Origin of the sequence: Pseudomonas sp. Leaf15, assembly GCF_001421425.1 — a bacterium.
In the GTDB taxonomy this organism is placed as follows: domain Bacteria; phylum Pseudomonadota; class Gammaproteobacteria; order Pseudomonadales; family Pseudomonadaceae; genus Aquipseudomonas; species Aquipseudomonas salomonii.
The window spans coordinates 114,894-205,729 of the sequence record NZ_LMKI01000008.1 but is presented as its reverse complement, the minus strand read 5'-3'; the positions used below and the strand labels follow the sequence as shown (position 1 = coordinate 205,729).

Annotated in this window: 80 protein-coding genes and 1 pseudogene (1 of these 81 only partly in view); 32 read left to right on the top strand and 49 right to left on the bottom strand. The window is 61.4% G+C overall.

Annotated elements, in window-relative coordinates; translation table 11 throughout:
• Positions 1-316: 316 nt before the first annotated feature.
• Together ASE80_RS08580 and ASE80_RS29980 are read right to left on the bottom strand one after the other, a co-directional pair.
• Positions 317-517, bottom strand: coding sequence for a DUF6021 family protein (locus ASE80_RS08580; RefSeq protein ID WP_056858535.1), 201 nt, complete (start codon positions 515-517; stop codon positions 317-319).
• A gap of 15 nt (positions 518-532) precedes the next feature.
• Complete coding sequence (locus ASE80_RS29980; protein WP_082463584.1) at positions 533-712, bottom strand: hypothetical protein; 180 nt, start codon at positions 710-712, stop codon at positions 533-535.
• A gap of 117 nt (positions 713-829) precedes the next feature.
• Between ASE80_RS29980 and ASE80_RS08575 the strand changes: the two genes are divergently transcribed.
• The gene (locus ASE80_RS08575; protein WP_056858534.1) at positions 830-1,351 is read left to right on the top strand and encodes a DUF3087 domain-containing protein; all 522 of its coding nucleotides are present in this window, start codon (positions 830-832) and stop codon (positions 1,349-1,351) included.
• Here the strand turns inward: ASE80_RS08575 and ASE80_RS08570 are convergent, their stop codons facing one another.
• The 10 genes from ASE80_RS08570 to ASE80_RS08525 form a co-directional block, all read right to left on the bottom strand.
• Positions 1,352-2,479, bottom strand: a complete 1,128-nt coding sequence (locus tag ASE80_RS08570; RefSeq protein WP_056858533.1) for an MFS transporter — start codon at positions 2,477-2,479, stop codon at positions 1,352-1,354.
• Positions 2,480-2,545: 66 nt separating this feature from the next.
• Positions 2,546-3,910, bottom strand: coding sequence for an MFS transporter (locus ASE80_RS08565; RefSeq protein ID WP_056858532.1), 1,365 nt, complete (start codon positions 3,908-3,910; stop codon positions 2,546-2,548).
• A gap of 370 nt (positions 3,911-4,280) precedes the next feature.
• Positions 4,281-5,033 (bottom strand): HvfC/BufC N-terminal domain-containing protein, encoded by a 753-nt coding sequence (locus ASE80_RS08560; protein ID WP_056858531.1) that lies wholly within the window; start codon positions 5,031-5,033, stop codon positions 4,281-4,283.
• Positions 5,030-5,854 (bottom strand): MNIO family bufferin maturase, encoded by an 825-nt coding sequence (gene bufB / locus ASE80_RS08555; RefSeq protein WP_056858530.1) that lies wholly within the window; start codon positions 5,852-5,854, stop codon positions 5,030-5,032. The genes ASE80_RS08560 and bufB overlap by 4 nt, the downstream gene beginning before the upstream one ends.
• Positions 5,855-5,906: 52 nt before the next feature.
• Positions 5,907-6,179 (bottom strand): BufA2 family periplasmic bufferin-type metallophore, encoded by a 273-nt coding sequence (bufA2, locus tag ASE80_RS08550; RefSeq protein WP_017137586.1) that lies wholly within the window; start codon positions 6,177-6,179, stop codon positions 5,907-5,909.
• 39 nt (positions 6,180-6,218) lie between these two features.
• Positions 6,219-6,980 (bottom strand): alpha/beta fold hydrolase, encoded by a 762-nt coding sequence (locus ASE80_RS08545; protein WP_056858529.1) that lies wholly within the window; start codon positions 6,978-6,980, stop codon positions 6,219-6,221.
• Between the two features lie 21 nt (positions 6,981-7,001).
• Positions 7,002-7,406, bottom strand: a complete 405-nt coding sequence (locus tag ASE80_RS08540; RefSeq protein WP_056858528.1) for a DoxX family protein — start codon at positions 7,404-7,406, stop codon at positions 7,002-7,004.
• Positions 7,403-7,675: a BufA1 family periplasmic bufferin-type metallophore gene (locus ASE80_RS08535; protein WP_017137583.1), complete on the bottom strand. Its 273-nt coding sequence runs from the start codon at positions 7,673-7,675 to the stop codon at positions 7,403-7,405. The genes ASE80_RS08540 and ASE80_RS08535 overlap by 4 nt, the downstream gene beginning before the upstream one ends.
• A 288-nt stretch (positions 7,676-7,963) precedes the next feature.
• On the bottom strand, positions 7,964-8,839 hold the full coding sequence (locus ASE80_RS08530) for a Dyp-type peroxidase (RefSeq protein WP_056858527.1): 876 nt from the start codon (positions 8,837-8,839) through the stop codon (positions 7,964-7,966).
• The gene (locus ASE80_RS08525; protein ID WP_056858526.1) at positions 8,836-9,594 is read right to left on the bottom strand and encodes an ArsR/SmtB family transcription factor; all 759 of its coding nucleotides are present in this window, start codon (positions 9,592-9,594) and stop codon (positions 8,836-8,838) included. Before ASE80_RS08525 ends, ASE80_RS08530 begins: the two co-directional genes overlap by 4 nt.
• A gap of 128 nt (positions 9,595-9,722) precedes the next feature.
• On the opposite strand from ASE80_RS08525, the gene ASE80_RS08520 reads away from it, so the two are divergent.
• The 3 genes from ASE80_RS08520 (at position 9,723) to ASE80_RS08510 (ending at position 13,698) form a co-directional block, all read left to right on the top strand.
• Positions 9,723-10,793: an MFS transporter gene (locus tag ASE80_RS08520; RefSeq protein ID WP_056858525.1), complete on the top strand. Its 1,071-nt coding sequence runs from the start codon at positions 9,723-9,725 to the stop codon at positions 10,791-10,793.
• Positions 10,794-10,871: 78 nt separating this feature from the next.
• Complete coding sequence (locus tag ASE80_RS08515; RefSeq protein ID WP_056858524.1) at positions 10,872-12,488, top strand: NADP-dependent glyceraldehyde-3-phosphate dehydrogenase; 1,617 nt, start codon at positions 10,872-10,874, stop codon at positions 12,486-12,488.
• 148 nt (positions 12,489-12,636) lie between these two features.
• Entirely contained in the window at positions 12,637-13,698 is a 1,062-nt protein-coding gene (locus ASE80_RS08510; RefSeq protein ID WP_056858523.1) for an FUSC family protein, read from the top strand.
• A 62-nt stretch (positions 13,699-13,760) separates the two neighbouring features.
• Here the strand turns inward: ASE80_RS08510 and ASE80_RS08505 are convergent, their stop codons facing one another.
• Positions 13,761-17,456, bottom strand: a complete 3,696-nt coding sequence (locus ASE80_RS08505) for a hypothetical protein (RefSeq protein WP_056858522.1) — start codon at positions 17,454-17,456, stop codon at positions 13,761-13,763.
• A gap of 299 nt (positions 17,457-17,755) precedes the next feature.
• Complete coding sequence (locus tag ASE80_RS08500; RefSeq protein WP_056858521.1) at positions 17,756-18,508, bottom strand: TetR/AcrR family transcriptional regulator; 753 nt, start codon at positions 18,506-18,508, stop codon at positions 17,756-17,758.
• A gap of 359 nt (positions 18,509-18,867) precedes the next feature.
• Here ASE80_RS08500 and ASE80_RS08495 point away from each other — a divergent pair, with 359 nt between their 5' ends.
• From ASE80_RS08495 to ASE80_RS08480, 4 genes are read left to right on the top strand one after another with little or no spacing between them, the layout of a single operon-like run.
• On the top strand, positions 18,868-19,575 hold the full coding sequence (locus ASE80_RS08495) for an ABC transporter ATP-binding protein (RefSeq protein WP_056858520.1): 708 nt from the start codon (positions 18,868-18,870) through the stop codon (positions 19,573-19,575).
• Positions 19,572-20,771 carry an ABC transporter permease gene (locus ASE80_RS08490; RefSeq protein WP_056858519.1) on the top strand — a complete coding sequence of 400 codons (1,200 nt, stop codon included), beginning with the start codon at positions 19,572-19,574 and terminating at the stop codon, positions 20,769-20,771. Before ASE80_RS08495 ends, ASE80_RS08490 begins: the two co-directional genes overlap by 4 nt.
• Positions 20,764-22,245, top strand: a complete 1,482-nt coding sequence (locus ASE80_RS08485; RefSeq protein WP_056858518.1) for a TolC family protein — start codon at positions 20,764-20,766, stop codon at positions 22,243-22,245. Before ASE80_RS08490 ends, ASE80_RS08485 begins: the two co-directional genes overlap by 8 nt.
• A complete protein-coding gene (locus tag ASE80_RS08480; RefSeq protein WP_056858517.1) occupies positions 22,235-23,482 on the top strand; it encodes an efflux RND transporter periplasmic adaptor subunit in 1,248 nt (415 codons plus the stop codon). The genes ASE80_RS08485 and ASE80_RS08480 overlap by 11 nt, the downstream gene beginning before the upstream one ends.
• A gap of 124 nt (positions 23,483-23,606) precedes the next feature.
• On the opposite strand, the gene ASE80_RS08475 is transcribed toward ASE80_RS08480, so the two are convergent.
• The 11 genes from ASE80_RS08475 to ASE80_RS08425 form a co-directional block, all read right to left on the bottom strand.
• Positions 23,607-24,998, bottom strand: coding sequence for an FAD/NAD(P)-binding protein (locus tag ASE80_RS08475; RefSeq protein ID WP_056858516.1), 1,392 nt, complete (start codon positions 24,996-24,998; stop codon positions 23,607-23,609).
• Positions 24,999-25,010: 12 nt separating this feature from the next.
• On the bottom strand, positions 25,011-25,778 hold the full coding sequence (locus tag ASE80_RS08470; RefSeq protein WP_056858515.1) for an ABC transporter ATP-binding protein: 768 nt from the start codon (positions 25,776-25,778) through the stop codon (positions 25,011-25,013).
• A 3-nt stretch (positions 25,779-25,781) separates the two neighbouring features.
• Entirely contained in the window at positions 25,782-27,122 is a 1,341-nt protein-coding gene (locus ASE80_RS08465) for an ABC transporter substrate-binding protein (protein ID WP_056858514.1), read from the bottom strand.
• Between the two features lie 22 nt (positions 27,123-27,144).
• Positions 27,145-28,194 (bottom strand): branched-chain amino acid ABC transporter permease, encoded by a 1,050-nt coding sequence (locus tag ASE80_RS08460; protein ID WP_056858513.1) that lies wholly within the window; start codon positions 28,192-28,194, stop codon positions 27,145-27,147.
• A 4-nt stretch (positions 28,195-28,198) separates the two neighbouring features.
• The gene (locus ASE80_RS08455) at positions 28,199-29,080 is read right to left on the bottom strand and encodes a branched-chain amino acid ABC transporter permease (protein ID WP_056858512.1); all 882 of its coding nucleotides are present in this window, start codon (positions 29,078-29,080) and stop codon (positions 28,199-28,201) included.
• A complete protein-coding gene (locus tag ASE80_RS08450; RefSeq protein WP_056858511.1) occupies positions 29,080-29,850 on the bottom strand; it encodes an ABC transporter ATP-binding protein in 771 nt (256 codons plus the stop codon). Before ASE80_RS08450 ends, ASE80_RS08455 begins: the two co-directional genes overlap by 1 nt.
• Complete coding sequence (locus ASE80_RS08445; RefSeq protein ID WP_056858510.1) at positions 29,847-30,758, bottom strand: AMP-binding protein; 912 nt, start codon at positions 30,756-30,758, stop codon at positions 29,847-29,849. The genes ASE80_RS08450 and ASE80_RS08445 overlap by 4 nt, the downstream gene beginning before the upstream one ends.
• A 342-nt stretch (positions 30,759-31,100) precedes the next feature.
• The gene (locus ASE80_RS08440; protein ID WP_056858509.1) at positions 31,101-32,480 is read right to left on the bottom strand and encodes an LLM class flavin-dependent oxidoreductase; all 1,380 of its coding nucleotides are present in this window, start codon (positions 32,478-32,480) and stop codon (positions 31,101-31,103) included.
• A complete protein-coding gene (locus tag ASE80_RS08435) occupies positions 32,480-32,806 on the bottom strand; it encodes a hypothetical protein (protein ID WP_056858508.1) in 327 nt (108 codons plus the stop codon). The genes ASE80_RS08440 and ASE80_RS08435 overlap by 1 nt, the downstream gene beginning before the upstream one ends.
• Positions 32,807-32,818: 12 nt before the next feature.
• A complete protein-coding gene (locus tag ASE80_RS08430; RefSeq protein ID WP_056858507.1) occupies positions 32,819-34,015 on the bottom strand; it encodes an SfnB family sulfur acquisition oxidoreductase in 1,197 nt (398 codons plus the stop codon).
• Positions 34,016-34,169: 154 nt separating this feature from the next.
• Complete coding sequence (locus ASE80_RS08425; protein WP_017137542.1) at positions 34,170-34,733, bottom strand: helix-turn-helix domain-containing protein; 564 nt, start codon at positions 34,731-34,733, stop codon at positions 34,170-34,172.
• Between the two features lie 92 nt (positions 34,734-34,825).
• On the opposite strand from ASE80_RS08425, the gene ASE80_RS08420 reads away from it, so the two are divergent.
• From ASE80_RS08420 to ASE80_RS08390, 7 genes are all read left to right on the top strand, one after another.
• Positions 34,826-35,752, top strand: coding sequence for a DMT family transporter (locus ASE80_RS08420; RefSeq protein ID WP_056858506.1), 927 nt, complete (start codon positions 34,826-34,828; stop codon positions 35,750-35,752).
• 263 nt (positions 35,753-36,015) lie between these two features.
• On the top strand, positions 36,016-38,937 hold the full coding sequence (locus tag ASE80_RS08415) for a monovalent cation/H+ antiporter subunit A (protein WP_056858505.1): 2,922 nt from the start codon (positions 36,016-36,018) through the stop codon (positions 38,935-38,937).
• Complete coding sequence (locus ASE80_RS08410; protein ID WP_003192163.1) at positions 38,937-39,281, top strand: Na+/H+ antiporter subunit C; 345 nt, start codon at positions 38,937-38,939, stop codon at positions 39,279-39,281. Before ASE80_RS08415 ends, ASE80_RS08410 begins: the two co-directional genes overlap by 1 nt.
• Positions 39,278-40,960: a monovalent cation/H+ antiporter subunit D gene (locus ASE80_RS08405; RefSeq protein WP_056858504.1), complete on the top strand. Its 1,683-nt coding sequence runs from the start codon at positions 39,278-39,280 to the stop codon at positions 40,958-40,960. Before ASE80_RS08410 ends, ASE80_RS08405 begins: the two co-directional genes overlap by 4 nt.
• Positions 40,957-41,445: a Na+/H+ antiporter subunit E gene (locus ASE80_RS08400; RefSeq protein WP_056858503.1), complete on the top strand. Its 489-nt coding sequence runs from the start codon at positions 40,957-40,959 to the stop codon at positions 41,443-41,445. The genes ASE80_RS08405 and ASE80_RS08400 overlap by 4 nt, the downstream gene beginning before the upstream one ends.
• Entirely contained in the window at positions 41,442-41,720 is a 279-nt protein-coding gene (locus ASE80_RS08395) for a K+/H+ antiporter subunit F (RefSeq protein WP_056858502.1), read from the top strand. Before ASE80_RS08400 ends, ASE80_RS08395 begins: the two co-directional genes overlap by 4 nt.
• Positions 41,717-42,055: a Na+/H+ antiporter subunit G gene (locus tag ASE80_RS08390; RefSeq protein ID WP_017137536.1), complete on the top strand. Its 339-nt coding sequence runs from the start codon at positions 41,717-41,719 to the stop codon at positions 42,053-42,055. The genes ASE80_RS08395 and ASE80_RS08390 overlap by 4 nt, the downstream gene beginning before the upstream one ends.
• Before the next feature lie 125 nt (positions 42,056-42,180).
• Here the strand turns inward: ASE80_RS08390 and ASE80_RS08385 are convergent, their stop codons facing one another.
• Positions 42,181-42,639, bottom strand: coding sequence for an HIT family protein (locus ASE80_RS08385; RefSeq protein WP_056858501.1), 459 nt, complete (start codon positions 42,637-42,639; stop codon positions 42,181-42,183).
• Between the two features lie 162 nt (positions 42,640-42,801).
• On the opposite strand from ASE80_RS08385, the gene ASE80_RS08380 reads away from it, so the two are divergent.
• The gene (locus ASE80_RS08380) at positions 42,802-43,554 is read left to right on the top strand and encodes a 3-oxoacyl-ACP reductase family protein (protein WP_056858500.1); all 753 of its coding nucleotides are present in this window, start codon (positions 42,802-42,804) and stop codon (positions 43,552-43,554) included.
• A 24-nt stretch (positions 43,555-43,578) separates the two neighbouring features.
• Positions 43,579-44,166, top strand: coding sequence for a TetR/AcrR family transcriptional regulator (locus ASE80_RS08375; protein WP_056858499.1), 588 nt, complete (start codon positions 43,579-43,581; stop codon positions 44,164-44,166).
• On the opposite strand, the gene lepB is transcribed toward ASE80_RS08375, so the two are convergent.
• The 3 genes from lepB to ASE80_RS08360 all read right to left on the bottom strand — a co-directional run bounded on the left by lepB (position 44,167) and on the right by ASE80_RS08360 (position 48,503).
• Positions 44,167-44,835, bottom strand: coding sequence for a signal peptidase I (lepB, locus tag ASE80_RS08370; RefSeq protein WP_056858498.1), 669 nt, complete (start codon positions 44,833-44,835; stop codon positions 44,167-44,169).
• 557 nt (positions 44,836-45,392) lie between these two features.
• Positions 45,393-46,781, bottom strand: coding sequence for a cysteine--tRNA ligase (gene cysS, locus ASE80_RS08365; protein ID WP_056858497.1), 1,389 nt, complete (start codon positions 46,779-46,781; stop codon positions 45,393-45,395).
• Positions 46,782-46,802: 21 nt separating this feature from the next.
• Positions 46,803-48,503, bottom strand: coding sequence for a glutamine--tRNA ligase/YqeY domain fusion protein (locus ASE80_RS08360; RefSeq protein WP_056858545.1), 1,701 nt, complete (start codon positions 48,501-48,503; stop codon positions 46,803-46,805).
• A gap of 249 nt (positions 48,504-48,752) precedes the next feature.
• Here ASE80_RS08360 and ASE80_RS08355 point away from each other — a divergent pair, with 249 nt between their 5' ends.
• Complete coding sequence (locus ASE80_RS08355; protein WP_056858496.1) at positions 48,753-49,256, top strand: peptidylprolyl isomerase; 504 nt, start codon at positions 48,753-48,755, stop codon at positions 49,254-49,256.
• Positions 49,253-50,002 (top strand): UDP-2,3-diacylglucosamine diphosphatase, encoded by a 750-nt coding sequence (gene lpxH, locus ASE80_RS08350; RefSeq protein ID WP_056858495.1) that lies wholly within the window; start codon positions 49,253-49,255, stop codon positions 50,000-50,002. Before ASE80_RS08355 ends, lpxH begins: the two co-directional genes overlap by 4 nt.
• 210 nt (positions 50,003-50,212) lie before the next feature.
• Here lpxH and ASE80_RS08345 read toward each other — a convergent pair whose 3' ends face one another.
• From ASE80_RS08345 to ASE80_RS08315, 7 genes are all read right to left on the bottom strand, one after another.
• Entirely contained in the window at positions 50,213-51,748 is a 1,536-nt protein-coding gene (locus tag ASE80_RS08345; RefSeq protein ID WP_056858494.1) for a DHA2 family efflux MFS transporter permease subunit, read from the bottom strand.
• Positions 51,748-52,944 (bottom strand): efflux RND transporter periplasmic adaptor subunit, encoded by a 1,197-nt coding sequence (locus tag ASE80_RS08340; protein WP_056858493.1) that lies wholly within the window; start codon positions 52,942-52,944, stop codon positions 51,748-51,750. The genes ASE80_RS08345 and ASE80_RS08340 overlap by 1 nt, the downstream gene beginning before the upstream one ends.
• A 15-nt stretch (positions 52,945-52,959) precedes the next feature.
• Positions 52,960-54,417: an efflux transporter outer membrane subunit gene (locus tag ASE80_RS08335; RefSeq protein ID WP_056858492.1), complete on the bottom strand. Its 1,458-nt coding sequence runs from the start codon at positions 54,415-54,417 to the stop codon at positions 52,960-52,962.
• Positions 54,414-54,887, bottom strand: coding sequence for a MarR family winged helix-turn-helix transcriptional regulator (locus ASE80_RS08330; RefSeq protein WP_056858491.1), 474 nt, complete (start codon positions 54,885-54,887; stop codon positions 54,414-54,416). The genes ASE80_RS08335 and ASE80_RS08330 overlap by 4 nt, the downstream gene beginning before the upstream one ends.
• A 660-nt stretch (positions 54,888-55,547) precedes the next feature.
• Entirely contained in the window at positions 55,548-59,231 is a 3,684-nt protein-coding gene (locus tag ASE80_RS08325; RefSeq protein WP_177336510.1) for a translocation/assembly module TamB domain-containing protein, read from the bottom strand.
• The gene (locus ASE80_RS08320) at positions 59,231-60,958 is read right to left on the bottom strand and encodes an autotransporter assembly complex protein TamA (protein WP_056858489.1); all 1,728 of its coding nucleotides are present in this window, start codon (positions 60,956-60,958) and stop codon (positions 59,231-59,233) included. Before ASE80_RS08320 ends, ASE80_RS08325 begins: the two co-directional genes overlap by 1 nt.
• 63 nt (positions 60,959-61,021) lie before the next feature.
• The gene (locus ASE80_RS08315) at positions 61,022-61,678 is read right to left on the bottom strand and encodes a GNAT family N-acetyltransferase (RefSeq protein ID WP_056858488.1); all 657 of its coding nucleotides are present in this window, start codon (positions 61,676-61,678) and stop codon (positions 61,022-61,024) included.
• A 168-nt stretch (positions 61,679-61,846) separates the two neighbouring features.
• Here ASE80_RS08315 and xthA point away from each other — a divergent pair, with 168 nt between their 5' ends.
• Positions 61,847-62,659 (top strand): exodeoxyribonuclease III, encoded by an 813-nt coding sequence (gene xthA, locus ASE80_RS08310; protein ID WP_056858487.1) that lies wholly within the window; start codon positions 61,847-61,849, stop codon positions 62,657-62,659.
• A 136-nt stretch (positions 62,660-62,795) separates the two neighbouring features.
• Positions 62,796-64,124 (top strand): substrate-binding domain-containing protein, encoded by a 1,329-nt coding sequence (locus ASE80_RS08305; RefSeq protein WP_056858486.1) that lies wholly within the window; start codon positions 62,796-62,798, stop codon positions 64,122-64,124.
• A 114-nt stretch (positions 64,125-64,238) separates the two neighbouring features.
• On the opposite strand, the gene ASE80_RS08300 is transcribed toward ASE80_RS08305, so the two are convergent.
• Positions 64,239-65,468: an acyl-CoA dehydrogenase gene (locus ASE80_RS08300; protein WP_056858485.1), complete on the bottom strand. Its 1,230-nt coding sequence runs from the start codon at positions 65,466-65,468 to the stop codon at positions 64,239-64,241.
• Between the two features lie 166 nt (positions 65,469-65,634).
• Here ASE80_RS08300 and ASE80_RS08295 point away from each other — a divergent pair, with 166 nt between their 5' ends.
• From ASE80_RS08295 to ASE80_RS08285, 3 genes are all read left to right on the top strand, one after another.
• Complete coding sequence (locus ASE80_RS08295) at positions 65,635-66,570, top strand: LysR family transcriptional regulator (protein ID WP_017136514.1); 936 nt, start codon at positions 65,635-65,637, stop codon at positions 66,568-66,570.
• A 329-nt stretch (positions 66,571-66,899) separates the two neighbouring features.
• Positions 66,900-67,292 carry a MerR family transcriptional regulator gene (locus ASE80_RS08290; RefSeq protein WP_056858484.1) on the top strand — a complete coding sequence of 131 codons (393 nt, stop codon included), beginning with the start codon at positions 66,900-66,902 and terminating at the stop codon, positions 67,290-67,292.
• Positions 67,293-67,309: 17 nt separating this feature from the next.
• On the top strand, positions 67,310-68,209 hold the full coding sequence (locus ASE80_RS08285) for a hydroxymethylglutaryl-CoA lyase (RefSeq protein WP_056858483.1): 900 nt from the start codon (positions 67,310-67,312) through the stop codon (positions 68,207-68,209).
• 588 nt (positions 68,210-68,797) lie between these two features.
• On the opposite strand, the gene ASE80_RS08280 is transcribed toward ASE80_RS08285, so the two are convergent.
• A complete protein-coding gene (locus ASE80_RS08280; RefSeq protein WP_056858482.1) occupies positions 68,798-70,435 on the bottom strand; it encodes an AMP-binding protein in 1,638 nt (545 codons plus the stop codon).
• A gap of 149 nt (positions 70,436-70,584) precedes the next feature.
• On the opposite strand from ASE80_RS08280, the gene ASE80_RS08275 reads away from it, so the two are divergent.
• From ASE80_RS08275 to ASE80_RS08260, 4 genes are read left to right on the top strand one after another with little or no spacing between them, the layout of a single operon-like run.
• A complete protein-coding gene (locus ASE80_RS08275; RefSeq protein ID WP_056858481.1) occupies positions 70,585-71,748 on the top strand; it encodes an isovaleryl-CoA dehydrogenase in 1,164 nt (387 codons plus the stop codon).
• Between the two features lie 11 nt (positions 71,749-71,759).
• Positions 71,760-73,367: a carboxyl transferase domain-containing protein gene (locus tag ASE80_RS08270; RefSeq protein WP_056858480.1), complete on the top strand. Its 1,608-nt coding sequence runs from the start codon at positions 71,760-71,762 to the stop codon at positions 73,365-73,367.
• A 15-nt stretch (positions 73,368-73,382) separates the two neighbouring features.
• The gene (locus ASE80_RS08265; protein WP_056858479.1) at positions 73,383-74,189 is read left to right on the top strand and encodes a gamma-carboxygeranoyl-CoA hydratase; all 807 of its coding nucleotides are present in this window, start codon (positions 73,383-73,385) and stop codon (positions 74,187-74,189) included.
• The gene (locus ASE80_RS08260) at positions 74,186-76,111 is read left to right on the top strand and encodes an acetyl/propionyl/methylcrotonyl-CoA carboxylase subunit alpha (RefSeq protein WP_056858478.1); all 1,926 of its coding nucleotides are present in this window, start codon (positions 74,186-74,188) and stop codon (positions 76,109-76,111) included. Before ASE80_RS08265 ends, ASE80_RS08260 begins: the two co-directional genes overlap by 4 nt.
• On the opposite strand, the gene ASE80_RS08255 is transcribed toward ASE80_RS08260, so the two are convergent.
• The gene (locus ASE80_RS08255) at positions 76,108-76,743 is read right to left on the bottom strand and encodes a LexA family protein (RefSeq protein WP_056858477.1); all 636 of its coding nucleotides are present in this window, start codon (positions 76,741-76,743) and stop codon (positions 76,108-76,110) included. The genes ASE80_RS08260 and ASE80_RS08255 overlap by 4 nt on opposite strands.
• Before the next feature lie 130 nt (positions 76,744-76,873).
• Here ASE80_RS08255 and ASE80_RS08250 point away from each other — a divergent pair, with 130 nt between their 5' ends.
• Positions 76,874-77,224 carry a DUF6124 family protein gene (locus tag ASE80_RS08250; RefSeq protein ID WP_056858476.1) on the top strand — a complete coding sequence of 117 codons (351 nt, stop codon included), beginning with the start codon at positions 76,874-76,876 and terminating at the stop codon, positions 77,222-77,224.
• Positions 77,225-77,691: 467 nt separating this feature from the next.
• Entirely contained in the window at positions 77,692-78,843 is a 1,152-nt protein-coding gene (locus tag ASE80_RS08245; protein ID WP_056858475.1) for a M14 family metallopeptidase, read from the top strand.
• An 18-nt stretch (positions 78,844-78,861) separates the two neighbouring features.
• Here the strand turns inward: ASE80_RS08245 and ASE80_RS08240 are convergent, their stop codons facing one another.
• The 5 genes and pseudogenes from ASE80_RS08240 to ASE80_RS08220 all read right to left on the bottom strand — a co-directional run bounded on the left by ASE80_RS08240 (position 78,862) and on the right by ASE80_RS08220 (position 84,279).
• Positions 78,862-79,401 (bottom strand): cytochrome b, encoded by a 540-nt coding sequence (locus ASE80_RS08240; RefSeq protein WP_056858474.1) that lies wholly within the window; start codon positions 79,399-79,401, stop codon positions 78,862-78,864.
• Positions 79,398-80,480, bottom strand: coding sequence for a catalase family peroxidase (locus ASE80_RS08235; protein ID WP_056858473.1), 1,083 nt, complete (start codon positions 80,478-80,480; stop codon positions 79,398-79,400). The genes ASE80_RS08240 and ASE80_RS08235 overlap by 4 nt, the downstream gene beginning before the upstream one ends.
• A gap of 120 nt (positions 80,481-80,600) precedes the next feature.
• Positions 80,601-81,365: pseudogene (locus tag ASE80_RS08230) on the bottom strand (enoyl-CoA hydratase-related protein).
• A 42-nt stretch (positions 81,366-81,407) separates the two neighbouring features.
• The gene (locus ASE80_RS08225; protein WP_056858472.1) at positions 81,408-82,706 is read right to left on the bottom strand and encodes a hypothetical protein; all 1,299 of its coding nucleotides are present in this window, start codon (positions 82,704-82,706) and stop codon (positions 81,408-81,410) included.
• Positions 82,699-84,279 carry an amino acid adenylation domain-containing protein gene (locus ASE80_RS08220; protein WP_056858471.1) on the bottom strand — a complete coding sequence of 527 codons (1,581 nt, stop codon included), beginning with the start codon at positions 84,277-84,279 and terminating at the stop codon, positions 82,699-82,701. The genes ASE80_RS08225 and ASE80_RS08220 overlap by 8 nt, the downstream gene beginning before the upstream one ends.
• 198 nt (positions 84,280-84,477) lie before the next feature.
• On the opposite strand from ASE80_RS08220, the gene ASE80_RS08215 reads away from it, so the two are divergent.
• Together ASE80_RS08215 and ASE80_RS08210 are read left to right on the top strand one after the other, a co-directional pair.
• Positions 84,478-84,984, top strand: coding sequence for an RNA polymerase sigma factor (locus ASE80_RS08215; protein WP_056858470.1), 507 nt, complete (start codon positions 84,478-84,480; stop codon positions 84,982-84,984).
• Positions 84,981-85,718, top strand: coding sequence for an anti-sigma factor family protein (locus tag ASE80_RS08210; RefSeq protein WP_056858469.1), 738 nt, complete (start codon positions 84,981-84,983; stop codon positions 85,716-85,718). Before ASE80_RS08215 ends, ASE80_RS08210 begins: the two co-directional genes overlap by 4 nt.
• Positions 85,719-85,858: 140 nt before the next feature.
• Here the strand turns inward: ASE80_RS08210 and ASE80_RS08205 are convergent, their stop codons facing one another.
• The 5 genes in view from ASE80_RS08205 to ASE80_RS08185 are tightly spaced (at most 44 nt apart) and all read right to left on the bottom strand, a layout consistent with a single transcriptional unit that may run on beyond the window.
• A complete protein-coding gene (locus ASE80_RS08205) occupies positions 85,859-86,854 on the bottom strand; it encodes a Csu type fimbrial protein (protein WP_056858468.1) in 996 nt (331 codons plus the stop codon).
• A gap of 10 nt (positions 86,855-86,864) precedes the next feature.
• Positions 86,865-89,258, bottom strand: coding sequence for a fimbria/pilus outer membrane usher protein (locus ASE80_RS08200; RefSeq protein ID WP_056858467.1), 2,394 nt, complete (start codon positions 89,256-89,258; stop codon positions 86,865-86,867).
• A 44-nt stretch (positions 89,259-89,302) separates the two neighbouring features.
• Positions 89,303-90,088, bottom strand: coding sequence for a fimbrial biogenesis chaperone (locus tag ASE80_RS08195; RefSeq protein ID WP_056858466.1), 786 nt, complete (start codon positions 90,086-90,088; stop codon positions 89,303-89,305).
• Positions 90,089-90,114: 26 nt separating this feature from the next.
• The gene (locus ASE80_RS08190; RefSeq protein WP_056858465.1) at positions 90,115-90,615 is read right to left on the bottom strand and encodes a Csu type fimbrial protein; all 501 of its coding nucleotides are present in this window, start codon (positions 90,613-90,615) and stop codon (positions 90,115-90,117) included.
• A 5-nt stretch (positions 90,616-90,620) separates the two neighbouring features.
• Positions 90,621-90,836, bottom strand: the final stretch of a protein-coding gene (locus tag ASE80_RS08185; RefSeq protein WP_056858544.1) for a Csu type fimbrial protein. The gene runs 318 nt beyond the window's last position; the window shows 216 of its 534 coding nt (coding positions 319-534); the start codon falls outside the window, past its right edge — the gene reads right to left on this strand; it ends in the stop codon at positions 90,621-90,623.

Sequence of the window (90,836 nt, the reverse complement as noted above, 5' to 3'; positions counted from 1 at the left end):
TAGCCGCGCTGGGCCAAGGATGGCCCATCGCGGCGGCCCACGGATTCAAGCCGGAGTGAGGGCATGCCGAGCCTAAGCGAGGCACCAAGTGGTGGGGCACAGACCTTTTGGTTACTTTTGGCTGGGCCGGCATTCCGGGCGTTTGCCAAAAGTGACCCGCCGTCAGGGCGGAACCCTAAGTAGCCGTTACCGCAGCAACGGANTGGTTACTTTTGGCTGGGCCGGCATTCCGGGCGTTTGCCAAAAGTGACCCGCCGTCAGGGCGGAACCCTAAGTAGCCGTTACCGCAGCAACGGATATGTACACCAAACCAAAATCACTCAGGCTTCTTAAGATCCCCCAACGGATCATAATCCACCTTTTTGCGCTGCGCCTTGTCCTTATCCAACGGCGCAATCGCCGGCCCAACAGGATCAACCTGCGGGTCCGACACATCAGGCGAATCCGGATCAAACCCCAGTTCATCCTTGCCGCTCGCATGCTCGCCCGAACCCGGGCCTTTAGGATGATTACTCACACTCACCTCCTGAACCTATAGCGGTCGCGCTTTGTCATGCAGGCTTTCCAGGTCTTCCTCAACCCGATCAACATCATCTTCGTCCTGACGCTCGGCCGGGTCATTGGGCCGCAACGCATCGTTGTCACGCTCCTCCTCTCCCGGCGTACGGTCAGGGTTGGGTGTACCCGGCGGCGGTTGCTTGTATTCAGACATGATGGCTTACCTCAAAAGAGCTACACAGATTTAGAGAAACCACCCCAAGCCATGGTTCAACTTGTTTGCCCAAAGCATGCGAAGATGCCACCCCGCCTTTCTTGAGACCTGGCCCGGATGTTCGAGCTCAAACCCTGTGACCCCGCCACCTTCCGCCAGCAAACCCGCCGCAGCACGCTGATCATCGCCGTGCTGTTCATGGCCCTGGCCATGCTGCTGTCGACCCTCGCGGTGATGCTGTTCGGCGAACCCGGCGGCGACAATTTTCGTTTCAACGTCGGCGGCGTATTCGCCGGGGTATTGATCACCGTCGCCCTGGTGCGCGGCCCATTCTGGACCCAGCCATGGCTGGCGCCTGCAGTATACGGCTGGCAGCTCAAGCGCAACCTGATGCGCGTGACCAATGTGATGCACACCCTCAAAGAACGCGTGCAAGCCAACGACCCCACCGCCCTCAAGGTCCTGCGTTTTTACCACCTGGGCCTGACACAGATGCATGACCTGGACGCCAACTCCAGCGCCCAGGCGCAACTGGTCGGCGAGATGGAAACCCATACGGCGAAAATGCAGGCACTGGGGATCGACACCGAACAAACCCGCTTCGACCCAGCCTGGCTGGAAGGCTTTAAAAACCCATAATCAGCTGGAAACCTTCGCGCGCCAGCAGAACACGGCGCTGACGGCAATCGCCGCGCCCGCCAGGCCAAACACCCACGGCGCCGACGCCACCGGCAGCAGCAACCCCGCCATCAGCGGCCCAAGGCCAGCGCCGACGTCACGCCAGACCGCGTTGGAGGCCAGCGCCGAAACGCGCATCGAGCCAGGGTTGCGCTCAGCCACCAAGGTGGTCACCAGAGGCAGTTGCAAGGCGCGCAGCACCAGCACCGCAGCCGCGCCGACGATCACCCAATAACTGCCAAATGCCGTGAGCGCCAAGGCACTCAAGAACGAAAACAACAGCAGCATCGAGGTGGCGCCAAAACGCTGCGCCGCACGCCCACCCAGCGGACTCAGCAGCATCTCCGAGGCATAGCGCAGGGCCATCAGTCCGCCGGCGATCAGTACCGCATCGCCGCCAAGGATCTTCTGCGCCTGGATCGACAAGCCGAAGATAAACAGCCCGTCCAACGCCACGCCTTCGATAAACGACCACACCGCCACGCTGTCCGGCCACTTGAAGCGCCGCCCGGTGCTGTGCAAATCATGCCCGGCGGTGGGCAAACCACGCGCCACCCACAGGCCCGCCAGGCAGCAGCCGGCCAGAATCAGGAAGATAGGTCGCGGCCCGGCCCACAGGGTCAGCCAGCCACCCAGCGGCAGCGCCAGCATCGGCCCCAGGGCGATCACCGCCCTGGAGCGCCCTGCCCTGCGCGCCGCGCCCGCAGGCTCAGAAGTGGCCAACACTTGGGTCGACAGGTTCAGCGCGGCAAAACAAAGGCCCCATATCAGCCGCAGCCCCAACAATGCGGCGAACCCGGACAGCATCGAGTTACCCAAGGCGCACACCGTGGCGGCACCGGCGGCGATCATGCAGGTCAGCCGGTCGCCATTACGCGCATAGAAATTCAACACATGGCGGTAGCCGAAAATCCGCACCAGGCGGTTGGCTGCCAGCAACACCCCGGCCTGGGCCAGGGTGATGCCAAAGGCCTGGGATTCCATGGGCAGCAGCAAGTAGAGCAGCACGTCGCTGGGCAGGCATAACGCGAGGGTCAGTGCGGCACGTCGGGAGGTGGTATCAGCAGTGCGTAGCGCCAGGCTGGACATAAATCTGAAACATCCCGAAATATTCAGGCCGCCACGTTAGCGTTGCCGCCGCGTGTTTTACAAGGGCTAAACCTTGTGTTTATACGGCAACAGGCGCAGCCCGCTGGCCACACTGCCCACCAGCGCGAACCCACAGCCCAGCCACAGCGCGTACTGCGGGCCGCTGACCAGGGAGAGGTGAAAGCAGAACGCCACCAACGACGCCCCCAGCGTCTGCCCCAGCAAACGTGAAATCGCGACGATGCCACTGGCCCCACCGCTGCGGGCCAACGGCGCGCTGGTCATGATCGCCTTGAGGTTCGGTGACTGGAAAAAACCGAAACCGGCGCCGCACAAAGCCATGCGCCAGCCGATATCAAAAGCGCTGGCGCCGCTGCCCAAGGTCGCCAACGCTGCCATGCCCGCGCTGAGCATCAGCAAACCGATGCCGCACAACAGCCCCAGCGACACACGATCCGCCAGACGCCCCGCCACCAAAGCCATCACCGCCACCACCGCAGGCCATGGTGTCATCAGAAAACCGGTTGCCACCTGGCTATGACCGAGCACCGCCTGCAACAGAAACGGCAGTGATACAAAGGCCAGGCCCTGAGCGCTGAACGCACAGATGGCCGTGAGGGAAGACAGCGCAAACACCGGGCGCTTGAACAAGTCCACGGCCAGCATCGGCGCCGGGTGACCGACCTCACGGCGCAACAGCCATGCACCGCACACCATCGCCAGCGCAATCAAACCGAGGGTCAGTGTGCCTTGGGCGCCATGCACCGCCGTGCCCAGGCCCAGTACCAACAGCGCGAACAGGCCGGCACACAACAGCGCCGACCACCGATCGAACGCGTGGCCGGTCAACGGCAGTGTCGGCAATGAACGCAGGCCCAACCCCAGGGCAAGCAGCCCCAGCGGCACGTTGATCAGGTACAGCCAATGCCAGCTCGCCACCGACAGAATCGCCGACGCGGCGGTCGGCCCCAGCGTGAAGGCCAGCCCCACCACCAGCGAGTTATAGCCCAGGCCGCGCCCAAGCATTTTTGACGGGTAGATATGCCGCAACAACGCCGTGTTGACACTCATCACCGCCGCCGCCCCCAGCCCTTGGGCCACCCGCGCGGCGGTCAGGGTCAGCAAAGAACCGGCCAACCCGCAAAACAGCGACGAGACAATAAACAGCAGCAAACCGCCGAGGTACACGCGCCGGTGGCCGAGCACATCACTGAGCGACGCGAACGGCAGCACCGTGGCGATAATCGCCAGCTGGTAGGCGTTCACCACCCAGATCACCGAGGCCGAATCAGTGCCGATTCCTTGTGCCAACGTCGGCAGCGCCGTATTGACGATGGCGGTGTCCAGGGTTGCCATGCCAATGCCCAAAGACAAGGCGATCACCGCCGGCAAGCGTTTATTGGAAGGCAGCCCATCGGCAACAGAAGACATGAACAATCCGCACAGGTGACAAGGCGATTAGATTACGGGCTGCGCGATTTTTTTTCAGTGGCCAATCGCCTGGCTGTCCGATTTTTCATGTTTGGATGGCTGAGGCAAGCCACCTCTCAGCGGCGAACGGGGCTAATGCGGCGATTGGGCTTGCCGTGGCAAGCTGGCTTATTGTGGCGAGCGGGCTTGCCCCGCGTTGGAGTGCGAAGCACTCCCAGTAAAGCCACCTCGGGTACTCCTGACAGATTTGGTCGCCAGTTTTGGGGCCGCTTCGCAGCCCAACGCGGGGCAAGCCCGCTCGCCACAACAAGCCTGCTCATCCCAAACAACAAGTCTGCTCGCCACAGACAAAACGCCCAATCGCCACACATTACTCAATCGCCACAGGCTCAACGATCAACTCACCGCCCAACCACCCGGCCAGGTACTCACCGGCCTGGGCCACGCCCGCCTCTTCACCCAGGCGCGCCACCAGAAACTCGCACAGCCCGGCAAAGCTGCCGTCGGCCTGCAGGTGCAACACGGCCTGAAGTTCCAACGCGCTGACCTGGCGTAAACGTGAGGTGTACTGACGCCGCCACACCAACACACCACCGGCCTCTGCCAGCATCACCGCCTGCGGCGCAGCCGTGTCTTGCCACAATGCCGACCAGATAGCCTCGGCATTAGTGGTCAGTGCATGGCAGCGCAACGACGGCGTCAGGCGTAAAACGGCGCTGTCCCAATCCAGCTCGGCCAGGGCTTGCAACGGCAAGGGCGACGCATCGGCGGCAACAAACGCCTCATTGAGCGCCGACTCGATCCAAGCCAGTTCGTGCACATCCGGGTTATTCGGCAACACGGCCTTCAAGGTTGCGTAAAACCCTTCGGGATACGCATCCAGGGTCCAGGCATGCGGGGGTTGCTGGTCGATATGGGTAATACTGGCCGCCAGAAACGCCTCATCCCCCAGCCAACGTCGCACAAGGGGAAACGCCTGTTCCAGGCAACCCACCAACTGCGCGCGATAGTTGTTCTGGTACACGGCCAGGCCTGCGGGGTGGTCTCCCAGCAGCCGGGCCGAATCATCCGACCCACTCACCAGCCAGGTGCGAAATGCCTGCTGCCACTGCGCCAGGTTCATCGTGCCCGCCCCATAGCCCGTGCCTTCGACAGCTCCTCAAGCAACTCGGCCAGCGGCGGGATGGCATCATCGCGCTCGATCATCGTGGCTACCGGCCCCAGCAGCGCAATAGCCTTGGCATACAAATCCCAGACCCCGGCACACACCGAGCTGTCGTGGCTGTCGATCAACAGCTCACGGCCCTGGCTATGGCCGGCCAGGTGAATCTGGCGCACGCGCTCGGCGGGAATACCGTCGAGGAACGCCAGGGCATCAAACCCATGGTTGCTGGCACTGACAAACACATTGTTGACGTCCAAAAGCAACTCGCAGCCCGTGCGCTCGGTCATGGCAGCGATAAACGCCCACTCACTCATGCTGGCACCGTCAAACGCCAGGTAGCTGGACGGGTTTTCCACCAGCAGCGTGCGGCCCAGCACGTCCTGGGCCTGATGAATATTGGCGCACACGCGGTCCAGAGCCTCGTCCGTATAGGGCACCGGCAACAAGTCGTGGGCATTGAAACCCCCGCTGCGCGACCAACTCAGGTGATCGGAGACAAACAACGGCTGCACCTCATCAACCAGCGACTTGAGGCGCCGCAGGTACCCCTGGTCCAGCCCTTCGGCGGTGCCGATCGACATCGACACTCCGTGCAATGCCACCGGGTAACGCTCGCGGATCTGGCGCAGGATGTGCCGTGGTTGCCCACCTGCGACCATAAAATTCTCAGAGATCACTTCAACAAAATCCACCGGCACCGAGGTTTCCAGGAAATCGCCGTAGTGCTCCTTGCGCAGCCCCAGGCCATAGCTGGAAAAGCGCGGGTTAAATGTCGGCATGACAGACCTTCGAAAACAGGTGGCGGGCCCGGCTCAGGCCCGCCGAGTGGGTTTATTTCGGCTCAGTCAACGTGCCGCCGGCCTTAAGGCATTCAGACGGCGTCTTGACGATCACACCCTCGCCCTTGCAACTGTTGAGGCCCTTGCAGTCATGCTTGGCGGTGGCGCACAGGCTTTCGCCCTTGCAGCTGTTGACGCCGTAGCAACGGCCGGGTTTTTCCTGTTGGTCGGCGGCGCTGGCGGCACTGGCGAATGACGCCGATGCCATGGCAATCAGGGCGGCGGCAGCGGCGAGGCTCAGACGGGATTTAAGTGCAGTGTTCATGGGTCTTTCCTTTTTGAGTGCTGTGTGGGCTGAGAGCAATTATTTGATAACGGAAGCAGCGTCTTCGATGACCTTCGCCACCGCCTCAGGCTGGGAGATGTACACCGAGTGGCTCGCCTTGATTTCGGTGACCCTGGAACCGGCGCGCTGGTACATCCAGCGTTGCAGCGCGGGGCTCAGCGCGCGGTCTTCGGTGGAGACCACGGCGTACGTCGGCTTTTTGTGCCACGCCGCCGCCCACACGGTGCCGCCGAACAAGGCGGTGGTGGCCGGCACTTGGGAGGCGGCCATGAAGTCGGTGCGGTTGGGGGTCAGGTCCGCGGCAAAATCGGCGTTGTATTTGTTGCGATCGAAGAACAGATGGCCGTCGCGGCTCTGCTTGATGTCATCGCTGGGCGCCGGCATCGAGCCGATCAACTGGGCCATGTTCTCGCCCACTTCCGGCTGCAGCGCCGAGACGTAGACCATCGACTTGACCTTGTCGCGGTCGCCGGCTATCGAGATCACCGCGCCACCGGAACTGTGGCCCACCAAGACCACCGGGCCGACTTGCTGCTCCAGCACTTCACGTGCCTCGGCCACATCCGCCGCGAGGTTTTCGTGGCCCTGGTGCACCACGGTGACCTTGTAGCCCTTGTGAATCAGGATGTCGTGCACCACACGCCAACCGGAACCGTCGACAAACGAGCCGGGCACGATCACCACACTTTTACCGGTGCCGGGCTGCGGTGTATCGGCCGCCTGGGCCAGTACGGGGACCGTCAGGACCACGGCCAGGGTCAAACAAGAAAGCATGCGCATCGGGTATCTCCATCAGGGTTGTTAAGGTTTGCCGAACAGCCGGCGATCCAGCGACCACGCCCCGCCGCCATAGGCCAGCAGCGGCAGCAACAGGCCCGCCCAGGTGAGGTGCGTCGGCCAGGCCTCGGGGTATACGAACACCTCGATCACCAGGGTCATGCCCAGCAGCGCGGCGGCCGCCGGGCGTGTCAGCAGGCCCAGCACCAGCAACAGCGGAAACAGGTGTTCGGCGTAGGTCGCCAGGTGCGCGGCCCAGTCCGACGGGATCAGCGGCAAGGCGTACTCCGAACGGAACAGGGCGTAGGTCGACGGCTTGAGGCTCAGAAAACCGCTGACCTTGGTACGCCCCGACAAAAAGAACACCGCCGCGATGCCCAGCCGGGCCACCAGCAACAGCAGCGCCGGGGGCAACAGGCGCTGGATCACGGCTGTTCCGTCAGGCTGCCGAAGCCTTTGGGCGTCTTGATCTGGGTGCAGGTGCCCTTGTCGACCAATACCCAGGCGTTGCCCTGGTAATCGGCGGTGGCGGTGCCGGCGCACGAGGTGCCTTTACCGGCGGCGCAGTCGTTGGCACCGGCGAGGGCCACGCCGAAGCATTTTTCCTGGGGCTTGGCGTCGTCGGCATGGGCCATCGCCGCAAAGGCACTGAGGGACAGGGCGAAAGTGGCCGCAAGGGCCGCGTAGGGTCGCTTCATCGGTGTATCTCCTGGCTTGACTGAGTGTGGCCAGGGCGCGTGTGACGGTGAGTGACCGCCTGCGCCAGCTGGTGAGCAGAGTTAAAGCCAGGCGTGTATCCGGTCTGTGTCGCCGACACGCCAGAACGTCATGCCGATGTATCAAGGAAGCGCGGGGATACTTTGTAATACAAAGCCACTAAAGCACCCCCAAGCCATGCCGACGGCGCCAACCATTCGGACATGCCCAAGCTGCTGGGTGGTGGCGGTGAGCGCGCAGTGCGGGGCGTGATCCAGGCACCCACCGTTTTAGAGAGTGGCTGCCTGGCAGAGTGCGCTCAAATCCAGATGGCCATCCTTGACCGCCGGGCACCAGTAATACCCACCGGTCAACGGCGTACTGATCCGATACAACCCATCCACAATCCCGTCTTCCAAGCCGCTCATGCGCCGCAATTGCGCTTCAAACGCATCGAAGGAATGCCCAAACGCCAGGAACATCAACCCCGCCTGGCCGTTCTCGGCCCACGGCATCGAGCGGCGCACCACAAAGGCCTCCGGGGTGAAGCTTTCCTGGGCGGTGCGTTTGGTGTGTGCGGATTCGGGGGCGTCGTCCAGCTCTTCGTTATCGCCATGGCGGCGGCCGATGATGTGGTCACGCTCCTGGGCGGGCAACGCGGCAAAACCGTCGAGGTCGTGTTGCCATTGCTGGATCGCGGCAAAGCTGGCGCCGCTGTCGGTCAGGGCGGCTTCGACGGCGGCGTCGTCGTGGGGGTTTTCGGTGCCGTCTTCGTAATCGGTCAGATCGAAGCCGGTTTTGTAGCGGAAGCCTTCGGTCATCTGCACCAGCCGGAATGCCGTGGCCAGGGCTTTTTCAAATGCGCGGCTGCGCAGCAGCAGTTCACCGCGATCCACACCGTGCAGCCACACCCACAACGCCTGCTGAGTAGACGGGTTATGCGCGCCTGGGCCCGTGACCGTGGGGAATGCACGCAGCCCTTCAATGTGCGCGCCGAGTGAAGTCACCAGCGGCTCGCCAAACCCGACCACTGCGCCCGCGTCCGCCAACTGCACCAGTGCGTCCAACGCGGCGGGCACGGCTGCCAGTACGTCAACGACAAAAAACAGATGGCGTGCCTGCAACGGCACCGGTGCGGCAAGAATGCCCGGCTGGTAGTGACTCATGTGAACTCCTTCTGAAAAGCCGCGCAGTCTACCCCAACAAGCTGGGCACACGCGGGCTTGTGCTCAAGGTTTTCCAGATCACGCGGTTCCAGGCCCAATTGCGCCTTGAACTGCGCCCAGCCTTTGGGCGTAACCCGCACCGCACGCGAATCCTTGGCGCGGCGCAACCAACCGGCATCGCACCAGGCACTGAGCAATTGCACGCCGAGCGGGCCGGCCACGTGATGGGTGCGCTCGGTCCAGTCCAGGCATTGGCGCGCGGGTTTCAAGGCGCTTGAGTCGATGCCCAGGGTCTGCAACCAGGCTGCGCCTGCGGGCAGCACTTCGTAGTGTTTATCGTCGACGGCGCGCAGGTAATGGCGTTTTTCCAGCGCCTGGGTCACCGCGACGCCCAACTGCCCGGCCAGATGGTTGTAGCAGCAGCGCGCAAACCGTAGCCCTTGGGCCTCGCGGCTTTGGGGTTTGAGCACGATCGCCGACAACGGCGCAATCGCACTGAGAAACTCGATTGCCTGGGCCACATGCTCCCCGGCCAGGCGGTAATAGCGATGCCGGCCCTGGGTTTGGCAGGCGAGCAAACCACCGGCGACCAATTTGGCCAGGTGGGTGCTGGCGGTCTGCGCGGTGATGCCGGCAGCAAAGGCCAGTTCACCCGCAGGCAACGCGCGCCCGTCGAACAACGCCAACAGCATCGCGGCGCGGGCGGGCTCGGCGAGCAGTGCGGCAACCTCGGTAAAGGTGGATGGGTTCGACATGGCGGCTCTCCAACGGGACCTGCGCAGTATAAGCGTGACGCAGGCGAGCATGCTTCGATCAACGTCGAAGCATCTGCCCCGTCCCGCGCGCTAGATTCGCCGCCTGTGTCTTTTCAAGGAAGGTGTGCATGCCACAACGAAAGGTGCTGGCCGCGACCAGCCTCAGCTATGTACTGGTGATCCTCGATACGTCCATCGTCAATGTGGCGCTGGACCCCATCGCGATGGCCCTGCACAGCAACACCGGCGCACTGCAATGGGTGGTCGGCGCCTACACCTTGACCTTTGGTTGCCTGCTGCTGGCTGGCGGTGCGATGGCGGATCGCTTTGGGGCGCGCAGGCTGTATATGACCGGCTTGCTGGTGTTTACCCTGGCCTCGCTGCTGTGTGGCGTGGCCGGCGACATCAACCTGCTGGTGGCCGCGCGGGTGCTGCAAGGTGTCGGCGCAGCGTTGCTGGTGCCGGCGTCCCTGGCGCTGATCAATCAGGCGTATGCAGGCAACCCCGCAGGCCGCGCGACGGCCATCAGCCTGTGGGCCGGGTGCGGCGGCATTGCCATGGCCGCCGGGCCGTTGGCGGGCGGCGTGCTGATCCAGACGCTGGGCTGGCGCAGTATCTTCCTGGTCAACCTGCCGTGGGGGCTGATCGCCGTCGGCCTCAGCGCGCGCCTTGCCGCCAGTGCCAGACAGCCCCGCGCCGCAGGCTGGTTGCGCCTCGGCGTGCAGCTGTTTGGCAGCCGCGTGTTCAGCCTGTGTGTGGCCGTGTCACTGCTGTCGGCGCTGCTGCTGTATGGGCTGATGTTTGTACTCAGCCTGTATTTCCAGCGGACCCTGGGCCTCTCGCCGCTGCGCACCGGCGTGGCGTTCCTGCCGCTGACGGTGCTGGTGAGCATCGGCAGCCTGATGGCCGGCGAGTTCGTGCGCGCCTTTGGCAGCCGCTGGCTGATCGGTGGCGCCCTGATGCTCTACGTGACCGGTTTTGGCCTGTTGTTGATGGGCGGCGCAACGCCCGACTACGCCTTGATCGTGGTGCCCATGCCGCTGATTGGCCTGGCTGCCGGGCTGATCACCCCCGCCGCCACGGCCGCGTTGATGAATGCGGTGCCGCCGGGACAGGCCGGAATCGCCGCCGGCATCCTCAATACGGCGCGACAGATCGGCGCAGCATTGGGCGTGGCACTGGCCGGCGCGCTGCTGTAACGCGTCTGGCGCTTGCCACACAGCCCTTGGATGGGTGACTCTCTAGTCATGTTTTGCAACTATTCCAGGGGTAGCGACATGACCACCAGTAACCTGCTCGCCCAGCTGTTTCCCACCGCCGCCAGCGACATTCCCGAGCAATTCCGCCTGGCAGCGCCCATCGAACAGCGTGATTACCTGGTCGACGGCCAGTTGCAGGTGTGGAACGGCCCGCTCGCCAAGGTGCAGAGCCCGGTGCAACTGGGCGATGAGCGCGTGCACATCGGCAGCACGCCGCTGCTGGACGCCGACACCGCCCTCACCGCCCTGGACGCCGCCGTGCGCGCCTACGACCGCGGCCAGGGTGAATGGCCGACGATGCGCGTGGCTGAACGTATCCAGCATGTCGAAGCTTTTTTGCGGCGCATGCGCGAACAACGCGACGCGGTGGTCAAGCTGCTGATGTGGGAAATCGGCAAGAACCTCAAGGACTCGCAGAAGGAATTCGACCGCACCTGCGACTACATCACCGACACCATCAACGCCCTCAAGGAACTCGACCGCCGCTCCAGCCGCTTCGAGCTGGAACAGGACACCCTCGGCCAGATCCGCCGCGTGCCACTGGGCGTGGCGCTGTGCATGGGCCCTTACAATTACCCGCTCAACGAGACCTTCACCACGTTGATCCCGGCGCTGATCATGGGCAACACCGTGGTGTTCAAGCCGGCCAAGCTCGGCGTGCTGCTGATTCGCCCGTTGCTGGAAGCGTTCCGTGACAGCTTCCCGGCCGGCGTAATCAACGTGATCTACGGCAGCGGCCGCGAAACCGTCAGCGCGCTGATGGCCAGCGGCAAAATCGACATTTTTGCGTTTATCGGCACCAACAAGGCCGCCAGCGACCTGAAAAAACTGCACCCCAAGCCGCACCGCTTGCGCGCAGCCCTGGGCCTGGACGCAAAAAACCCCGGCATCGTGCTGCCCGAGGTCGACCTGGACAATGCCGTGAGCGAAGCGGTCACCGGCTCCTTGTCGTTCAACGGCCAACGCTGCACCGCGCTGAAAATCCTGTTTGTGCACGAAGACGTGGTCGACAGCTTCATCCAGAAATTCAACAGCAAACTGGCCACGCTCAAACCCGGCATGCCGTGGGAAGACGGTGTGTCGCTGACGCCACTGCCGGAAGTCGGCAAGGTCGATTACCTCAATACATTGGTGGCCGATGCCGAGCAGCACGGCGCCAACGTGGTGAACCCCAATGGCGGCGAAAGTCGCGGTTCGTTCTTCTACCCCGCCGTTTTGTACCCGGTGAACCCGCAGATGCGTGTTTACAACGAGGAACAGTTCGGCCCCGTTGTGCCGATCGTGCCGTACCGTGACCTGGAAACCGTGATCGAGTACGTACTGGACTCGGACTTCGGCCAGCAGCTAAGCATTTTCGGCACCAACGCGGTGGAAGTCGGCCGGCTGGTGGACACGTTTGCCAACCAGGTCGGGCGTATCAACATCAACGCCCAGTGCCAGCGCGGGCCGGACACCTTCCCGTTCAACGGGCGCAAGAACTCGGCCGAGGGCACGCTGTCGGTGCATGACGCGCTGCGCGTGTTCTCGATCCGCACCTTGGTGGCGACCAAGTTCCAGGAGAGCAACAAGGCGTTGGTCAGCGATATCTTGCGCAACCGTGATTCGAGTTTCCTGACCACGGATTACATTTTCTAAAGACCTAAACAGCTCTATGTGGGAGCTGGCTTGCCTGCGATAGCATCACTGCGGTCTGGCTGAAAGACCGAGGTGCCTGCATCGTGGGCAAGCCCGGCTCCCACATTCGATCTGGTCCACCCCGACTACCGAGGCCACTTCAATACCGATGAACCTGCCCTTCTTCGCCCGGCGCCTGTTGCGCCCTTTGCTCGACCCGTACCGCCGTTACCGCCATGCCAAGCTGATCCACGCCGTGCGCGTGTCCATCGGCCTGCTGGCGACCATCCTGCTCACCACCGGCATCAACCTGCCCCACGGCGAGTGGGCGTCGGTGACCATGCTGATCGTGATCGGTGGCCTGCAGCACCACGGCAATATCGGCAAAAAAGCCGTGGAGCGCGCCTACGGCACCCTGATCGGTGCCAGCGTCGGCCTGCTGCTGGTGGTGCAACAGGCCTACTTCGGCATACCGCTGCTGACCTACCTGCTGATGTCCGTGGTGTGCGGGTTCTTTTCCTACCACGCCATCGGCAAGGGCGGTTACATCGCGCTGCTGTCGGCGATCACGGTGTTTATTGTTGCCGGCCACGGCGACAACCCGATCTCCGATGGCTTGTGGCGCACCGTCGATATCCTTATCGGCATTGTGCTGGCGCTGGCGTTTTCCTTCGCCCTGCCGCTGTACGCGGTGTATTCGTGGCGCTACAACCTGGCCAGCGCCTTGCGCGACTGTGCAGCGATTTACAGCCGCATCATCAGCGGCCAATCCGTCACGGACGATGAACACCTCAAGCTGCTCAACCGCCTGAACGCGGCGATGCTGCAACTGCGCTCGCTGATGCCGTCGGTGTCCAAGGAAGTGCGCATTTCCATGACCGAACTGGACGCGATCCAGCGGCATTTGCGCATGTGCATCAGCACCCTGGAGATTCTTGGCAATACCCGGCCGGATCCGCGTGATGAACAGGCGACGGCGCGGATGCAAGTGATGCTTAAGGCCGAGCATCGACAGATCAGGGTGCAGTTGGTGGGGATGGCGCGGGCGTTGAAGTCCGGGTTTACCGAGCGGCTGGAGCGTCCCGCCGTTCAGGCGGTGGATGCTGCGGGGTTGGAAGCGCCAGTGCAGAGTGCGTTGGATGGGTATCGGTTGTTGACGTTGCAGTTGGCGGGGAATGTGGAGGCGATGCGGCAGAAGTTGGCGAAGACGGCGAGTCATTGGAAGATTTGAGGGGGGATGAAAAAAGGGACAGTCTACGGTTAGGTAGACTGTCCGGATGACTCGGTAACCCATCAGGTCAAGCGAGAGAGATAGGCTGAATGAACGATAAAGTCACTACCCCAACCGCTATCTTGATAATTGTGAAGGGCAACAGCCTGAGTCGCGTTCGCCGAAACGGTAAAGTCAATAGTTAAGAAATACCAATTATCTCTTGGCGGTGATATCGCAGCTGACACTTGTGCTCCGCCAAGCGTGATCGCTAAAATAGGATCTAGTAGTCGTCCCGCGTCAGTTTTAGTATTGTTATATATATTGAATGAGGCCCGATATCTATGACCAACATAAAAAGTCGCATACGTCGCAATTACCACTCCCTTGTACCCCGCTCTGTCCGCATAAGTAGGTATGTTAAGGCCTACCCCCGAGAAGAAATATCGATCGGCGTTAACACCCGGAGACCAAGGACCTAATCCATACATAAAGCTAGTCGTCGATGCAGCAAATGAATCAGACTTGACATACTGCACCAACGGAAATACAAACGCTCGCGACTTCTCCACGTCGCCATAGTAGGCAATCCTGACCACAATTTGGAAAGTCGCACCTTGAGCCAGCACACTTAATAAACCACGCAGTACCGGCAGATTTACAAAACCGCTGACAACTTCAGCCTCAGTAATCTCGTGAACCGGCAGCACTTCCACCGTCCTGCCACCGCCAACAAAGTCTATCCATATCAGTTGCCCTGCCTTGCACAACGGTATTCTGGCCAAGTCGAGTCGCGCATTACCGACAAATGTATTCAAATCCACAGCAGTTCCAGTAGCCTGATTATTAATCATCGGCCTCGGAAGACTGGCCGCTGCAATCGCATTGACCATTACCGTTTGAACTGCCGAAAACGTGGTTTTATCACCGCGCTTGACCGAGTAAATCAACTGCACCCGACTATTGACACTGTTGTGCAGCGCTTGCCACTTGGTAAAATCAACGATGACTGAGCCACTTGCCTTGCCCTTAACTTTCTCTATGAATACAGTCCCATTCTGCAATATCCACTCGCACTCAATTTCGTCGGTGTCGAGCATGCCCTTATACGCAACTTTAACGCTAACATTCTTCTCTATCGACAACGGATCAACTGTTGTTTCTTGTGCAATAGTGGCGGCGCCAATAAGCGTGGGGAAGGCCAACTCGGCAGGAAGTTGCTGGATCACATAGACTGTTTCGCCAAAAGGTACCGCCGTTTGCATAAGAGGAATCTTTACAAAACTGACCGAGAACGAAATTTTTAACGGTGAGCCGTCCTTGAGCAGACGTATTTTATCCATCGCCAAGGGAACGGAGACGCCCTTGACAAGGTGCTCTGCGATGACCTCGTTCGGCGTAAAAATTTTATTTTCGTAAATTCCGCCATCAGCGAATTCACCAGTGATCGTCATGAACATGAACTGACCTAAGCTGGCAAATTTCCATATATCAATAATCCAGCGAGGCACATCCAGTTCGTAGACCGGCAGCACCGTGGTATGTGCGTAGTTGCTGATATACGGTCTGGGCAGTGCATCGAACGGCAACAGCAATAACTGTAAAGGCTCGAACGCGTAGCTGAATGGGCCGCGAAGCAACGTGCAATTCAACAGGATATTATTGCCATCACGCCGCAACGCCAGTGCGATCACTTCATCCGGAATTTTAAATGTGAAGACACCGAGCTTCGGATCAACCTTTATTTCCTGCTTATGCTGGCTGATGCCATACTGCCCAAGCCAGGAAATAAGAAGGCGGTCACCTTTTGCAGCCTGCGAGTACCTCACCTCGCCATTCGCCCCGTTTATAACAGCCACCGGGTTAATTGTCATAGCGGTGGCGTTCGCCTCAAGCAGTTGAAAGCTTTCGAGGTTCACCGGTTCACCGATACTGAGCTTGAGCACTTCCGAGCGCAGGATGACGGGCGGCGACCCTGGGCTCTCCACGCTATAATAGATATTCAGACTTTTGCCGAAGTTAAGCTCAATAAACGCCTGATCAATGGGTGTCTCAAGTTCCAGCAGGGCCGCACCTGCAATATCCTCAAAAATATCAATTTCAATTTGAAGAAAATTTCTCGGCGAATCCCCTGCAATGGTAAGGACTATCTTGTCCCCGGCTTTTGTATTGAAATAAGTGAAGTAGACTCCAACCGAATAGCCATTCAAATCCTTCAGGTCCAGGTTCCAGTTACCGTAGTATTTTTTAGCCTCTTTAATATACACTTCAGGCAATACTGGAACCGCCTTACCCACCTCCGCGACCACAGCTTCTGATTGACGAGGGCTACTACCGTCCTGCATTCTTACTTCTAAAATAATATCAAACTTCCCGAGACCATCAAACTGCCTCAAGAGCTTTTCTGGCAAGGCCTGTTTTCCACCCTCCGGACCGGCTGGCTGTTTGCTCAAGGTAACGAACTTAGCACCGTTTTGGCCGATCTGTTGCTTAGCGAGTATAACCTCGATATTTTTTGCTGAATAAGGTGAATACTTAAGGACTTCAACGGGGCCATCCACACCCGGCGAAATCATCCCAGCGTTAAATGGGTGGAGAAGTTTCAGAGCCGGCATCCGTGTCGGCGTGCCGGTTATATGAACCAAATAACTGCCCGACTCTTTGATAACTACACCCGCAGACGTCGTCCACTCCCACCATAGGCGTACCGTGCCGCGCCCTATGTCGTGGAAAAACTTACCAGGGAGCGGGATCGTCTCTGATTCATAATTTTTGTCAGTGATGGGGGCGAAACGCGTAATGACGGGTGAACCGCCCTCCGGAGAAGCTTCCACAACCAACACGATATTGTTGAGTGGTCTGGGTGCCGGTTTTGACTTGGGGGGCTGGATTAACACTATAACTTCGGCATCAAATGGAACATCCAGATCAACAATGGTAATGTCATCACCGTACTTAACCACGCGTGGGGCGTTGAGCAAGTTTGGATCTATTTCGCTGCGCAACATATAAGGTTTGGAAAGGGTGTACGCCCCCTGAGGTTCATTCTCCACCACGTCTTTCACGCCCATGCAAATAGTGAACGTTCCGCGCTTTGGAAGTTTTTCCAAGTAGTCTTTGTAGGGGATGAACACGGCGTAGCCGCCCTTTTGGGAAGCCTCTTGCGGACTGACCGTATGCGTATACGAAAATGTACCGAAATAGAATATATTGCGGTCATTTTGGCGGATGTCCGAATACGGATAAACCCAGATCCAAAGGCCATCCTTAGCCCGTGTTGCATCGATACTTTTTCCTTCCGGAAAGTCTATGATCTTTCCGTCTTCCAGAACCTCTATAACCTTCATCAACAGACCGCTGTGCCACGGCTCCCCGGGGTTGGGATCATTGCCGCCCGGTATACTCTGTTTGCAGAAAATCAAACCTTCGTCCGAACGAGCTTCTTGCTGCGAACCCGCTCGAATGACCTGTCCGAAAAATCTCAGGTTTCCTTCGGGAATTTTGTATCCATCGAATCCGACATGGTATCGATCTTGTCTATCCACAGTGAGTGCGTCGGCCTTCAATGGGTTAGGTAAACCCAACTGAACAATACAGCGGTCAAGCGAAGCCCATTTTGTCCAAGGCTCAAAAACCCAATAACAGATGGGCAGTATTTCATTGCGCCCTAAGCCTATCGAGGCAAGTTCCTTATACATCGTCTTGCTCAGGTCTACTCCGGGCTCTGCCGGGTAGGGGCCAACATCAAGCGTATCGAAACTATCTGGAGGGGTAGACATAACCATCACCTTGCTGGGTCAGGGGCGCGCAGAGACAGCGCGACAGGCAAGGCAAATAAGGCGCTTGAGGCAATAGCAGATTCTACTGTCAGAACTGACAGTGGCGACGAACGGCTGGCATGCAGGAAAAATCCGATAGATGCCGAAGTTTTAGTAAAACCCTCGACCCCAGCCTTTTCTCACAATTTTTTCACGATTTATTCACATCCGCAGACGTAGGGTGAAGCCTCATCCGTTACAAACGTTGCACATCAAAACCCGCCGCCCCAGCGGGTTTTTTTTGTCCTGGATTTGGGCTTTTAACGCGCGGTTTTAGTGGCAGGCGTCGCGGCTTGTTCGCGAATGGCGCGCTGGGTGTCGAGCACCTTGGCCAATGCGGTTTCGGCTTCGGGGCTTTGTTGCGGTACACGAATCGCCGCTGACACCAGGGTGATCAGCTTGGCCATCACCTCGGCATCGGTGGCCGGGCGGCCCAGGCTCATGGAGTTCATCAGCAGACGCAGCTCGGTGCCGGCCATGACCCCGGAAATCGCCTTAAGGGCGAATTGCAGGCGCACGCCCAGCTCATTGCGCGGCAGATCCGGCAGGGCCAGGGCGAAGGCTTCGAAGAAGCGCTGGAACACCGGCTGGTAATGCACCTTGAGGTATTCCTGGATAAACGGCGAGGTGTCGCTGTAAACCCGGCCCAGGAACCGAATGAATGAACGCCCTTCCCCGCTGGCCGGGTCACTGCGCTCAAGGCCCATGGCCGGGGCGAACAGCACGCCGAGCAAGGTGTCGCAGTCGAGCGGGCCATCGGCCTCGGCTTCGCAGCGCGCGAGCAGTTCCAGGCGCTGCTCGTTGAGCGGCTCCAGGCGTTGCATCAGCAAGGTTTTCATCAGGGAGTCCTTGTCCCCGAAGTGGTAGTTCACGGCGGCCAGGTTCACCTGGGCACGCTCGGTAATCTGCCGGAGCAACACGGCGTCATAGCCGTATTTGATGAAAAGAGCCTCTGTCGCATCCAGCAGTCGAGTCTTGGTAACGTTTGGAGCGCTGAGTTTCTTCGCGACCATGAAAGGTTCCACGTGGGAAATATTGTTTTAAAAAATAATTTGATTTTTTATACCGGGGCGGCCCTTCGAAAGCAAGTAGTGACACTGCGCCATGCTATGAAAAGCCTGTATAAACGGGCCTGTCGAGGCTAGCCGAAGGGATTTTCACGCGCCGCCGCCAAGCGACTGGCAAATCGTTACAAGGGGTGAAACCGCTCTACATCCATGGCTGGCGAAGCGCGTTGAACGCGGTTACTATTCAAACAATATTTTAAAAACAAGAAATAAAACCAGTCCGTGGCGCGTATCAGGCAGTTCCCGAACTTGTTACAAGGCTTTGCCGGGGGCGTGGCGATACCGTCGAGACTGCAGGCGTAGTCATGATGACAGAGACCCCCGCGCACCCAGGCTTGATCTCCCTGCAAGGCATCGGCAAGAGCTATCAGCTCGCCGGGCAACACCTGTCGATTCTCAACGACGTGTGCCTGTCCATCGCCCGCGGCGACAGTTGCGGCATTCTCGGCGCCTCCGGCTCCGGCAAAAGTACCCTGCTCAATATCCTTGGCCTGTTGGACTTGCCCGATGGCGGCCAGTACCACTTTGCCGGCCACGATATCTTCAGCGCCACGCCGGATGAGCTGGCGGCGATCCGAAACCAGCAGATCGGCTTTGTGTTCCAGAGTTTCAACCTGCTGCCACGCCTCAGTGCCCTGGACAACGTCGCCCTGCCCCTCAGTTACCGTGGCGTGTCGCGCCATGAGTCGGTGAAACAGGCGCTGCGCATGCTTGAGCAAGTCGGCCTGGCCGAGCGCGCCCACCACCGCCCCGCCGACCTGTCCGGCGGCCAGCGCCAACGCGTGGCGATTGCCCGTGCGCTGGTCGGCAAGCCGTCGGTGATCCTCGCCGACGAACCCACCGGCAACCTCGACAGCACCACCGCCCAGGAGATCATGGACCTGCTCCTGGCCCTGAACCGCGATCAGCAGGTAACGCTGATTATCGTCACCCACGATGCACACATCGCCGAGCGCCTGGCGCGCAAGATCCTCGTACGCAATGGCGTGGTGCATGAGGCTGGGCGCCTATGAGCCAGCGGGTCGAACAGAGCCTGAGCCAACTGCTGCATGAATCTTTTGTGAGCCTGCGCACCCTGGGCAAACGTTCGATCCTGGCGTTGCTGGGCATCGTGATCGGCAGCTCGTCGGTGGTGGCCCTGATCAATATCGGCCATAACGCGGCGGTGGACGCGGCGATGATTTTCAAGGACATGGGCACCGACACCCTGATTGCCCAGTTTCCGCCCAAAGGCAACAGCAATGCACCGATGCGCGCCAGCCTTGATCTGGACGCGGTGCGCCAGGCGGTGCCGGGCATTGCCCATATCGGCGCGCTCAGCCTGTTCAGCGGGCCGCTGGTGTTCCAGGGCCGCACCGCCAACGCCAACTTTGTCGGCAGCACCGCGGATATCAAGGACGCCATGCGCCTTGCCCTGCGCGAGGGGCGATTTCTGTCCGCCTTCGACGCCAACGAAACCTACGGCGTGATCGGCGATCAGGTCGCCCAGGCCTTGGGCACGCCGGGCAACCCGCTGAAGTTGGGCGACCGCGTGCGTATCAACGATTACCTGTTCCTGGTGGTGGGCATATTGCACAACCAACCCCGGGCGATGCTGATGCCGGTGCAGGCCAACGAATCGCTGTTTATCCCCGCCGAAGGCATGCGGCGCATCTACCCGACGCCGCAGATCGGCAACGTGATCATCCGCGCCGCGCCCGGCCAGGACATGGAGCGCATCGCCGGTGAAGCCGCGATTGCCCTGAAACGCCAGCTCACCGACCACGATGTCGACATTCAGGTGCCCCAGCAAATGATCGATGGCATGACCCGGCAAAGCCGCACGTTCTCCTACTTGCTGCTGGCGCTGGGCGCGATTTCCCTGGTCGGCGGCGGTGTCGGCGTGATGAACGTGATGCTGATGAATGTCTCGGAGCGCCGCCGCGAAATCGGCATCCGCATGGCCCTGGGCGCGCGCCAGCGTGACATCCGCAATCTGTTTTTGCTCGAAGCGGTCACGCTGACGGCAGTGGGTGCGCTGTGCGGCGCGGTGCTGGGCATGACCGCCGCGTGGCTCTACGCCTGGCTGTCGGGCTGGGAATTTGCCCTGGCCGCCGCCGCCCTGCCACTGGGGGTGGGCAGCACCTTGCTGGTGGGCTTGTTCTTTGGCATCTACCCGGCGGTCTCAGCCTCGCGGCTGCAGCCGGTGGAGGCCCTGCGCGATGAATAAATGGCTGTGGTTACTCGCCCTGGCAAGCCTGCCGGCCCTGGCCACCGACGTGGTGATCAACCCGTCGGCGCCGAGCACCACCCGCAGTGGGTATGACCGCAGTGTGTCGCTCACTAACCAGGTCACGACCATGACCCTGGGTGATGCGGTGTACCTGGGCCTGCGCAAAAACCCGGCGATCCGCAGCGCGTACCTGCAACGCGTGGCGCAAAAGTTCGACCTGCGGGTGGCCGAAGACACCTTCAACCCCAAGCTTTCCCTCAACAGTTATTACCGTCAAAGTCGCGGCTCGGCCGACAACGCGCGCAATGCCAACCTGGCGCCCAGGGCCACCTTGCTCAGTGAGTACGGTACCCAGTTGAGCATGGCCTGGACCCAGCAGTTGAACAACGCCGACCGCGCCGGCCGCTACCGCAGCGACGGCCTCGACCTCACGCTGATCCAACCGCTGATGCGCGGTGGCGGCTGGGACGCCACCACCGCGCCGCTGCGCCTGTCGCGCCTGTCGGAGCAGGCCAACCGCCTGAACCTCAAGGCCACCGTGGCACAGACCATCAGCCAGATCATTGCCACCTACCGTGAGCTGCTGCGCGCCCAGGAGCAGTTGAGCATTGTCCAGGACGCGCTCAAGCGCTCCAACACCTTGCTGGACGTGAACAAGGCGCTGATCAGCGCTGGGCGCATGGCCGAGTTCGAAATTGTGCAGACTGAAGCCGATATCGCCACCCAGCAACTGGGCGTGGAAGAGGCCCAGAACCAACTCGACACCAGCCGCCTGGCCCTGCTGCGCCTGCTGGCGCTGGACCTGTCGACGCCGATCCGCGCCAGCGAAGCCCTGGAAGCCAAGCCGATGAACATCGACAAACGCCAAGCCTTCAGCCTGGCGCAGACCCAGCAGCCGGAGTACCTCGCAGCCCTGCTCGGCAGCCAACAGGCCGACCTCAACCTGGTGATCGCCAAGGACTCCGGGCGCTGGCAAGTAGACCTGGTGGCGGGCGCCAACCAGTTACGCGATGCCTACAGCAACAACGACAGCGGCAACAACAATAACCGCACGTGGAACAGCTACGCCGGGGTGCAGGTGCAGATTCCCATCGGCGACATCAGCACCCGCCAGGCCGAGGTGCGCGCGCGGGTGAATGTCGAAGATCAGGAGATCCGCATCACCGACGCGCGCCAGGAACTGGAACGCAGCGTCAACGACGTGGTGCGCGACTTGGGCACGCGTTGGCGCCAATATGAAATCTCTCAGCGCGCCGTCGAGCTGTCGCGGCGCAAGATCGAAATCGAGCGGGAAAAACTCAGCGCCGGGCGCTCCACCAACTTCCAGGTGCTGAGTTACGAGACCGACCTGCGCAATGCCGAAAACGCGCGGCTCAATGCACTGATCGCTTATCTGAACGCCCAGACCCAGCTCGATTTGACCCTGGGCATGACGCTGGAAAGTTGGGAAATCGCCCTCAATGACTACTAATAAAAAATACCTGCTGGGTGCCCTGATCATCGTGCTGTTGGCGGGCGCAGGCATTGCCCTGCGCAGCCCGGCCACCAGCCAGCCCGCCGTGAGCGAGCAATGGCTGGCGGTCACGCCCGACCCGTTGGTGCACCAGATCGGCCTGGTGGGCAAGATCGAACCCGACACCACCATCACCCTCACCGCGCCGTTCGACGGTAATGTGCTCGCCAACCTGGTCGAGCAAGGCCAACGCGTCGAAGCTGGCCAGGTGCTGCTGCGCATGGACCCGGCCACCCTCGAAGTGCAACTGCGCGATGCCCTCTCCGCCCAGCTCAAGGCGCGGCGCACCGTGCAGGAGATGCAAGACTGGGACAGCAGCCCCGCCGTCAGCCGCGCACGCCGCAGCCTGCGCACTGCAGAAATGACCGCCGGCAACACCCAGCGCAAACTCACCGAGAGCGAAAACCTGTTCAAGCGCGGCATCATCCCACGCAACGAGCTGGACGATCTCAAGCAGCAGACCCAACAGCAACAACTGGACCTCGCCGCGGCCCGCAGCGAACTGCAGCAGGCGCAGGATCAGGGCAAAGGCGAATACCGCCAGATAGCCGAGATGGAGTTGACCAACGCCACGGTGAAATACGACGCCCTGCATAAGCTGCTGGAAGGCAAGGAGGTCAAGGCGCCCTTCTCCGGCATCGTCGTGCCGGCGCCGGGCAGCAATAACGCCTCGCCTGGCGGAGCCAATAACAACGTACCGGTGCAGGCCGGCAGCAAAGTCAGCCAGGGGCAAGTGCTGTTCGGGCTGGCCAATATCGAACGGCTGAAGATCGTTGCCAAGGTGTCGGAGCTGGACATCAACCAGTTGCATCAGGGCCAGGCCGTGGAAGTGATGGGTGATGGCTTTGACGGCGAGCGCCTGACCGGCTCCGTCAGCGTGGTCAGCGGCCTGGCGATTGCCAGCGACAGCCAGGGTAGCGCGCAGTTTCCGGTCACCTTGTCGATCCCCAAACTCACCGCGCAGCAGTTGCAGCGGGTGCGGCTGGGTATGAGTGCGCGGTTGACCATTGTGACCTACAACAATGCGCAGGCGATTGTGGTACCAAGCCAGGCGATCCAGGCGGACATGACCGTGGAATATCGAGCCGCGATGGATAAGCCGGTGGAGCGGGTTAAAGTCACCACCGGACAGTCAACCGCCGAAGGTGTTGAGGTATTCGGCCTCAAGCCAGGCTTTGTAAAAATCGGCATATGATCGTTCCCACGCTGATCGTTCCAACGCTCTGCGTGGGAATGCATCCGGTGACGCTCTGCGTCACGACGTCAAGAGCGGACGCAGAGCGTCAATGGCGGCATTCCCACGCAGAGCGTGGGAACGATCATTGGGTGAGTTTGGCGGCCAGGGCTTTGGCTTGAATCGCCACATCGGTGACCGCCGTACTCTCCCACCACATCCCGCGCAACGGCGGGCCCATGGCAAACAGTCGCTGGCTGACCTGCCCCTGAGCATCCAACACAGCCCCCGACACATCCGCCGCAATCCCCAACGCCAACGGCCCAGGCTTGATCAACCCACGCTTGAGCAACTGCTGCGGCAACGGCTTGGCCACTCGCCGCCAGTCGTACTCAATACCGCTGGAGTTGATCAACGCAGCGCCGGACACCTGAGTGACGGCTTGTTCGCCACGCCGCCGCAGCTTGATCGTCACGCCGCTGTCCGACGCCACCAGCCCCTTGAACGACGCCGCCTGAATCCGCAGCCGTCCTGCTTCATGCAAACGCGCCACCAACTGCGCGCTCAAGGGTGGCGAACGATGGTGATGGCTCTCCCACCACGGCCGTACATGGCGCACGAACTGGCGCTTCTCGCGCTCACTGGCCTGGCTCCACAAACGGCCGATATGCGCGCGCACCGTGTCCAGCGGCGCCTGCCAGTCGATGCCCTGTTCCAACGCCAGTCGGCATTGGCGCCGCACCTCGCGCAGCAACTGCCGAGGGCTGCGCAGGTGGTGATCTTCGGCCAGGAAATCCACCCAGCTCGGCGGTTGCCGACGCACGTGGGGCAGCAGGCCGTGGCGCGAGAACACCTCGATGGGCCCACGATGGCCGGCCTGTTCCAGGGACACCACGGCATCCACCATGGTCAACCCGGAACCGATGATCAGTACCGTCGACTGCGGCTCGATCTGGCGCATGGCCTTGACGTCCCACGGGTCCACTGCCGCTGCATTCAAACCACTGGACTCGGTCTGCGGCGTGCGCGCCGCCGGGAACATACCGGTGGCCAATACGGCGTAAGCCCCGCGCAGTTGTTGGCCGTTATCCAGCGTCAACAACGTTGCGGCGGCATCCACTTGCAGGTCGACCACCTCGGCACGAATATGCTCGACCGTGGAAGCCGACAGCGCCTTGGCCTCCGCCAATCGCTGCTGCGCATACACACCAAAAATCCCGCGTGGCGGGAACAGCTCGCTGATGGGTACAGGTTGCTGGTCCGACTCCGGCCAGCCACCGGCGCCGATGTAGTCGGTGAGCCATTGGGTCAAGTCATCGGGGTTGTCCGGGTCGACACTCATGCGCGCCGCATTGCCGTTCAGGGTGTGCCCCCGTTCGACGGCACTGTAGGCCTCGCCACGGCCAAGTTCCTTGCGTGGCTCAATCACCAGGATCTGCCGCTTGCCAGGCTGGCGCAGCAGTTGCACCGCCAGCATCGTACCGCTCAAGCCGCCGCCGATGATCAGCACATCAGCGTTGCGGATGGATTCAGTCATGCACATTCGCCCTTACTGTTTGCCCAGATAAATATCATGCAAGTCGCCGCGCGCCAGCAGTTCAGCCGCACTGCCGCTCAAGACCACGCGCCCAGTATCCAGCACATAGCCGTGGGAGGCATAGGTGAGCGCGACATTGATGTTCTGCTCGGCGATCAGGAAGCTCACCTGCTGCTCGCGGTTAAGCTGGGCGATGATCGCGAAAATCTCTTGCACGATCATCGGCGCTAGGCCCATGGAGGGTTCGTCGAGCAACACCAATGTGGGCCGGGTCATCAAGGCACGGCCGATGGCAACCATTTGCTGCTCGCCGCCCGAGGTCAGCCCGGCGCGCGTGTGGCGCTTGGTCTTGAGGCGTGGGAACCAGGCGTAGATACGCTCCAGGTCGTGTTCCATGTCTTGGCGGCTCAGGCGCCGCACAAAGCCGCCGCTGCGCAGGTTGTCTTCCACGCTCAGTTGGCCGAACACATGGCGGCCTTCCAGCACATGGACCATGCCCTGGCGTACCCGTTGGCTGGGGTCGATACCGGCCAGGTCGCGGCCGGCATACTCGATCACGCCACGGCTGACCTCGGCACGTTCGGCGCGTACCAGCCCCGAAATGGCCTTGAGCGTGGTGCTTTTGCCGGCACCGTTGGCACCCAGCAACGCCACGATGACGCCCTTGGGCACGTGGAGCGAGACCCCGGCCACCGCCAGTATGGCGCCGTCGTAGATCACTTCGATGTCATTGACGTTTAACAGTGACGGGCTCGCAGGTTCAGCGGCGGGCTGGCTCATGGCTTATTCATCCCCGGTGCAGGTACGCGGCGTCAGGCCTTTTTCCTTGGCGAACGCGGCGGACTTTTCATCGATCAGCGGGCGCAGCAGTGCACGGTCGGCGGCGATCCAGTCGCTGATCAGCGTCCAGTTGGCGCCGTCCCACTGTTGCACACGCGCCGAGCCGCCGCCTTCGTGGTCGCGGCACGACAGCTTGAGGTTCTGCATCAGGCCCAGATAACCCATGTCTTTAAGACGCGCATCATCGATATTCAAGTGCTCCAGGCCCCAACGGCCCTCTTCACCATTGAGTGGGCGCTTGCCGAACTTGGCCTGGGCGGTACGGATCGCTTCCACCGCCACGGCGGCGTTCACCAGGCCCGAGTTGTAGTAGACGCTGCCGAAGTTTTTCAGGTCCTTGAGGTCGCTGTGGCCCTTGTCGAGGATGGACTGTTTGAGGCGTTTATGGATCTCGAAATCAGCGCCTGCCGGGTAAGGCGTGAACGCCAGGTAACCTTTGGCGGCGGCACCTGCGGGCAGCACGTCTTCGCTGGAACTGGCCCAGATATCGCCGATGATATGGTCAACCGGAAATCCAAAACGCGCAGCGGTCTTCACCGCCACCGGCGTGGACACACCCCAGGTGCGCAAAAACACCCAGTCCGGGTTGGCCTGGCGCACCTGGCGCCATTGCGCCGACTGTTCGTTGCCCGGGTCGGCCACGGGAATCTGGATATTTTCAAAGCCGTATTTCTCGGCCAGTAACTTCAACGGGCCGAGGGTTTCACGGCCGTAAGCCGAATCGTGATAGACCGTGGCGATCTTCTTGCCCTTGAGTTTGTCGAAGCCGCCTTCGCGCTGGGCAATGTAATTCACCAGTGTGGACGCTTCGCTGTAGAAGGTCAGCATCACCGGGAAGTTATACGGAAACACGGTGCCGTCGGTGGCTTCGGTGCGGCCATAACCGAGGGTAATCAGCGGGATCTTGTCGACTTCAGCGCGCTCGCTCAACGCATAGGCCGCCGGTGCGCCGTTAGGCTGGTAGACCGCGACCGGCGCGCCATCCAGGCCATTCTTGAAGCGCTCGTAGCACTCGATGCCCTTCTCTGCCGTCCATTCGGTTTCGCATTCCTGCCACACCAGTTTGACGCCGTTGATGCCGCCTTCGACCTCGTTGATATAACGCAGGTAGTCGATCATCCCGGCCCACACCTGCACGCCGCTGGAGGCATAGGCGCCAACGCGGTAGGTGGCCAGCGGGATAAATTGCTGGTCGGGCGCGGCGATTGCCTGGGGCACAGCAACGGACAAGGCTGCCAGCGCGAAGGCGGCGCCGAGCAGGGAACGTTTCAAGGTTGCACGCATGTTGGATTCTCTTGAGGGAATGTTAGAAGCGCAGCGGCCATTGCCGCAGACGGTCACGCAGGTTGTGCAAGAGGCGAATCAAGCCTTCGGGTTCCTTGATCAGGAACACGATGATCAACACGCCAAAAATGATTTTTTGCAGGTTCTGCAACTGCCCCGCATCCACCGAGCCACCGAACAGCGCCTGCCCGGCATGGCTGAGGAAAATCGGCAATAAGCTGATGAATGCCGCACCGACAAAGTTGCCGGCAATGCTGCCCATGCCGCCGATAATGATGATGAACAGGATCTGGAACGAGCGGTTGATATCGAAGCTGCTGGCGCTGGCCGTGCCCAGGTAGGCAAAGGCCCACAACGCGCCGGCAATCCCTAAGTAGAACGAGCTGACCGCGAAGGCCAGGCGCTTGTAGCGCACCACCGGGATGCCGACCACGGCGGCGGCGGTGTCCATGTCGCGGATCGCCATCCAGTTACGCCCCACCTGGCTGCGCACCAGGTTGATGGCGGTCCAGGTCAACAGCAGCACTGTGACTAACGTCAGCCAGTAACGGCCCAGCGGCGTATTGAGGTCATGGCCGAACAGCGCAAGCTTCGGCGCGGAAATGGTCCCGGAGGAACCGTAGTTGTAGAACCAGGGGAATTTGACAAACAGCCACTCCAGAAAGAACTGCGCCGCCAGGGTGGTGACCATCAAGTAAAAACCCTTGATCCGCGAGCTGGGCAAACCAAATAACAGCCCAACCAGCGCGCTGATAACCCCACCGCCGAGCAGCGCCACCGGCAGGCCCAGCTCAGGCAGACGCAACAGAAAACCGTAGGTGGCAAACGCGCCAACGGCCATAAAACCTGCGGCGCCTACTGAGGTTTGGCCGGTATAGCCGGTGAGCAGATTCAGGCCCAGACCGGCCAGCGACAGCACCAGAAACGGGATCAGGATCGCGTTGAGCCAATAGTCATTGCCCCACAGCGGCACCCCGACAAAGGCCACTGCCAATAAGCCGATCAGGCCCCAGGGCAAGCGCCGCTGAATCAGTAATAACGGCGCGGTTTCTTGAACAACGGGAATCGACATGGTTTCAGACTCGCTCGATGGCGCGCTCGCCGAACAGGCCGGCGGGACGGATATACAGGAAGGCCAGGGCCAATACGTAAGCGAACCACGGCGTGATACCGCCACCGATCAGCGGGCCGATATACACCTCGGCGAGGTTCTCTGCCGCGCCGACAATCAGCCCGCCGACAATCGCCCCGCCAATCGAGGTAAAGCCGCCGATGATCAACACCGGCAAGGCCTTGAGCACCACCAGCGAAAGGGAAAACTGCACGCCCTGGCGCGCGCCCCACAGCAGCCCGGCCACCAGCCCGACAATGCCGGCCACGGCCCAGACGATCTGCCAGATACGGTTGAGGTTGATGCCGATGGACAGCGCCGCCGTGGTGTCATCCGCGACTGCACGCAACGACACGCCGATGCGAGTCTTGTTGAACAGCAGCGCCAGCACGGTTACCAGCACCACCGCAGCCGCCGCGGCGATCAGATCAAACTGGCTGAGCATCAGCGGGCCGACAAACAGCGGCACGTCGTCGATGCCCAGGTCCAGCGCACGCACTTGCGAGCCCATCAGCCCTTGGGCCAGGCCTTCGATAATGAATGACAGGCCCAAGGTGGCCATAAACAGGGTGATCTGCGAGCGGTTCACCAACGGCCGCAGTACCAGCCGCTCGATGAGCAAGGCGACGACGACCATCACCACCACCGTCAGCAGCAACGCCAAGGCAAAGGGCACGCCCTGGTCATGCAGGCTGACAAAGGTCAGCGCGGCAAACAGCAGCATTGAGCCCTGGGCGAAATTGAACACGCCGCTGGCCTTGTAGATCAGCACGAAACCGATGGCGACCAGCGAGTACATGGTGCCGGCGAGCAGGCCGCCGAGCAGGGTTTCAAAGAAGAACGTCATCAGTGTGCGACTCCCAGGTACGCCGCGATCACCTCGGGGTCGGCCTGCACCTGCGCAGGTGTGCCGTCGCCGACTTTGCGCCCGTAGTCGAGCACCACCACGTGGTGAGACAGGCCCATCACTACGCCGATGTCGTGTTCGATCAACACCACGGTGGTGCCGAGGTCGCGGTTGACGTCGGCGACGAAGCGCGCCATTTCCTGTTTTTCCTCGGCGTTCATGCCGGCCATGGGCTCGTCCAGCAGCAACAGGCTGGGCCCGGCGATCAGCGCTCGGCCCAGCTCTACGCGTTTTTGCAGGCCGTAGGAGAGGTTGCCCACCAGCACATCGCGGTGCGCTTGCAGTTCGAGAAACTCGAGGATGCCTTGGCCGCGCAGGCGAAAGGCTTCGGCCTCACGACGGGCGCGGGGCAAGCCCAGGGCTTGCTCGATAAAGTGGGTGCGCATATGCCGCGACAGGCCGGTGAGGATGTTGTCGAGCACGCTCATTTTCTTGAACAGTGCGTTGTTCTGGAAAGTCCGCCCAATACCTCGACGCGCCGCGCCCAAAGGGTCGATGCGGTGGAAGTGTTGTTGCTCGAACACAATCTCTCCGGCATCGAAGCGGTACACGCCGTTAAGCACATTGAGCAGCGAACTTTTGCCGGCGCCGTTGGGGCCGATCAGCGCGCAGATTTCACCGCGCTGCACCTCAAAGGACAAGGCATTGATGGCCTTGACGCCTTTGAATGACAGCGAGATATCGCGCACCTGAAGAATGGTCTGGCTCATGCGATGTCCCGTTTGAATTCAGCCAGCCACACTGGATCGATGCTGGTTTTTGGCGTGCTGACTGGCTGCCAGATAGAGGTCAGCCGTTGGAAGCCGAGCAGCCTGCGCACACGATTTTTCAGCAGGCGCCGCAGGCCGCTTTGTGGGTGGGCGATGGCCCAGTCACACAGGCGTCGACGCCAGGTGCCGTGGGGCGCCAGGCGGCTTTCGATATTGTCGGCCAGGTGCTGTAAACGCTCGGGCGAAAGCAGCAGGCCGGTGGGCGCGACCTCATTGCAATCGCGACGGGCCGAGGCCAGGTTTTCCGGAAATGCCAGGCCGTGGCCGCTGTTCAACCATTGCTCCAGCACCACCGCCAGGCCGCCTTGCCAGTGGGTGCCCTCCTCGCTCCACAGCACGGTTTCACCGCTCGGCTGCCACCAGCGCTGCAGGTGCTGCGCCGGGTCCACCGGGCCGAGCAACTGGGTGAAATCCAACGGGTTGGCGGACTGCCAATGCCGCACCTGCTGCCGCCCCTGGGCATACGAATGGCTGGGGTGAATGCGCCATAGCTGTTGGTACAGGGCTTCTGGCTCCAGGTCATCGGCCAGGGTCAACACCTGCCCGCCGACAGACTGCGCAGCCAGCGCCAACAGCAGCAGGTCAGGCTCGAACGTGCCGCTCAAGGCCAAGCGTGACTGCACGCTGAAACCCTGCTGGCGCAAACCGTCGGCCAGGCGCTCGACATCGCGCAACACGTCGATCCAGCGCCAGGCATACCAACGGCCCTGGCGCTTGTGGCGCAGGGCGATCTGCAGCGGGGTAAGCTGCGCCCAGTGCTGCAATTGCTCCAGGGTTTTGGGCAAGTTGCCGAGCAGCTCGGCGGGCCATTCCAGCGCCTGCGGACGCTTGAGTTCGTGCACGCTCATAGGGGTAATGCTCCTATTCAAGTAGTGTGCGTGCGGTGGTCCGCTGGCCAGGTTAGGTGGATCAATACCAATCAACTGTGGGAGCTGGCTTGCCTGCGATGGCGGCATGTCAGTTGGCTCATTTCTGGCTGACCCACCGCTTTCGCAGGCAAGCCAGCTCCCACATTGACCGAGGTGTTTCAGTTAAAGGTGCGCTGGTCCGCTGGCCAGGTTATGTGGATCAATACCAATCAACTGTGGGAACTGGCTTGCCTGCTGTGGCGGCGTGTCAGTTGGCTCATTTCTGGCTGACCGACCGCTTTCGCAGGCAAGCCAGCTCCCACATTTGCCGAGGTGTTTCAGTTAGATTGCGCTGGCTTTGAGGTCGCGGTAGCCGGCACCCGGATGGTTTGGCGCCAGTCGGGCACCGTCGCCGAACAGCTTTTCGCGCAAGGTGCCCTGGGCGTACTCGGTCTTGTACACGCCGCGCTTTTGCAGCTCCGGCACGAGCAGGTCCACGGCGTCGATGAAGGTTTCGTGGGTCAGCGCGTAGGCCAGGTTGAAGCCGTCCACGTCGGTCTCTTCGACCCACTCCTGCAACAGGTCCGCCACGGTTTCCGGGCCGCCGACAAACAATGGGCCAAAGCCGCCGATGCCGACCCAGTCGGCCAGTTCATTCGGCGTCCAGACCTTGTTCGGGTCCGCCGTGGAGAAGGCTTCCACCGCCGATTGAATCGCGTTGGTGTGTACATGCTTGAGCGGCTCATCGGGCTTGAACTGGCTGAAGTCGATGCCGGTCCAGCCGGAGATCAGCGCCATGGCGCCCTCGTAGCTGACGTAGGACTTGTATTCGTCAAACTTGGCTTTGGCCTTGGCATCGGTCTCACCGACGATTACCGTTTGCAGGTTGAAGATCAGGATTTTCTTCGGGTCACGCCCGGCCTCGGCGGCGCGACGGCGGATGTCGGCCACGGTTTTCTTCAGCAGCACCTTGGACGGCGCGGCCACGAACACGCACTCGGCCTGTTCGGCGGCGAACTGCTTGCCACGGCTGGAGGCCCCGGCCTGGTACAGCACCGGCGTGCGCTGTGGCGACGGCTCGCACAGGTGAATGCCAGGCACCTGGAAGTGTTTGCCGACGTGGCGAATCTCGTGGATTTTGCTCGGGTCGCTGAAAATACGCCGCTCGCGATCACGCAGCACGGCGCCCTCTTCCCAGCTGCCTTCCCACAACTTGTAGCAAACCTCGAGGTATTCTTCGGCGTAGTCGTAGCGCGCATCGTGTTCGGTCTGGGCTTTCTGGCCGAGGTTCTTGGCGCCGCTTTCCAGATAGGAAGTGACGATATTCCAGCCGACCCGGCCCTTGGTCAGGTGGTCGAGGGTCGAGAGCCTGCGGGCGAATGGATACGGATGTTCAAACGACAACGAAGCCGTCAGGCCAAAGCCCAGGTGTTCAGTGACCAACGCCATCGGCGCAATAAGCGACAGCGGGTCGTTGACCGGCACCTGTGCAGCCTGGCGAATCGCCGCGTCGCCGTTGCCGTTGTACACGTCGTAAATGCCCAGCACGTCGGCGATAAACAGGCCGTCAAACTTGCCACGCTCAAGAATTTTCGCCAGGTCCGTCCAGTATTCCAGGTCTTTGTACTGCCACGAACGGTCCCGCGGGTGCGCCCACAGGCCGGGAGATTGGTGGCCGACACAGTTCATGTCGAAGGCATTCAAGCGGATTTCACGGGACATCAAAGCACTCCGTTGAGGTGGTAGTTGCCGACGACCTGGTATTTGTGGCGCAGTGGGTCTTCGAGGCTCGACGCCAGAGCAGTGCGTTGGCCGGTGAGTTCAAATTCGGCATTGCTGGCGGCAATCAGGGCTTCAGCGGCGGCGATTTGCGCTTCGGTCAACGCCACCGGGCTTGGGTGGGTTTCGGCGCGTTCAAACAAGGCCGCGGCTACGTCGACGCGGATCTGCAAATCGCCAAAGCGGCTGATCACGTACGGGTCATCGCTGGCGTGTACAAAACGCCGGGTGCTTTCCAGCAGTTGGCGCGCTTGATTCAGGGCGGTCATGGGTAAGGCTCCTCAGTTCCAGGCGTGGCGCGCAGGCTTCACGCCGTTGAGCACGAAGTTGCCGATCAGGTGGTATTTCCAGCGGGCCGGGTCGTGCAGGGTGTGGGTGCGCGCGTTGCGCCAGAAGCGGTCGAGGTTGTGCTTGCCGGTGACCGAGCGGGTGCCGGCCAGTTCGAACAATTTACTGCTGGCGAGCAAGGCGGTTTCGGCCGACAGCACTTTGGCCTGGGCGACCACCAGCGAGGCGTGGGCGACGGTGTCTTCGTTGGGCTCGGCAAGCGCCAGGTCGACGGCTTTGCCGGCCTTGGCGAGGATCGCTTCGGTGCCGTGCACGCGCCATTGCAGGTCGCCGATGGCGGCGATGGTGAACGGGTCTTGCCAGCCGTGATCCTGTTGGCTGTCGATCCAGGGGCGCGCCTGGCGGGCGTAGATTTTTGCCTGTTCGAGGGCCCCCAGGGCGATGCCGGTGTCGACGGCGGCCTGGATAATCTGCGAGATCGGGCCATTGGCGGTGGGCTGGTCGAAAGCCTGATGGGCCGGGATCACCGCGCTGCGTGGCACGCTGACGCCGTCGAGGGTCACGCCGCCACTGGCGGTGGTGCGCTGGCCGAAGCCGTCCCAGCTATCAATCACGGTTAGGCCCAGCGCATCACGTTCGACAAAGGCAATAAACGCCTGGCCGTTCTCGTTGTTACCGACCGTGGGCACAAGGTGGGCGAACAACGCGCCGGTGCAATAGAACTTCTCGCCGTTGATAAAGGCGGTATCGCCATCAAAACGAATCTGAGTGTCGAAGTTGCCGGCGTTTTTGCTCTTGGCTTCAGAAAAGGCATTACCGAAACGATAGCCGGCCAGGACCTTGCCGAAATAGTGACGCTTTTGTTCCTCGCTGGCGGTTTGCAGCAGGATATCCACCACGCCCAAATGGTTTTGCGGGATTTGCCCCAACGACGGGTCGGCGGCGGAGATCAACTTGATCACCTCGGCCACCGTTACATAAGACACCTCGGCGCCGCCGTAGGCTTTGGGAACAGTGATACCCCAGAGGCCACTGGCCGAGAATTCATCCAGTTCAGCTACCGGCAGGCGCCGCTCGCGGTCGCGCACGCTGGCGTCGACGGCAAACCGCGCGGCCAAGCGCGTGGCGACTTCAATGGCTTCGGCATCCGAGCGGATGATATGGGCAGGTTGTTGAGGGTGGGCTGACATGGGCCGACTCCAGGCTCCGATGGGATAACGGAGCAATTGCAGGAGTCGTGCCTGAATTTAATCGTCAGCAAAATCAGGCGGTTGCTGGTTTTAAGAGGCTGTTGAGAGGGTTTCAAACCAGCAAAGTGTGCATCCACTGTTGCCGGGCCAACAGTTAGATCACCACGTTGCGCACAAACCGCACGGCCACGTCGCCATCATTGCGATAGCCGTGCACGTTGCGGCTGGCGAACATGTAGAACTCACCGGCCGCCACGTGTTTTTCTTCCTCGCCCACCAGCAAGGTCAGGCAGCCTTCGAACACGAACAGCTGCACGCTCCAGCCGTCCGGGTCCGGGTCGGGGCTGTAGCGATCACCCGGTTCCAGGTGCATCTCCCACAACTCGACTTCACGCCGCGCCGTGGCCTTGGCCAGTAGCACCGCTTTACTGCCGGGGATATCACCGGCCCAGGCCAGCTCGTTGATGCGGCTGTGATCACCGGCATCCGGGGCCTGGATAAGGTCGCTGAAGGCCACGTCCAAGGCTTCGGCGACGCGGTCCAGCGTAGACAGGCTGACATTCTTCTCGCCCGCCTCGATGGCCACCAACATGCGCCGGCTGACCCCGGACTTTTCCGAAAGTGCGGTCTGGCTCAGATCCGCAGCATGGCGCAGGCGACGGACGTTCTGGCTGACGTGTTGGAGGACCGAGGCCCGTTGTGGATTTTCTTTGTGCACTATATTGCTCAATAGGTGGGTGTGCGCAGTATACTGCCCAGCGTGCGGCGCATTGTGCGGTCCGTGCCTTTCCCTTGCAAGACCGAGCCGCCATGACCGCCCCGAACGCCTCCCCACGTTTCAACCGTTTCAGCAAAGCCGAATGCATCCTGGTGGTGATCACCATGATCTGGGGCGGCACGTTTTTGCTCGTGCAACACGCCCTGACCGTCAGCGGGCCGATGTTTTTCGTGGGCCTGCGGTTTGCGGCGGCGACCATTGTGGTGGGGTTCTTTTCGTTGCGCACCTTGCGTGGCCTGACCTTGTTTGAACTGAAGGCCGGCGCCTTCATCGGCGCTTCGATCATGCTCGGTTACGGCATGCAGACGATCGGATTGCAGACCATCCCAAGCAGCCAGTCGGCGTTCATCACAGCGCTGTATGTACCTTGCGTCCCCCTATTGCAGTGGCTGGTGCTGGGGCGTCGCCCAGGCCTGATGCCGAGCATTGGCATCATGCTGGCGTTTACCGGGTTGATGCTGCTCACAGGTCCGACCGGTGCCTCCCTCAATTTCAGCCCCGGTGAGATTGCCACGCTGATCTGCGCAATTGCGGTGGCGGCCGAAATTATCCTCATTGGTGCCTATGCCGGGCAGGTGGATGTACGCCGGGTGACGGTGGTGCAACTGGCCACGGCGTCGTTGTTGTCGTTCCTGATGGTGGTGCCGATGGGTGAAGCCTTGCCGGGGTTCTCGTGGTTGCTGTTGTTCAGTGCAGTGGGCCTGGGTTTGACCAGCGCGGTGATCCAGGTGGCGATGAACTGGGCGCAGCAGAGTGTTTCGCCCACCCGGGCCACGTTGATCTATGCCGGTGAGCCGGTGTGGGCCGGTGTAATCGGGCGGATTGCCGGGGAGCGTTTTCCGCCGATTGCGATGGTGGGCGCGGCGTTGATTGTGGCGGCGGTGATTGTGAGTGAGATGAAGACACGCAATCAGCGAGAAGCTGAAAAATCAATCGAACTGGAACAAGAAGTTCCCTGACCCGATCGTTCCCACGCTCTGCGTGGGCATGCATCCTGTGACGCTCCGCGTCACTTCTGCGCAAGGCTCACGGCTGCATAGGCTGTTTGGACGCGGAGCGTCCAGGGTGGCATTCCCACGCAGAGCGTGGGAACGATCCGATCCGAAACAATGCCAAATGGGAGGTTTCGGCCTACCTTGTAGGATCCTGCCACATCTTGCCGTTTGGTGATCGAGAAAGCGGCACGTATGATGCATCCCAAACTCCCGCAGATTAGAAGCCTATGTCCCTGATAGTTCTACTGCTTCTGCCTTTTATCGGCAGCTGTCTGGCGGCCTTGCTGCCGCATAATGCACGTAACACCGAATCCCTGTTGGCCGGCCTTGTAGCCCTGGTCGGCACCATTCAAGTCGCTTTGCTCTACCCTCAGATCGCCCACGGTGGCGTGATCCGCGAAGAATTCATGTGGTTGCCCAGCCTCGGGCTCAACTTCGTGCTGCGCATGGACGGGTTTGCCTGGCTGTTCTCGATGCTGGTGCTGGGCATCGGCACGCTGGTGGCGCTGTATGCGCGTTATTACATGTCGCCGGATGACCCGGTGCCGCGCTTCTTTGCGTTTTTCCTGGCGTTTATGGGCGCCATGCTCGGGCTGGTGATCTCCGGCAACCTGATCCAGATCGTGTTCTTCTGGGAACTGACCAGCCTGTTCTCGTTCCTGCTGATCGGCTATTGGCACCACCGCGCCGACGCCCGGCGTGGCGCCTATATGGCGCTGATGGTCACCGGCGCCGGCGGCTTGTGCCTGCTGGCAGGCGTGATGCTGCTGGGGCATATCGTCGGCAGCTATGACCTGGATCGGGTGCTGGCGGCGGGCGATCAGATTCGCGCGCATTCGCTGTACCCGGTGATGCTTGCGCTGGTGCTGATCGGCGCCTTGAGCAAGAGCGCGCAGTTCCCTTTCCACTTCTGGCTGCCCCACGCCATGGCGGCACCGACGCCGGTATCGGCTTACCTGCACTCGGCGACAATGGTGAAGGCCGGCGTGTTCCTGCTGGCCCGCCTGTGGCCGTCGCTGTCCGGCAGCGAAGAATGGTTCTGGATCGTCGGCGGTGCCGGCGCACTCACCCTCCTCCTCGGCGCTTATTGCGCCATGTTTCAGAATGACCTCAAGGGCCTGCTGGCCTATTCCACCATCAGCCACCTCGGGCTGATCACCCTGCTGCTGGGCCTCAACAGCCCGCTGGCCGCCGTCGCTGCGGTGTTCCATATCCTCAACCACGCCACGTTCAAGGCTTCGCTGTTCATGGCCGCCGGCATCATCGACCACGAAAGCGGCACGCGGGATATCCGCAAGCTCAGTGGCCTGGTGCGGCTGATCCCGTTTACCGCGACCCTGGCCATGGTGGCCAGTGCGTCCATGGCCGGCGTGCCATTGCTCAATGGTTTTCTGTCCAAAGAGATGTTCTTCGCCGAAACGGTGTTTATCTCGGCGACAAAATGGGTGGAAATCGCCCTGCCAGTGATCGCGACCATTGCCGGTACCTTCAGCGTGGCCTATGCCCTGCGCTTTACCGTAGACGTGTTCTTCGGCCCGCCCGCCACCGACCTGCCCCACACGCCCCACGAGCCACCGCGCTGGATGCGCGCGCCGGTCGAGCTGCTGGTGTTTACCTGCCTGCTGGTGGGCATCTTCCCGGCCCAGGTGGTCGGTTCGATCCTCGCCGCCGCCGCACTGCCGGTGGTCGGCGGGGTACTGCCCGAATACAGCCTGGCCATCTGGCACGGCTGGAACGCGCCGATGATCATGAGCCTGGTGGCCATGTCCGGCGGCATCGTGTTGTACCTGCTGCTGCGCAAACAGCTCAAGCGTGGCCGTTTCAAATACCCGCCGATCATCAGTTACTTCAACGGCAAGCGCATGTTCGAGCGCAGCCTGGTGGTGATGATGCGCGGCGTGCGCCGTATCGAAAAACGCATCAGCACCAAGCGCCTGCAAACCCAATTGTTCCTGCTGGTACTGGCGGCGGTGGTTGCCGGGTTGATCCCGATGCTCAACAGCGGCCTCAGTTGGGGCGACCGGCCGAAGATCCCCGGTTCCATCGTGTTCGTGACCCTGTGGGTGCTGGCCATCGCCTGTGCGCTGGGCGCCGCCTGGCAAGCCAAGTACCACCGGCTGGCAGCCCTGACTATGGTCAGTGTGTGCGGCATGGTCACCTGCGTGACCTTCGTATGGTTCTCGGCGCCGGACCTGGCGCTGACGCAACTGGTGGTCGAAGTGGTCACCACCGTACTGATTTTGCTGGGCCTGCGCTGGTTGCCACGGCGGATCGAAGAAGTCTCGCCACTGCCGAGTTCGCTGCGCAAGGCGCGCATCCGCCGCCTGCGTGACTTCCTGTTGTCCACCGTGGTCGGTGGCGGCATGGCGCTGCTCTCCTACGCGATGCTGACCCGCCAGACACCCAACGACATCTCCTCGTTTTACCTGAGCCGCGCCTTGCCAGAAGGCGGCGGCAGCAACGTAGTGAACGTGATGCTGGTGGACTTCCGGGGCTTTGATACCTTGGGCGAAATCACCGTGCTCGGCGCCGTGGCGCTGACCGTCTACGCCCTGCTGCGCCGCTTCCGCCCGTCCAAAGAGAGCATGGAGTTGCCGCCACAACAGCGCCAATTGGCGCCGGACGTGGCCACCGACCTGGTCAACCCGCGCCAGGCCAGCGATACCGCCCTGGGCTTTATGATGGTGCCGGCGGTGCTGGTGCGCCTGCTGCTGCCGATTGCGCTGGTGGTTTCGTTCTACCTGTTCATGCGTGGCCACAACCAGCCGGGCGGCGGTTTCGTCGCGGGGTTGGTGATGTCGGTGGCGTTTATCCTGCAATACATGGTCGCCGGCACCCAGTGGGTCGAAGCGCAGATGAGCCTGCGGCCGATGCGCTGGATGGGCTTCGGCCTGCTCTCGGCCACCTTGACCGGACTCGGCGCCCTGTTCGTCGGGTACCCGTTCCTCACTACCCACACCTGGCACTTCAGCCTGCCACTGCTGGGCGATATCCACATTGCCAGCGCGTTGTTCTTCGACGTCGGCGTGTACGCCATGGTCGTCGGCTCCACGCTGTTGATGCTCACCGCCCTCGGTCACCAGTCGGTGCGAGCGCATAAACCGAGCAACCAGGCCAAGGCCGTTGCCGCAACCGAAGGAGCCGCCTGATGGAAGAAGTCATCGCAATCGCCATTGGAGTGCTGGCGGCCTCCGGCGTCTGGCTGATCCTGCGCCCACGGACGTTCCAGGTCGTCATGGGCCTGTGCCTGCTGTCGTATGGGGTCAACCTGTTCATCTTCAGCATGGGCAGCCTGTTTATCGGTAAAGAGCCGATCATCAAGGACGGCGTGCCGCAGGACCTGCTCAACTACACCGATCCGCTGCCCCAGGCTTTGGTACTCACGGCCATCGTGATCAGCTTCGCCATGACCGCCTTGTTTCTGGTGGTGCTGCTGGCTTCCCGGGGCCTGACCGGCACTGACCATGTGGACGGCCGGGAGCCCAAGGAATGACGTGGATGAATCAAATGATCGTCGCGCCGATCCTGCTGCCGTTACTGACCGCCGCGCTGATGCTGATGCTCGGCGAAAAGCGCCGACCGTTGAAAGCCAGGATCAACCTGTTCTCCAGCATCATCGGCCTGGGTGTCGCCATCCTGCTGCTGTACTGGACGCAACAAGGCGGGCCCGGCTCGATTGGCGTGTACCTGCCGGGCAACTGGCAAGTGCCCTTCGGCATTGTGCTGGTGGTGGACCAACTGTCGGCGATGATGCTGGTGCTCACCGGCATTATCGGCGTGAGCGCGCTGCTGTTCGCCATGGCCCGCTGGGACCGTGCAGGCACCAGCTTCCATGCGTTGTTCCAGATCCAGCTGATGGGTTTGTATGGGGCATTCCTGACGGCGGACCTGTTCAACCTGTTCGTGTTCTTCGAGGTGCTGCTGGCGGCGTCCTACGGCTTGATGCTGCACGGCTCCGGCCGCGCGCGGGTGTCGTCGGGGCTGCATTACATTGCGATCAACCTGTTGGCGTCGTCGCTGTTCCTGATTGGCGCGGCGATGATCTACGGGGTCACCGGCACGCTGAACTTTGCTGACCTGGCGCTGAAAATCCCGCTGGTGCCGCAAGCCGATCGCGGCCTGCTGCATGCTGGCGCGGCGATCCTCGCCACTGCATTCCTGGCCAAGGCCGGCATGTGGCCATTGAATTTTTGGCTGGCACCCGCCTACTCCTCGGCCAGCGCGCCGGTGGCCGCAATGTTTGCGATCATGACCAAGGTCGGCGTGTACACCGTGCTGCGGTTGTGGACCTTGCTGTTCTCCGGGCAAGCCGGTGCATCGGCGCTGTTTGGCGGCGACTGGCTGGTATACGGCGGCATGGCGACCATCGTCTGCGCGGCGCTGGCCATGGTGGCTGCGCAGCGCCTGGAGCGGATGGCCAGCCTGAGCATTCTGGTGTCGGCCGGGATCCTGCTGTCGTCGGTGGGCTTTGCCCAGCCAAGCCTGACCGCCGGGGCATTGTTCTATCTGGTCAGCTCGACCCTGGCGCTGAGCGCGCTGTTCCTGCTGGCCGAGTTGATCGAGCGCTCGCGCTCGGCCAATGATCTGCCGCTGGATGAAGAAATCGACGCGCTGCCCAAGGCCATGGAGTCGTTGCACCCACGCCCCGGCGTCAACCTGGATGACGAGCAGAAGGCCGTGGTCGGCCAGGTGATCCCCTGGACCATGGCCTTCCTGGGCTTGAGCTTTATCGCCTGCGCACTGCTGATTATCGGCATGCCGCCGTTGTCCGGGTTTATCGGCAAGCTCAGCCTGCTGAGCGCGCTGGTCAACCCGATGGGCCTGGGTAACGCAGTGGATGAGCCGATCCGCCCGGCGGCCTGGGGTTTGGTGGCGCTGTTGATCTTGTCGGGGCTGGCTTCGCTGATCGCCTTCGCCCGCCTGGGTATCCAGCGCTTCTGGACGCCGGAGGAGCGCCCATCGCCGCTGCTGCGTCGCTACGAATGTGTGCCGATCTTCTTCCTGCTCGGCCTGAGCATTCTCCTGACCTTCAAGGCCGAACCGTTGATGCGCTACACCCAGGCCACCGCCGAGAGCCTGAATAACCCGGAGCATTACGTGATGGCGGTGATGGCCACGCGCCCGGTGCTGAGCCCTGAATCCAAAGCTGCCGCGCTGGAGGTGCAGCCATGAAGCGCCTGTTCCCTGCCCCGTGGCTGTCGTTGGCATTGTGGGTGCTGTGGCTGGTGCTGAACCTGTCGGTCAGCCCCGGCAACCTGTTGCTGGGCGCGGTGCTGGGCTTTCTTGCGCCGCTGCTGATGGCGCCGCTGCGCCCGCTGCCGGTGCGCATTCGTCGCCCCGGCGTGATCATCCGCCTATTTTTCGTGGTCGGTCGCGACGTGATCGTGTCCAACCTGAACGTGGCCTGGGGCGTACTGACGTGCGGATCCCGCCCGCCGCGGTCACGTTTTATCAAAATCCCGCTCGACCTGCGTGACCCCAACGGCCTGGCCGTACTGTCGATGATCACCAGCGTGACGCCTGGCACAGTCTGGTCGGAATTGGCCCTGGACCGCAGCATCCTGTTGCTGCACGTGTTTGATCTGGACGAAGAAGCGCCGTTTATCGAGCACTTCAAACGCGTCTACGAGCGGCCCCTGATGGAGATCTTCGAATGAGCGCCCTGCTCTCCAATGCAATCCTGGTCAGCCTGTTCCTGTTCTCGCTGGCGATGGTGCTGACCCTGGTGCGCCTGTTCAAAGGCCCGTCCGCGCAAGACCGGGTTCTGGCGCTGGACTACCTGTACATCCTGGCGATGTTGATGATGCTGGTGCTCGGCATTCGTTATGCCAGTGACACCTACTTTGAAGCGGCGCTGCTGATTGCGCTGTTTGGTTTTGTCGGGTCATTCGCTTTGGCGAAATTCCTGCTGCGTGGCGAGGTGATTGAATGATGCCGTTATGGGTTGAAGTGATCGTGGCCGTGTTGCTGGTGCTCAGCAGCCTGTTTGCGCTGATTGGCGCGATCGGGTTGTTGCGGATGAAGGACTTCTTCCAGCGCATGCACCCGCCGGCACTGGCCTCCACACTGGGCGCCTGGTGCGTGGCGCTGGCGTCGATTATCTATTTTTCGGTACTCAAGTCCGGGCCGGTGCTGCACGGCTGGTTGATTCCGATTTTGTTGGCGATCACGGTGCCTGTTACCACGCTGCTGTTAGCGCGCACGGCGCTGTTTCGCAAGCGCATGGCCGGTGATGATGTGCCTGCCGAGGTCAGCAGCCGCCGCTGATTGATCAAGCGAATACGATCAAACTGTGGGAGCTGGCTTGCCTGCGATAGCGGTGTATCAGTCAATGTTGCTGTGACTGATAGGCCCCCATCGCAGGCAAGCCAGCTCCCACATTGGTTTTTGCGTCAGGCGAACGAGCGGATGTGCGTCGCCAACGCTGCCAGCTCCCCATCATCGGCCCGCACAAAATCGTGGGATGAGATGTAACCCTCATACGCCGCAAAAAACTTGTCCACTTTGGAGCTGATGGGCTTGAACGCGCTGTCCTGCCCCGTGCCATGCATGGGAAACAGCTTCGCGTGCAGATGGTCCACGCCGTAGCCTTCGAGCATCATCCCGGTGCGCGCGACGTCGGGAAACGCCCGATCAATCAGCAGTGCGGTCTTCTTGGTCGCCACAATCAGCGCGGACAACACCGCATCCGTCTGCGCGAACGCGTAGCTGCCGTAATGCTGCTTGGGGATCACCACGCTGAAACCAGGCGTATTGGGGAAGATCGACAGGAACGCCATATGCTGGTCGTCTTCCCACAGAATGTGGGCCGGGGACGTCTTGCGGACAATGCTGCAGAAAATACACTCCATTCAAATCACCGTCTGTTTCATTGTGCGAGTCGAGCCTTCAAAGGTAAGGCAAAAATGTCGCGGCCCAGTTAAAGATTAATTAATCCATAAACAGCTTGGCGCATTGGAATGGGCCTGCTACGGTTTAGTGGATTTATTAATCCACTAAAAACAGGCACACCCATGACCGCTCATCTCGCACGTTTTACTGACAAAGTCGCCCTGGTAACCGGCGGCTCCCGTGGCATCGGCGAAGCCATCGTGCGGCGCCTGGCGGCTGAAGGCGCAGCCGTGGCCTTCACCTACGCCGCGTCGGCTGACAAGGCGCAAGCACTGGTCGGCCAGATCCAGAGCCAAGGCGGCACAGCCCTGGCCATTCAGGCGGACAGCGCCGATGTGGCGGCGATTGCCCGGGCCGTGACCACCACCGTTGCGCATTTCGGCGCGCTGAATATCCTGGTCAACAATGCCGGGATCTTGCAGCTCGGCAGCGTCGATGAGTTCAGCCTGGAAGACTTCGACCGCCTGTTCGCCGTGAATGTACGCGCGACATTCGCCGCCGCCAAAGCCGTGTCAGCAGTGATGCGCAATGGTGACAGGATCATCAGCGTCGGCAGTGTGGTAGCGCAGCGCTCAGCCTTTCCTGGCTCCAGCGTCTATAGCATGACGAAGGCGGCGATCGCCGGTATGATCCGCGGCCTGGCGATTGATTTTGCCCCGCGCGGCATTACCGTCAATAACGTCCAGCCCGGCCCCACCAGCACGGACATGAACCCGGCAGACGCGCCGCATGCCGACCTGATCAAAAGCCTGGTGCCCTTGGGCCGCACAGGCACCGCTGACGAAATCGCCGGCATGGTCGCCTACCTCGCGTCCGAAGAAGCTGCCTTCGTGACTGGCGCCAGCCTGAGCATCGACGGTGGCTACCTGGCCTGACCCTTCACTTTACAGAGGTACCCCATGGCAAGACCCCGAGCCTTCGACCGCGACCAGGTGCTGCAACACGCCATCCGCGTATTTTGCGACAAGGGTTTTGCCGCCGCCTCCACCGAAGAACTGATGCTGGCCATGGGGCTCAGCCGCCAGAGCATGTACAACACCTTTGGCGACAAACGCCAGTTGTACCTGCAGGCCATGGCCGAGTATCAGCGCACGGGCGTTGACGACCTGATCGAGCGCCTGGGCCAAGGCCCGACCCCGCTGCAAGGCCTGCACGACACCCTGAATTCCTTCGCCACCCGCGCGCTGCGCGATGGCACCGCCGGCTGTATGGGCGTCAATGCGATCTGCGAATTCGGCCAGGAGGATGAGCAAATCAATCAGCTCACGGCCCATAGCGCCGAGCGTTTGCGCCGCGCATTTGAGCAAACCCTGAAGCACGCCCAGGACCAGGAGGAATTGGCCGCTGACATTGACCTGTCGGGCGCCTGCGACTTTCTGATGGCTACCCTCAGCGGCATGAAAATCGCCGGCAAAGGCGGCGCAACGGTCGAGCAGTTGGCGAGCATCGCGGTGTTTGCCATTCGGGCACTCGGCGCGAAAGTCTAATTACAGGATCGGCGAGCCAAACCGGTTCAAGCGCGGCATCCAATGATCGAGTATCGCAGCTGACGCCAGCACATGATGCGCGTGCCCGATCAGCAAGCGGCGTGGCACAAAGCCGATGTAACGGGAGTCATCGCTGTTGTCGCGGTTGTCACCCAGCATGAAATAATTGTCGGCCGGCACAGTGACCGGGCCGAAATTTCGCAATGCCCGAACCGTGGGCATGAACTGAATGCTGCGCTGACGGTTACTCGCATGCTCGATCAGCTTGATACCCGGCACTGTCTGGCCTGGCACCAGCGGTTCGCTGATGTCCTGACCATCACTGTAGGTGGCGGGCGTGCCGTTGACCCACAGCACTTCATCTTTCATTTCCAGGGTATCGCCGGGTATGCCGACGATGCGTTTGATCAAGCGCATGCCGTCCTTGGGTGACGAGAAGGTCACCACATCACCGCGTTTTGGGTCATCCAGCTTGGCCAGGGATATATCCGTAAGCGGCAGCTTGAGGTCATACGCCACACGGTTGACCAGCACCACATCACCCTCCAGCAACGTCGGGCGCATCGACCCGGACGGGATGGGGTTCCAGTCGGCCAGCGAGGTGCGGAACACGCCGAAGCACAGCCAGAAAAGAATGACGTAACGGTAGCGGCTCAACCAACTTCGCATACAGCCTCGCACTAAAAAAGCGGCGCAGACAGCCGCCGGAAAACCCAGAGTAACATTTGGCAATACTCGCTTATTACACCGGAGGATTAAATTAACATTAGCGCTATGGGCAGCCGACTTGATCGTCCCCAAGCTCCGCGTGGGAATGCATCCCGTGACGCTCCGCGTCACCTTGCACAGGGCTTGAGGTGTGTGCCAAAAGCGGGACGCAGAGCGTCCAGGGCGGCGCTCCCACGCAGAGCGTGGGAACGAGCCATAAATCCAACAACAGCGGGCATCCAAAGCGGGCACGGTAAAATGAGGGAGCGGGCTTGCTCGCGAAGATCCACCGCATTCGCGAGCAAGCCCGGCTCCCACATTGATCGTCCCCACGCTCTGCGTGGGAATGCATCCCGTGACGCTCCGCGTCACCTTGCACAGGGCTTGAGGTGAGTGCCAAAAGCGGGACGCAGAGCGTCCAGGGCGGCATTCCCACGCGGAGCGTGGGAACGAGCCTTGCGTGCACAATAAAAAACGCCCCGAACCAGTCGGGGCGTTTTTTATTCAGGGTTTACCGATCAAGCCTGATCAGCCAACCGCCACGTCGTCCCGCCCTTTCCGTCTTCCAGCACCACACCCATCGCGGTCAGTTGGTCGCGGATACGGTCGGACTCCGCCCAGTCTTTGCCTGCACGTGCAGCCAGGCGCGCTTGAATCAACGCGTCTACTTCAGCGGCATCCACACGCCCTTCGGCGCCGGCTTGCAGGAAGTCGTCGGCTTCCATCTGCAGCACACCGAGCACGCTGGCCAGCTCTTTCAGGCGTGCAGCAAGACCAGCGGCGGCATCAAGATCACTCTCGCGCAGACGGTTGATCTCACGCACCATCTCGAACAGCACCGCGCAGGCTTCCGGCGTGCCGAAGTCGTCGTTCATGACTTCGGTAAAGCGTGCCACGAACGCTTCGCCGCCGGCCGGCGCCACGGCCGGCAGGCCTTTCAACGCGTGGTAGAAACGTTCCAGGGCGCCCTTGGCGTCCTTGAGGTTGTCTTCCGAGTAGTTGATGGCGCTGCGGTAGTGGCTCGACACCAGCAGGTAACGCACCACTTCCGGGTGGTACTTTTCCAGCACATCGCGGATGGTGAAGAAGTTGTTCAAGGACTTGGACATCTTCTCGCCATTGATGCGGATCATGCCGCAATGCATCCAGGCGTTGGCGTAGGTCTTGCCGGTGGCGGCTTCGCTTTGGGCGATTTCGTTTTCGTGGTGCGGGAACTCAAGGTCGCTGCCGCCGCCATGAATGTCGAAGGTCTCGCCCAGGCAGCAGGTGGACATCACCGAGCATTCGATGTGCCAGCCCGGACGCCCGGCGCCCCATGGTGACTCCCAGCTCGGCTCGCCGGGCTTGGTGCCTTTCCACAGCACAAAATCCAGTGGATCCTGCTTGGCTTCGTCGACTTCGATACGTGCGCCGATGCGCAGGTCTTCGATTTTCTTGCGCGACAGCTTGCCGTAGCCCATGAACTTGGCGACGCGGTAGTACACGTCGCCATTGCCTGGGGCGTAGGCGTAACCCTTGTCGATCAGGGTCTGGATCATGCTCAGCATGCCCGGAATGTGATCCGTGGCGCGCGGCTCCATGTCCGGTTTGAGGATGTTCAGACGCGCTTCATCCTCGTGCATCGCGTTGATCATGCGCTCGGTCAGCACATCGAACGGTTCGCCGTTCTCGCGCGCCCGATTGATGATCTTGTCTTCGATGTCAGTAATGTTGCGCACATAGGTCAAGTCATAGCCGCTGAAACGCAACCAGCGGGTCACCAGGTCGAAGGCAACCATGCTGCGGCCGTGGCCGATGTGGCAGTAGTCGTACACGGTCATGCCGCACACGTACATGCGCACCTTGTTGCCATCCAGCGGCTTGAAGACTTCTTTGGTCTTGCTGAGTGTGTTGTAGATCGTTAGCACGACATTTCCCTTAAGACAGAATCACTGGCCCCACGAATCACGCAAGGTCACGGTACGGTTGAATACCGGTGCACCAGGTTTCGAGTCCTTGATATCCGCGCAGAAGTAACCTTCGCGCTCGAACTGGAAACGGTCTTCCGGCTGTGCGTCGCCAAGCGATGGCTCGGCACGACAACCCGTGAGAACTTGCAGGGAGTCAGGGTTGATGTTGTCCAGGAAGCTGGCGCTGTCTTCAGACTTCTCAGGGTTCGGCGAACGGAACAGACGATCGTACAGGCGCACTTCGCACTCGATGCTGGCAGCAGCCGGCACCCAGTGCACTACACCTTTGACCTTGCGGCCTTCAGGGTTCTTGCCCAGGGTTTCCGGGTCGTAGGAGCAACGCAGTTCGACGATGTTGCCATCGGCGTCCTTGATCGCTTCATCGGCACGGATCACGTAGCTGCCGCGCAGGCGCACTTCGCCGTTGGGCTCCAGGCGCTTGTAGCCTTTTGGCGGCTCTTCCATGAAGTCGTCACGGTCGATGTAGATTTCACGCGCGAACGGCAGCTTGCGCACGCCGAGTTCTTCTTTTTGCGGGTGACGCGGCAGTTCGAGGTTATCGACCTTGTCTTCCGGGTAGTTGGTGATCACGACTTTCAACGGGCGCAACACGCACATGGCGCGCGGCGCGTTGGCGTCCAGGTCCTGACGGATGCTGAACTCGAGCATGCCGTAATCGACCACACCGTCGGAGCGGTTGGTGCCGACCATGTCGCAGAAGCTGCGGATCGACGCCGGGGTGTAGCCGCGACGACGGAAGCCCGACAGGGTGGACATGCGCGGGTCATCCCAGCCATGCACGTGCTTTTCGTCTACCAGTTGCTTGAGCTTGCGCTTGCTGGTGATGGTGTAGTTCAGGTTCAGGCGGCTGAATTCGTACTGACGCGGGTGCGCCGGAACCGGCAGGCTGTCGAGGAACCATTCGTACAGCGGGCGATGGCTTTCGAACTCCAGGGTGCAGATGGAGTGGGTGATGCCTTCGATGGCGTCCGACTGACCGTGGGTGAAGTCGTAGTTCGGGTAGATGCACCACTTGTCACCGGTCTGGTGGTGATGGGCGTGGCGGATGCGGTACATGATCGGGTCGCGCAGGTTCATGTTCGGCGAGGCCATGTCGATCTTGGCACGCAGCACACGGGCGCCGTCGGGGAACTCACCGGCGCGCATGCGGTTGAACCAGTCGAGGTTATCTTCAACCGAACGGTCGCGGAACGGGCTGTTCTTGCCCGGCTCGGTCAGCGTTCCACGGTATTCCTTGGCCTGCTCCGGGGTCAGGTCGTCGACGTAGGCCTTGCCGGCCTTGATCAGCTCAACGGCCCAGTCGAACAACTGGTCGAAATACTTGGACGCATAGCGCACTTCACCGGACCATTCGAAGCCCAGCCACTTGATGTCGCTTTCGATGGCGTCGATGTATTCCTGGTCTTCCTTGGCCGGGTTGGTGTCGTCGAAACGCAGGTGCGTGACGCCACCGAACTCCTGCGCCAGGCCGAAGTTCACACAGATCGACTTGGCGTGACCGATGTGCAGGTAGCCGTTGGGCTCTGGCGGGAAGCGGGTGACGATCTGCGTGTGCTTGCCCGAATCCAGGTCCGCCTGGATGATCGGGCGCAGGAAATTGACCGGGACGGCAGGTCCGGCCTTGGAATTCGAGGTAGGGTCGACAGTGGGCTTGCTCATAGGATCCTTGAACAGACAGGTTCGTGGCCGGTTGGGGCCAGATAAAACAAAGGCGATATCATAGCCGATGCTGTCAAGTACCTGACAGAGCAGCACCGAAAACTGCTGCATTTAATGCACCGGCGGTAAAAAACCACCTCGAAATTCCTGCAGGGCACGCTAAACTGCGCGCCTTGGCACATATTTGGCCAAACCGGTAGCGGCGCCTTGGCGTCCAAACCCACGAATTCCCTGAAAAGAGTAGTGAACATGACTAAAGTCAAACTGACCACCAACCACGGTGACATCGTCATCGAGCTGAACGCCGAGAAAGCGCCGATCACCGTCGCCAACTTCATCGAGTACGTAAACGCCGGCCACTACGAAAACACCGTTTTTCACCGTGTCATCGGCAACTTCATGGTCCAGGGCGGCGGTTTCGAGCCAGGCATGAAAGAAAAGAAAGACAAGCGTCCAAGCATCCAGAACGAAGCGGATAACGGCCTTTCCAACGACAAGTACACCGTCGCCATGGCCCGTACCATGGAGCCGCATTCGGCCTCCGCGCAGTTCTTCATCAACGTCGCCGACAACGCCTTCCTCAACCACAGCGGCAAGAACGTGCAGGGCTGGGGCTACGCGGTATTCGGTAAAGTCACCGAAGGCCAGGACGTCGTTGACAAGATCAAAGGCGTTTCCACCACCTCCAAGGCCGGTCACCAGGACGTTCCAGCCGAAGACGTAATCGTCGAGAAAGCCGAGATCGTTGGGTGATATTGCTGATTTCAGATTTGCATCTGGAAGAGGAGCGCCCGGACATCACCCGGGCGTTTCTGGATCTGCTCCACGGCCGCGCCCGTGGCGCCCAGGCGTTGTACATTCTGGGGGACTTTTTTGAAGCCTGGCTTGGCGACGATGGGATGACACCCTTCCAACGTTCGATTTGCGCAGCATTGCGCGAGCTGAGCGACAGCGGCACCCCGATTTTTATCATGCATGGCAACCGCGATTTCCTGATCGGCAAGGCGTTCTGCAAAGCAGCAGGCGCTACCTTGCTCAAGGACCCGAGTGTCGTGCAGTTTTACGGCGAACCCGTGCTGTTGATGCACGGCGACAGCCTCTGCACCCGCGACGTCGGCTACATGAAGCTGCGGCGCATCCTGCGTAACCCGATTGTGCTGTTTATCCTGCGGCACTTGCCGTTGCGCACCCGCCACAAGCTGGCGCGCAAGCTGCGCAGCGAAAGCCGTGCGCAAACGCGCATGAAGGCCAACGATATTGTCGATGTGACGCCCGAGGAAGTGCCACGGGTGATGCAACAGTTCGGCGTGCGCACCCTGGTCCACGGCCATACGCACCGCCCCGCCATTCATAAACTGCAGATTGGTGACCAGGCGGCCAAGCGTATTGTGCTGGGGGATTGGGACAAGCAGGGTTGGGCGTTGCAGGTGGATGAACAAGGGTTTGCGCTGGCGGCGTTTGACTTTGTGAACCCACAGTTGGCGCTGCCTGGCGCATAACCCTGAGACACAGAACGCTGACTTGTGTGGGGTTTGACTTGTGTGGGGTTTGACTTGTGTGGGGTTTGACTTGTGTGGGGTTTGACTTGTGTGGGGTTTGACTTGTGTGGGAGCTGGCTTGCCTGCGATGCAGGCACCTCGGTACATCAGGCATACCCAGGTGATGCTATCGCAGGCAAGCCAGCTCCCACATTGACTGAGTCCAGTCGGTCAGTGCCCCGAAGCCTCCGGCCCGGCCTTCGCGCCAAACGGCGGTTTGGCCAGCCACACCAGCAACATCAAGCCCATGAACATCCACCCCAGCAACGTGAAGTAATCCACGGTGGACATCATGTACGCCTGGCTGGTGAGGATCTGGTCCAGCTGCGCATAGGCCTTGTGCCCTGCCCCGCCGAGCGCCTGCAAGGCATCGCGGGTGGCCGAGTCATAGGTGGTCATGTTCTCGCTCATGTACGCATGGTGCTGGTCCGCGCGGCGAATCCAGATCCAGGTGGTCAGCGACGCCGCGAAGCTGCCGCCCAGGGTCCGCAGGAAGGTCGCCAGACCCGCGCCGTCGGCGATTTGCGCCGGCGGCAAGTCGGACATCAAAATGCTCAAGGTCGGCATAAAGAACAGCGCCACGCCGATCCCCATGAACAACTGCACCAAAGCGATGTGGGTGAAATCCACCTCGTTGGTAAAGCCTGCGCGCATAAAGCAGCTCAAGCCAATCGCCAGGAACGCCAGGCCCGCCAGCAGGCGCAGGTCGAACTTGTGCGCATACTTGCCCACGAAGGGCGACATCAGCACCGGCAATATACCGATCGGCGCGACCGCCAGGCCCGCCCAGGTGGCGGTGTAACCCATCTGGGTTTGCAGCCATTGCGGCAGGATCAGGTTGATCCCGAAGAAGCCCGCGTAACCCAAAATCAACACGATGGTGCCGATGCGGAAATTGCGGTAGGCGAACAGCCGCAGGTTGACCACCGGGTGTTTGTCGGTGAGCTCCCAGATGATGAACACCGCCAGGGCTACCACCGAAATCGCCGCGCCAATGATGATGAAGTTGGATTCGAACCAGTCCAGGTCATTGCCCTTGTCGAGGATGATCTGCAAGGCACCGACACCGACGATCAGGCTCAGCAAGCCGACGTAATCCATCGGCTGGTAACTGGTGACCACCGGGCGTTTCTTCAATTGCGAACGCACCACCATCACCGCAAAGATGCCGATGGGTACGTTGATAAAGAAGATCCACGGCCAGCTGTAGCTGTCGGTGATCCAGCCGCCGAGGATCGGCCCGGCAATTGGCGCAACCACCGTGACCATCGCCAGTAACGCCAGGGCCATGCCGCGCCTGGCCGGTGGGTAAACTGCGATCAGTAACGTCTGGGTCATCGGGTACAACGGCCCGGCGACCAGGCCTTGCAGCACCCGAAAGCCAATCAGCTCAGGCATCGAGGTGGAGATACCGCAGAGGAACGACGCCAGCACAAACAGGATGGTCGCCCACAAAAACAGCTTCACCTCGCCAAAGCGGCGGCTCAGCCAGCCGGTGAGCGGCAAGGCAATGGCGTTGCTCACCGCAAACGAGGTGATCACCCAGGTGCCCTGCTCCGAACTCACGCCCAGGTTGCCGGAAATGGTCGGCAACGCCACGTTGGCGATGGTGGTGTCGAGCACCTGCATAAAAGTCGCCAGCGACAGGCCAATAGTGGCCATCAGCAAGCTTGGCGGCGTAAAGGACGCGGGGGCGTTAGCGCTCATCAGCGTTGCACAGCCTTGGGTGCGGCGAGGCTGTTGTCATGGATCAATTGGCTGATCATGGCATCGGCTTCGGCCAGTTGGCGGTCATACACGTTGGTGGTGAACGAGGCCTTTTGCGGTGCCTGTTGTGCCAGCACCGGGCCGCTTTGGTCGTGCAGGTTGACGTTGACCACGGTGCTCAAGCCCACCCGCAGCGGGTTCTTGGCCAGCTCGTCGGCGTTGATATGGATGCGTACCGGCACCCGTTGCACGATCTTGATCCAGTTACCGGTGGCGTTCTGCGCAGGTAGCAGGGCAAACGCGCTGCCGGTGCCGGCGCCGAGGCTGTCGACGGTGCCGGTATATTTCACGTCGCTGCCGTAGATATCCGCTTCGATGTCCACCGGCTGGCCGATGCGCATATCACGCAGCTGGGTTTCCTTGAAGTTGGCGTCGATCCACAGCTGGTCCAGCGGGATCACCGCCATCAACGCGGTGCCAGGCTGTACGCGCTGGCCCAGTTGCACGGTGCGCTTGGCCACGTAGCCGGTGACCGGTGCGATCAAGGTGCTGCGCGCGTTGGTCAGGTAGGCCTGACGTAACTGAGCGGCGGCGGCTTGCACGTCCGGGTGGGACGAAATCACCGTGTCATCCACCAAGGCATTGGTGGTTTTCAGTTGCTGCTCAAGGTTGGTCAGGGCGTTCCTGGCGGCGGTCAGGCTGTCACGGGCGTGAGACAGTTCTTCCTGGGAGATCGCACCGCCCTGGGCCAACGTCTTGCGGCGGTTGAAGTTGTCCTGGGCGGTTTGCACGTCAGCTTTCTGTGCGTTGACCTGGGCTTTCATGCCGTCGACATTGCTGTACAAACCACGCACCTGGCGCACGGTGCGGGCCAGGTTGGCCTGGGCACTTTGCAGGCCGACGGCGGCGTCATTCGGGTCGAAGTTGATCAGTACCTGGCCTTCGTGCACCAGGTCGCCGTCGTCAGCGCCGATGCTGACCACAGTGCCGGTGACCAACGGGGTAATTTCCACCACGTTGCCGTTCACATAGGCGTCGTCGGTGCTTTCATTGAAGCGCCCGTAGAACTCATACCAGCCCCACACGCCGACCACGCCAAGAATGACGATCAGCGCCAGGCCGATCAGCATGACTTTGCGTTTGCGCGGGTTGTTATCGGGTTTTTCAGTTGCGTTGCTGTTTTCGGCAGTGGCCATGACAAATACCTCAAATTATTCCGTACGGGTGGCGGGGCTGGTCGTGGTCGCGGCCACGTTATCGGCGTTGAATCCGCCACCCAGGGCTTGCATCAATTGAATCGACAGGTCGATCTGCGCCGCATTCAGGGTCGCCAGCTGACGCTGGGCCTGCAGCAATTGCTGCTCGATGCTGAGCACATCCAGGTAGTTACCGATGCCGGAGCTGTAACGCTGCACGCCGGTGTCGTAAGACTGCTGGGCAATGTCCGCGGCGTGTTGCTGCGCCTGGATCTGCCGGCCGGTTTCACGCAGTTGCATCAGGGTGTCGCCGATATCGCCCAAGGCTTGCACCAGGGTTTTGTTGTACTGGGCCACAGCTAGGTCGTAGTCGGCGTCGCGGGCATCGAGGTCGGCACGCAAACGGCCGCCATCGAAGATCGGCAACGAAATCGTCGGCGCAATGCTGAAGAACCGGCTGGCCGAGCCAAACATCGCATCACCGAGCAACGACTCGGCCCCGGCGCTCGCGCTGAGATTGAGGTTGGGGTAGAAGCGGGTTTTGCTCGCGGCCACGTTTTTGCTCGCGGCCTCGACGCGCCAGCGTGCGGCGATCAGGTCCGGGCGGCGGCCCAGCAATTCGGCGGGCAAGACTGAAGGCACGGCAACGGCGCTGGGTTTCAGCACATTCGGGCGGCTCAGCTCGCCGCCACGGTCCGGGCCTTTGCCGAGCAACACCGCCAGGGCGATCTTGGCGCTTTGCAGTTGTTTTTCGGCGTCGATCAATTGCGACTGGGAGCTGGCTTCCAGGCTTTCGGTCTGCTGGTACTGGTACTCGCTGTCGATACCGGAGCTGAGGCGACGTTTGCTCAGATCGAGCATCTGGCGGGTGCGTTTGAGGTCGTCATTGGCCAGGTCACGCACGATATGCGCCTGGCCCAAATCGCTGTAAGCCTTGGCCACGTTGGCAGCCAGGGTCAGGCGTGCGGCTTGTTGGTCGACTTCGGCGGCACGCGCCTGGCCCAACGCGGCTTCCCAGGCGGCGCGCTGGCCACCCCAGAGGTCGAAGTTGTAGTTGAAGCTGGCGCCGATGTTGCGCACGGTGGCATAGGCGTCGCCCTGCCCGCGCGGGTCCTGGTCCTTGGCCAGGCGCGAACGGCTCACACCGGCGCTGGCATCCAGGGTGGGCATGCGTTCGGCGTCGGCAGCATAGGCCGCGGCTTCGGCCTGGTGGGCACGGGCGCTGGCGACTTGCATGTCGGGGCTGTTTTGCAGGGCTTCATGGATCAGGCCATTGAGCTGAGGATCGCCGAGGCTTTTCCACCAGTCGGCGGTCGGCCAGGCGGCCGTGGACAGGGTCACGCCGCTCAAGGATTTGCCGGTTTGCAACGTGTTGGCGTCGAGACGTTGGCCCTGTGTGTCGAGGCCGCTGAAGTTGGCACAACCGGCCATACTCATCGCCACCAGCACCAGGCTGAGTGCACGCGTTTTCATTGATTACCTACCCGCTGGATGACGATGGCGTCACCGGCAGCTACCAGAATTTTCTTGAGGATTCTTTCCAGGGTTTCCAGCTCACCAGGCTCCAGGGCCCCGGCCAGTTCATTCATCGACTGCGCGCCGATGTGCGGCAACATGTCGGCCAGGCGCTGGCCGTCTTCGGTGAGCACCAACTGCACCTGGCGCCGGTCCTGCTGGGAACGCTTGCGCGCCAGCAGGCCCTTTTGCTCCAGACGGTCGAGCATGCGGGTCATGGAGCCGCTGTCCAGGGACAGGTTGCGACACAGCTCCGCCGGGGTATCGACGTCGAATTGGGCAATGATGATCAACACCTTGAACTGCGCGGCGGTGACGCCGTGGGGTTCCATATGGGTGTCGATAATGCGGTCCTTGAGCAGCGCCGCCCGGCCCAGCAACAGGCCGAGGTGGCAGTTGCGAAAGCTGTCAGGGGTGTAGTGGGTCATCGAAAGTCACCTTATTACTGCCTAGGCAGTGAATGTATGACAAGATGTTACTGCTTAGGCAGCGAATGTCAAATGGAATTATTAGCTTGCTTGGTAGTTTGGCGACAGGTGGGCTTGAAACACCAACAACTGTGGGAGCTGGCTTGCCTGCGATGGCATCAACTGGGTGTGCCTGATGTACCGAGGTGTCTGCATCGCAGGCAAGCCAGCTCCCACAGAAAAGCAGCTCTTCAGTGTATGCAAATCCGCTTTAGCTTTTGATTCAACCACTCAGGTCGGCTGTCAGGCCGCCGTGCTGTAGATCTTGATCTTGATTTTGATCTGAGGCGCCCCGTYAACCACGATGGCCGAACGCAGGCTTGAATCCGTGGGTAACCCGGCAGGACGCCGGGTTAGCCGCGCTGGGCCAAGGATGGCCCATCGCGGCGGCCCACGGATTCAAGCCTTCGTTCTGGCATGCCGAGCCTAGGCGAGGCACCGAGTGGTGGGGCGAAGACCTTTTGGTTACTTTTGGCTGGGCCGGCATTCCGGGCGTTTGCCAAAAGTGACCCGCCGTCAGGGCGGAACCCTAAGTAGCCGTTACCGCAGCAACGGATATGTACACCAAAAGACCGCCATCGCAGGCAAGCCAGCTCCCACACGTCTTACCTCATACAACCCCTAGAAATCCCGCTTGTAGAAGATATCCAACGAACTGGCCACCCCACTCGCCACTTCCAGATACACCTTCTTGCTCAGCAGATACCGCAGAGCAATGGTATTAGCCGGCTCAAACACCCCAACCCCATAACGCAGACTGAGTTTCTCGGTAATTTTGCCGCTGGCCACCACTGCGGTCTTGTTCCCGGAGCCCTGGGTATCCAGGTCGAAATCCTGAATCCCCAGCTTGTTGGCAATATCCGAAGTCACCCCCGCACTGCCCATCAAACCCAGGCCCAGGGCAGCCTCAGCCAGCATATTGTTGTCTTCACCCGTGTTGTTGCGCGAACGCCCCAGCACCAGATACGACAACGCATCTTCCTGAGGCATCGACGGCTCGGAGAAGATCTGCGTCGTCGGCTGCTCGGCGCTGCCGCTCAAGCGAATACCGGCAGTCACAGTCCTTGAGTCCTCAACGACCACCCGTGTCGCTTCGATATCCAGGAACGGCTGATCCAGGGGCCCTGCAAACAACAGCCGCGCACGCCGCACATTGAGGCGCTGCCCGTAGGCACGGTAACGCCCGTCGTTGAGCCATAGCTCGCCACGGGTGTCCATGTTGTCGCCAATATGCACATGCCCCTGAACCTTGGCAGTCAAGCCAAAGCCGGCAAAGTTAAGCTGGTCTTCACCCACCTCGACGTCGATGTCCATGGCCATCGCCATCGGCGGGTTGCCCTCCTCGGTCTGGCTGCCGACGATCACCGTGTCATCCGAGACCTTGACCGTCGACGGCGGCAGTTCGCGCACGGTGATATCGCCGCGCGGGATGTGCACCTTGCCGGCAATCGCCAACTTGTCGTCCTTGAGGCTGATCTTAAGGTCCGGCGCCACTTCCAGCTTGGCATAGGGCTCAACCGTGACCGGCAATTTCGAGCCCTGCAGGCTCAGGTCCACCGCCAGGGCCTGGCCCCAGCCGACATGGCCCTTGAGGCTGCCCTGCCCGTCTTTGCCGCTGCGCCAGCCACCGTTGAGCTGCACGCTTTCACCGGCGATCAGCGCCTGCACGTTCAAGCCCTCGAGGCTCATCGGCAGCTCGGGCCCGGAAACTTCACCGTCGACCAGATTCACAGTGCCGTTGACCTGCGGCGCCAACAGCCCGCCCGAGATGCGGCCGTTGCCGTTGAGCTTGCCATTGAGGGTTTCCACCATTGGTACAAAGGGTCGTGCCACGGCGAGGTCCAGGCCGGTGAGGCTGAACGTGCCGGTGATCGGCTTGTCCTTGGGCAACGGGTTGATCTGCGCCTGCAACAGCAACTCGCCGAGCTTGCCACCGCGAAAATTAAGCTGCGTGTCGATGCGCTTGGGGTTGAGGGTGGTTTCCAGCTTCAAGGTGTCGTAGGGGAAATCCACCCATTGATTTTTGTCCTTCACGCGCAGGGTGCCGCCGCTGGCATCCACCGCGACCACGCCTTTAGGGCCACTGCTGGGCAGGTCGAGTTGCACATCGGCGTTGAGCTTGCCCTGCCAGGCGAAATCCTTGGGCAAGAAGGCCGCCAGGCTGTCGATTGGGAACTGCTTGAGGTGGTAGCGCAGCTTGGGCTCGGGCATCAGGCGCTGGTCTTCACCGCACAGGCTGGAACCGCCAGACACCCAGCAATGCGCGGCAAAGGTCAGCTTGCCGTCGGCCAGGCGTTCGATTTTCGCCGGCGCTTGCAGCTTCCAATCCTGGCCGCCGGCCTGCACATCACCACTGGCCAGGCGCCCACGCCAGTTACCCTTGTCGAGGTTGCCATCCAGGGCCAGGGCGAGTTTGACCAGCGGCCCGGCCAGATCGAGTTGCACCTTCTGGCTCTTGATGTCGCCCTGGGCGCTGGCGGTCAGGGTGCCGACCTGGGTTTCACCGGCTTGAATGCCGCTGCCCTTGAGGTCGATCTTCGCGCGCTGGGCGTTGTCGAGGGCCGCATCGAGGGTGAGGCTTTGCAGTTTATTATCCGCAAACGCCAGTTGCTGGCCTTTGAGGTCGAGCTTGCCTTGCGGCGCCTTCAGCGTACCGGCTACATCCATGCGGCCGTTGATTTGCCCGCGCAACTGCGGCCACAGTTGAGCCAGGCGCGCCAGTTTGATGTCAATCTGCCCGGCCAAGCGTTGCTGCAAACTGCCACTGCCATTGATGCGGTTGTCGCCCAGGCGGATATCCAGGTTGGCCAGGGTCCACTGCTCGCCCGCGCCTTCGGCCTTGGCCGCCAGCACGGCGGTCTGGCCGCGCAAATGGCCCTTGAGGTCGAGGTCGGCATTGAGTTTAAGCTGCTCGTTTTTGAACTCGCCTTTGCTGCGCAACGGCCCGGCCAAGGTGCCCGGCAACTCAGCAACCCAGTACGCAGGGTTCAACGCCGACAAGTCCAGCGCAGTGTCCCAGGCGATGCCGTCGGCAAATTGCAGGTTCAGGTGGCCTTCGGCCTTGCCTTGCCCGGCGGTCAGTTTCAGCTCGGGCAGGAAGACTTGCTTGAGGTCGCCGCTGAATGGCGTGACCAGATTGAATTTACCCGCTGGGCCGTCTAGGTCAGCGTTGAGATTGCCGAGGTAGTTGCCGTCTTTATAGGAAACTTCACCGTTGAACGTACGCAAGGCGACCTGCGGCTCGTCGATTAACGGATAAAGACGATGCCAGGGGAAATCCAGCCAGTTGATCTTGGCGTCGGCGCTAAAACCTTGTTGCCAGTCCAGATTGGCGCTGAGCTTGAGGCTTTGCTTGTCGTCGCCATACAGGTCCAGTTTTGAAATCTGCGCACCCTTGGTATCAACGCGCCCCAACAGCAGCAACGTCACCGGTTTTTTTTCGGCGGGCAGTGATGCGTTGCCCGATAGCGCAAACCCGTTTTTAAGGTCGCCCTTGGCCATGAGCACCAGCTCATTGAATTGCAGGGTATCGGGCAAGTCAGCAGCCGGTTTGAACGCATCGGACTTGATCAGCACTTGCCCCGACAGGTTTTCTGCCAGCGGTTGCAGCTCAGCGAAAATTTTCCCAGGCAGGTAGCCGCTGCTGTCGGCATCAAGCTTGAGGGTCTTGAGCAGGTCGCCGTCAACCTTGAGCGCAATCTGCCACGGCGCGCCGCCCGGAGCGTACGGCAGGCTCAGGTTGCCCGTGAGATTCAGCGGCCAGTCGCCAGTCGGTTGCAGCAGGCCGTTGAGGTCCAGCACCAGGTCATCGCGTTGCAGGTGCACCGAATCAATCTGCAGACCGGCGGCCGTCCAGTGCGCCGCCAACTGCAGGCCCTTGAGTTCCTCACTGCCGTTAAACAGCAGGCTGCCGACGCGAACGTCGCCCAACTGGATGGCAACCGGCAACTTGAGATCCGGCAATGTGATCGGGCCACTGCTCGGTTCATTGCTCGGCGGGAATTGCAGGCTGACCTGCTCCACGTCCAGCTGGTTGATGCACAGGGTCATGCGCAACAGGCAGCCCGGTGACCAATCAAGCTTCGGTGCATTAAGTTCTACCCGACTCGCGTCCTGCTGCCATAACAGATGGTCGGCGCTCCATTGGCCGCCCAGGCGCCCCTGGAAATTCTCCACGCTCAACCCCGGTACCTGGGCCAACGCCCACCGGCTGCCTGCTTGAGTACCGAGTACCATCCACAGCGCCAACAGCACCAGCGCAAGGACCGCCACAAGGGCCAGCCCTGCTATTTTCAAACCACGCATCACAGCTCAGGCCCCATGGAAAAGTGCAAACGAATGCCGCCCGGATCTTCGAGGGCATGGGCCAGGTCAAGGCGAATCGGCCCCACAGGCGACACCCAGCGCACACCCACGCCCACGCCGGTTTTCAGGCTGGGCATTTCCAGGGTGTTGAAGGAGTTGCCTTGGTCGATAAAGGTCGCGATGCGCCATTTTTCGGCGATGGAATATTGATATTCGGCGCTCAGGGCCACCATATAGCGCCCGCCGATGCGGTCACCGCGATCGTTCTCGGGTGACAGCGTCTGGTACTCGTAACCGCGCACGCTCTGGTCACCACCGGCAAAGAAGCGCAGCGACGGCGGCACCGACTTGTAGCCATTGGTGGCACTGCCGCCGAACTGCGCACGGCCGAGGAAACGGTGGTTGTCCCACAAGGTGGTCAGGCCCTTGATGGTGGCCGTGCCGTACAGCAAGTTGGTGTCGGAGCCGAGCCCTTCCTTGGCGACCTTGGCGTCGAACATCAGGCGATAGCCATTGTGCGGGTCGATGCGGTTATCGCTGCGCAGGTAGGAATAGTTGATGCCCGGCATCACCAGGTTGCTCAAGCCCGAGTCATTGCCCAGGCGGTATTCTTCACGCTGGTACTTGAGCGAGATGACCCGCGTCCAGCCGCTGGGCAACTTGCTGTGCCATTCAGGCCCGAGGGTGAGCAATTTACTCAAGGTGTCGGTGTTGGCGATTTCTTCGTTCTGGTAACCGCCGGCGAAGCGCAGCTTGTCGGTCAGCGGCGGGTCGAGCGGGATGTCGTACCACAGACCGACGTTCTGGCGTGGCGCCGACAGTTCGGCCTCCCAGCCATAGCTGTGGCCCTGCGGGTTGACCCAATGGCGGGTCCAGTTGGCTTTACCGCGCGGGCCGACGTCGGTCGAGTAACCGAGGCCCAGGCCCATGGTGCGTGGCTTGCGGGTATCGAGCTGCACCGCCACCGGGATCACATCGTTGGTGGAGGCGGTTGGGCTGGCGTCCACGCGCACGCCTTCGAAGAAGCCGCTCGATTGCAGGTTTTGATTGAGTTCGGCGATCAATTCGGAGTCATACGGCGTACCGCTTTTGAACGGCACCATGCGTTGCAGCAGGTCTTCATCGAATGGCGTGTCACCGGTAAAACCGACCTTGCCCAGGGTGTAGCGCGGGCCGCTGTCGTAGATGAGTTCGATATCGGCGACACCGGCTTGCGGGTCCACCAGCAGCTTCTGGCTGCTGAAACGCCCATTGAAAAAGCCGTAGCGTGACGCCTGGTTCTGGATCAGACGCTTGGCGTCTTCGTAGTTGCCGTGGTTGAGCACGGCGCCGGATTTGAGGTCGTCGCTGGCGGGCACGCGAAATGCCTTGAGGCTCGCGGCCTGGCCGTCGACCCGAATGGTCACGTTGCGCAAATGCACCGGCTCGCCGGGGTCGACCGTGAGGGTCAGGCGCGGGTTCTTGCCGCCCTTCACCTCACTGGAGATCTGCGGCTGATAAAAGCCCAGCGCCTGGGCCGCCTTGCGGGCCTGCTCCTCGGCGCCACGGCTGAACCGCAGCAAGGCTTCTTCATCACGATCGCCAACCCCGCCGATATAGCCTTCGATGTTGGCTTTCAACGCGTCGTTTGATGGCTGGATGCGCACGTCCAATTCGCTTTGCGCAAATACGCCGCAGCTTGTGAACAGCAGAACCAAGCCGCTGGTAAATCTTCCTGGGAGCTTCATAGGCGCGGATGCTACACAGCTGGGGAGACTCTTTGAACCCGGAATTGTCTGAATAATTCTGTCCTAAGCCGTTGCAGCATGTAACGCCTGAGGATTGGGATGAAAAAACACATGTTCCAGGACAGGTCCTACCGCCACTTCGCCGATTTCCTCATAGCCTTGGCGCTTGTAGAAATCCAGATAACGCGAGTTGCCGGTATCGAGCACCACACCGGATGAGTGCGGGTCTTCGGCACACCAGTTGTGCACGGCCTGCAACAGTTGTTCACCGTAATGTTTGCCCTGGAATTGCGGGTGAATACCCAGCAGCGGCAACACATGCACCGACTCGTTCGGCAGGCACGCCAGCACCGCGTAATGGTAATCCAGGTAACGCCGGGTGCCGCGTACGCCGGTGCTCAGCCACATACGCAACTGCCAGGCCCAGCTCTCGGTGATGCCCAGGCGCCGCTGCGGTGGTGCGATCAGGGCGATGCCGATCAGCCGGTCGTTGACGAACAGGCCAATGGCAGGCAGCTTCTGGAAAAAATGCTGCTTGACCAGCTCACGCACGGTGGCACGCACGCGCTGTTCGTACCCCGAGCGCTCGGCTTCGAAGATGTAGGCAAAGGTCGGTTCATGCCGATAGGCCTGGTACAACAAGGAACGGGCCTCGCGGGAATAGCCGCTGTTGAGCAGGCGAATTTCGGCAATGGCAGTGGCAGTGGCAGTGTCCGGCATACAGTCAATCTCCCTGGGCGCCACTCAAACGATGGCGTTCTTATGGGTACGAACCTGTGCAGCACCAGTCGTTCCCAGACATTAGCAGCGCATACGTCGTACCGCCACGCTGGCCCCCGCCGGACTTGTCGGCTAGCATCGGCCTTTTGCCAGACTGGACTGCCGACCATGAAAATCGTCTCCTTCAATATCAACGGGCTACGCGCCCGCCCCCATCAGCTGGCGGCGCTGATTGAAAAGCATCAACCCGACGTGATCGGCCTGCAGGAAACCAAGGTGCACGATGACCAGTTTCCGCTGGCCGAAGTGCAGGCCCTTGGCTATCACGTGTATTACCACGGGCAAAAAGGCCATTACGGCGTAGCCTTGCTGTCGCGCAAGCCGGCGTTGAGCCTGCACAAAGGGTTTGCCAGCGACGAAGAAGACGCCCAGCGTCGCTTTATCTGGGGCACTTTCGCCGACGAGCATGGCCAGTCGATCATCGTGATGAACGGCTACTTCCCCCAGGGCGAAAGCCGCGACCACCCGACCAAGTTCCCGGCCAAACAACGCTTCTATGAAGATTTGCAGCAACTGCTGGAAAGCCAGTTCAGCAATGACCAGCCGCTGGTGGTGATGGGGGACATCAATATTTCCCCGGAAGATATCGACATCGGCATCGGCGCCGACAATGCCAAGCGCTGGCTCAAAACCGGCAAGTGCAGCTTCCTGCCGGAAGAGCGCGAGTGGATGGCCCGCCTGAAAAACTGGGGCCTGGTCGACAGCTTCCGCCACTTGAACCCGGACGTGGCCGACCGTTTCAGCTGGTTCGACTACCGCAGCCGTGGGTTTGAAGATGAGCCCAAGCGTGGGCTGCGCATTGACGTGATCCTGGCGTCCAACGGCCTGGTGCCGCGCGTCAAGGATGCCGGCGTGGATTACGATTTGCGTGGGCTGGAAAAACCGTCGGACCATGCGCCGATCTGGCTTGAGTTGAGCTGATTTCAAGGTTTGTGCAGTTCAATGTGTGAGCTGGCTTGCCAGCTCCCACATTTTGACTTGCTGTGGGTCAGTCATATTTATGCAACCTGCCTGACTTAATCTGGCGGCACTCCCTTTGGCTTAAGAAGGTGCCGGCATGATGCTGCGCGTTCTGTTCCTGTTGATGCTGCCGCTCTACGCTGTCGCCGCTGCCCTCCCCGTTCCCGACCAAGGCCCCGCCCTGCGCATCCAGGGTTCCAATACCATTGGTGCGGCGCTCGGCCCCGCGTTGGTCAAGGGCATGCTGGAGCACCAGGGCGTGCAGGCGGTGCACAGCGAGCCCGGCGATGGCGCCAATGAACAACGAGTGATCGGCAAGACGCGTCAGGGCAAAACCGTCACGGTCGAAGTCGCGGCCCACGGCTCCAGCACAGGTTTCAGCGCATTGAAAAAATCCAACGCGGACCTTGCGGCCTCATCACGTCCGATCAAGGACAGCGAGCTGGTGGACCTTGAACCCCTGGGCGACCTGAAAAGCCCGGAAGCCGAACAGGTAATCGCCATCGACGGCCTGGCGATTATCCTCAACCCGCAAAACCCGCTGAATACCTTGAACACCGAGCAGCTGGCGCAGATTTTCAACGGTGAAGTCAGCCACTGGGAGGATGTCGGCGGCGTCGGCGGCGCCATTCATCTGTATGCCCGGGATGATCAGTCCGGCACCTATGACACCTTTAAAGAACTGGTACTGAACCGGCGCGGTCAACCGCTGGCCGCGACGGCAACGCGTTTCGAGTCCAGCGAGGCGTTGTCCGATGCGGTGAGCCAAGACCCACAAGGCATTGGTTTTATCGGCCTGCCGTATGTGCGCCAGGCCAAGGCGCTGGCGATTGTCGACGGTGACTCACAGCCGATGTTGCCAGTGACCAGCCTGATCGCCACCGAGGATTACCCGCTGTCACGCCGCTTGTATTTTTACCTGCCGCCGTCGAACCGCAACCCGTGGGCCAAAGCCCTGGTGGACTTTACCCAAAGTGGCAAAGGCCAGGCGATTGTGGCCGCCAACGGTTTTATCGCCCAGCAGGTGCAGGCGATTGCCGTGAAACCAAAAACGTCGATGCCCGAGGACTATCAAGCCATCGTGCGTGACGCCCAGCGCTTGAGTGTGAATTTTCGTTTCGAGGAAGGCAGCGCCAGCCTGGACAACAAGGCGCGCCAGGATTTGCAGCGGGTGGTGGCGTATCTGAAAAGCCACGGCAAGCTCGACAAGCAGGTGACGCTGGTGGGGTTTGGCGATGCCAAGAATGACCCGCAGCGGGCGGCGCTGTTGTCGAAGTTGCGGGCGATGGCGGTGCGCCGGGAGTTGGTCAAGAACGGCGTGGTGCTGCGGGATATTCGCGGCTTTGGCGCGCAGATGCCGGTGGCGGCGAATACGGCGGATGAGGGGCGGATCAAGAATCGGCGGGTGGAGGTTTGGGTGTACTGACCCCTCGGGTTTTGTGCTGTAAACACCGGCCTCATCGTGGGCAAGCCCGGCTCCCACCTTTGGAATGCATTCCAGTGTGGGAGCTGGCTTGCCTGCGATGCAGGCACCTCGGTGTTACTGCCCGCTGCGCATCAACTCTTTAGGCACATACTTGCCGATCTCAAACTTGCCAATCGCCGCGCGGTGCACTTCATCGGGGCCGTCGGCCAGGCGCAGGGTGCGTTGCATGGCGTACATGTAGGCCAGCGGGAAGTCGTTGGAAACCCCCGCGCCACCATGGATCTGGATCGCACGGTCGATCACCTTCAAGGCCACGTTCGGCGCCACGACCTTGATCTGCGCGATTTCGCTTTTCGCGACTTTGTTACCCACGGTGTCCATCATGTACGCCGCTTTCAGGGTCAGCAGGCGCGCCATGTCGATTTCCATGCGTGAGTCGGCGATCTTGTCGATATTGCCGCCCAGGCGCGCCAATGGCTTGCCGAACGCGGTGCGGCTGACGGAGCGTTTGCACATCAGTTCCAGCGCGCGCTCAGCCATGCCGACGGAGCGCATGCAGTGGTGGATGCGGCCTGGGCCAAGGCGGCCCTGGGCGATTTCGAAGCCACGTCCTTCACCCAAGAGTACGTTTTCATACGGCACGCGCACGTTGTCGAACAGCACTTCGGCGTGGCCGTGGGGAGCGTCGTCGTAGCCGAACACCGGCAGTGGGCGTACGATTTTTACCCCTGGGGTGTCTACCGGCACCAGGATCATCGAGTGCTGCTGGTGGCGCGGTGCATCCGGGTTGCTCAGGCCCATGAAGATCAGGATCTTGCAGCGCGGGTCGCAGGCACCGGAGGTCCACCACTTCTTGCCATTGATCACCCATTCATCACCTTGACGCTCGGCCCGGGCGGCCATGTTGGTGGCGTCGGATGAGGCCACGTCCGGTTCGGTCATGGCGAACGCCGAGCGGATCTCGCCGCGCAACAGTGGTTCGAGCCAGCGTTGCTTCTGTTCTTCGTTGGCGTAGCGCACCAGCACTTCCATGTTGCCGGTGTCAGGGGCGGAGCAGTTGAACGGCTCCGGGCCCAACAGCGAGCGGCCCATGATTTCGGCCAGTGGCGCATATTCGAGGTTGGTCAGGCCGGCACCCAGCTCGGATTCGGGCAGGAACAGGTTCCAAAGGCCTTCGGCTTTGGCCCGGACTTTCAGCTCTTCCATGATCGCGGTGGGCTGCCAGCGGTCGCCTTCGCTGACCTGGCGTTCGAACACCGGCTCGGCCGGGTAAACGTAAGCGTCCATGAACGCGGTGACGCGTTCACGCAGTTCCTGAACCTTGGGCGAATAGGCGAAATCCATGAGCAGCTCCCTTCTCTGAGAGGTTGTTTAGGTCATGCAATCGATGCTAGAACAGCGCTGATAATTTACCTAGCCTATTCTCGGCGTGTATTAACATTCATCACCGATATATGATCGGCGCATGAACACCTGATAAATCGCCACCTGAAAATAAGAGCGCAACGACATGAATCTGAGCAAGGTCGACCTCAACCTGTTTATCGTCTTCGACGCGATCTACACCGAAGCCAACCTGACCCGCGCCGGGCAGATCGTCGGCATCACCCAGCCGGCGGTGTCCAACGCCCTGGCCCGCCTGCGCGAGACCTTCAACGACCCGCTGTTCGTGCGCACCGCCCAGGGCATGGTGCCCACGCCCATGGCGCAGAACATCATCGGCCCGGTGCGCAACGCGTTGTCGTTGCTGCGGGTGTCGGTGCAGGAAAGCCGGATTTTCAACCCTCAGCAGGCGGCCAAGACCTATCGCATCAGCATGACCGACCTCACCGAAGCGGTGATTCTGCCGCTGCTGTTCCAGCGCCTGCGCCGCCTGGCGCCGACCGTGGTGATCGAGAGTTTCTTGTCCAAGCGCCGCGAAACCACCAAGGAACTGGCCGCCGGGCGCCTGGACTTTGCCGTCGACGCACCGCTCAACACCGACCCGCAAGTGCGCCACGTCAAGCTGATGGAAGACCGCTACGTGTGCGCGATGCGCAAGGGCCATCCGATGGCGGGCAAGGACAAGTTCACACTGGATGACTACCTGTCGCTGACCCACATCCATATCTCCAGCCGTCGCAACGGCCTGGGCCACGTTGACCTGGCACTGGGCAAGATGGGCATCCAGCGCAAGATCGCCCTGCGTTCCCAGCATTACCTGATGGCCTCGCAAGTGTTGCAGCAGACCGACATGGTGATGACCGTGCCCGAGCGCTTTGCCCGACGCCATGAGCTGCATTGGTTCAACCTGCCGGTCAACGACGTGCCGCCGGTGGAAACCCACCTGTACTGGCACGAAAGCACCGACCAGGACCCGGCGAACCGCTGGATGCGCGAGCAGATGATCGAGCTGTGCCAGCAAGTCACCGCGCATGAAAAGAAGCTGGATGGCAAGCAAGCTTGAGCTCTAGTGAGCAGGCTTGTTGTGGTGAGCAGGCCTGTTGTGGTGAGCAGGTTGGTTGTAGTGAGCAGGCCTGTTGTGGCGAGCAGGCTTGCCCTGCGTTGGGCTGCGCAGCGGCCCCAAAATCAGGCACCGCGTTTCTGCCTGGAAAAATGAGTTGTCTTGACTGGGGCTGCTTCGCAGCCCAACGCAGGGCAAGCCTGCTCGCCACAACAAACCTGCTTGCCACAGCAAGCTCACTCTCCACAGGATTAGTATCCATCCAGGCTATTTGCTTGACGTAAACGTCAACCTGCCTTTAGCTTAGCGCCAAGACCTTCTTGAGCGCCGCCATGAGCACGACCTACAGCATCTCCGACCTCGCCCGCGAGCTCGACATCACCACCCGCGCCATTCGTTTCTACGAAGAGCAAGGCCTGCTGGCCCCGGAGCGCCGGGGCCAGGAGCGCATCTACTCGGCGCGCGACAAGGTCAGCCTTAAGTTGATCCTGCGCGGCAAGCGCATCGGCTTCACCCTGGCCGAATGCCGTGAGCTGATCGAACTTTACGACCCCAGCAGCGGCAACCACATCCAGCTCAACAGCATGCTCGCGAAAATCGCCGAGCGCCGTGAGCAGCTTGAGCAACAGATGCTCGATATCGAACAGATGAAGCTGGAACTGGACACCGCCGAAGAGCGCTGCACCCAGGCGCTGGCGCAGACCATGAATCCGGTTGGCCCATAAACACAAGGTAGCTGCCCATGTCTCTCCCCTCTTTTGTGCGCCTGGTGGAAGTCGGCCCGCGCGACGGTTTGCAGAACGAAGCCCAACCGATCAGCGTGGCCGACAAGGTTCAACTAGTGGACGCGCTCAGCGCAGCCGGCTTGAGTTATATCGAAGTCGGCAGTTTTGTCTCGCCCAAATGGGTGCCGCAGATGGCCGGTTCCGCCGAGGTGTTTGCGCAGATCCAGCGCAAGCCCGGCGTGACCTACGGCGCGCTGGCGCCCAACCTGCGTGGCTTTGAAGATGCGCTGGCGGCCGGCGTGAAGGAGGTCGCGGTGTTTGCGGCGGCGTCCGAGGCGTTTTCCCAGCGCAATATCAACTGCTCCATCAGCGACAGCCTGGAGCGCTTTGCACCGATCATGGCCGCTGCCAGGCAGCACGGCATCAGCGTGCGCGGCTATGTGTCGTGTGTGTTGGGTTGCCCTTACGAAGGCCAGATTGCGCCGGAACAAGTCGCGGCAGTCGCCCGCGAACTGTACGCCATGGGCTGTTATGAAGTGTCGCTGGGCGACACCATCGGCACCGGTACGGCAGGCGCCACACGACGCTTGTTCGAAGTGGTCGGCGCGCAGGTGCCACGGGACAAGCTGGCCGGGCATTTTCATGACACCTATGGCCAGGCAATCGCGAATATCTACGCCAGCCTGCTTGAAGGCATCCAGGTATTCGACAGCTCTATTGCGGGCCTCGGCGGCTGCCCTTACGCCAAGGGCGCCAGCGGTAACGTCGCCACTGAAGACGTGGTGTACCTGCTCAATGGCCTGGGTATCGACATCGGCATCGATCTGGAGGCACTGATTCGTGCGGGCCAGCAGATCAGTCACGTGCTGGGTCGAGCGACGGGCTCGCGAGTCGCCAAGGCACGTAACGCCGGTTGAGTAGCTTAGCCGTGACAATGTGTTACCGCACGGCTACACATCGAGTAACACGGGAACATATTTTGCCGTATTTGCCGTAGGCAAAACACTACACAAAAATCAAACCATTGATTTTAAAGGATTTTTAAAAGTTGGCACGGCTCCTGCTATCTCTATGGCATAACAAGAATAAAAAGCGCCAAACCTAATAAAAATAAGACGAAACGACTCTGACATAACAAAAACAACACGGCAGAGACGCAGCTAACAGATTTTTTTGAAGAAGATGTGCTTCGCAGGGACGGCTTGCCGCAACCCGCAACCGGTTAGAGAAAAATAAAACTACCTCAGGTAGCTGCCACTGGTTGGATCAATACGAAGAAGCAGATCAGCGTTCAAAAAAATACGTTTGCTCTTGACCCCGGATGGGGGGTCGCACAAAACAGCGGTAAAGGGTAACGGTTGCCAAAAACAACAATAGACCGCCCCTCAATAATAAAAAAAGAGCACGCAACGACAAATTAAAGGGGACCTTCGGGTCCCCTTTGTGCTTTCTGTGTTTCAGCTATTTACCTGACATTCACTATTCAAACTGTGGGAGCTGTGCTGTCAGTTGGATTGGCTTCGCAGCTCCTCGATCGAAATTTCGCGCATGCGAAACTTCTGGATCTTGCCCGTCACCGTCATCGGAAACTCATCCACGAATTTGAAGTGCTTGGGCGTCTTGAAGTGCGCAATGCGGCCCTTGCACCAGGTTTGCAATTCCAGCTCGTTAGCGACATGGCCGGGGTGGAATTTGACCCAGGCGACAATCTCTTCGCCGTAACGCTCATCCGGGATGCCAATGATCTGCACATCGGCCACCGCCGGGTGGGTGAAGAAAAACTCCTCCAGTTCACGCGGGTACACGTTTTCACCGCCGCGAATGATCATGTCCTTGTTGCGCCCGGCGATGCACACGTAGCCGTGCTCATCCATGGTTGCGAGGTCGCCGGTGTGCATCCAGCCGGCGTCGTCGATGGCGTCGCGGGTGCCTTCGGGGTTGTTCCAGTAGCCCAGCATCACGCTGTAGCCACGGGTGCAGAGTTCGCCGATCTGGCCACGGGGCACGGTGTTGCCGGCCTCATCGATGATTTTGTTTTCAAGCTGCGGCTGGGTGCGGCCGACGGTGGTGACGCGCCGCTCCAGGTCGTCATCGGCGCCGGTCTGCAACGACACCGGACTGGTTTCGGTCATGCCGTAGGCAATCTGCACTTCGCCCATGTGCAACTCGCTGATGACCCGGCGCATCACTTCGATGGGGCACGTGGCGCCGGCCATGATGCCGGTACGCAAGGTGGCCAGGTCGAACTCGCCTCGGCGCGGGTGATCCAGCAGCGCAATAAACATGGTCGGCACGCCGTACAGGCCGGTGGCGCGTTCTTGCGCGACAGCTGTGAGCGTCAGCAGCGGGTCGAAACCGTCATTGGGGTAAATCATGGTGGTGCCGTGGGTGATGCAGCCGAGGTTGCCCATGACCATGCCGAAGCAGTGATACAGCGGCACCGGGATCACCAGGCGGTCCTGTGCGGTAAGGCCCAGGCTTTCGCCGACCATGTAACCGTTATTGAGGATGTTGTGGTGACTGAGGGTCGCGCCCTTGGGGAAGCCGGTGGTGCCGGAGGTGTACTGGATGTTGACGGCTTGATCGAAGTGCAGGCTGGCCTGACGACTATCAAGCTGCTCGGGCGGGATGCCGGCGCCGAGGGCCGCCAGCTGCGACCAGGGCATAAATCCCGTGGGCGGGCTGGGGTCCAGGCTGATGAGGCCGCGCACGTCGGGCTGCAGTTCCTGCAACATGGCGTGGTAATCGGAGCTTTTGAACGAACCGGCACACACCACCCATGCGCACCCGGACTGTTTGAGTACGTAGTCCAATTCGCTGCTGCGGTAGGCCGGGTTGATATTGACCAGGATCACCCCGAGCTTGGCACTGGCGATTTGGGTGATGCACCACTCGGCACAATTCGGCGCCCAGATGCCCAGGCGATCGCCGGTTTGCATGCCCAAAGCCATGAATGCGCGGGCATGCAAATCCACCGTTTCGGCCAACTCCCGCCAGGTGTAGCGGCGCTGTTGATGGCTCACCACCAAGGCTTCGCCATCGGGGTAGTGCGCCACGGTGTGATCGAAAGCCTGGCCGATGGTCATGGCCAGCAAGGTCTTGTCCTGGGAGCCACGGCTGTAGCTCGGATGCGGTTGATCCATAACGACCCCTGTTGTCTTTTTTGTAGGTTGACGTAAACGTAAACTACGATTGACAGCGCCGTAACGCAAGCTTACGTTAACGTAAAGGTGAGCGCCCTCCCCCGCGCCCCGCCCACACAACAACAAAGCTCACATTAAGGTGCCTGTCCATGAGTTACCCGTCCCTGAACTTCGCCCTCGGTGAAACCATCGACATGCTGCGCGACCAGGTGCAGTCGTTCGTGGCCAAGGAGATCGCGCCGCGCGCGGCCCAGATCGACATCGATAACCTGTTCCCCGCCGACCTGTGGCGCAAGTTCGGGGACATGGGCCTCCTGGGCATCACCGTGCCGGAAGAGTACGGCGGCGCCGGCCTGGGTTACCTGGCGCACGTGGTGAGCCTGGAAGAAATCAGCCGTGGTTCGGCGTCGGTGGCACTGTCCTACGGCGCGCACTCCAACTTGTGCGTCAACCAGATCAACCGCAACGGCAATCACGAGCAAAAACTCAAGTACTTGCCCAAGCTGATCAGCGGCGAACACGTCGGCGCCCTGGCCATGAGCGAGCCGAATGCCGGCTCCGACGTGGTCTCGATGAAACTGCGCGCCGACAAGCGCGGCGACCACTACGTGCTCAACGGCAGCAAGACCTGGATCACCAACGGCCCCGACGCCAACACCTACGTGATCTACGCCAAGACCGACCTGGAAAAAGGCGCTCACGGCATTACCGCGTTTATCGTCGAGCGCGACTCGAAAGGCTTCAGCCGCAGCAACAAGTTCGACAAGCTGGGCATGCGCGGCTCCAACACCTGCGAACTGTTTTTCGATGACGTCGAGGTGCCCGAAGAAAACATCCTCGGTGTGCTCAATGGCGGCGTCAAAGTGCTGATGAGCGGCCTGGACTACGAGCGCGTGGTGCTCTCGGGCGGCCCGACTGGGATCATGCAAGCGTGCATGGACCTGATCGTGCCCTACATCCACGACCGCAAGCAGTTCGGCCAGAGCATCGGCGAATTCCAGCTGATCCAGGGCAAGGTCGCCGACATGTACACCCAGCTCAACGCCAGCCGCGCTTACCTCTATGCCGTGGCCCAGGCCTGCGAACGCGGCGAAACCACACGCAAGGACGCCGCCGGGGTGATCCTCTACAGCGCCGAACGCGCCACGCAAATGGCCCTGGACGCGATCCAGATTCTCGGCGGCAATGGCTACATCAATGAATTCCCCGCCGGGCGCCTGCTGCGTGACGCCAAGCTGTACGAAATCGGTGCCGGCACCAGTGAGATTCGCCGGATGCTGATCGGTCGCGAACTCTTCAACGAAACCCGCTGAAGGAGCGCCCAATGGCCATCTTGCACACCCAGCTCAACCCGCGTTCAGCGGAGTTTGCCGACAACAGCGCGGCGATGCGCCAACAGGTCGACGCCCTGCACACCTTGCTCGCCCATGTGCAGCAAGGCGGCGGCGCCAAGGCTCAGGAGCGGCACACCTCGCGCGGCAAACTGTTGCCCCGTGAGCGCATCAACCGCTTGCTCGACCCTGGCTCACCGTTCCTCGAGCTCAGCCAGTTGGCGGCATATCAGGTGTACGGCGAAGACGTGCCGGCGGCCGGCGTGATCGCCGGGATCGGCCGTGTGGAGGGCGTGGAATGCATGATCGTCGCCAACGACGCCACGGTCAAAGGCGGCTCGTACTACCCGCTCACGGTAAAAAAACACCTGCGTGCCCAGACCATTGCCGAGCAAAACCGCCTGCCGTGCATTTACCTGGTGGACTCCGGTGGCGCCAACCTGCCGCGTCAGGACGAAGTATTCCCTGACCGTGAGCACTTCGGGCGGATCTTCTTCAACCAGGCCAACATGAGCGCCCAGGGCATCCCGCAAATCGCCGTGGTGATGGGCTCCTGCACCGCCGGTGGCGCCTACGTACCCGCCATGGCCGACGAAGCGATCATGGTGCGCCAGCAAGCCACCATCTTCCTCGCCGGGCCGCCGCTGGTAAAAGCGGCGACCGGTGAAGTGGTCAGTGCCGAAGACCTGGGCGGTGCCGATGTGCATTGCAAGATCTCCGGTGTGGCCGACCACTATGCCGACAGCGACGAACATGCGCTGGCCCTGGCCCGACGCAGCGTGGCCAACCTCAATTGGCGCAAGCTGGGTGAGTTAGTGCAACGCCCGCCAGTGGCGCCGTTGTACAGCAGCGAAGAGTTGTACGGCGTAATCCCGGCCGATGCCAAGCAACCATTTGATGTGCGCGAAGTCATCGCACGGCTGGTGGATGGCTCGGTGTTCGATGAGTTCAAGGCGCTGTTCGGCACTACACTGGTGTGTGGATTCGCACACTTGCACGGCTACCCGATCGCGATCCTGGCCAACAACGGCATTCTGTTCGCCGAAGCCGCGCAAAAAGGCGCGCACTTTATCGAACTGGCCTGCCAGCGCGGCATTCCGTTGCTGTTTTTGCAGAACATCACCGGTTTCATGGTCGGCCAGAAGTACGAAGCCGGTGGCATCGCCAAGCACGGCGCCAAGCTGGTCACGGCGGTGGCCTGCGCCAAGGTGCCCAAGTTCACGGTGATCATCGGCGGCAGCTTTGGTGCCGGTAACTACGGCATGTGCGGCCGCGCCTATGACCCGCGCTTTTTGTGGATGTGGCCGAATGCACGCATCGGCGTGATGGGTGCCGAACAGGCCGCCGGCGTGCTGGTGCAGGTCAAGCGCGAACAGGCCGAGCGCACGGGCAATGCGTTCAGCGCCGAAGAAGAAGCCGCGATCAAGCAGCCGATTCTCGACCAGTACGAAACCCAGGGCCACCCCTACTACTCCAGCGCACGCTTGTGGGATGACGGTGTGATTGACCCGCAGCAGACACGTGACGTGCTGGCGCTGGCGTTGTCCGCCGCGCTGAATGCCCCCATCGAGCCGAGCCGCTTCGGCGTGTTCCGCATGTAAATGGAGCTGTACCCCATGAGCGATTTCAACACCCTCGAACTGGTCACCGACAGCCGTGGTTTTGCCACGCTGTGGCTCAGTCGTGAAGCCAAGAACAACGCGTTCAATGCGCAGATGATCCGCGAATTGATCATCGCCCTCGACCAGGTGCAAGCCGATGCGTCCCTGCGTTTTTTAGTGCTGCGCGCACGTGGCAAGCACTTCAGCGCCGGTGCGGACCTGGCCTGGATGCAGCAATCGGCCGAGCTGGATTACCACACCAACCTGGACGACGCCCGCGAACTGGCCGAGTTGATGTACAACCTGGCCAAGCTGAAAATCCCCACCCTGGCGGTGGTGCAAGGCGCGGCGTACGGCGGCGCGCTGGGCTTGATCAGTTGCTGCGACATGGCCATTGGCGCGGATGACGCGCAGTTCTGCCTGTCGGAAGTGCGCATCGGCCTGGCCCCGGCGGTGATCAGCCCGTTCGTGGTGCAGGCCATCGGCGAGCGTGCCGCGCGGCGCTATGCGCTGACCGCCGAGCGTTTTGGCGGCCAGCGTGCGCGCGACATCGGCCTGCTGGCGGAAAGTTACCCGGCCACCGAATTGGATACGCAAGTGGAACTGTGGATCGCCAACCTGTTGCAAAACAGCCCGGCAGCCATGCGCGCCAGCAAGGATTTGCTGCGCGAAGTCGGCAACGGCGCCCTCACCCCGGCGCTGCGTCGGTATTGCGAAAATGCCATCGCACGGATTCGCGTCAGTGCCGAGGGCCAGGAAGGCTTGCGCGCGTTCCTGCAAAAACGCCCGCCCAGCTGGCAAGTGCAGGAGCCACGTTCATGAGCACACTGACCACTGTGCTGGTGGCCAACCGCGGCGAAATCGCCTGCAGGGTGATGCGCACCGCCAAAGCCATGGGTTTGACCACCGTGGCGGTCCACAGCGCCACCGACCGCGATGCACGCCATAGCCGCGAAGCGGATATTCGGGTCGACCTGGGCGGCAGCAAGGCCACCGACAGTTACCTGCAAATCGACAAACTGATCGCCGCCGCCCACGCCAGTGGCGCCCAGGCGATTCATCCGGGTTACGGCTTTCTGTCGGAGAACGCCGGCTTTGCCCGTGCGATTGAAGCCGCTGGCTTGATCTTCCTCGGCCCGCCCGCCTCGGCCATCGATGCCATGGGCAGCAAATCAGCGGCCAAGGCGTTGATGGAAACGGCTGGGGTGCCGCTGGTGCCGGGTTATCACGGCGCGGGGCAGGACCTGGAAACCTTCCGCGATGCCTGCGAACGTATCGGTTACCCGGTGCTGCTCAAGGCGACGGCAGGCGGCGGCGGCAAGGGCATGAAAGTGGTCGAGGACGTCAGCCAGTTGGCCGATGCCCTGGCCTCGGCCCAGCGTGAGGCGCTGTCGTCCTTTGGCAATGGGCAGATGCTGGTGGAGAAGTACCTGCTCAAGCCGCGCCACGTGGAGATCCAGGTGTTTGCCGACCAGCACGGCCATTGCCTGTACCTCAATGAGCGCGACTGCTCCATTCAACGTCGCCATCAAAAGGTGGTGGAAGAAGCCCCCGCACCAGGCTTGAGTGCCGAGCAGCGTAAAGCCATGGGTGAGGCTGCGGTGCGTGCGGCCCAGGCAATCGGCTATGTGGGCGCCGGCACTGTGGAGTTTTTGCTGGACGCGCGTGGCGAGTTCTTTTTCATGGAGATGAACACGCGGCTGCAGGTTGAGCATCCGGTGACCGAGGCGATTACCGGCCTTGATCTGGTGGCCTGGCAGATTCGTGTGGCTCAGGGCGAGCCGCTGCCGATCACTCAGGACCAGGTGCCGTTGGTGGGGCATGCGATTGAAGTGCGCTTGTATGCCGAAGACCCGGCCAATGATTTCCTGCCGGCCACCGGGCACCTGGCGCTGTACCGCGAGTCTGCGCCGGGGCCGGGCCGTCGCGTCGACAGCGGGGTCGCACAAGGCGACGACGTTTCGCCCTTCTATGACCCGATGCTCGGCAAGCTGATTGCCTGGGGCGAAGACCGCGAACAGGCGCGCTTGCGGTTGTTGAGTATGCTCGACGAGTTTGCAGTGGGCGGGATCAAGACCAACCTCGGCTTTTTGCGGCGCATCATCGGCCATCCGGCGTTTGCGGCGGCCGAACTCGATACCGGGTTTATTCCGCGCTATCAGGATGAGCTGCTGCCCGCACCGGGTGCTTTGAGCGATGAGTTCTGGCAGGCGGCCGGGTCGGCGCTTATGCAGAGCCTGCCCGCCGGTGATGGCCCGTGGGCGGATACCCGCGGTTTTCGTGCCGGGTTGCCCGCGCAAATATCGTTGCATTTGAGCTGCGCCGGGCAGGACCGGCTGGTGACATTGCAGGACGACGTCGCGCAGTTGCGTGGCGAACACTTGCTGATCGAACACCATGGCGTGCGCCGTGCTCATCTGGCGGTACGCAGCGAAGGCATCCTGTATCTGCGCTGGGACGGCCAGATGCAGGCCGTCAGCTTGTATGACCCGATTGCTGCAGTCGAGGCCAACCAGGCTCATCAGGGTGGCCTCACCGCGCCGATGAACGGCAGCATCGTGCGGGTGCCGGTGGAAGTCGGTCAACACGTGGAGGCCGGCACGCAGTTGGTGGTGCTGGAGGCCATGAAGATGGAGCACAGTATCCGCGCGCCCCACGCCGGGGTGGTCAAGGGTCTGTTTTGTCAGGAAGGCGAAATGGTCGCCGAAGGCAGCGCCTTGGTGGAGCTTGAAACCACGGACTAAAACTTCGCCGTGGCTTGCACCACGACCCCGAGGATTCGGCAAGCGTCGGTGAACAGCTGCTTGGGATACGTCGGGTTGAGCGGTACCAGGTAACGCTGGCCGCTCTCTTCCATCAACTGGCGAAAGGTTGCCTGGGGGCTGTCGGCCCACTGGGCGACCACCAGCTTGCCCGGTTCGGGCTCAATGGCCGGGTCCACCAGGATCATCATGCCCGCACCGATGCTCAAGCCACTGGGCGCGGTCATGGCGTCGCCCGTCACGGGCAGCCAGAAGGCATCACCCTGGGCGTGGTAATCGGTCAGTTCAAAACGTGGCGCGCCGTAGGTGGCGCGCTCTTCGCGGGTTTCGCAGAGGCTTTTCCAGTCGTTGACCGGGTAGCGGAAGTAGGGGTTGTAGTGTTGTTCCAGGGCCGCTACTTCGCCGGCTTTTTCGCGAATCTCCAGGGCGACTTCCAGGTAGCCCAGCCCCAGCTCGGCCAGCACCCGGTTCATGTCCGCCAGGCTTGGCACGCGGCGCTTGTTGAGCCAATTACCGACGCCGCCCTGGGACATGCCCAAGCGTTCGGCCAGTTCATCCTGCGTGACCTTGCGGTCTTTCATGTTGGCTTTGACCAACGCTATCCAGTTATCCATGGGGCCTGACCATACGTTGCGCAGTGGTCACGACAATAAACAGTTTGTAGTAATCCATCAAATGACATAAATACGATTCGTATTACTATCGGGTGCAGGTTTTCAACGTCCAGCCAGAGTAATCGCACTCATGATGACGCTCCCGAATCACCTGCCTTGCACGCCCGAAACCGACGAACTGCTGACCCTGCGCAGCAGCGGCGCCGCACAACGGGCACTCGACTATTACTTGAAAGAAGATGTGTCGGCGCCCACGCCTGACGTCGCATTTTTCGACATCAGGCCCGGCATCAGCCAGGAAGACGCCCTGGTGCACGCATCGGACCTGCTGCGTAGTGCGGCGGCGGCCGCCTATGAATCGGCAAGCAGCCGGCAAGGCAACCAGCGGGACCTGGCATTTTCGGTGGTGTATTTGATTGATATGGCCAAGGCGATGGTGGAGCAGGCATTGCAGATGCCCGCTGCCCAGGCGAACGCCTGACAGGCAACAAAGAAAAATATTTCTATCCCACGGATAAAAACATTTGACTTGCAAATGATAATGATTATTATTGGGACCAGCTGATCGCGAGATCAGTCGATAGACCAAGAGACCTTAGGTCGGACTCTTGGAATATCTCCTCATCAGGCTAATCACGGTTTTTGACCCGGCTCTTTGGCCGGGTCTTTTTTTTGCCAGTTTTTTTCTGGCGTGGCTTCAGGCTAATGAAGACTGTGTGTTGCTTGATGGCGCGCATGGTAGCAAAAGAGCATCGCCAAAAGAAAGTCGATAGAACGCTCTAGCCCGGATCTTTGCGAAATAGCGCTTGAGAATCAATCTCATAGATCCTAAGCTGCTGCTGCGTCAAGGACGACGCCCCCTCCCCCGTGCAACAATTTTGCAGCAAGATTTTGCCTCACTCCTGTGTAAGATATCCGCCACAACAATCATACGCAGGCAGCCAGACCATGACAGTGGCCTTGACCTCCATCAAGATCAGCACCGACTTCGACAGCGGCAACATCCAGGTCCTGGATGCCAGCGACGCTTACCAGTTGTTGCTGGCGATCAAACCCGATACCCGCAGCGCACACTTCCAATGGTTTCACTTCAAGGCCGAAGGCATGCATGTGGGCCACACCCACACCTTCCGGCTAAGCAACGCCGGCCATTCGTCGTACAAAAACGCATGGAGCGGCTACAACGCCGTGGCGTCCTACGACCACGTCAACTGGTTCCGTGTGCCCACGCGTTTCGATGGCGATACATTGCATATCAGCCTGGAGACCCGCGAGAAGCAAGCCTGGTTCGCCTACTTTGAACCCTACAGCCGTAAGCGTCACGACTGGTTGATCGAACAGGCCTTGAGCCGCGCCGGCACCCAGCTGCTCGCCACCGGTAAAAGCGCCGAGGGCCGAGATATCCAGCTGCTGCGCCGTGGCAAAGGGGGCGAAGGCCAGCGCAAGGTGTGGATCATCGCCCAGCAGCATCCCGGCGAACACATGGCTGAATGGTTTATGGAAGGCGTCATCGAGCGCCTGCAACAGGACGGTGATGCTGAGCTGAAAAAACTCCTGGCCGTCGCCGACCTTTACCTGATCCCCAACATGAACCCCGATGGCGCCTTTCACGGGCACCTGCGCACCAACGCCATGGGCCAGGACCTCAACCGTGCCTGGCAGAACGCCAGCGAGGCGCTCAGCCCGGAAGTGCTGTTCGCCCAGCAACAGATGGAAAAATACGGCGTCGACCTGTTTCTCGATATCCATGGCGACGAAGAAATCCCCTACGTCTTCACTGCCGGCTGCGAAGGCAACCCCGGTTACACCCCGCGTATCGAAGCGCTGGAAAAACACTTCCGCAGGCACTTGAGCGCCCTGACCCGCGACTTCCAGACCACCCACGGCTACACCCGCGACCTGCCGGGCGAAGCCAACATGACCCTGGCCTGTAATGCCGTTGGCCAGCAGTACGACTGCCTGTCGCTGACCCTGGAGATGCCCTTCAAGGACAACGACGACGCACCCAACCCGAAAACCGGTTGGTCCGGTGAGCGCTCCAAACAACTGGGCAAGGACGTGTTGAGCAGCGTGGCCGATATCGTCACCACCCTGCGCTGACCCGCCCTGCCCCCGGCATCAACCTTTGGTGCCGGTCATGCTTTGCAGCACACCGTCGCGCCGAATCAGCCCGTGGAACAGCGCCGCCGCCAGGTGCAACAGCACCGTCAGGAACAACAGGTAGGCCAGGTAGCCATGGGCCTTGCGCAGCACTGCAAACAACGGTGCATTGGCCGCGACCAATGCCGGCAACTGCACCGAACTGCTGAGCATCACCGGGTCACCGGCCGCCGAAATCATGGCCCAGCCCAGCAGCGGCAGCACCAGCATCAACGCATATAACACAACATGGGACGCCTTGGCGGCCAGCACTTGCCACAGTGGCAGGTCAGCCGGCAACGGCGGCTGACGCGTGGAAAAGCGCACCACCAGCCGCACGATCACCAACGCCAGAATCGCGATACCCAGTGGCTTGTGCAGATGAATCAGCCACTCGTGACGCTCCGACACCGACGCCGCCATGCCCGCGCCGATAAACAACATGGCAATGACCATCAACGCCATCAGCCAATGCAGCAGGCGAGCCAGAGGCGCGAAAAACCGTGGTTGGGCATTCATGGTTTCGACTCCTGAGGGGCACTGTGCAACGGGCTGACTTCGCCGGCGCGTCGTACGTAGGAACTGGCATAAGCCGCCGAGCGTGCAGCCAGCAGCGGGTCATTGGAGGCCTGGATACCGCTGGGCAGAATCAGCGGATCAAAGTTGATATCGCGGCAATCGCCGTCAGCCTGCGCTTGGCTGCTTTGCAGCACCAGGGTGCCGGCGTTGAGCACCTTGTGCTCGCCGGCCCAGGCTTTGCTGGCATCGTCCAGCGGATCATCCGGGTTGGCCAGGGTGATGTTCAGCTGCCAACGCAGCGGCCCGGAAGCCAGACGCTGCACCAGGTCTTTTTCGAGAAAATCAGCGCCGGATGGCGCGGTGGCACCGGCCGCATCCTGGCTCTGTGGCACCACGCCCCAACGTACCGCCTGACGCTGGCCATCGGCGTTTACCAGGTAAAAAGCATTGATGCCGTTATAGGTTTCAGTCGCGTAACTGGCCGATGGCTTGGCAGTCTTGACCCAGGCCAGGAACGGCGCTGTCTCCGGGTGCGCGGCAAAAAACGCCGGCATGCTGGCCGGGTTCGGTTTGCCGGTGGCCGGGTCGGGCGCACCGGCCTTGAGCATCTGGTAAAACGCCTCAGGCGTGCCCACCGGGAACACCGGCATGCTGTTCATCCCCGTGCGCCATTGCTGGCCGTTGGCCTGGCTGAACTGCAAGGCGAAACTGCGGATCGGCACACTGCTGTCCGGCGCGTAGGGGTTGCCGCTGGGCAAGGCGAACCGGCCGATCACCGGGGTCTTCGCTTCGCTGAACACTTGGGCATTCGAGTACGTGCGCGCCTCGGGGCTGCTCTCGAAATAACCGGCCACACACACGCCTTTGGCATGGTTACGCCGAAACCCTGGGTGCACGCCGTTATTGGTTTCCAGGGCATTGACCAGGGTTTTGGGGCGCAGGCGCTGTGGGTCCAGCGTGCCGTTGACGTAGGCAAATGCCCCGGCAGCAACCGCCACGACCGCACCAATACACGCCAGCCTGATGAGCAAACTAAGGGTGCTGAGGGGCGCACGTGGCGGCGATGAGTGATCTACCATGAAAAACTCCAGGGCACGGGGCCACAAGGAAAGTGAACTATGAGACGAGTCCCACGTAGGTCTATTCCCTTTTCACTGTAGTTTTTTTCAGAGCAGATGCGCCGCGAACCGAGCGCTCTTTTACTTCGCGTTGAACACTGCCGGGCGTTTGTTCAGAAACGCCTGCATGCCCTCCTGCTGATCAGGCGTCGCGAACAACTGGTGAAACAGCCGGCGCTCCAGGCGCACGCCATCGTGCAGCCCCAGTTCCAAGGCCTGCTCAACCGCCTCCCGCGCCGCTCGCGTGGCGGTGCGCGAGAACCCGGCGATCTGCGCAGCCACCAGCAGTGTCTGCGTCAGCAAATCCGCCGTCGGGTACACACGTGACACCAACCCCGCCTGTTCCGCCTCTTGAGCCGTCATCGGCCGACCGGTCAACACCATGTCCATGGTCTTGGCCTTGCCGATCAGCCCGGTCAGCCGCTGGGTCGCGCCCATGCCGGGGATAACCCCCAGCTTGATTTCCGGCTAGGCGAACGTCGCCGTATCGGCGGCAAAAATCATGTCGCACATCATCGCCAGTTCACAACCGCCGCCAAACGCGTAGCCGCCCACTGCAGCAATGGTTGGCGTGCGCAGGCGGGTGAAGGCTTCCCAGCCGACGAAGTAGTCCTCGTTAAGCATGTCCAGGTAAGACTTTGCGCTCATCTCCTTGATATCGGCCCCGGCGGCAAAGTACTCGGGCGTACCGGTGATGACAAAACAGCCGACCTGCGGGTCCTGGTCCAGCGCTTCCAGACGGTTGATCAACTCCGTCATCAGTGCCGAACTCAGCGCATTCTTGACCTGCGGGCGATTAAGCCTGACCAGCACTACCCGGCCATGACGTTCTACTACTAGATTCATAAACACCTCTGCTGATTAATCTCGAGCCTCAATGACGCGGTGTCAGGAATCCCAGATCGCGCCATACGCCGGTATGCCGCGGGCTTCCATCTCGTGCACCACACGCTGGGTCAACGCTTGGTTGGCAATACAGATCACTGCTTCCGCACCGAAGGTTTGCACAGCGCCGTAGGCCAACTGCACCAGGTCCGGCTTGCCGCGTTCATCGGTATCCCAGATCAATGCGCCGGGTTGCGCCCGCAGGATTTCGTCGACCAGCTCATCGCCATAGGTCTTGCGCGGGCTGCGGGTGGACCAGATCAACTGGATCGGCACCTGAGCGGCAAGCAAATGCGGCATCACCGGGCCGATACCGCTGCCAGTGGCGATGTACACCACGGACTTGAACAAGGTTTCGACATTGGCGACGCCCGCCGTGGTGATGCCCTTGACCCAGACATGGCTGGGCAAGTCTTCGATGAAGCGCCCGGTCCAGTCGCCGGCGCGGGAAATGATCAGGCGAAAACCCGCCTCGCCCGGCGCGGGGATATTGGCAAATGAATGCCACTCCAGCAGAGGGTGGCGACTGATCGCGGTGGAGGAACCCGCGAAGGGCGTGGTGTGGCTAAAGCGCGTGATGACCGCATGCCCGGAAGGCCGGATATGTTCAATGGCGACCTTGCGCAGGCGCAACCACGGCAAGATGATGCTCAGCGTCAGCAGCACCAGCATCCAGAATGACCCACTGTATAACAGGCGGGTCGAGGTTTCGCTGGAGGCCAGTAACGTCAGCGCCCAGAACACCAGCAGCGCGCTCCAGCCGGCGAACCGATGGACCCGCTCGAAGCCATTGTGAAATCGGTTGCGAATCCACGGCTGGGCCATGATGACCATCAACAGCAACAGGCCGAGCAACACACCAGTGAGCCCCATCCAGGCTGGCGACACGCTGTCGGGCTGACGCAGATAACGTGCGACCTGAATACCGACCATCGCCATGAACCAGGCGGTCGCCGCCAGGGCCGCGCCACTGTGCAACCCGCCAAAGTGGTAGACCTTGGCCGCACTGCGGCGCACGCGCAAAGGCCAGGTGACAGGCACGCGGGTGGCCAGCCAGAACAGCGCATTGACCAGGTATTGCTGGCGAATCAGGATCGCCAGCGACAGGTTGATCAACACCAGGTTCGAAAGCCCTTCCACCGTAACGGCATGGAAATCGACAGCCAGCAGCGCAAACGCCGCATTAACCATCAACACCAGCGCTGCCAGGCGGTTGTAGTAGGAAAACGCTGGCAGTGAGGTCCAGCGACGCCACAGTGCCGGCTTGGGCGGCACAACGGTCCGGGTCAATGCATCAATCATGCTGGGCCACCTCGGCTGCGATTGCCTGTTGCAGCAGCACGGCCTTGTCGATCTTGCCCCTGGCGGTCAGCGGAAAATGCTCCACCGCGTAGATGGAGGTCGGCACGCAGTAGTAGGCCAGGCGCTCCTGGCAACGGGCTCGGCACGATTCAACATCCGCACTGGCAGGCGAGACGAAAGCCACCAGGGTGCGGCTGTCCAACTTCAATGTGACCGCCCGCATGCAGCCATAGCCAGCCTCCAGAGCGGTGGACACCGCGTCCAGTTCCACCCTGAAGCCACGCACCTTCACCTGGTCATCGACGCGCCCCAAGTGCTCCAACTGACCATCAGCGGTCCAGCGCCCCAAGTCCCGCGTGCGAAACATCATGGCGTCCCCGCCCATAAAGGGGTCTGGGCGATAACGCGCCTGGGTCAGCGCAGCGTTGTTCAAGTAACCGCTCGTGACTCCGACGCCACCGGCCCACATTTCACCAGTTTCACCCAGCTCACAGGCACGGCCGTGCTCGTCGAGCACATACACGGTGTTATTCGGCGTCGGTTTGCCGATGGTCAACAACGTACCAGGCACATGCCGGTGCAACGTGTTGACGATGGTGGTCTCGGTCGGTCCGCAGCCATTGTAGAAGGTGCAATGCTCGGCCCAACGGTCGGCCAGTACCTGGGAACAGGGCTCGCCCGCGACGGCGACCACTTGGAGGTCAGGACATTGCGCGGGGTCAAGGTTCGCCAGTATCGAGGGGGTGGCGATCAGCACGTGGCACTGCGCAGCGGTTTGCGCGATGTCTTTATCGCGAATCAGCAGGGTCGCGCCATGGACCAGGCAACCGAGGATTTCCCAGGCCGCCATATCAAAGCCGATGTTGAGGATTTGCCCCACGTTACGGCCCGGTGCCATGCCCATCTGACCCGGCTGCGTGAGCAAGATGTTGCAGACGTTGCGGTGGCTGACACACACGCCGTTGGGCCGCCCGGTCGTGCCGGAAGTGAACAGCACGAAGCAGAGGTCATCGGTGTCGCCGGCAGCGAATACAGCGGTGTTGTCCTCGGCGATAAAGGGTTCTTCGGCGAGGAAGCTGTCCAGGCACAGGCTGCGCGGGGCCGCATCGGCCGGCAGGTGATCGGCCAGGTTCGACAGGGTCAGAATCACTGGGCTGGTCAACGCTTCCAGGACCATGCCCAATTGCAGCGTCGGCACGATTCGGGCGTCTTGAGGCACATACGCGGCGCCCACCTTCAACACCGCCAACAGCCCGACCAGCATGGGAATCGAACGCTCGACGAACAGCCCCACGGTGTCACCGCGCTTAACGCCCAGCTCAACCAGGCACATCGCCAATCGATTGGCCTGACGGTTGAGTTGTTCATAACTGATGCGCTGTCCTGCCCACACCGCAGCGATGGCCTGGGGCGTCAACGCCGCTTGCATTTCGACCGCATGGTGCACACTGCCATAGGCAGGCTTGGCCCAAGGGCCACAGCCCCATTGCTCGAACACCACGCGTTGAGCAGCAGGCAAATGAGCCAAAGCGGCTCGGGAGAAGAACTGTTTGTCGGTTGGAGAAAATGTCATGCACACACCCTCATCAATGAACTGCGCGAAATTGTTCGCAGCGGTTACGAGGATTGATTGAGCGGTGGGATCGGTATTACAGGTCCGCATACAGAGCAGATAGCCCCCACAAGAAGGCCCATTTTTCTTACAGCCCCTGATGGAATAAGCTACGTTGGCTGGCGTCTTCCTCTGCACAACCGACCAGAATTCACGCCCATGCACGCGCTCGACGAACCGTTACGTGAACTCATCCCCAGGCTGCGGCGCTTTGCCGTGTCGCTGACGCGTAACGCCAGCAGCGCCGACGACCTGGTGCAGTCCACGCTGGAACGGGCGATCATCAGTTGGGCCGACAAACGCCTGGAAGGCGACCTGCGTGCCTGGCTGTTCTCGATCCTCTACCGCCAGTTCCTCGACGCCCACCGGCGCAGCCGGCGTTATGCACGCATGCTCGAATTCTTCACCGGCCGTGACGATGCGCAACCTTCAGTGGAGCGCACGGTGATCGCCCAATCGACCCTGCACGCCTTCGACCAACTCAACACCGAGCAACGGGCACTGCTGCTGTGGGTGTCGGTCGAGGGTTTAAGTTACAAGGAAGTCGCCGAGATCCTGGCGGTGCCGGTGGGCACCGTGATGTCGCGCCTGTCCCGTGCGCGCCAGGCCTTGCGTCAACTCAGCGAAGGCGAAATTACCAGCCCTGCCCTGCGGATACTCAAATGATCAGCCTGCCCCCCAGCGAACGCGATTTGCATGCCTATGTCGATCACCAACTGCCGGAGAGCGACCGCCGCGTGCTTGAAACGTGGCTGGCCGCCCATCCTGAAATGGCCGCCCAGGTGCACGCCTGGCAACAGGATGCCCACGCCCTGCGCGCGGCCTTGAGCGGGACCTTGCAGCAGCCGGCCAACCCCGACCTCGACCCGGCGCTGATTCGCCAACGCATTCGGCATCAATCGCGCCGCCACCTGGCCAGCGCCGCCGTGCTGCTGATCGCAGTCGGCCTCGGCGGCCTTGGCGGTTGGCACGCCCGCGAAGCGACCCAACCGCCGATATTGCCGATGGCCGATGCCATGCAGGCATTCCGCCTGTTTGCCCAGGACGGCATCATGCCCGCCGACTTCAACACCGAAGACGGCGGCACTATGCAAGCCTGGCTGGATCGCTATTTCAACCAGGCCCATCGCCTGCCCGATCTGAGCCAGGCCGGTTTCAAGCCGGTGAGCGGGCGCCTGCTCACCACTGAACAAGGTGCGGCGGCGATGGTGTTGTATGAGGATCCGCAAGGCCATCGCATCAGCTTCTACATCCGCCCGCCGGGACCGGAAAACGGCTTCCTGCCGCGTGGCAGCCGCAGCGCCGATGGGCTGCAGGCCGATTACTGGTCCGATGGCGGGTACAACTATGCGATGGTCAGCCCGGTGGATCAGGGGGCGACGCACTTGCTCAAGTTCTAGAAGATCCAAACCGGCTTTTGTGGGAGCGGGCTTGCTCGCGAAAGCGGTGGGTCAGTCAATTCGTCTGTCACTGATACACCGCATTCGCGGGCAAGCCCGCTCCCACACTTTGATCGCGTGGGCCTTCAACGGACGCTGTACTAGAAGCCCACATCCAGCACCACATTATCAATGTAGGTGCCGCCCGGCGGCGTGGTTTGGTCGGTGTAGATCTTGGCGTTGTAGTTGAACACCTGGCTGCCGGTGCCCAAGCCGTTGCCGGGGTTGATCTCGGCCGAGGAACTGGCCCGCCGCGCGGCGCCCACACTGCCCCAGCGTGTAGTACCGGCACTCATAAAGATGTCGTAGGCGAGGAAGTTGCTGCCGGAAATCATCCGCCGCCGCCCGCCCACGCTCACCGGGTTCTGCCCATCGCTGAGGCCGACGGTGTACGCGCTGCCCTTGGTACAGGCCACGCTGGCCTGGCCGTTGACGGTGGCGAAGGCGCTGACCACCGGCGCACTGCCAAAGGCAATCGGTGGCGTGGTGATCTGGCAGTCGTTGACCACCGTCATGCTGACGTTCACGGTGGTGGTGCCGTTATTGATCTCACGGCCCAGGCAGACCCCGCCAATGCCGATGCCCGAGCAATAGTTCCAGTTCCAGAAAATACTCAGGGTCTCGCTGTACACCCCCGACGCCACGTTGCTGCCAAGGGTGGTGGCGAAGTACAGCGGCACGACTTTGGTGCCCGGCCCGAACACAAGGCCAAGGGCGGCGGCAATGCCGCCACTGCCGCCAAAATCGAAGGCGGTGCCACGTGTCATCGGGAACGCCGTGGTGTTGTTGGCATAGATCGTATAGTTGATCACATCACCGGTCGGCCCCACCAGGCCACCTTGGGGCGAACCACTGACGGTCGCGTAAAAATGGTCATTGGAGGTCAACACCGACAATACCGCCGGCGTGCAGCTGAAGCCGGCATTGGTGGTCGAACTGGGCTGGGAGGTGGTGCGCACGGTCATCGAACTCACCGTCGTGCCAAAGCTGGCCGGTACGCTGGCCACCACCGAACACACGGCCTGTACCTGCGCCGACACGCCCAGGCTTGCCAGCAACACGCCCCGCAACAGCCATTCCTTGACCCGCACACGCACACTCCTTATGTCATTGGCACACCAGTGGCCCGATCAGTGGCACCTGGGCCTGGGTGGTATCGAGTTCGAACCTTGCCTGGCAGGTCTGGCCGTCGCCCAAGGTGACTTGCAAGGTGTTATGGGCGGCCAGGTTTTCCAGGTACACCAGGCCGTCCCACCCCACCACCGCCTGCGCGCCGCTTTGCTCATGCCGCACCTGGCTGCCCAGGGGCAAATCCTGGTGCCGGGCGTCGACCAAGGTGATGCTCGCCGCGCTCACCTGGCGCACCGGGAACTCCAGCAAGTAGCCACTGCCACGGCGCACGGCCACCCGTTGCTCGACGTTGGGCACCTGCACGTTGGATGGCAGGTTCAGTGGGTCGATATCATATTTGGCGCGGTAGTAAGCACTGGTCCACGGCACCAGCAAGTGCCCGTTGCGGTCGGTTTCGCCCACCACCTGGTTCTCGTAGCGCACCGGCACCCCACTGACCCCATCGGTGCTCACCACCACAAACGCATCGTTGACGCGGTTGGCGGCGAACACTCGATTGTCCATCCACACCAGCGAGCCACTGGCGTCGGCCCAACGGGTTTCGGCGTCGCTGCTGCCGTACACGCCGGCCTGCAACTGCACCGACTGCAGGCGCCAGGTCAGGTCGGCCTGGCGATAAGCCGGCCCGTCACCACTGGCATAACCCAGGTTGAAGCCCACGCCGCCCTCGGCCGGCACGGCTCGGCTGTAGTTGACCCGCTGCAGGCTCTCGCCGGTTTCACTGCGCTCGGTGCCCACGCTGAGGCTGCCGTACACGTCGAACGGCACCACCACCTGCGCTTGCACCGCCCAGTTGCTATCACCCACTTCACGGTTGGCCGACAGGTAAAAACTGCTGTTGCGCCACAGCGGCTTGCTCCAGGTCAGGTTCACCAGGCGGGTGCGCGAATCATCCGCCGCCTGCACATCGAAATAGCCGACGCCCAGGCTGCCGAAATTATTCAGGTTCAGGCTCAAGGTCGCCTGCTGGCTGCGCTTGCTGAGGCTGGCGTAGGGCGTGTCGATCAGGCTCAAGTCGGCGTATTGCTCACGGCGCTCGACCCGTTGATACGACAGGCTGTAGCGCTGGTTGCTGTATTGGTAGCCCAGGCTCAGTTGCTGACCGGTCCGGCCGTCGTACTGGCTTTGGCTGACGGCGGTATTGAGCACGCCGAAGTGACCCACCCGCAGGTTGCCGCCCACACCGCCCAGGGTCAGGTCATTGGCGGCTTCGGCATGGCTTTCGAGGGTAAACGCGTCGGAAATCCCATAACGAAAGGTGCCGCTGGCCACGCCAGGGCCATAGCCGAAATCGCGCAAGGTGTAGTCGCGACGCAAATTACCTGCCCCCACCGAGAAGTCCGATAAGCCCTTTTGCAGCAAAGTACTGGTGACATAGAACGGCACCGAGGTCGACACCTGCCGGCCCAGCGCATCGGTGGTGACCACCACCGCCTCGCCGGCGCCGTTGATAAACGGCACGTTGGTCAGGGTGTACGGCCCCGGCTGCAGGTCGGCGCTGCTGGATTTATAGCCATTGATAAACAGGTCCACCGAAGACGGCACCGCCGCCTCGCCGGCGAACTGCGGCAGCGGGTAGGTGACCAGATCCGGGCGCACACCAAAGTCGCGCGACACCTGCACACCGCCCAGGCGCACTGAAGTGCTCCAGGGCAAGGCGCCGCTGATCACGTCGCCCGCTTCATAGGTCAGCAGGCGTTCATCGTCGGAGAACCGCCAGGTGGTGTCATAGCGCCGATAGCCGTTGTACAGGTTGCTGCCGGCGGTTTCCCGGCCAATGGTGGTGCGGTATTGGCCGGTGTTGGACAACGTGCCCCAGGTATCGAATAGCCGCACTTCGTTGAAGATACCGAGGTAGGTGCCCGCATCGTCGGTGTCGTTCAGGTAGGCGTCATAGTTGAGCAACGCGCCGAAACTGGTCAGCGCCTGGGTGCGGGGGTAGTTGTTGCGGCTGCCGATAAATTGCTCCGGCAGCCAGGCCGGCGGCACGCTCAGTATCAGGCGCTGGCCCTGGCTGTCGTAATCGGTGTGCAGGCCGGGAAAGCTCTCCAGCGCAACCTCGCCCGGCACGTCGCCAGGCAGCTTCACGCCGACTTCCTGCAACACCGACGCAGGCAAAAACAACTGCCCGGCACGTTGATTGACGGCGACCACACGGCCGGTGTCCATCTGGTTGACCACCAGTTCCAGGAACAACTGCGCATCGGCAACAGCCTCCATACTGCTGGGCGGGGGCGGCAACGGCGCAGCGAAGCCCGGCGGCGCCGGCACCAAGCCAGACAAACCGCCCACCACCCACACCGATCGCCAAAGACATCGAGCCCGATCCTGGCTCACCAAGGCTTTGTGTCCATCAATGGACATCTCCATCCGTTGTTAACACCAGGGCCTATTCCATGCCCTGCCACACTGAGTCAGCGTTTCGGTGCGAGGTTCTCCACGTGCGTTGCCCCATTGATGCGCACCTGCAACGGCTGATCGGCCGGCAAACCGTCCGGCACCGGCCAGCGCATGGTCGCGCCCGGCAGCACGTAACCCATCAAGCCCTCCACCAGAGGCCGCGGCTGGCCGCCCTGCTTGAACGTGGCATCGGTGAGGCGCGCATGCACGGCGCCCTGGTTGCGCATCTCGACGTAGTTGCGCCCGCCCACGGTGACTTTTTTCCAGCTTAAATCCGGCTTGCCGGCGGTGTTCGGGTCGCGGTCTCGGGTGCCGTCGACCTTGCTCCACAGGCCCGGGCCGTAGGCAAACAACGGCACCGAATAGCGCATCTGGAAGCGGATAGCAGCGGCCGTCTTGCCATCCGCCGGCGCTGGTGGCGGCGTGGCCGAAGGGATCTCATCGATGATGATGCGATACGCCAGCTCCTGGCCTGGCGGCACGTCTTTGGTTCGGGTCAGGCGCACCAATTGCTTTTGCCCAGGCTCGATTTTCGCCACCGGCGGGCTGCCAATCACATCGCGCTGGTTCTGGTATTGCTCGTCAAAACCACTCTGGGTCCAGGCAAACACGCGGATCTGCAAATTGGCGGTCTCGGTGCCGCGGTTCTCCAGCCACAGCGCGCTGGCCTGTTGGTCGGCTTCCAGCACCGGGTCGATCGGCCAGATCAGCACCGAGCTGGCCGCCTGGGCCTGCCCTGCCGCCAACAGCAACAACCCGCTCAAACCCGCTGCCCACCCGTACCGGGAAGCTGCACACATAGATCTCACTCCTTATACCGATCGCCTTACCACGACAGCTGCACCTGCAACGTGTCGCTGTACGTCCCCCCAGGCTGGTTACCCGGTAGTTGCACTCGCCCATAAATCGGCAAGGTGATGTTGTTGGCATTGCTGTAGGCCACGCTCACGCTTTGGCTGATGCCCAGACTCTGGCTGAACGCCGCGTCCCGAAACAGTTGATAAGCCACTTGGGCGGTGCCGCTATTGAGCTGCATCCGCCGTCCGTTGCTGTTATGCAAGCCGCCATCGACACTCATGCTCAGCGCCACCCCCGGCGTGCATTGCAGGGTCACGCCGCCCGCCAGCGCGACAGACGCCGTACTGGTGGCCAACGCCGAATAGGTGCCGAACGCCAGGCTGCCGTAATTGCTGGCGCCGCCGACCACCAGGCACCCTGGCGTAATCGTCGCGCTGACCTGGAACGACTGGCTGGTCACCGCCAACAGCGACAGCGGCATTCCCCAGCCGATGCACACCGCCAACGCCGCCCATCCTGAACGCCCCATGGCCTTTAGAACGTCAGGGTCACGTTAACCGTGTCGGTGTAAGTACCGGCCGGCAAGCCCGCCTTGCCATTGGCCTTGCCGTAGATATTCACGGCCTGGGCCACACCGGTGCTCGGCGCCAGGTTGATCACCCCGCCGATGGCCAGCAGCGTCGAGTGGCCGCTGTCGGTGTAGAGGTCATACGGAACGTAATTGGCCACCCCGTCATACAGCGCGCGGCC

Bases quoted from the DNA above. Each gene is read 5' to 3' on its own strand.
- ASE80_RS29980 (WP_082463584.1), bottom strand. From the start codon at position 712: ATGTCTGAATACAAGCAACCGCCGCCGGGTACACCCAACCCTGACCGT.
- ASE80_RS08575 (WP_056858534.1), top strand. From the start codon at position 830: ATGTTCGAGCTCAAACCCTGTGACCCCGCCACCTTCCGCCAGCAAACC.
- ASE80_RS08570 (WP_056858533.1), bottom strand. From the start codon at position 2,479: ATGTCCAGCCTGGCGCTACGCACTGCTGATACCACCTCCCGACGTGCC.
- ASE80_RS08565 (WP_056858532.1), bottom strand. From the start codon at position 3,910: ATGTCTTCTGTTGCCGATGGGCTGCCTTCCAATAAACGCTTGCCGGCG.
- ASE80_RS08560 (WP_056858531.1), bottom strand. From the start codon at position 5,033: ATGAACCTGGCGCAGTGGCAGCAGGCATTTCGCACCTGGCTGGTGAGT.
- bufB (WP_056858530.1), bottom strand. From the start codon at position 5,854: ATGCCGACATTTAACCCGCGCTTTTCCAGCTATGGCCTGGGGCTGCGC.
- bufA2 (WP_017137586.1), bottom strand. From the start codon at position 6,179: ATGAACACTGCACTTAAATCCCGTCTGAGCCTCGCCGCTGCCGCCGCC.
- ASE80_RS08545 (WP_056858529.1), bottom strand. From the start codon at position 6,980: ATGCGCATGCTTTCTTGTTTGACCCTGGCCGTGGTCCTGACGGTCCCC.
- ASE80_RS08535 (WP_017137583.1), bottom strand. From the start codon at position 7,675: ATGAAGCGACCCTACGCGGCCCTTGCGGCCACTTTCGCCCTGTCCCTC.
- ASE80_RS08530 (WP_056858527.1), bottom strand. From the start codon at position 8,839: ATGAGTCACTACCAGCCGGGCATTCTTGCCGCACCGGTGCCGTTGCAG.
- ASE80_RS08525 (WP_056858526.1), bottom strand. From the start codon at position 9,594: ATGTCGAACCCATCCACCTTTACCGAGGTTGCCGCACTGCTCGCCGAG.
- ASE80_RS08520 (WP_056858525.1), top strand. From the start codon at position 9,723: ATGCCACAACGAAAGGTGCTGGCCGCGACCAGCCTCAGCTATGTACTG.
- ASE80_RS08515 (WP_056858524.1), top strand. From the start codon at position 10,872: ATGACCACCAGTAACCTGCTCGCCCAGCTGTTTCCCACCGCCGCCAGC.
- ASE80_RS08510 (WP_056858523.1), top strand. From the start codon at position 12,637: ATGAACCTGCCCTTCTTCGCCCGGCGCCTGTTGCGCCCTTTGCTCGAC.
- ASE80_RS08505 (WP_056858522.1), bottom strand. From the start codon at position 17,456: ATGTCTACCCCTCCAGATAGTTTCGATACGCTTGATGTTGGCCCCTAC.
- ASE80_RS08500 (WP_056858521.1), bottom strand. From the start codon at position 18,508: ATGGTCGCGAAGAAACTCAGCGCTCCAAACGTTACCAAGACTCGACTG.
- ASE80_RS08495 (WP_056858520.1), top strand. From the start codon at position 18,868: ATGATGACAGAGACCCCCGCGCACCCAGGCTTGATCTCCCTGCAAGGC.
- ASE80_RS08490 (WP_056858519.1), top strand. From the start codon at position 19,572: ATGAGCCAGCGGGTCGAACAGAGCCTGAGCCAACTGCTGCATGAATCT.
- ASE80_RS08485 (WP_056858518.1), top strand. From the start codon at position 20,764: ATGAATAAATGGCTGTGGTTACTCGCCCTGGCAAGCCTGCCGGCCCTG.
- ASE80_RS08480 (WP_056858517.1), top strand. From the start codon at position 22,235: ATGACTACTAATAAAAAATACCTGCTGGGTGCCCTGATCATCGTGCTG.
- ASE80_RS08475 (WP_056858516.1), bottom strand. From the start codon at position 24,998: ATGACTGAATCCATCCGCAACGCTGATGTGCTGATCATCGGCGGCGGC.
- ASE80_RS08470 (WP_056858515.1), bottom strand. From the start codon at position 25,778: ATGAGCCAGCCCGCCGCTGAACCTGCGAGCCCGTCACTGTTAAACGTC.
- ASE80_RS08465 (WP_056858514.1), bottom strand. From the start codon at position 27,122: ATGCGTGCAACCTTGAAACGTTCCCTGCTCGGCGCCGCCTTCGCGCTG.
- ASE80_RS08460 (WP_056858513.1), bottom strand. From the start codon at position 28,194: ATGTCGATTCCCGTTGTTCAAGAAACCGCGCCGTTATTACTGATTCAG.
- ASE80_RS08455 (WP_056858512.1), bottom strand. From the start codon at position 29,080: ATGACGTTCTTCTTTGAAACCCTGCTCGGCGGCCTGCTCGCCGGCACC.
- ASE80_RS08450 (WP_056858511.1), bottom strand. From the start codon at position 29,850: ATGAGCCAGACCATTCTTCAGGTGCGCGATATCTCGCTGTCATTCAAA.
- ASE80_RS08445 (WP_056858510.1), bottom strand. From the start codon at position 30,758: ATGAGCGTGCACGAACTCAAGCGTCCGCAGGCGCTGGAATGGCCCGCC.
- ASE80_RS08440 (WP_056858509.1), bottom strand. From the start codon at position 32,480: ATGTCCCGTGAAATCCGCTTGAATGCCTTCGACATGAACTGTGTCGGC.
- ASE80_RS08435 (WP_056858508.1), bottom strand. From the start codon at position 32,806: ATGACCGCCCTGAATCAAGCGCGCCAACTGCTGGAAAGCACCCGGCGT.
- ASE80_RS08430 (WP_056858507.1), bottom strand. From the start codon at position 34,015: ATGTCAGCCCACCCTCAACAACCTGCCCATATCATCCGCTCGGATGCC.
- ASE80_RS08420 (WP_056858506.1), top strand. From the start codon at position 34,826: ATGACCGCCCCGAACGCCTCCCCACGTTTCAACCGTTTCAGCAAAGCC.
- ASE80_RS08415 (WP_056858505.1), top strand. From the start codon at position 36,016: ATGTCCCTGATAGTTCTACTGCTTCTGCCTTTTATCGGCAGCTGTCTG.
- ASE80_RS08410 (WP_003192163.1), top strand. From the start codon at position 38,937: ATGGAAGAAGTCATCGCAATCGCCATTGGAGTGCTGGCGGCCTCCGGC.
- ASE80_RS08405 (WP_056858504.1), top strand. From the start codon at position 39,278: ATGACGTGGATGAATCAAATGATCGTCGCGCCGATCCTGCTGCCGTTA.
- ASE80_RS08400 (WP_056858503.1), top strand. From the start codon at position 40,957: ATGAAGCGCCTGTTCCCTGCCCCGTGGCTGTCGTTGGCATTGTGGGTG.
- ASE80_RS08395 (WP_056858502.1), top strand. From the start codon at position 41,442: ATGAGCGCCCTGCTCTCCAATGCAATCCTGGTCAGCCTGTTCCTGTTC.
- ASE80_RS08390 (WP_017137536.1), top strand. From the start codon at position 41,717: ATGATGCCGTTATGGGTTGAAGTGATCGTGGCCGTGTTGCTGGTGCTC.
- ASE80_RS08385 (WP_056858501.1), bottom strand. From the start codon at position 42,639: ATGGAGTGTATTTTCTGCAGCATTGTCCGCAAGACGTCCCCGGCCCAC.
- ASE80_RS08380 (WP_056858500.1), top strand. From the start codon at position 42,802: ATGACCGCTCATCTCGCACGTTTTACTGACAAAGTCGCCCTGGTAACC.
- ASE80_RS08375 (WP_056858499.1), top strand. From the start codon at position 43,579: ATGGCAAGACCCCGAGCCTTCGACCGCGACCAGGTGCTGCAACACGCC.
- lepB (WP_056858498.1), bottom strand. From the start codon at position 44,835: ATGCGAAGTTGGTTGAGCCGCTACCGTTACGTCATTCTTTTCTGGCTG.
- ASE80_RS08360 (WP_056858545.1), bottom strand. From the start codon at position 48,503: ATGAGCAAGCCCACTGTCGACCCTACCTCGAATTCCAAGGCCGGACCT.
- ASE80_RS08355 (WP_056858496.1), top strand. From the start codon at position 48,753: ATGACTAAAGTCAAACTGACCACCAACCACGGTGACATCGTCATCGAG.
- ASE80_RS08345 (WP_056858494.1), bottom strand. From the start codon at position 51,748: ATGAGCGCTAACGCCCCCGCGTCCTTTACGCCGCCAAGCTTGCTGATG.
- ASE80_RS08340 (WP_056858493.1), bottom strand. From the start codon at position 52,944: ATGGCCACTGCCGAAAACAGCAACGCAACTGAAAAACCCGATAACAAC.
- ASE80_RS08335 (WP_056858492.1), bottom strand. From the start codon at position 54,417: ATGAAAACGCGTGCACTCAGCCTGGTGCTGGTGGCGATGAGTATGGCC.
- ASE80_RS08330 (WP_056858491.1), bottom strand. From the start codon at position 54,887: ATGACCCACTACACCCCTGACAGCTTTCGCAACTGCCACCTCGGCCTG.
- ASE80_RS08325 (WP_177336510.1), bottom strand. From the start codon at position 59,231: ATGCGTGGTTTGAAAATAGCAGGGCTGGCCCTTGTGGCGGTCCTTGCG.
- ASE80_RS08320 (WP_056858489.1), bottom strand. From the start codon at position 60,958: ATGAAGCTCCCAGGAAGATTTACCAGCGGCTTGGTTCTGCTGTTCACA.
- ASE80_RS08315 (WP_056858488.1), bottom strand. From the start codon at position 61,678: ATGCCGGACACTGCCACTGCCACTGCCATTGCCGAAATTCGCCTGCTC.
- xthA (WP_056858487.1), top strand. From the start codon at position 61,847: ATGAAAATCGTCTCCTTCAATATCAACGGGCTACGCGCCCGCCCCCAT.
- ASE80_RS08305 (WP_056858486.1), top strand. From the start codon at position 62,796: ATGATGCTGCGCGTTCTGTTCCTGTTGATGCTGCCGCTCTACGCTGTC.
- ASE80_RS08300 (WP_056858485.1), bottom strand. From the start codon at position 65,468: ATGGATTTCGCCTATTCGCCCAAGGTTCAGGAACTGCGTGAACGCGTC.
- ASE80_RS08295 (WP_017136514.1), top strand. From the start codon at position 65,635: ATGAATCTGAGCAAGGTCGACCTCAACCTGTTTATCGTCTTCGACGCG.
- ASE80_RS08290 (WP_056858484.1), top strand. From the start codon at position 66,900: ATGAGCACGACCTACAGCATCTCCGACCTCGCCCGCGAGCTCGACATC.
- ASE80_RS08285 (WP_056858483.1), top strand. From the start codon at position 67,310: ATGTCTCTCCCCTCTTTTGTGCGCCTGGTGGAAGTCGGCCCGCGCGAC.
- ASE80_RS08280 (WP_056858482.1), bottom strand. From the start codon at position 70,435: ATGGATCAACCGCATCCGAGCTACAGCCGTGGCTCCCAGGACAAGACC.
- ASE80_RS08275 (WP_056858481.1), top strand. From the start codon at position 70,585: ATGAGTTACCCGTCCCTGAACTTCGCCCTCGGTGAAACCATCGACATG.
- ASE80_RS08270 (WP_056858480.1), top strand. From the start codon at position 71,760: ATGGCCATCTTGCACACCCAGCTCAACCCGCGTTCAGCGGAGTTTGCC.
- ASE80_RS08265 (WP_056858479.1), top strand. From the start codon at position 73,383: ATGAGCGATTTCAACACCCTCGAACTGGTCACCGACAGCCGTGGTTTT.
- ASE80_RS08260 (WP_056858478.1), top strand. From the start codon at position 74,186: ATGAGCACACTGACCACTGTGCTGGTGGCCAACCGCGGCGAAATCGCC.
- ASE80_RS08255 (WP_056858477.1), bottom strand. From the start codon at position 76,743: ATGGATAACTGGATAGCGTTGGTCAAAGCCAACATGAAAGACCGCAAG.
- ASE80_RS08250 (WP_056858476.1), top strand. From the start codon at position 76,874: ATGATGACGCTCCCGAATCACCTGCCTTGCACGCCCGAAACCGACGAA.
- ASE80_RS08245 (WP_056858475.1), top strand. From the start codon at position 77,692: ATGACAGTGGCCTTGACCTCCATCAAGATCAGCACCGACTTCGACAGC.
- ASE80_RS08240 (WP_056858474.1), bottom strand. From the start codon at position 79,401: ATGAATGCCCAACCACGGTTTTTCGCGCCTCTGGCTCGCCTGCTGCAT.
- ASE80_RS08235 (WP_056858473.1), bottom strand. From the start codon at position 80,480: ATGGTAGATCACTCATCGCCGCCACGTGCGCCCCTCAGCACCCTTAGT.
- ASE80_RS08225 (WP_056858472.1), bottom strand. From the start codon at position 82,706: ATGATTGATGCATTGACCCGGACCGTTGTGCCGCCCAAGCCGGCACTG.
- ASE80_RS08220 (WP_056858471.1), bottom strand. From the start codon at position 84,279: ATGACATTTTCTCCAACCGACAAACAGTTCTTCTCCCGAGCCGCTTTG.
- ASE80_RS08215 (WP_056858470.1), top strand. From the start codon at position 84,478: ATGCACGCGCTCGACGAACCGTTACGTGAACTCATCCCCAGGCTGCGG.
- ASE80_RS08210 (WP_056858469.1), top strand. From the start codon at position 84,981: ATGATCAGCCTGCCCCCCAGCGAACGCGATTTGCATGCCTATGTCGAT.
- ASE80_RS08200 (WP_056858467.1), bottom strand. From the start codon at position 89,258: ATGGAGATGTCCATTGATGGACACAAAGCCTTGGTGAGCCAGGATCGG.
- ASE80_RS08195 (WP_056858466.1), bottom strand. From the start codon at position 90,088: ATGTGTGCAGCTTCCCGGTACGGGTGGGCAGCGGGTTTGAGCGGGTTG.
- ASE80_RS08190 (WP_056858465.1), bottom strand. From the start codon at position 90,615: ATGGGGCGTTCAGGATGGGCGGCGTTGGCGGTGTGCATCGGCTGGGGA.